Origin of the sequence: Streptomyces sp. NRRL S-37 (assembly GCF_000721605.1) — a bacterium.
In the GTDB taxonomy this organism is placed as follows: Bacteria; Actinomycetota; Actinomycetes; order Streptomycetales; family Streptomycetaceae; genus Streptomyces.
The window spans coordinates 568,566-683,118 of the sequence record NZ_JOIZ01000005.1; the positions used below are offsets into that span (position 1 = coordinate 568,566).

Annotated in this window: 100 protein-coding genes, 1 tRNA gene, 1 other RNA gene and 4 pseudogenes (2 of these 106 only partly in view); 54 read left to right on the top strand and 52 right to left on the bottom strand. The window is 72.1% G+C overall.

Translation table 11 applies throughout. The features are described 5' to 3' along the window. Positions 1 to 1,329 carry the beginning of a polymorphic toxin-type HINT domain-containing protein gene (locus tag IH50_RS0109460; RefSeq protein ID WP_051767226.1) on the bottom strand. Its footprint begins 5,736 nt before the window's first position, so 1,329 of the gene's 7,065 nt are visible here — the first part of the coding sequence; its start codon is at positions 1,327 to 1,329; the stop codon falls past the left edge of the window. A 425-nt stretch (positions 1,330 to 1,754) separates the two neighbouring features. On the opposite strand from IH50_RS0109460, the gene IH50_RS0109465 reads away from it, so the two are divergent. The 3 genes and pseudogenes from IH50_RS0109465 (at position 1,755) to IH50_RS0109470 (ending at position 7,801) form a co-directional block, all read left to right on the top strand. Continuing rightward, complete coding sequence (locus IH50_RS0109465; protein ID WP_030859315.1) at positions 1,755 to 6,629, top strand: FG-GAP-like repeat-containing protein; 4,875 nt, start codon at positions 1,755 to 1,757, stop codon at positions 6,627 to 6,629. Between the two features lie 90 nt (positions 6,630 to 6,719). Continuing rightward, positions 6,720 to 6,846, top strand: a pseudogene (locus IH50_RS42475) (iron transporter); the annotation flags it as partial. Next, a complete protein-coding gene (locus IH50_RS0109470; protein ID WP_030859316.1) occupies positions 6,821 to 7,801 on the top strand; it encodes a hypothetical protein in 981 nt (326 codons plus the stop codon). The pseudogene IH50_RS42475 and the gene IH50_RS0109470, both read left to right, overlap by 26 nt. 13 nt (positions 7,802 to 7,814) lie before the next feature. Here the strand turns inward: IH50_RS0109470 and IH50_RS0109475 are convergent, their stop codons facing one another. Further along, positions 7,815 to 8,552 carry a bifunctional DNA primase/polymerase gene (locus tag IH50_RS0109475; RefSeq protein ID WP_030859318.1) on the bottom strand — a complete coding sequence of 246 codons (738 nt, stop codon included), beginning with the start codon at positions 8,550 to 8,552 and terminating at the stop codon, positions 7,815 to 7,817. A gap of 214 nt (positions 8,553 to 8,766) precedes the next feature. Here IH50_RS0109475 and IH50_RS0109480 point away from each other — a divergent pair, with 214 nt between their 5' ends. After that, entirely contained in the window at positions 8,767 to 9,633 is an 867-nt protein-coding gene (locus IH50_RS0109480) for a glycerophosphodiester phosphodiesterase (RefSeq protein ID WP_030859320.1), read from the top strand. A 37-nt stretch (positions 9,634 to 9,670) separates the two neighbouring features. Here the strand turns inward: IH50_RS0109480 and IH50_RS0109485 are convergent, their stop codons facing one another. Next, a complete protein-coding gene (locus IH50_RS0109485) occupies positions 9,671 to 10,288 on the bottom strand; it encodes a TetR/AcrR family transcriptional regulator (protein ID WP_030859321.1) in 618 nt (205 codons plus the stop codon). 99 nt (positions 10,289 to 10,387) lie between these two features. Between IH50_RS0109485 and IH50_RS37550 the strand changes: the two genes are divergently transcribed. Further along, positions 10,388 to 10,612, top strand: a complete 225-nt coding sequence (locus IH50_RS37550) for a DUF6243 family protein (RefSeq protein WP_037872197.1) — start codon at positions 10,388 to 10,390, stop codon at positions 10,610 to 10,612. Here IH50_RS37550 and IH50_RS0109495 read toward each other — a convergent pair. The 3 genes from IH50_RS0109495 to IH50_RS0109505 all read right to left on the bottom strand — a co-directional run bounded on the left by IH50_RS0109495 (position 10,576) and on the right by IH50_RS0109505 (position 14,218). Then, positions 10,576 to 11,571, bottom strand: coding sequence for a small ribosomal subunit Rsm22 family protein (locus tag IH50_RS0109495; protein ID WP_030859323.1), 996 nt, complete (start codon positions 11,569 to 11,571; stop codon positions 10,576 to 10,578). The genes IH50_RS37550 and IH50_RS0109495 overlap by 37 nt on opposite strands. A gap of 134 nt (positions 11,572 to 11,705) precedes the next feature. After that, complete coding sequence (locus IH50_RS0109500) at positions 11,706 to 12,866, bottom strand: serine hydrolase domain-containing protein (protein WP_030859325.1); 1,161 nt, start codon at positions 12,864 to 12,866, stop codon at positions 11,706 to 11,708. Then, complete coding sequence (locus IH50_RS0109505) at positions 12,836 to 14,218, bottom strand: multidrug effflux MFS transporter (protein ID WP_030859326.1); 1,383 nt, start codon at positions 14,216 to 14,218, stop codon at positions 12,836 to 12,838. Before IH50_RS0109505 ends, IH50_RS0109500 begins: the two co-directional genes overlap by 31 nt. Before the next feature lie 140 nt (positions 14,219 to 14,358). Here IH50_RS0109505 and IH50_RS0109510 point away from each other — a divergent pair, with 140 nt between their 5' ends. From IH50_RS0109510 to IH50_RS0109520, 3 genes are all read left to right on the top strand, one after another. Beyond that, positions 14,359 to 15,360, top strand: a complete 1,002-nt coding sequence (locus IH50_RS0109510; RefSeq protein WP_030859327.1) for a Gfo/Idh/MocA family protein — start codon at positions 14,359 to 14,361, stop codon at positions 15,358 to 15,360. Between the two features lie 394 nt (positions 15,361 to 15,754). Beyond that, the gene (locus IH50_RS0109515) at positions 15,755 to 16,102 is read left to right on the top strand and encodes a MazG-like family protein (RefSeq protein ID WP_030859328.1); all 348 of its coding nucleotides are present in this window, start codon (positions 15,755 to 15,757) and stop codon (positions 16,100 to 16,102) included. Positions 16,103 to 16,377: 275 nt separating this feature from the next. Then, the gene (locus tag IH50_RS0109520) at positions 16,378 to 17,100 is read left to right on the top strand and encodes a LysM peptidoglycan-binding domain-containing protein (RefSeq protein ID WP_030859329.1); all 723 of its coding nucleotides are present in this window, start codon (positions 16,378 to 16,380) and stop codon (positions 17,098 to 17,100) included. 615 nt (positions 17,101 to 17,715) lie between these two features. On the opposite strand, the gene IH50_RS0109525 is transcribed toward IH50_RS0109520, so the two are convergent. Next, positions 17,716 to 18,447 (bottom strand): hypothetical protein, encoded by a 732-nt coding sequence (locus IH50_RS0109525; protein ID WP_030859330.1) that lies wholly within the window; start codon positions 18,445 to 18,447, stop codon positions 17,716 to 17,718. Positions 18,448 to 18,691: 244 nt separating this feature from the next. Between IH50_RS0109525 and IH50_RS0109530 the strand changes: the two genes are divergently transcribed. Then, a complete protein-coding gene (locus tag IH50_RS0109530) occupies positions 18,692 to 23,875 on the top strand; it encodes a hypothetical protein (RefSeq protein ID WP_030859331.1) in 5,184 nt (1,727 codons plus the stop codon). A 68-nt stretch (positions 23,876 to 23,943) separates the two neighbouring features. On the opposite strand, the gene IH50_RS37555 is transcribed toward IH50_RS0109530, so the two are convergent. After that, complete coding sequence (locus IH50_RS37555) at positions 23,944 to 24,150, bottom strand: DUF397 domain-containing protein (protein WP_051767228.1); 207 nt, start codon at positions 24,148 to 24,150, stop codon at positions 23,944 to 23,946. Continuing rightward, positions 24,147 to 25,025 (bottom strand): helix-turn-helix domain-containing protein, encoded by an 879-nt coding sequence (locus tag IH50_RS0109540; RefSeq protein ID WP_078913910.1) that lies wholly within the window; start codon positions 25,023 to 25,025, stop codon positions 24,147 to 24,149. Before IH50_RS0109540 ends, IH50_RS37555 begins: the two co-directional genes overlap by 4 nt. 325 nt (positions 25,026 to 25,350) lie before the next feature. Between IH50_RS0109540 and IH50_RS38690 the strand changes: the two genes are divergently transcribed. From IH50_RS38690 to IH50_RS0109555, 3 genes are read left to right on the top strand one after another with little or no spacing between them, the layout of a single operon-like run. Next, on the top strand, positions 25,351 to 26,097 hold the full coding sequence (locus IH50_RS38690) for a formylglycine-generating enzyme family protein (RefSeq protein ID WP_267883271.1): 747 nt from the start codon (positions 25,351 to 25,353) through the stop codon (positions 26,095 to 26,097). Next, entirely contained in the window at positions 26,094 to 26,360 is a 267-nt protein-coding gene (locus tag IH50_RS0109550; protein ID WP_030859335.1) for a hypothetical protein, read from the top strand. Before IH50_RS38690 ends, IH50_RS0109550 begins: the two co-directional genes overlap by 4 nt. Beyond that, on the top strand, positions 26,357 to 27,637 hold the full coding sequence (locus IH50_RS0109555; protein WP_030859336.1) for a hypothetical protein: 1,281 nt from the start codon (positions 26,357 to 26,359) through the stop codon (positions 27,635 to 27,637). The genes IH50_RS0109550 and IH50_RS0109555 overlap by 4 nt, the downstream gene beginning before the upstream one ends. Positions 27,638 to 27,754: 117 nt before the next feature. Here the strand turns inward: IH50_RS0109555 and IH50_RS0109560 are convergent, their stop codons facing one another. The 4 genes and pseudogenes from IH50_RS0109560 to IH50_RS41980 form a co-directional block, all read right to left on the bottom strand. Next, positions 27,755 to 27,967, bottom strand: coding sequence for a DUF397 domain-containing protein (locus tag IH50_RS0109560; protein ID WP_030859338.1), 213 nt, complete (start codon positions 27,965 to 27,967; stop codon positions 27,755 to 27,757). Continuing rightward, entirely contained in the window at positions 27,964 to 28,833 is an 870-nt protein-coding gene (locus tag IH50_RS0109565) for a helix-turn-helix domain-containing protein (RefSeq protein ID WP_030859341.1), read from the bottom strand. The genes IH50_RS0109560 and IH50_RS0109565 overlap by 4 nt, the downstream gene beginning before the upstream one ends. A 909-nt stretch (positions 28,834 to 29,742) precedes the next feature. Further along, positions 29,743 to 30,123 carry a peptidase inhibitor family I36 protein gene (locus IH50_RS41590; RefSeq protein WP_030859347.1) on the bottom strand — a complete coding sequence of 127 codons (381 nt, stop codon included), beginning with the start codon at positions 30,121 to 30,123 and terminating at the stop codon, positions 29,743 to 29,745. A 192-nt stretch (positions 30,124 to 30,315) separates the two neighbouring features. Further along, positions 30,316 to 30,590: pseudogene (locus IH50_RS41980) on the bottom strand (IS5/IS1182 family transposase); the annotation flags it as partial. Positions 30,591 to 31,040: 450 nt separating this feature from the next. On the opposite strand from IH50_RS41980, the gene IH50_RS39530 reads away from it, so the two are divergent. From IH50_RS39530 to IH50_RS41595, 5 genes are all read left to right on the top strand, one after another. Continuing rightward, the gene (locus IH50_RS39530) at positions 31,041 to 32,339 is read left to right on the top strand and encodes a hypothetical protein (protein WP_051767229.1); all 1,299 of its coding nucleotides are present in this window, start codon (positions 31,041 to 31,043) and stop codon (positions 32,337 to 32,339) included. Positions 32,340 to 32,699: 360 nt separating this feature from the next. Beyond that, positions 32,700 to 33,932, top strand: coding sequence for a DUF262 domain-containing protein (locus tag IH50_RS0109585; RefSeq protein ID WP_051767230.1), 1,233 nt, complete (start codon positions 32,700 to 32,702; stop codon positions 33,930 to 33,932). Then, positions 33,925 to 35,055: an AAA family ATPase gene (locus tag IH50_RS0109590; RefSeq protein WP_030859355.1), complete on the top strand. Its 1,131-nt coding sequence runs from the start codon at positions 33,925 to 33,927 to the stop codon at positions 35,053 to 35,055. The genes IH50_RS0109585 and IH50_RS0109590 overlap by 8 nt, the downstream gene beginning before the upstream one ends. A gap of 13 nt (positions 35,056 to 35,068) precedes the next feature. Continuing rightward, on the top strand, positions 35,069 to 36,031 hold the full coding sequence (locus IH50_RS0109595; RefSeq protein ID WP_030859357.1) for a hypothetical protein: 963 nt from the start codon (positions 35,069 to 35,071) through the stop codon (positions 36,029 to 36,031). Positions 36,032 to 36,364: 333 nt separating this feature from the next. Next, on the top strand, positions 36,365 to 36,586 hold the full coding sequence (locus tag IH50_RS41595; RefSeq protein WP_158801178.1) for a hypothetical protein: 222 nt from the start codon (positions 36,365 to 36,367) through the stop codon (positions 36,584 to 36,586). A 73-nt stretch (positions 36,587 to 36,659) separates the two neighbouring features. On the opposite strand, the gene IH50_RS0109605 is transcribed toward IH50_RS41595, so the two are convergent. Next, positions 36,660 to 36,989 carry a ribbon-helix-helix protein, CopG family gene (locus IH50_RS0109605; RefSeq protein ID WP_030859361.1) on the bottom strand — a complete coding sequence of 110 codons (330 nt, stop codon included), beginning with the start codon at positions 36,987 to 36,989 and terminating at the stop codon, positions 36,660 to 36,662. 146 nt (positions 36,990 to 37,135) lie between these two features. On the opposite strand from IH50_RS0109605, the gene IH50_RS37570 reads away from it, so the two are divergent. The 3 genes from IH50_RS37570 (at position 37,136) to IH50_RS0109620 (ending at position 39,258) form a co-directional block, all read left to right on the top strand. After that, positions 37,136 to 37,396: a type II toxin-antitoxin system Phd/YefM family antitoxin gene (locus IH50_RS37570; RefSeq protein WP_051767252.1), complete on the top strand. Its 261-nt coding sequence runs from the start codon at positions 37,136 to 37,138 to the stop codon at positions 37,394 to 37,396. After that, on the top strand, positions 37,393 to 37,821 hold the full coding sequence (locus IH50_RS0109615; protein ID WP_030859362.1) for a PIN domain-containing protein: 429 nt from the start codon (positions 37,393 to 37,395) through the stop codon (positions 37,819 to 37,821). The genes IH50_RS37570 and IH50_RS0109615 overlap by 4 nt, the downstream gene beginning before the upstream one ends. A 210-nt stretch (positions 37,822 to 38,031) precedes the next feature. Further along, complete coding sequence (locus IH50_RS0109620) at positions 38,032 to 39,258, top strand: cytochrome P450 (protein WP_030859366.1); 1,227 nt, start codon at positions 38,032 to 38,034, stop codon at positions 39,256 to 39,258. A 60-nt stretch (positions 39,259 to 39,318) separates the two neighbouring features. Here IH50_RS0109620 and IH50_RS0109625 read toward each other — a convergent pair whose 3' ends face one another. From IH50_RS0109625 to IH50_RS38700, 8 genes are all read right to left on the bottom strand, one after another. Next, positions 39,319 to 40,599 carry a cytochrome P450 gene (locus IH50_RS0109625; protein WP_030859368.1) on the bottom strand — a complete coding sequence of 427 codons (1,281 nt, stop codon included), beginning with the start codon at positions 40,597 to 40,599 and terminating at the stop codon, positions 39,319 to 39,321. Then, complete coding sequence (locus IH50_RS0109630) at positions 40,596 to 41,213, bottom strand: GTP-binding protein (protein WP_030859370.1); 618 nt, start codon at positions 41,211 to 41,213, stop codon at positions 40,596 to 40,598. Before IH50_RS0109630 ends, IH50_RS0109625 begins: the two co-directional genes overlap by 4 nt. Beyond that, on the bottom strand, positions 41,194 to 41,550 hold the full coding sequence (locus IH50_RS0109635) for a DUF742 domain-containing protein (protein ID WP_030859372.1): 357 nt from the start codon (positions 41,548 to 41,550) through the stop codon (positions 41,194 to 41,196). The genes IH50_RS0109630 and IH50_RS0109635 overlap by 20 nt, the downstream gene beginning before the upstream one ends. After that, the gene (locus tag IH50_RS0109640; protein ID WP_051767253.1) at positions 41,547 to 41,966 is read right to left on the bottom strand and encodes a roadblock/LC7 domain-containing protein; all 420 of its coding nucleotides are present in this window, start codon (positions 41,964 to 41,966) and stop codon (positions 41,547 to 41,549) included. The genes IH50_RS0109635 and IH50_RS0109640 overlap by 4 nt, the downstream gene beginning before the upstream one ends. A gap of 145 nt (positions 41,967 to 42,111) precedes the next feature. Then, positions 42,112 to 43,917 (bottom strand): ATP-binding protein, encoded by a 1,806-nt coding sequence (locus tag IH50_RS0109645; protein ID WP_051767231.1) that lies wholly within the window; start codon positions 43,915 to 43,917, stop codon positions 42,112 to 42,114. Between the two features lie 775 nt (positions 43,918 to 44,692). Next, positions 44,693 to 45,904, bottom strand: coding sequence for an McrC family protein (locus IH50_RS0109650; RefSeq protein ID WP_234328119.1), 1,212 nt, complete (start codon positions 45,902 to 45,904; stop codon positions 44,693 to 44,695). A gap of 44 nt (positions 45,905 to 45,948) precedes the next feature. Then, a complete protein-coding gene (locus IH50_RS0109655) occupies positions 45,949 to 47,778 on the bottom strand; it encodes a DUF4357 domain-containing protein (protein ID WP_030859380.1) in 1,830 nt (609 codons plus the stop codon). Positions 47,779 to 47,848: 70 nt separating this feature from the next. Continuing rightward, positions 47,849 to 48,853 carry a GIY-YIG nuclease family protein gene (locus tag IH50_RS38700; protein ID WP_051767233.1) on the bottom strand — a complete coding sequence of 335 codons (1,005 nt, stop codon included), beginning with the start codon at positions 48,851 to 48,853 and terminating at the stop codon, positions 47,849 to 47,851. A gap of 48 nt (positions 48,854 to 48,901) precedes the next feature. Between IH50_RS38700 and IH50_RS0109665 the strand changes: the two genes are divergently transcribed. Further along, entirely contained in the window at positions 48,902 to 49,591 is a 690-nt protein-coding gene (locus IH50_RS0109665) for a hypothetical protein (protein WP_030859383.1), read from the top strand. Positions 49,592 to 49,738: 147 nt separating this feature from the next. Here IH50_RS0109665 and IH50_RS39540 read toward each other — a convergent pair whose 3' ends face one another. From IH50_RS39540 to IH50_RS0109675, 3 genes are all read right to left on the bottom strand, one after another. After that, positions 49,739 to 50,047: a hypothetical protein gene (locus IH50_RS39540; RefSeq protein WP_199822061.1), complete on the bottom strand. Its 309-nt coding sequence runs from the start codon at positions 50,045 to 50,047 to the stop codon at positions 49,739 to 49,741. 252 nt (positions 50,048 to 50,299) lie between these two features. After that, positions 50,300 to 51,259, bottom strand: coding sequence for a hypothetical protein (locus IH50_RS0109670; protein ID WP_030859385.1), 960 nt, complete (start codon positions 51,257 to 51,259; stop codon positions 50,300 to 50,302). 7 nt (positions 51,260 to 51,266) lie between these two features. Then, positions 51,267 to 51,695, bottom strand: a complete 429-nt coding sequence (locus IH50_RS0109675) for a hypothetical protein (RefSeq protein WP_030859387.1) — start codon at positions 51,693 to 51,695, stop codon at positions 51,267 to 51,269. Between the two features lie 181 nt (positions 51,696 to 51,876). Between IH50_RS0109675 and IH50_RS0109680 the strand changes: the two genes are divergently transcribed. Beyond that, positions 51,877 to 56,247 (top strand): CHAT domain-containing protein, encoded by a 4,371-nt coding sequence (locus IH50_RS0109680; protein WP_158801180.1) that lies wholly within the window; start codon positions 51,877 to 51,879, stop codon positions 56,245 to 56,247. A gap of 346 nt (positions 56,248 to 56,593) precedes the next feature. Here the strand turns inward: IH50_RS0109680 and rnpB are convergent. Further along, positions 56,594 to 57,001, bottom strand: an RNA gene (gene rnpB, locus IH50_RS38710) — RNase P RNA component class A. 187 nt (positions 57,002 to 57,188) lie between these two features. Continuing rightward, complete coding sequence (locus tag IH50_RS0109685; RefSeq protein ID WP_030859391.1) at positions 57,189 to 57,755, bottom strand: Uma2 family endonuclease; 567 nt, start codon at positions 57,753 to 57,755, stop codon at positions 57,189 to 57,191. Between the two features lie 134 nt (positions 57,756 to 57,889). Between IH50_RS0109685 and IH50_RS0109690 the strand changes: the two genes are divergently transcribed. From IH50_RS0109690 to eda, 4 genes are all read left to right on the top strand, one after another. Next, positions 57,890 to 58,645, top strand: coding sequence for a MerR family transcriptional regulator (locus tag IH50_RS0109690; protein WP_030859393.1), 756 nt, complete (start codon positions 57,890 to 57,892; stop codon positions 58,643 to 58,645). Next, positions 58,642 to 59,238 (top strand): hypothetical protein, encoded by a 597-nt coding sequence (locus IH50_RS0109695; protein WP_030859395.1) that lies wholly within the window; start codon positions 58,642 to 58,644, stop codon positions 59,236 to 59,238. Before IH50_RS0109690 ends, IH50_RS0109695 begins: the two co-directional genes overlap by 4 nt. 102 nt (positions 59,239 to 59,340) lie before the next feature. Beyond that, positions 59,341 to 60,123 carry a peroxide stress protein YaaA gene (gene yaaA, locus IH50_RS0109700; protein WP_030859398.1) on the top strand — a complete coding sequence of 261 codons (783 nt, stop codon included), beginning with the start codon at positions 59,341 to 59,343 and terminating at the stop codon, positions 60,121 to 60,123. A 65-nt stretch (positions 60,124 to 60,188) separates the two neighbouring features. After that, entirely contained in the window at positions 60,189 to 60,851 is a 663-nt protein-coding gene (gene eda / locus IH50_RS0109705) for a bifunctional 4-hydroxy-2-oxoglutarate aldolase/2-dehydro-3-deoxy-phosphogluconate aldolase (protein ID WP_030859399.1), read from the top strand. Here eda and IH50_RS0109710 read toward each other — a convergent pair. From IH50_RS0109710 to IH50_RS0109720, 3 genes are read right to left on the bottom strand one after another with little or no spacing between them, the layout of a single operon-like run. Then, positions 60,826 to 62,280 carry a bifunctional RNase H/acid phosphatase gene (locus tag IH50_RS0109710; protein WP_030859401.1) on the bottom strand — a complete coding sequence of 485 codons (1,455 nt, stop codon included), beginning with the start codon at positions 62,278 to 62,280 and terminating at the stop codon, positions 60,826 to 60,828. The genes eda and IH50_RS0109710 overlap by 26 nt on opposite strands. 12 nt (positions 62,281 to 62,292) lie before the next feature. Then, positions 62,293 to 63,036: a zinc ribbon domain-containing protein gene (locus IH50_RS0109715; RefSeq protein WP_030859403.1), complete on the bottom strand. Its 744-nt coding sequence runs from the start codon at positions 63,034 to 63,036 to the stop codon at positions 62,293 to 62,295. Further along, positions 63,033 to 63,890, bottom strand: coding sequence for a Nif3-like dinuclear metal center hexameric protein (locus tag IH50_RS0109720; RefSeq protein WP_030859405.1), 858 nt, complete (start codon positions 63,888 to 63,890; stop codon positions 63,033 to 63,035). Before IH50_RS0109720 ends, IH50_RS0109715 begins: the two co-directional genes overlap by 4 nt. A gap of 199 nt (positions 63,891 to 64,089) precedes the next feature. On the opposite strand from IH50_RS0109720, the gene IH50_RS0109725 reads away from it, so the two are divergent. Together IH50_RS0109725 and IH50_RS41985 are read left to right on the top strand one after the other, a co-directional pair. Continuing rightward, positions 64,090 to 65,418, top strand: coding sequence for a hypothetical protein (locus tag IH50_RS0109725; RefSeq protein WP_030859407.1), 1,329 nt, complete (start codon positions 64,090 to 64,092; stop codon positions 65,416 to 65,418). 97 nt (positions 65,419 to 65,515) lie between these two features. After that, entirely contained in the window at positions 65,516 to 65,683 is a 168-nt protein-coding gene (locus IH50_RS41985; protein ID WP_199822062.1) for a hypothetical protein, read from the top strand. A gap of 70 nt (positions 65,684 to 65,753) precedes the next feature. Here IH50_RS41985 and IH50_RS0109735 read toward each other — a convergent pair whose 3' ends face one another. From IH50_RS0109735 to IH50_RS0109745, 3 genes are all read right to left on the bottom strand, one after another. Beyond that, a complete protein-coding gene (locus IH50_RS0109735; RefSeq protein ID WP_030859411.1) occupies positions 65,754 to 66,614 on the bottom strand; it encodes a MaoC family dehydratase in 861 nt (286 codons plus the stop codon). A gap of 89 nt (positions 66,615 to 66,703) precedes the next feature. Continuing rightward, positions 66,704 to 68,134 (bottom strand): MFS transporter, encoded by a 1,431-nt coding sequence (locus IH50_RS0109740; RefSeq protein ID WP_107062002.1) that lies wholly within the window; start codon positions 68,132 to 68,134, stop codon positions 66,704 to 66,706. Positions 68,135 to 68,264: 130 nt separating this feature from the next. Further along, positions 68,265 to 68,522 (bottom strand): WGxxGxxG family protein, encoded by a 258-nt coding sequence (locus IH50_RS0109745; protein ID WP_030859415.1) that lies wholly within the window; start codon positions 68,520 to 68,522, stop codon positions 68,265 to 68,267. Between the two features lie 267 nt (positions 68,523 to 68,789). Between IH50_RS0109745 and IH50_RS0109750 the strand changes: the two are divergent. The 4 genes and pseudogenes from IH50_RS0109750 to IH50_RS0109765 all read left to right on the top strand — a co-directional run. Next, positions 68,790 to 70,552, top strand: a pseudogene (locus IH50_RS0109750) (MFS transporter); the annotation flags it as partial. A gap of 107 nt (positions 70,553 to 70,659) precedes the next feature. Further along, on the top strand, positions 70,660 to 71,310 hold the full coding sequence (locus IH50_RS0109755; RefSeq protein ID WP_030859420.1) for a class I SAM-dependent methyltransferase: 651 nt from the start codon (positions 70,660 to 70,662) through the stop codon (positions 71,308 to 71,310). 18 nt (positions 71,311 to 71,328) lie between these two features. Next, a complete protein-coding gene (locus tag IH50_RS0109760) occupies positions 71,329 to 72,276 on the top strand; it encodes an N-acetylmuramoyl-L-alanine amidase (protein WP_030859423.1) in 948 nt (315 codons plus the stop codon). Between the two features lie 158 nt (positions 72,277 to 72,434). Beyond that, the gene (locus tag IH50_RS0109765) at positions 72,435 to 73,250 is read left to right on the top strand and encodes a DUF5336 domain-containing protein (protein ID WP_030859425.1); all 816 of its coding nucleotides are present in this window, start codon (positions 72,435 to 72,437) and stop codon (positions 73,248 to 73,250) included. Between the two features lie 80 nt (positions 73,251 to 73,330). Here IH50_RS0109765 and IH50_RS0109770 read toward each other — a convergent pair whose 3' ends face one another. The 3 genes from IH50_RS0109770 to IH50_RS0109780 are packed head-to-tail and all read right to left on the bottom strand — an operon-like array spanning position 73,331 to position 78,155. Further along, complete coding sequence (locus IH50_RS0109770; protein WP_078913911.1) at positions 73,331 to 76,039, bottom strand: multicopper oxidase domain-containing protein; 2,709 nt, start codon at positions 76,037 to 76,039, stop codon at positions 73,331 to 73,333. After that, complete coding sequence (locus tag IH50_RS0109775) at positions 76,036 to 77,211, bottom strand: hypothetical protein (RefSeq protein ID WP_063759474.1); 1,176 nt, start codon at positions 77,209 to 77,211, stop codon at positions 76,036 to 76,038. Before IH50_RS0109775 ends, IH50_RS0109770 begins: the two co-directional genes overlap by 4 nt. After that, the gene (locus IH50_RS0109780) at positions 77,208 to 78,155 is read right to left on the bottom strand and encodes a helix-turn-helix transcriptional regulator (protein ID WP_063759475.1); all 948 of its coding nucleotides are present in this window, start codon (positions 78,153 to 78,155) and stop codon (positions 77,208 to 77,210) included. Before IH50_RS0109780 ends, IH50_RS0109775 begins: the two co-directional genes overlap by 4 nt. Before the next feature lie 73 nt (positions 78,156 to 78,228). Between IH50_RS0109780 and IH50_RS0109785 the strand changes: the two genes are divergently transcribed. After that, positions 78,229 to 79,011, top strand: coding sequence for a DUF2249 domain-containing protein (locus tag IH50_RS0109785; RefSeq protein WP_030859433.1), 783 nt, complete (start codon positions 78,229 to 78,231; stop codon positions 79,009 to 79,011). Between the two features lie 73 nt (positions 79,012 to 79,084). Beyond that, on the top strand, positions 79,085 to 79,378 hold the full coding sequence (locus IH50_RS0109790) for a hypothetical protein (protein WP_030859435.1): 294 nt from the start codon (positions 79,085 to 79,087) through the stop codon (positions 79,376 to 79,378). 18 nt (positions 79,379 to 79,396) lie between these two features. Here the strand turns inward: IH50_RS0109790 and IH50_RS0109795 are convergent, their stop codons facing one another. The 3 genes from IH50_RS0109795 to IH50_RS0109805 are packed head-to-tail and all read right to left on the bottom strand — an operon-like array spanning position 79,397 to position 82,733. After that, a complete protein-coding gene (locus IH50_RS0109795) occupies positions 79,397 to 80,473 on the bottom strand; it encodes a prenyltransferase (RefSeq protein WP_030859437.1) in 1,077 nt (358 codons plus the stop codon). Then, positions 80,470 to 81,228: a class I SAM-dependent methyltransferase gene (locus tag IH50_RS0109800; RefSeq protein ID WP_030859439.1), complete on the bottom strand. Its 759-nt coding sequence runs from the start codon at positions 81,226 to 81,228 to the stop codon at positions 80,470 to 80,472. Before IH50_RS0109800 ends, IH50_RS0109795 begins: the two co-directional genes overlap by 4 nt. Beyond that, complete coding sequence (locus tag IH50_RS0109805) at positions 81,222 to 82,733, bottom strand: glycosyltransferase family 4 protein (protein ID WP_030859441.1); 1,512 nt, start codon at positions 82,731 to 82,733, stop codon at positions 81,222 to 81,224. Before IH50_RS0109805 ends, IH50_RS0109800 begins: the two co-directional genes overlap by 7 nt. A 206-nt stretch (positions 82,734 to 82,939) precedes the next feature. On the opposite strand from IH50_RS0109805, the gene IH50_RS0109810 reads away from it, so the two are divergent. The 7 genes from IH50_RS0109810 (at position 82,940) to IH50_RS0109840 (ending at position 90,454) form a co-directional block, all read left to right on the top strand. Continuing rightward, on the top strand, positions 82,940 to 83,641 hold the full coding sequence (locus tag IH50_RS0109810; RefSeq protein ID WP_030859443.1) for a TetR family transcriptional regulator: 702 nt from the start codon (positions 82,940 to 82,942) through the stop codon (positions 83,639 to 83,641). A gap of 383 nt (positions 83,642 to 84,024) precedes the next feature. After that, complete coding sequence (locus tag IH50_RS0109815) at positions 84,025 to 85,248, top strand: prenyltransferase/squalene oxidase repeat-containing protein (protein WP_030859444.1); 1,224 nt, start codon at positions 84,025 to 84,027, stop codon at positions 85,246 to 85,248. Further along, complete coding sequence (locus IH50_RS0109820) at positions 85,245 to 85,889, top strand: SCO2322 family protein (RefSeq protein WP_030859446.1); 645 nt, start codon at positions 85,245 to 85,247, stop codon at positions 85,887 to 85,889. The genes IH50_RS0109815 and IH50_RS0109820 overlap by 4 nt, the downstream gene beginning before the upstream one ends. A gap of 211 nt (positions 85,890 to 86,100) precedes the next feature. Beyond that, complete coding sequence (locus tag IH50_RS0109825; RefSeq protein WP_030859448.1) at positions 86,101 to 87,237, top strand: energy-coupling factor transporter transmembrane component T; 1,137 nt, start codon at positions 86,101 to 86,103, stop codon at positions 87,235 to 87,237. Further along, positions 87,234 to 88,892 carry an ABC transporter ATP-binding protein gene (locus IH50_RS0109830; RefSeq protein WP_030859450.1) on the top strand — a complete coding sequence of 553 codons (1,659 nt, stop codon included), beginning with the start codon at positions 87,234 to 87,236 and terminating at the stop codon, positions 88,890 to 88,892. The genes IH50_RS0109825 and IH50_RS0109830 overlap by 4 nt, the downstream gene beginning before the upstream one ends. Further along, positions 88,889 to 89,731, top strand: coding sequence for an ECF transporter S component (locus IH50_RS0109835; protein WP_030859451.1), 843 nt, complete (start codon positions 88,889 to 88,891; stop codon positions 89,729 to 89,731). Before IH50_RS0109830 ends, IH50_RS0109835 begins: the two co-directional genes overlap by 4 nt. A 306-nt stretch (positions 89,732 to 90,037) precedes the next feature. Continuing rightward, positions 90,038 to 90,454 (top strand): transglycosylase SLT domain-containing protein, encoded by a 417-nt coding sequence (locus IH50_RS0109840; RefSeq protein ID WP_030859453.1) that lies wholly within the window; start codon positions 90,038 to 90,040, stop codon positions 90,452 to 90,454. Between the two features lie 104 nt (positions 90,455 to 90,558). Here the strand turns inward: IH50_RS0109840 and IH50_RS0109845 are convergent. From IH50_RS0109845 to IH50_RS0109860, 3 genes and pseudogenes are all read right to left on the bottom strand, one after another. Further along, positions 90,559 to 90,897: pseudogene (locus IH50_RS0109845) on the bottom strand (maleylpyruvate isomerase); the annotation flags it as partial. 325 nt (positions 90,898 to 91,222) lie between these two features. Continuing rightward, positions 91,223 to 92,725, bottom strand: a complete 1,503-nt coding sequence (locus IH50_RS0109855; RefSeq protein ID WP_030859457.1) for a DUF4246 domain-containing protein — start codon at positions 92,723 to 92,725, stop codon at positions 91,223 to 91,225. A 67-nt stretch (positions 92,726 to 92,792) separates the two neighbouring features. Beyond that, a complete protein-coding gene (locus IH50_RS0109860) occupies positions 92,793 to 94,844 on the bottom strand; it encodes a bifunctional glycosyltransferase 87/phosphatase PAP2 family protein (RefSeq protein ID WP_030859458.1) in 2,052 nt (683 codons plus the stop codon). Between the two features lie 392 nt (positions 94,845 to 95,236). Between IH50_RS0109860 and IH50_RS0109865 the strand changes: the two genes are divergently transcribed. Together IH50_RS0109865 and IH50_RS0109870 are read left to right on the top strand one after the other, a co-directional pair. Then, positions 95,237 to 96,652: an MFS transporter gene (locus IH50_RS0109865; protein ID WP_030859460.1), complete on the top strand. Its 1,416-nt coding sequence runs from the start codon at positions 95,237 to 95,239 to the stop codon at positions 96,650 to 96,652. A 79-nt stretch (positions 96,653 to 96,731) separates the two neighbouring features. Continuing rightward, positions 96,732 to 97,412 (top strand): O-methyltransferase, encoded by a 681-nt coding sequence (locus tag IH50_RS0109870; protein ID WP_030859463.1) that lies wholly within the window; start codon positions 96,732 to 96,734, stop codon positions 97,410 to 97,412. A gap of 10 nt (positions 97,413 to 97,422) precedes the next feature. On the opposite strand, the gene IH50_RS0109875 is transcribed toward IH50_RS0109870, so the two are convergent. Continuing rightward, complete coding sequence (locus IH50_RS0109875) at positions 97,423 to 97,815, bottom strand: FHA domain-containing protein (protein WP_030859465.1); 393 nt, start codon at positions 97,813 to 97,815, stop codon at positions 97,423 to 97,425. 101 nt (positions 97,816 to 97,916) lie between these two features. Here IH50_RS0109875 and IH50_RS0109880 point away from each other — a divergent pair, with 101 nt between their 5' ends. Beyond that, a complete protein-coding gene (locus IH50_RS0109880; RefSeq protein WP_030859467.1) occupies positions 97,917 to 98,348 on the top strand; it encodes a DUF1992 domain-containing protein in 432 nt (143 codons plus the stop codon). Here IH50_RS0109880 and IH50_RS0109885 read toward each other — a convergent pair. After that, positions 98,337 to 99,050, bottom strand: coding sequence for a hypothetical protein (locus IH50_RS0109885; protein WP_030859469.1), 714 nt, complete (start codon positions 99,048 to 99,050; stop codon positions 98,337 to 98,339). The two genes, IH50_RS0109880 and IH50_RS0109885, sit on opposite strands and share 12 nt — an antisense overlap. Positions 99,051 to 99,053: 3 nt before the next feature. Further along, positions 99,054 to 99,719 carry a hypothetical protein gene (locus tag IH50_RS0109890; RefSeq protein WP_030859471.1) on the bottom strand — a complete coding sequence of 222 codons (666 nt, stop codon included), beginning with the start codon at positions 99,717 to 99,719 and terminating at the stop codon, positions 99,054 to 99,056. Positions 99,720 to 99,878: 159 nt separating this feature from the next. Between IH50_RS0109890 and IH50_RS0109895 the strand changes: the two genes are divergently transcribed. Beyond that, complete coding sequence (locus IH50_RS0109895; RefSeq protein ID WP_030859473.1) at positions 99,879 to 100,370, top strand: GNAT family N-acetyltransferase; 492 nt, start codon at positions 99,879 to 99,881, stop codon at positions 100,368 to 100,370. A 7-nt stretch (positions 100,371 to 100,377) separates the two neighbouring features. Here IH50_RS0109895 and IH50_RS0109900 read toward each other — a convergent pair whose 3' ends face one another. Then, on the bottom strand, positions 100,378 to 102,498 hold the full coding sequence (locus IH50_RS0109900) for an MDR family MFS transporter (RefSeq protein ID WP_030859474.1): 2,121 nt from the start codon (positions 102,496 to 102,498) through the stop codon (positions 100,378 to 100,380). A 161-nt stretch (positions 102,499 to 102,659) separates the two neighbouring features. Between IH50_RS0109900 and IH50_RS0109905 the strand changes: the two genes are divergently transcribed. Then, positions 102,660 to 103,778, top strand: a complete 1,119-nt coding sequence (locus IH50_RS0109905) for a peptidoglycan-binding domain-containing protein (protein WP_030859475.1) — start codon at positions 102,660 to 102,662, stop codon at positions 103,776 to 103,778. A gap of 78 nt (positions 103,779 to 103,856) precedes the next feature. Here IH50_RS0109905 and IH50_RS0109910 read toward each other — a convergent pair whose 3' ends face one another. Both IH50_RS0109910 and IH50_RS0109915 read right to left on the bottom strand, forming a co-directional pair. Beyond that, a complete protein-coding gene (locus IH50_RS0109910) occupies positions 103,857 to 104,519 on the bottom strand; it encodes an HAD-IA family hydrolase (RefSeq protein WP_030859476.1) in 663 nt (220 codons plus the stop codon). A 206-nt stretch (positions 104,520 to 104,725) separates the two neighbouring features. Further along, a complete protein-coding gene (locus IH50_RS0109915; protein WP_030859477.1) occupies positions 104,726 to 105,304 on the bottom strand; it encodes a TMEM165/GDT1 family protein in 579 nt (192 codons plus the stop codon). A 404-nt stretch (positions 105,305 to 105,708) separates the two neighbouring features. Between IH50_RS0109915 and IH50_RS0109920 the strand changes: the two genes are divergently transcribed. The 4 genes from IH50_RS0109920 (at position 105,709) to IH50_RS0109935 (ending at position 109,631) form a co-directional block, all read left to right on the top strand. Then, the gene (locus tag IH50_RS0109920) at positions 105,709 to 106,356 is read left to right on the top strand and encodes an HNH endonuclease family protein (RefSeq protein ID WP_030859478.1); all 648 of its coding nucleotides are present in this window, start codon (positions 105,709 to 105,711) and stop codon (positions 106,354 to 106,356) included. Positions 106,357 to 106,444: 88 nt separating this feature from the next. After that, positions 106,445 to 108,091, top strand: coding sequence for an alkaline phosphatase D family protein (locus IH50_RS0109925; protein ID WP_030859479.1), 1,647 nt, complete (start codon positions 106,445 to 106,447; stop codon positions 108,089 to 108,091). Positions 108,092 to 108,342: 251 nt separating this feature from the next. Next, positions 108,343 to 108,795 carry a DoxX family protein gene (locus IH50_RS0109930; RefSeq protein WP_030859480.1) on the top strand — a complete coding sequence of 151 codons (453 nt, stop codon included), beginning with the start codon at positions 108,343 to 108,345 and terminating at the stop codon, positions 108,793 to 108,795. A gap of 242 nt (positions 108,796 to 109,037) precedes the next feature. Further along, positions 109,038 to 109,631, top strand: coding sequence for a DedA family protein (locus tag IH50_RS0109935; protein ID WP_030859481.1), 594 nt, complete (start codon positions 109,038 to 109,040; stop codon positions 109,629 to 109,631). 118 nt (positions 109,632 to 109,749) lie between these two features. On the opposite strand, the gene IH50_RS0109940 is transcribed toward IH50_RS0109935, so the two are convergent. Next, positions 109,750 to 109,983: a DUF2277 domain-containing protein gene (locus tag IH50_RS0109940; RefSeq protein WP_030859483.1), complete on the bottom strand. Its 234-nt coding sequence runs from the start codon at positions 109,981 to 109,983 to the stop codon at positions 109,750 to 109,752. A gap of 66 nt (positions 109,984 to 110,049) precedes the next feature. Here IH50_RS0109940 and IH50_RS0109945 point away from each other — a divergent pair, with 66 nt between their 5' ends. Beyond that, positions 110,050 to 110,391, top strand: a complete 342-nt coding sequence (locus IH50_RS0109945) for a hypothetical protein (RefSeq protein ID WP_030859485.1) — start codon at positions 110,050 to 110,052, stop codon at positions 110,389 to 110,391. 71 nt (positions 110,392 to 110,462) lie between these two features. Here IH50_RS0109945 and IH50_RS0109950 read toward each other — a convergent pair. Continuing rightward, a tRNA-Val gene (locus IH50_RS0109950) sits at positions 110,463 to 110,534 on the bottom strand. A 206-nt stretch (positions 110,535 to 110,740) separates the two neighbouring features. Here IH50_RS0109950 and IH50_RS0109955 point away from each other — a divergent pair. From IH50_RS0109955 to IH50_RS0109965, 3 genes are all read left to right on the top strand, one after another. Continuing rightward, entirely contained in the window at positions 110,741 to 111,571 is an 831-nt protein-coding gene (locus IH50_RS0109955) for a DUF4097 family beta strand repeat-containing protein (protein WP_030859488.1), read from the top strand. Positions 111,572 to 111,645: 74 nt separating this feature from the next. Further along, entirely contained in the window at positions 111,646 to 113,094 is a 1,449-nt protein-coding gene (locus IH50_RS0109960) for a hypothetical protein (RefSeq protein WP_107062003.1), read from the top strand. A gap of 37 nt (positions 113,095 to 113,131) precedes the next feature. Continuing rightward, positions 113,132 to 113,350, top strand: coding sequence for an FmdB family zinc ribbon protein (locus tag IH50_RS0109965; RefSeq protein ID WP_030859492.1), 219 nt, complete (start codon positions 113,132 to 113,134; stop codon positions 113,348 to 113,350). 39 nt (positions 113,351 to 113,389) lie between these two features. Here the strand turns inward: IH50_RS0109965 and IH50_RS0109970 are convergent, their stop codons facing one another. Both IH50_RS0109970 and IH50_RS0109975 read right to left on the bottom strand, forming a co-directional pair. After that, complete coding sequence (locus tag IH50_RS0109970) at positions 113,390 to 114,034, bottom strand: response regulator transcription factor (RefSeq protein WP_030859493.1); 645 nt, start codon at positions 114,032 to 114,034, stop codon at positions 113,390 to 113,392. Beyond that, positions 114,025 to 114,553, bottom strand: partial view of a sensor histidine kinase gene (locus IH50_RS0109975; protein WP_030859495.1) — the 3' portion only. Its footprint extends 614 nt past the window's final position; 529 of the gene's 1,143 nt are visible here — the last part of the coding sequence; its start codon lies off the right edge, out of view — the gene reads right to left on this strand; the stop codon is at positions 114,025 to 114,027. The genes IH50_RS0109970 and IH50_RS0109975 overlap by 10 nt, the downstream gene beginning before the upstream one ends.

Here is a 114,553-nt window from a genome sequence, read left to right on the forward strand (position 1 = left end):
GGACCAGGCGGAGTTGGTCTCCGGCTTGCCGGAGGACCAGCCGGGCAGCCGGTCCCTGCCGAAGTAGTACTGCACGCCCTCCTCGTTGGTGACGCGCCAGTACTCCTTCTCCTCGTCGCCGTTGGCGGCGCCCCTGAGGAGTTCGACGCGTGAGCCGTCGTCCCCGGCGGGGACCCACTTCTTCGTCGTGTCGTCGAGGACGAGCTGTGTGGAGCTGCCGTTCAGCGACAGGGTGACGACCGGTGGTCCCTGGCACAGGTCGCCGGTGGGGTGCTTGGGGTTGTTGTACCCCGACCCCTCCTTGCGGTCGTTGGAGCACGGGACGAACTGGCGCTCGATGAAGTTGGCGCCGGTGTCCCAGCCGTCACCGACCCAGCTGCTCTGCTGCGAGGACGCGGAGGAGCGGCCGTCGACGCTCGCGGAGGAGTAGCTCAGCCCGAGGGTCGGGCCGGGGCCGCCCATCGAGGAGGGGATCTCCATCGGGTACGACCAGGTGAAGTCGCCCGAGGAACCGCCCGCCTGCCAGGAGCCGGAGGGGCTGAGGGAGGTGGCGCGGTAGTCACCGGACGGGCCGTTGGGCGCCGCTGTCGCGGCCAGCACCATGGCCCCGGCGGCGCCTGACGTCTTCGCCGCGGTCCGCGCGGACACGGCCGACGCCGTCGTGGCCGATGCGCCCGTGGCGGTGGCCGTCGTGGCCGGGGGTGCCTCGACGGTGGCCGTCAGGGTGCCCTTCACCGGGTCGTTGGCCGTGGTGACCGGTGTGCGCGTGCGGCACTCGGCCTTGTCGGGTGTCGTCAGCGCGCACGCGGGCAGCGCGACGAACGTCAGCCGGGAACCCCAGCCGCCGCCGTAGGCGTTGCGGAACCCCTTGTAGTCGAGCTCGACGCGCACCGGCGCGGCCGCCGGGGTCCGGTCGGTACGGCCGACCTTCAGCAGGACGCCGTCGACGCCGGCCTTGTCGGTGGCCGCACGGCCGGCGACCTCGACCCGGGCGGTGACGGGCCGTTCGGCCTCCGTGCGGTCCCCGGTGGCGGCGGCCAGGCGGACCGGCAGCGAGCCGGCGCGGACACGCGGGGCCGTGGTGCCGCCGGCCGCCACCAGCCGGACCTCGGCGGAGTCGGCCTCCGGCCAGGTCACCGAGGGGGACCCGGTCCAGGTCCGCTTCGGTACCCGGCTGGAACCGGAACCCTTCTCGGCCGGTTCGCCCGGCACGTTCACGAGCTTCTGCAATGCGGGCAGGGTGCCGCCGGCCGCGCGGGCGTCCGGGGTCATGGCCGGAAGGCCGGTCAGCAGAAGCGACACGGCGAGCGCCGGCAGTGACCAGCGCATCGCCGTGCGTATTCGTCTGTGGGCATGGCTGTGCCCACTCCGTTTCGACATAGAGAATTCCCCAGTTTTGATCCCCCGTGAAAACAGTCGGTGCGAAAGTTACCACCTGGTTCATCTCTCGCCCCACCCCCTGACTCTCTCGTCCGACCTGGGTCGCGTGCACGCCATCCGGCCTGCTAGAAAGCACGGCGGGCGGCGCGCGTCCAGCCTTTGTCACGCTGAGCGACGGAGCGTGGGGGCCGGGGGAAACGGAATGCTTCGTACCGGAAGTCTGTGCGCCGCCCGTGCACATCGACCGAGGAACTGCAAGGAAACGGGCGGTAGAAAACCGTATGGAAAACAGACCGAGAGGGCCCGTCAACGGCCCCGGGGGAGCATTCGGAAAGGCGATATCAGCGGCATTGCTGATGGCCCTTTCAGCGGGAATGCTGACCCTTTCACCGACGACCGCGACGGCGTCCGAGGAAAAAGCGCCGGAGCGTACCGGAACCACGCTCACCGAGAATCTGCGCAAGGAGACCGACGCGGCCGTCGAGAAGGCCGCGGAGGACAACCGGCGCGTCGAGATCGTGTCCGCGCGCACCGAAACGGACGAGACGTTCGCCAACCCCGACGGCACGTTCACCGTGGAACGCGCGCTGATACCGGTCCGCGTGCGCCAGGGCGGAAAGCTCGTCCCCGTGGACACCCGCCTTTCCGAGACGGAGAACGGCCGGATCGCGCCCGCGGCCACGGGAATGTCCGTCTCGTTCTCCGGTGGCGGTGACGGGGCCTTCGCCACCATGGTCAGGGACGGCCGGGAGATCTCCCTCACCTGGCCGGGGGAACTGCCCGAGCCGGTCCTCGACGGCCGCACGGCCACCTATCCCGACGTCCTGCCCGGCGTCGACCTCACGGTCACCGCCGACGTGGAGTCCTTCTCCCACGCGCTCGTGGTGAAGAACGCCGAGGCCGCCAAGAACCCGGCACTGGACGCCGTCACCTTCGGCCACTCGAGCAAGGGCCTCGACCTGAAGGCCGGAGCGGACGGCCGTCTGGAGGCCGTGGACCCGACCGGGACGGCCGTCTTCTCCGCGCCGCAACCGCGGATGTGGGACTCGGCCGGATCCGAGGCCCCGACCGCGGACCCGGCCCCGGATCCCACCGCGGACCCGGCCGCGGAAACACCGAAGGCGGCGGAGGAACCCGCGAAGGCCGGCGCGGCACGCTCCGCGTCCGCGGTCCACGCGGCCGCGGACGCCGATCCGGCACCGCGTCCCCTCGCCGAGACGCTGACCGGTGCGACCGAGGGCTCCCGGCAGGCGGGCATCGGCGTGGAGCTGACGGACCGTTCCCTGACCCTGCGCCCGGACCAGCGGCTGCTGGACGACCCCGCCACCGTGTTCCCGGTCGTCATCGACCCCGTGTGGGCGAAGGACGCCTGGAAGAACGCCTGGTCCATCGCGTACAAGCACACCGCCTACGCCAGCTCCGACGACACCGTCTACTGGAACGGCGGCACGATCTCCGATTTCGCGCGGGTCGGTGTCGCCAATGACACCGAACGCGGCGGAACGGTCCGGGCGAACACGTATTTCCGGGTGTCCACGTCGAACACCTGGGGCAAACAGATCATCCGTTCGACGCTCCGGATCAAGCAGACCCATGCCGGTTCCTGGTCCTGCAAGTCGGGCGCCGTTCAGGTCCGTACGATCGGCAAGGCCCTTCCCACCAACATCACTTGGAACAGGCAGCCCACGTGGGGCGCCCTGGTGGACTCCTCCGGTGAATCCTTCGGCGGCCGCAACTGCCCCGCCGACAAGGCGGGGCTCGTCGAATTCGACGTGACCGACGCGATCAGCAAGGCGGCCAAGGAGAAGTGGGGTTCGTGGGCCTTCGTCATGTCCGCGAAGAGTTCCCAGGTCGACGTCTCGTGGCGCAAGTTCGACCCGCACTCGGTGCGCGTGTCGACGCACCTGAACACGATTCCGTCCAAGCCGAGCGGCCGGTCCACCGACCCGTCCGTACCCTGCACCGGCGGCACGTTCGGCACCACCGACTACGTCACTCTGCGTGCCAAGGTGAACGACGCCGAGGACAACAACCTCGTCGCCGAGTTCCGCTACGCGCCGGACGGCGACTCCTCGCCCGTGATCGCCAAGGTCAAGGCGAGCCGTGGCTCGGTCGCCAGTCTGCGCATCCCCGCCAAGAACCTCGCCTCCGGCACGTACTGGTGGGACGTGAGGGCCAGTGACGGCACCGCCAACGGCCCCTGGGGCGGCCGGTGCGGCTTCACCTTCGACAAGACCCGGCCCTCGAAGCTTCCCGGCGTGACCTCGGCCGAGTTCCCCGCGGAGCAGGACGGCAACCCGGCCCGCACGGCGGGGAAGTTCCAGTTCACCGCGGAAGGCGTGGCCGACGTCACCCGGTACGTCTGGTGGACCGACTCCGACACCCGGGAGAGGTTCGTGGACGCCACCAAGGCCGGAGGACCCGCCAAGGAGCCGGTGACCTACACACCGCTCAACGCCGGCCCGCAGTACCTGTACGTCCGCAGCCTCGACGCCGCGGGCAACCGGTCCGACCTGAGGACGTACCTCTTCTATCCGACGCGCGCCCCGGAGCGGGACAGGCCCGGTGACCTCAACGGCGACACCACCGTCGACATGTGGTCCGTCGACCCGGGCAGCGGTGCCCTGTGGGTCCACCCGGGCCAGGGCAACGGCAAGTTCGGCGTGGGCCGCCAGGCCGACGAGGAGTCCTTCGGCGACGCGGTGCTCACCCACCGCGGCAGCTGGAACGAGGACTACTACGAAGACCTCGTCGCCCTGCGGCCGGGCCTGGAGGACCCCGGGGTCAAGGAGCTGTGGGTCTACACGAACCGCGGCGACGGCGAGCTCGGGGGCGCCGACACCGGTCGCTGGCCGCTGGAGGTCGCCGTCGAGGACGCCAACCACTGGCGGAACGCCGACCAGGTGCTGTCGATCGGCAGCGTCAACGACGACAACGCCGACGGCGGGATCGACGCCGACGACGCGCCCGACCTGCTCGTCAAGGCCGGCGCCGAGCTCTGGCTCTACCTGGGCAGTCAGGGCAGCCCGCTCATCGACGAGGTCGAGCCGGTGTCCCTCGGCAACGCCGACTGGCAGGACATGACGCTCCTCGCCCCCGGCGACCTCAACGACGACGGCCTGCCCGAACTGTGGGCCCGCGACACCCGGAAGGGCACGATCCACCAGTACACCAGCCGGAAGAACCCGGTGCAGGACGACGTCACCGCGGCCGACCTGAGCGTGTACGCCGACCCGGCCGCGCGCGCCACGTCCATCGGCAGTGGCTTCACCGGCTCCGCCCGTCCGCACCTCGCCACCGACGGCGACTTCGAGGGCGACGGGTTCCCGGACCTGTGGTCCCGGGACGGGGAGGGCAACGCGGTCGAGTTCCCCGGCCGGGCGCCCGTCGACGGTTCCGCCTTCGGCCCGGCCCGTCCGCTGGTGACCGGCGGTACCCCGTGGGGCACCTGTGAGGCCTTCGAGTCGAAGGCCACCGGCAAGCACACGCTGTGCGGCCCGATCCTCGCCAAGTACAAGGCGCTGGGCGGCCCCGAGGGCTTCGGCTACCCGAACACCGACGTGGTGACCGCGTCCGACAGGACCGGCCGGTACACGCTCTTCCAGGCGCCCGGTACGACGGCCGACAACCGGTCGATCCACTGGAGCCCGGACACAGGAGCCTGGGAGGTCCACGGCTCGATCTGGACGAAGTGGAACGCACTGGGCAGGGAGGCGGGCGTCCTCGGCTACCCGACCTCCGACGAGCGTCCCACCAGTGACGGCGTCGGCCGGTTCAACACCTTCAGCAAGGGCGGCAAGGGCAGCGGCATCTACTACGTGTACGGAATCGGCGCGTACGCGGTGCAGGGCGGCATCTACGGCCGCTACCTCGAACTGGGCGGCCCGAAGGAGATCGGCTACCCGATCGCCGACGAGAAGGCCACCACGCCCAAGGCGGGCGCCTTCCAGCGGTTCCGGTTCCGCGACGAGGAGACGCACAGCTCCGCCATCTACTGGAGCAAGGCCACCGGCGCGTGGCCCGTCCACAACGCGATCCTGCGCAAGTGGGAGTCGCTGAAGTCGGAGAACGGTTCACTGGGTTTCCCCGTCTCCGGCGAGTACCAGGTCACCGGCGGTGCCCGGACCGACTTCGAGAACGGCTACGTCCGCTGGAACCGTACGAGCGGCACGACCACCGAGCACAAGCCGGACGACCGCACCGCGCACCTGCGGACGGACCTCTCCGGTGATGTGAACGGTGACGGACGCACCGACATGATCACGGTCTACGACTACGGGAACGCGTCGACCGGCATCCACGTCCTGACCGCCGAACCCGACGGCGGTGTGCGTCCGCCGAAGGAGGTCTGGACGAGCAACCGGGGCAGCTTCGACGCCGCCCGCGCCCAGTGGACCGCCGGCGACTTCAACGGCGACGGGCTCACCGACGTCGCCGCCTTCTACGGGTACGCGAACGGCTCGGTCGCCATGTGGTCGTTCCTCACCCAGGAGGACGGCGGCATGAAGACCCTCAAGAGCGCCGAACTGGCTCCCGAGAAGTGGTACATGGAACGCACGGTCACGATCCAGGCCGGTGACGTCAACGGCGACGGCCGGGACGACCTGACCGCCGTCTACGACTACGACGACGGCCAGATGGGCCTGCACAAGTTCCTCGCCCGCCCCGACGGCGGCTTCGAGGACTTCGTCCGCGGCCTCAACACCGGCGACGGCAAGTGGTGGGCCAGGAACGCCCACTACACGATGGGCGACGCCAACGGCGACGGCCGGGACGACCTCATCGCGTTCTACGGCTACTCCGACGGCGACGCCGCGCTGTTCACCTTCACCGCCAAGGCCGACGGCACCCTGAACGGGTACTCGAAGTCGTGGAACGTCGGCCCCGGCGCCTGGGAACGCGACCGGGTCGAGCTGACCAGCGGCGACTACAACGGCGACAAGCGCGCCGACGCCGCGGTGATGTACCGGCACGACGAGGGCGTCACCTCGCTGCACACCTTCCTCGCGAAGACGGACGGCGGCTTCCAGGCGCCGGTCGAGGGATACCGGTCCGGCACGGGCAACTGGTACGCCAGCAGCTCCGGCATGCCAGTGTCCGGCGACGCGGACGGCGACGGGCGGGAGGACATCCTGATCATGTACAACTACGCGACGGGTGCCACCCGGGCCTTCACCTTCCCCGCCGGGGAGGACGGCACCTTCGGCGCCCCGCGGCGCTCCTGGTACGCGGAGCCGGGCACCTGGTGACACCGCCGCGTGACAGGTGAACGACGGCCGCCGGGCACCCGCCGCGGGTGCCCGGCGGCCGTGCGCCGGGAAGCGGCGGCGACGGCCGGCCTCCGGGTCACGGTGTGGCCGCTGGATCCGGTCCCGGCGCTCGCGCCGTTCCGCGCCCCGGTAGGGTTCGCCTCCGGGAAGGGGAAGGTGAGGGGAACCGGATGAGCAGGGATCTCGGCTCTCGTAGGCTCCGCAGGCTCGGCACGTGCGTGCTCGTGACCGCTCTGTCGGTGACGGCGAGCGGCTGTGTGGTGGTGCACGGTGAGCGCGAGGTGCTCCCGGCCACCACCCGCGCCGAAGCCGCCGAAGCCCTCGAGGAGTTCACGGCCGCGTACAACGAGGCCGACAAGGCGTACGACAGTTCCCTGGACGCCGACCGCACCACCGGTGCCCTCGCCGACATCGACGAGGCACGGCTGAAGGCCGGGCGGGCCAACAGCCCGGAGGGCAACGCCTCGCACACGCCGCTGGAGCTGACGGACGCGAAGTTCACCATCCCGAAGAAGGCCGGCTGGCCGCGCTGGTTCCTCGCCGACGCGGCCGGCAACAAGGGCGGCGAGTCGCGCTGGCTGCTGGTGTTCACCCGCGACGGGCTGGACGAGACCTGGGAGGCGGCGTATCTGACGCTGGTCGCCCCGGACGACATACCGGAGTTCAAGACCGACCAGGACGGGTGGGCCGAGGCCGTGCCCGCGAACTCGGCCGGACTGGCGGTGGAACCGGGCGAGTTGAGCAAGGACTACGTCACGTACCTGAAGGACGGCGGGGACTCCTTCGCCGAGGGCCCGTACACCAGCGAGTGGCGGGCGCAGCGCGAGAAGAAGTCGTCACGGCCGGGGCTGGCCACGCAGTACATCGACGAGCCGCTGACGAACGGCGACCACGCGCCGCTGGCGCTGCGCACCAAGGACGGCGGGGCGCTGGTGTTCTTCACCACCCGCCACTTCGAGAAGCAGACCGCGGCGGCCGGGGCGTCGGTGCCGACGCCGAACAAGGACGTGCTGGCGCTGACGACCGGGGAGATACGGCAGTCGCTGACGATGGAGTTCGTCTCCAACGAGGTGGTGCTGGATCCGGCCGGCGACGGCGCGGTGGAGGTGCTGGGGCGGATCCAGGGGCTGACGGCGGCGCAGGGCGAGTAGGCCCCGGCCCGGGTCAGTGGCGCAGGGGCCAGGCCGTGCCCGCGTGGTCGGGCTGTTCGCCGGCGTGGCGGGCGCAGGAGTCGGTGAGGACCTCCAGCAGGCTCAGCGGGTCCGGGAGCGGATGCTCGGGGCCGCGTACCCAGTGCACCGACCGGCCGTCGTCGCCGGGGAGGCGGGCGGGCGGGACGAGGACGTAGGAACCGCGGCAGTGCCAGCGCAGGCCGGGGTGCTCGTCCATGGTCTCCGGGTGGCAGTCCAGCTCGCACGGCCACCACTCGTCCTCGTCCTCGGGGGTGCCGCGGGTGAGGGTGAAGAACAGCAGGCGGCCGTCGTCGCTCTCGGCGACGGGGCCGACCTCGACACCGGCGTCGAGGAGGCGGGTGAGCGCCTCGCGGCCGGCGTCGAGGGGGACGTCGAGGACGTCGTGCACCATGCCGGTGGCGGTGATGAAGTTGGCCTGCGGCTGGTGGCGGGCCCAGCGCTCGATCTGGGCGCGGTCGGTGGTGGACTGCGTCTGCCAGGCGAACGACACCGGGTGCCGGGCGGGGGTGGGACAGCCGACGCGGTCGCAGGAGCAGCCGTATCCGGCGGCGGGGTGGGCGGCGGGCGCGAGCGGCAGTCCCGCTTCGGCGGCGGCGAGCAGCAGGGCCTCGCGGCCGCCCTCGTCGGCGGCCTCCTTCGGGCGGCGTCCGCGCAGCCACTGGGAGAGCCTGCCCTGTCGGCCGGTCCGGCCGCCGAACTCCGCGCTCATCTATCCCCTCGCCTCGCCGTCGTGCCCCACAGCATGCCCCATGGTCCCACGATCGCGCGCGCCGGGGGGCCGGAGCGCACAATCTACGCAGGTGGGGCGAGGGAGCATCGAGGGGACGAGGGGTGGTGAAAGGTGCGTGCGCGGCGCGGGCGGGTGCACCGTTTCGGGTGCCGTCGGGCGGCCCGCGACGCTGTGCGGACCTACCGTGGTCGTCATGGTCACATGTGTCGCGTCGACGGGCCTGGCGGCCGTGGCCTCCGTGGTCGCGCTGGCCCTCACAGGTCCTCCGGGGCCGCTGGAGTGGGGCGGCGGGCCGCTGACGGTGGACTCGCTGCCGCGCGTCCCGTACGTCGCCCACCGGGGCGGGGCGCGCGAGGTGCCGGAGAACAGCATGTCGGGGCTGATGGCGGCGTTCCGGCGCGGTACGGCGCAGGTGCTGGACTTCGACACGCGGGTGCTGCGGGACGGCACGCCGGTGGTCTTCCACGACGCGACCCTGAACCGTACGACCTTCCTGGGCGGCGAGGTGCGCGGTCTCGACGCCGGGGAGTGGCGGGGCGTACGGCTGCGTCCGCGCGACCGGCTGCCGGGGAGCTGGCGCTCGGAGCGGCCGCCGACGGTCGCCGAGGTGCTGGACCGGTTCGGCGGGCGGATCGTGCTGATGCTGGAGGCGAAGGATCCGCGCGGTGTGGAGCGGCTGGCCGCGCTGATCCGTGCCCGCGGGCTGACCCGCTCGGTGTTCGTGAACACCAACGACCCCGGGGTCGCCCGCCGCGTCCACCGTCTGGGCCTGCTGACCCAGCTGTGGCGCTCGGCCCGCCAGATGCGCACCGACCGGCCCGGGCGGTGGCGCTCCTACGTCGACCTGCTCGACGTCGACGTCAAGGCGCGGGACGCCGACCTGCGGCGCGCGGTGCGCTCCGGCGTCCCCCGGGTGTGGGCCCACACGGTCGTCACCCCGGGCCAGCGCGACCGTGCCCTGGCCCTGGGCTGCAACGGCATCATCACGGACGCGCCGGGGCGGTTGGCCCGGCATCCGTCGCGGGTGCCGGGGAGGGTGAGCGCGGCGCCGGGGCGGTGAGGGCGCCGGCCGCCCGGTGCGGTGCGGTCCGGTGCGGTCAGCGGGGGGCGATGCCGTTGAGGGCGTAGTCGACGAGGGTGTCGGTGTAGTCGTAGGTGATCGGGCCCGTGTGCTGGAGCCAGCGCTGGGCGAGGGGGGAGACGAAGAGTTCCAGGGCGATGCGCGGGTCGGCGTCGGGGCGGACGTCCCCGGCGTCCTGGGCGGAGCGCAGGCGCTCGACGTAGAGCTGGAGCTGGGGTTCCAGCAGCTTGGCGACGAATTCGCGGCCGAGTTCCTCGTTGACGACGCCTTCGGCGGCCAGGGCGCGGTAGGGGGCCTGGAGGGCGGGGTCGCGCAGTTCGTCGACCGTGGCGCGCAGGACGTGCTTGAGGTCGGCGGCGAGGTCGCCGGTGTCCGGGAAGGCGTACGGGGCCTGGCCGGCGGCCTGTGCGGCCTGCTCGCCCAGGTCGAGGAAGGCTTCGAGGAGGACGTCCGCCTTCGAGGACCACCATCGGTAGATCGTCTGCTTGCCGACGCCGGCGCGGGAGGCGATGCCCTCGATGGTGGTCTTCGGGTAGCCGACCTCGGCGACCAGGGCGAGGGCGGCGTCGTAGATGGCCCGCCGGGAGCGCTCGCTGCGGCGGGTGACGTCGGGTGCGGACTGGTTCGCGGACATGGGTCGAATTTACCAGTTGACAAGACGGTGCGTCTCGCCGGACAGTGGAAGCACCCGAAGGCGAGACGATACGTCTCGTATTGATCAGAGGAGAGTGTCATGACCCGAGGCGGAGCCGGAAACATGCTGGGCGTCGGCGGGACCCGGCAGCACCTGGGCCGCAAGGCCCTGCGCGGGGGCGGACGCGGAGGCCGGATCGGCGGCGGCGGTGTCGACGCCCAGGCGCAGAAGCGGGAGCTGCTGCGCAGGCTGAAGGAGCAGCGGGAGGAGGGTGGCGCGGCGCCGGATCAGGCGTCGGCGGGCGGCCAGGGGTCGCCCCAGTAGGTGTCACGGGCCGCCCGGTAGAGGTCGCCGTGGCGTTTGGTGACGGTGGTGCGGCGCAGGGCCGGGTCCTTCTCGCACAGGTCGAGGAGGACCTGGCCCTTGCGGATCTGCGGCTTGCGGACGACGCGGGCGGGGGCCGGGGCGACCGGGAGGCGGGTGGCGGCGACGTAGCTGAACTTCTCGTCCTCGTAGGCGAGGGAACCGCCCTTGACCTGGCGGTGCAGGGAGGAACGGCTGACCCGCGCGGAGAAGTGGCACCAGTCCGTGCCGGGGGCGATGGGGCAGGCGGCGCTGTGCGGGCAGGGGGCGGCGACGTGGAAGCCGGCGGAGACCAGGCGGTCGCGGGCCTCGATGACGCGGGCGTAGCCGTCGGGGGTGCCGGGTTCGACGATCACGACGGCCTGCGCGGCGGTGGCCGCGGCGTCGACGAGGGCGGCACGGTCGGGGGCGGCGAGCTCGTTGAGGACGTAGGAGACGGTGACGAGATCGGTGCTCTCGATGGTGAGCGCTGATCCGATACGAGAGCGGTGCCAGCGGGCGCCGCGCAGGACGGGGTGGGCGGCGGCGAGTTCCCGGCCGAGGGCGAGGGCGGGCTCGGCCCAGTCGAGGACGGTCACGGGGCGCTCCCCGTCCCAGGTCGCGCTCACCGCCCAGGCCGCCGCGCCGGTGCCGCCGCCGACGTCCACGTGATCGCCGGGCACCCATCCGGGCACGGCGTCCGCGAACGCCTCCAGCGCGGAGCGCACCGCCTCGAACGTCGCGGGCATCCGGTAGGCGGCGTACGCGGCCACGTCGGCCCGGTCCCGCAGGATCGGCGCCTCGGTCGGGGTCGCGCCCCGGTACGTGGCGATCAGCCGCTCGACGGCCTGCGCGGCCTGCCGCGCCGGAATCCCGTCGAGCAGCCCGGCGAGGGCGGTACGGAGGGTGTCGGCGGCGGGCAGCGGGGCGGGGGCGTTCACCCGGCGATTCTACGAGGCCGGACGGGGGCGGAGCGCCGCTCGCATTCGGGGACGGCGCTCACATCAGAGAGCAATGCTCACATCAAAGGGCAGTACTCACTCAGGTGAGCGACGCTCACATTCGAGAGCACCGCTCACATCCCTCTCACCGCACGAGCCACCCGCGTAGCCACCCCCGCCCTGAGCGTGTTGTCCGGCGTCGGGGAACGGCGCGGATGGACCGCGTTGGCCAGAAGGATCACGTACGTGTCCGTGGCCCGGTCCAGGACCAGGGACGTGCCCGTGAAACCCGTGTGGCCCGCGGCCCCCCGCCCCGCCAGCTCCCCCATGAACCATGGCTGGTCCAGGGCGAAGCCCAGGCCGGGCGGGGTGAACAGCAGGTCCACGTAGTCGGGACCGAGGATGCGGGCGGGACCGTACGAGCCGCCCGCCAGCAGCGTGCGGCAGAAGACCGCCAGATCCCCGGCCGTGGAGAACAGCCCCGCGTGGCCCGCCACCCCGCCCAGCGCCCACGCGTTCTCGTCGTGCACCTCGCCCCGCAGCATCCCCCGGTCCGCCTTGGCCCACGGCCGCCGCTGGTCCTCCGTCGCCGCCGCGGACGGGCACGGCCCGAAGCCGGTCGCGGTCATGCCGAGCGGCCGGGTGATGCCGTCGCGCACGAGGACGTCGAGCGTGCGGCCGGTGACGCGTTCCAGGACGTGCTGGAGCAGCAGCATGTTGAGGTCGGAGTAGCGGTACGTGCCGGGCGCCCCGACGGGCCGCTCCGCGCGCAGCAGCGCCAGCCGCCGGGCGTCGTCGGCGCAGTCGTACAGCGGGAGTTCGGGGCGCAGCCCGGAGGTGTGGGTGAGCAACTGGCGGACGGTGGTCCCGTGGCGCGCCGCCCCGGTGAAGTCCGGCAGGTAGGCGCCCACGCGCGCGTCGATGCCCAGGGTGCGCCGTTCGATCTGCTGCACCGCCGCCACCGAGGTGAACAGTTTGGTCAGGGACGCCAGGTCGAAGGGGGTGTCCACGGTCATCGGGACGCGTTCGGCCGGCGGCAGTTCGACCGGGGTGTCCGTCTCCTCGTCGTACGCCGCGTAGCGCACGGCCCAGCCCGCCGCCTCCCGCACGGCGAGCACCGGGCCGCGCCCGACGACCACGACGGCGCCCGCCGCCCAGGGCCGCTCGCCGTCGGTGCGGGCGTGGACCTCCCGGACCAGGTGACGGAGTTCCCGCGCGTCGAGCCCGGCCCGTTCCGGTGTGCCGTCGCGCAGTCGCGGCGCGCTCAGACGCCCCCGCCCTTCGCACCGGCCCATCCGTCGCGCGGACGGCACATTCCCAGGAAGCAGGCCAGCGCCACGAGGGCGGCGACGAGCTGGACGACGGCCATCGGGACGGCGGTGTCCTCCCCGGCGATCCCGACCAGCGGGGAGGCGATCGCGCCGATGAGGAAGGAGCTCGTGCCGAGCAGTGCCGACGCGGAGCCGGCGGCGTGCCGGGTGCGCATCAGGGCGAGCGTCTGCGTGTTCGGCAGGGTGATGCCCATCGCGGACATCAGCACGAACAGCGCGGCGGCCATGGGCACCAGTCCGGCCTCGCCGAACACGCCCAGCGACATCAGCAGCAGCGCGACCGACGCGACGACCACGACGGCGAGCCCCAGGCCGAGCGCCTTGTCCAGCCGGACCCGGCCGACCAGGATCTTGCCGTTGACCTGCCCCATGATCATCAGGCCGATGGAGTTGAGCCCGAACAGCAGGCTGAAGGTCTGCGGGGAGGCGCCGTAGATCTCCTGGATGACGAACGGGGAGGCCGCGACGTACGCGAAGAGCGACGCGAAGGCGAAACCGCCGGCGAGCATGTAGCCGGTGAAGGCGCGGTCGGCGAGCAGGCCGCGCATCGAGCCGAGCACGTCGCCGATCCCGCCGCCGTGCCGGTCGGCGGGCGCCAGCGTCTCCGGCAGCTTCGCCCAGACGACGGCCGTCAGCAGCGCCCCGACGACGGTCAGGACGACGAACACGCCCCGCCAGTCCGTCACCCGCAGGATCTGTCCGCCGATGAGCGGCGCCACGATCGGCGCGACCCCGGAGATCAGCATGAGGGTCGAGAAGAAGCGGGCCATGGCCACGCCGTCGTACAGGTCACGGGCGACCGCCCGCGCGATGACGATCCCGGCCGCGCCCGCGAGGCCCTGCGCCAGCCGGAAGGCGACGAGGAGTTCGACGGTGGGCGCGAAGGCGCACAGCGCGGTGGCGACGACGTAGACCGCGAGGCCGATGAGCAGGGGCCGGCGGCGGCCCCACCGGTCGCTCATCGGGCCGACCACCATCTGTCCGAGCGCCATGCCGGCCAGGCAGGCGGTGAGCGTGAGCTGGACGGTGGCGGCGGGCGCGTGCAGGGACCGGGTGACCTCCGGCAGGGCGGGGAGGTACATGTCCATCGCCAGGGGCGGTGTGGCGGTCAGGCCGCCGAGTACGAGCGTGACCAGGAGGCTGGTACGGCGGCCGGCGGTCGTGGCCGCGGTCGCGGCCGTGGTCGCGCGGAGCGCCGCCTCGGCCGCCGTCGGGGCCGGGTCCGGTGTCCTGTCCTGTTTCCGTGCCGGGTCCGCCGCCGAGGTCGCTGCCGGATTCACCGCTGAGTTCGATATGGACGCCCCACCCTCGGGCATGTGGCCCCTCCCTTTTCACGCCATCGGCTCCCTATGCTCTCAGCTCGTACGGAGTGCTCGGCGTCAACGGCGATGTCATGGGAGCGCTTCCATCGACATTCGTTCACTATGTGACGAACGACACGAGCAGGGTGGGACGCATGACGGAGCAGAAGGTGCGCTGGGGCATTCTGGCGACCGGGGGAATCGCCGCGAGGTTCACTGCGGACCTGGCGGACGTGCCGGACGCGGAGGTCGTGGCGGTGGCGTCGCGGTCGGCGGGGCCGGCGAAGGCTTTCGCCGAGCGGTTCGGGATACCGCGGGCGTACGGCGACTGGGCGTCGCTGGCGCTCGACGAGGAGGTCGACGTCGTCTACGTCGCCACTCCGCACACGGCGCACCGCGCGGCGGCCGGACTGATGCTGGAGTCCGGGCGGAACGTGCTGTGCGAGAAGCCGTTCACGCTGAACACGCGGGAGGCGGAGGAGCTGGTCGCGCTGGCGCGGGGCGGCGGACGCTTCCTGATGGAGGCCATGTGGACGTACTGCCATCCGATGGTGCGGCGGCTGAAGGCACTGGTCGACGACGGCGCGATCGGCGAGGTGCGCCATGTGCAGGCGGACTTCGGCCTCTCGGGCCCGTTCCCGGCGTCGCACCGGCTGCGGGACCCGGCGCTGGGCGGGGGCGCCCTGCTGGACCTGGGCGTGTACCCGGTGTCGTTCGCGCAGTTGCTGCTCGGGGAGCCGTCGGACGTCACGGCGCGGGCGATGCTCTCGGAGGAGGGTGTCGATCTCCAGACGGGGGCACTGCTCTCGTGGGAGAGCGGCGCTCTCGCTTCGGTGCACTGCTCCATCGTGGGCGGTACGGCGACCTACGCCTCGATCACCGGTTCGCAGGGCCGCATCGACATTCCGTCCGGCTTCTTCTTCCCGGAGCGGTTCGTGCTGCACCGGGACGGCCGTGACCCGGAGGAGTTCACGGCCGACCCGGCCGACGGCCCCCGCGACAGCTTCCGGCACGAGGCCGCCGAGGTGATGCGGGCCCTGCGGGCCGGCGAGACCGAGTCCCCGCTGGTCCCGCTCGACGGCACCCTCGCCGTGATGCGGACCCTCGACGCGATCCGGGACCGCGTCGGTGTCCGCTACCCCGGCGAGACCCGCTGAGCGACACCCGCCGGCCGGGGTCCGGGCAGCCTGCCCGGACCCCGGTTCACCCGCACGCCGGGACCGAGCGCGGCCCGTGTGCTCACCCCGCACAAACGGATGTCGAACGTCCGCACCATTGCGGCCGGTAGCGGAATCGTGCTCAACTCTCCTCCACCGAAGCTTCACAGTTGGATCGGGCGGCTTCCGCAGACCATGTCCAGGGGGAGGAGGCGGCAGCCGTTCCATGCCACCGGGGCGGGGGGACCCGCGCGGGACCGCGGATGCGCGCCGGTGGGGGAACGGCTGCCGCGCGAAACGGCCGGGCTCGCTACGGGGCTCACCACCGGGCGGCGGGGATCCGCTCGGCCTCGGCGGCGGGGCCTGTCAGTGGCGTGTGCCAGGCTCGGCGCCCATGAGCGACCACCTGCCCCCGCCCCCTCCCCCGGCCGCCGGCCTCTGGGACTCCGTCGACGACCTGTGCGGCTGGCTGGACGCCAACCGTCCGGCCGACGGCCGGGAGGGCCTGCTGCTGCGGATCATCAAACTGTCCGAGGAGGTCGGCGAGGTCGCCGAGGCGGTGATCGGCGCGACCGGCCAGAACCCGCGCAAGGGCACCACGCACACCTGGGACGACGTCCAGGCGGAACTGTGCGACGTCGCCCTCACGGCGCTGATCGCCCTGCGCACCCTCACCCCCGACGCCCGCGAGGTCTTCACCGGCCACCTGGAGCGGGTGCGGCGACGCTCGCTCGGCGACTGAAGCGGACACCTGGACCGGCCTGGACACCTTCGGTCGCCTTCGGCCCCTTCGCCCGGCCGGCGGCCCGACCGGGACCGGGACCGGGGTGAACGGAAGAGAGGCCCGGACCTCAGTGCCTGCGTCCGGGCCATGCCGCCGATAGTCGGGAACGGCCGAAGGTTCACCCGAAGGGGATCGACGAACGGGGCCGACCGGCTCAGTGACCGCGCCGCACCACGCACCGCGACCTAGCGTGAGGGTTTGTCACAGTATGCGTTCACCTCGGGAGGCGACACATGCGGCACATACGCCGCCGCGGTCTGGCTCTGCCCCTCATCAGCGGCCTGGCGGCCGTCTCGATGCTGTCGGCCACGAGTCAGGCGGCGGCCACGGAGGACCCGGCCCAGCGGCACCGGCCGGCCGGGCACGCGAAGGACCGGACGACGCGCCACGAGACCCATACCGTGGCGAGCGGAAACACCTTGTGGGAGATCGCCGCCGACCACTACGGCGACGGAACGAAATGGTGGGTCCTCTTCGGGGCCAACGCCAAGGCGATCGAGAAGACCGCACAGGACCACGGGCGCGACGGCAGCGGCATCGGCCACTGGATCTTCCCCGAGACCGAGCTGGCCGTCCCGGACCCCGCCGTGATGAAGGCCGGCGAGAAGGCCGTCCGTACGGCCCTGGACCGCGTTCTGGCCCGGCATCCGCAGCTGCTCGGCGGTTCGCTCTGCCCCGAGGCGGAGGCACCCGAGGACATCGGTGACTGCTTCCTCGGACTGCTCGACCGAGCACCCCTGCTACTGGAACACCTCGACTTCCCGGAGGGGGTCTCCAGCGGTGAGCTCCCCGAACTCTCCGAACTTCCCGAGCTCTCCGAACTTCCCGAGCTCTCCGAACTCCCTGAACTCCCCGAACTCCTCGAGCTCCTCGAACCGCTCGTCACCTGCGTCATGGAGGAAGATCCGGTCGCCTGCCTGACGGAGGCGATGGCGGACCTGCCCGCCCAAGGGTGACGCACTTCGTCGGGTCACCTCCGGCGAGGTGACCCGACGACCGGACACCGCCCCGGGCGGGCCCGTGACCGTTCAGCCCTCGTGGCCGGGGGGGTCGCGCAGCCGGTCGGCCAGGGTGACCCCGTGGTGGCCGGAACGGGCCCGTCGCGGGTCGCCGGACGTGGCGGAGCCCGGGAGTCGTATCCAGCTCCCGGGCCCCTGGGGATGCCACCCAATTGCGCACGCCGGCGGCGTTTAAGAGGACGGATCAGTCATCATGCCGTCGTGTTCTTCCTTTGAACTACCGCGCCAGGCAAGAGGCGCAGGCGAGAGTCGAACTCGCATCCGACGGCGTTCGTCCGTCCCCGGTCGATCCGGCGATCGGCGGCGATGCTGAGACTGGAGCGAGAGTCTGAGATTGACCGCGGCTGCCTCTGCCATGTTGGGCCACCCCGGCCCGCTGTCGGGCTGTTGTGCCGGGGGAAGGACTCGAACCTTCACTGCCACCGCTTCTTCAGGCTGAACTTCAGTGTCAGCTTGCGCTCCTGACGCGAACCGGTCCTCACCCGGCCCGCGCTGGTCGCGCACCCCCGCGCTCGCACGCGGGGGCGATCATGACGGCCACCGTGTCCGGCGTCAGCCGAACAGGTAGCCGAACACCGCGTCCCCGACCCGCCGGTCGGTGACCTCGGCGCCGTTGGCCTCCTCACGGGCGAACTTCACGGCCTGCTGGAGCTTCTCCACCCGCTCCACCAGCTCGTTCACCCGCCGCGCGGGCAGCGCGCCGGAGAACTTCACGGTGGTCCAGTATCCGATGGGCACGTCCTCGTAGTACACCTCGACCTGCGCCGGGTGCTTCTCGGTCGCCTCCGCCTTGACGTGGTTGCGGGGGACCTTCTTCGTACGGATCGTGCGCACCGGGTCGGTCTTCCACCAGTCCGTGGACGGGTCGTGGGACCAGGACTCGGCGGCGTCGAGGGTGGGCAGCTTCTTGACGAAGGTGTGCAGGTCGGCGAGCTGCTTCTCCAGGAAGAGCAGGTAGCTGACGGGCACGTCGGCGACGATCGTCCGTCCGTCGACGGTGACGTCCGCGCGGGCCGTGCAGTTCGCCCAGTCCTTCGTCGCGGTCACGTCGAACAGCCGCGTCAGCGAGGCGGCCATCTCCCGCAGCACGTCCTCGCCCTGCACCTGCACCCGCGTGGACTCGGGCGGCAACTGCTCGCCCTCCTCGTCCTTCGGCTGGTACGTGCGCGAGATACCGGCCAGCAGCGCCGGCTTCTGCACCTTGGCGTGCGCGGCGTTGATGTCCTGGAGCGACTTGCTCTTGACACCCTTCTCGACCGCGATGATCTGGTTCAGCTTCGCCATGTCGGGCCCCCCTTCGAACTGGCAGGAACGTATCCCACCGGCTCGAACACCCGCACTCCCTTTTCGCCGCCGCGCTCCACGGGCCGTCGCGGCCCGCGCCCCGGACACCGGACGGCCCCGGACACCGCCGCCGACCCTTGACCTGCGTGTCTGCCCGGTGAGAAGGATTCACGCGGTGTGCGGCACGTAGGGCACAGTGGTGCGGTACAACAACGGCGGCGACAGCACGCACGACGGGACGGACATGACGTACGACTCCCTGGTCAACCGCGGAGACTACTTCTCGGCGCACTACCTCTCCGAGGTGCTGCCCAAGGACCTCAAGGCGGGGCTGCTGAACACCTGGAAGCAGCGCGAGGACGAGGCGAGGGCCCGGGCGGAGGCCGAGGCACGGCGCGCCGCCGAGCAGGGCGGGGAGGGCGACACCGGGGAAGCCGTCACCGGGGGGACCGTCGCCGCCGAAGAGGACGGCGCCGGTCCGGAGCCGCTGCCCGTCACCCCCCGCACCGGCCTGCGGGACCTGCGCCGCCGCTACTTCCGCGCCCGCTCCTCCTTCGCCCTCCCCGAGGACGAGGACGGCACCGCCGCCGCCCCGGACACCGAGGACGACGCGGCGACCTACGCCTCCCCCGCCTGGCGGGAACGGGTCCGCGCCCTCAACGCCGCCGTACTGCGCGCCCTCGGCTACGACGCCGAGCCGGGCACGCTGACGGTGACGCGCGCCGACCGGCCGTACGAGGTGCGGGTGGCGCACGCCGAGAAGGACCTGGTCGCGGTGGACTGCGGCTGGGCCGCCGAACCCGACGCCGCCCTCGACCCACAGGGCCCCGGCCGCCTCCTCGACCCCGTCCCGCTCGACGGCCGCGACACGGTCCCGACCGGCGCCAAGCTCGCCTCCTTCCTCTTCGCCTGCGAGGACGCCCCGCGCTACGTCCTGCTGCTGGTCGGCGGCGTCGTCGTCCTCGCCGACCGGGCGGCCTGGGGCGAGGGCCGCTACCTCGCCGTCTCCCTCGACACCGCCCTCCAGCGCAACGACACCCGGGCGGGCGGCGAACTCGACACGATCGCCGCACTGTTCGGCGCGGACTCGCTGCGCACCCCGCAGGAGGGCGGGGAGAACCCCCTCGCCGAGCTGGTCGACAAGTCCGCCCGGCACGCGGTGGGCGTCTCCGGCGAACTCCGCGACGGCCTGCGGACGAGCGTGGAGCTCATCGCGGGCGAGGTCCTGGCACGCCTGCGCGAACAGGGCGTACGCCCCGAGGACATCGGCGAACTGCCGGAGCTGGGCCGTCAGTTGACCCGCGAGTCGCTGCGCTACCTGTACCGGATCCTGTTTCTGCTGTACGCGGAGGCCCGCCCGGAGCTGGGCATCCTGCCCTCGGACTACCCCGAGTACCAGCTCGGGTACGGGCTCGGCCGCCTCGGCGAGCTGATCGCCGAACGCGACCTCGTCGACGAGAAGTCCCGCAAGGGGTTCTACCTGTACGAGTCGCTGGACCTGCTGTTCCGCAAGGTGCAGGAGGGCTACCGGCCGCGCCGCACGCACGGGGTGGACGCGAAGGCGTCGGAGGACGTGGGCCTGCGCTTCGAGCCGCTGCACTCCAAGCTGTTCGAGCCCGAGTCGATCGAGCTGATCGGGAGGGACGCGGTACCGGACCCCCGGGTCGACCCCGACGAGGAGGGCCCCCGGTACCTGGACACCCGGCTGCGCAACGAGACCCTGTACCGGGTGCTGCGCCGCCTGATGATCACCCGGGGGAGGAAGGGCGAGCGCGGCGGTTTCATCTCCTACGCGCAGCTCGGCATCAACCAGCTCGGGGCCGTGTACGAGGGCCTGATGTCGTACTCGGGCTTCGTCGCGGGCGAGGAGCTGTACGAGGTCGCCCGGCACGGCGACCCGGCGGACGGCTCCTGGCTGGTCCCGGCGGCCAAGGCCGACGAGTACCCCGACGCCGTGTTCGTCCGGCACCGGGACGAGGACACCGGCGAGGAGCGGCGCGTACGGTACGCGCCGGGCGCGTTCGTGTACCGCCTGTCGGGGCGCGACCGGCAGACCTCGGCCTCCTACTACACCCCGGAGTCGCTGACCCGGGTGACGGTGCAGTTGGCGTTGCGGCACCGGTTGGACCAGGACGACACGGTCACCGAGGCGCGCGAACTCCTCGACTGGAGGATCTGCGAGCCCGCGCTCGGCTCGGGCGCGTTCCTCAACGAGGCGATCAACCAGGTCGCCGCGGAGTACCTGCGGCGCCGCCAGGACGAACTCGGCGTCGCCATCGACACGGAGAAGTACGCGGTCGAGCTCCAGAAGGCCAAGGCGTACATCGCCCTGCACAACTCCTACGGCGTCGACCTCAACGAGACGGCGGTGGAGCTGGCGGAGGTGTCCCTGTGGCTGAACACCATGCACCCCGGCATGGAGGCGCCGTGGTTCGGCCTGCACCTGCGGCGCGGCAACTCGCTGATCGGCGGCCGGCGTGAGGTCTACCCGCCGGAGAAGCTGAGGAAGGCGGCCTGGCTGGGCACCACCCCGGAGCGCTTCCCGCTCACGGAGGCCGGCGGCGGCCTCCCGGTCACGGTGACCGAGCGCACGACGCGCAGCGGAACGGTACAGCGGGTCACGGAGAACGCCGTGCACCACTTCCTGCTGCCCGCGAAGGAGTGGGGCGCGGTCGCCGCCGAGAAGGAGGCGAGGGCCCTCGCCCCGGAGGCGGCCCGGACGCTGGCCGCCTGGCGCAAGATGATCACCCGGACGCCCACCGCCAAGCAGGCGGAACGGCTCCAGGCACTGGCACGGCGCGTGGAGTTCCTGTGGGGCCTGGTCGTGCGCCGCCTGGAGATCTCCGAACGGGACATCTCGCGGCGGATCCCGGTGTGGGGCGCGGAGGACGGCTGGCTGCGGTCGCCGGAGGAGGCGGTACGACGGGAGAAGGTCGTCGCGGACCTGACGGCCCCGGACACCCCGTACTGGCGGCTGAAGACGCTGATGGACGCGTGGTGCGCGCTGTGGTTCTGGCCGGTACGGAGCGCCGCGCTGCTGGACGGGTCGCACGAGGTGTACGCGCGGGCGGAGACGCTGTCGGAACCCGGCTCCGAGGCGTCCCAGGTGCTGCTGTCCTGGGAGACGGAGGACCTGTTCGGCGAGGTCACGGGAAGCGGCGAGCTGACGTCGGGCTCGGTGGAACGACGGCGGACCGGCCGCCGCAAGGAGGCCGTCGGCAGCCGGCGCAAGCGGGTGATGGTGCCGCTGGCGGGGCTGGACGACTGGCTGGAGTTCGCGGAGGCCCTGATCGGTGTGACGGACGTGCCGGCGGATTCGCTGGTGGCGGAGTTCGACTCCCTGGCGGAACTGGAACCGTACGAGGACGCGCTGCCCTGGCTGATGGGCATGGAGCACTTCTACGAGCTGGAGTCGCGGTTCCCCTGGGCGTCGGTCGCACGGGACGTGGCCAAGGCGCAGGGGTTCTTCCACTGGGAGTTGGACTTCGCGCAAGTCTTCGCGCGGGGTGGGTTTGACTTGCAGGTGGGGAATCCGCCTTGGGTGCGGCCACGGTGGCAGGAGGGTCCGCTTCTGGCGGAGCTGGAACCGTGGTTCATGCTGGCGGGGAAGCCGAGCGCGGAGGAATGGCGCCTGCGGAGGGAAGAGGTGCTGGCCGCGCGTGCGGACGGCGAGAGTTTCCTCCTCGGCGAGCTGGCCAACCACGCGGGGGCTGTCGCCATACTGGGCAGTCCGGTGACGTATCCGCTCCTTGTCGGCACACAAGGGGACTTGTACCGGGCCTTCATGTCCCGGGTGTGGCAGCACACGGCGCCTCGGGGCAGCGCGGGCATGATCCATCCGGACACGCATTTCGGTGGTGTACGCGAAGGCGCCATTCGAGAGGCCGCATACCAACACCTACGAGTGCACGCACACTTTGTGAACTCGGCGAACTGGGCTTTCGAGGATCTCAACCGTTCCGCCGAGTTCGGAATGCACGTCTACGGCGCCCCACGAAAGCCTGACTTCCTGCACCTCAGCGAGTTGCGCGATGTCGAGGTCCTGCCTGCTTCTCTGAGTCATGACGGGAAAGGCCCAACGCCCGGAATCAAGCACAACGGCTCATGGGACATCCGGCCGCACAGTGAGCGTGTGGTGCATGTGGACGAGACTTTGCTGGCCAGTTGGCATGCTCTGACAGGCTCGACAGGCGGAGCGGCTCAGGCCCCGTTGCTGTACCCGGTTCTCGTCGGTGAGCAGGGGGCGATCGAGGCGCTGGCCGCCTATCCTCACAGCCTTGCTGACTATAGTCCGGCGATCACAAGGGGATACGACGAAGCAGGTGCCAGAAGAACCGGACTGATCCGCTGGGGCAATGAGGCCGTTCCCAAGATTTCGGATCTCATTCTTCAAGGACCTCACTTCGCATCGGCGCTTCCCTTCTCGAAGGAGCCGAGGATTCCCTGCCGGAGCAACCGCGACTGGGATCTGCTCGCTCCAGCGCAGTTGCCCGAAGCGTTCACCCCGGTGACCAACTACGTGCGGGCGGCCGATGAGGCCACTTACCTCGCAGCACAGGACTCCTGGAGCGGAAAGCCGTACACCGCGCATTTCCGGTTGGCCTGGCGAAGGATGATCCCCTTCGACAGTAGCCGCTGTCTACATGGCGCCCTTATCCCACCTGGCCCTGCTCACATCCATGCCGTGCAGTCCATGGCCTTGCCAGACAACCGACTCACCACACTCAACGCCGGCTTTTGGGCAGCCCTCCCTCTGGACTATTTGCTTCGAATCACCGGCCGCTCTGATCTCCAAGTTGCCGAGGCACGCAAGATGCCCGCTCCTGACCCCATGCATCCCCTTGCCTCACCTCTCCTCCTTCGCACCCTCCGTCTGAACTGCCTCACCTCCCACTACTCCCCCCTCTGGGAGGAATTGTTCAGCCCTCAGTGGGCGGGCTATGAGGACTGGGGCAATCCCAACTGGCCATGTCTGAAGCCCCTCGCAGCCAGTCTCAAACCGACTTGGGATTACGCCACTCCCCTCCGCACCGAGCACGAGCGCCGCGCCGCCCATGTAGAACTCGACGCCCTTGTCGCCGTCTGGCTCGGCATCACCGCCGACCAGCTCGCCGCGATCTTCAAGTCCCGTTATCCACAGCTGTACGCCTACGATTCGGTGACCTACTTCGACGCCAACGGCCGAAAGATTGCAGGCGACTTCAATGCCTACGGCCACGGCCAGACCAAGCAGGACTACCTCGACCTCCTCGCCCACCTGGAGGACCCGGAGCGCACCCCGCCCCCGGCCGGCTACCAGGCCCCCTTCTACAAGGCGGACCGTGAGGCCGAGATGCGAGCCGCACACGCGCACTTCCAGGCACGGCTGGACGCCGAGATCGCCGCAGGCCGCTGGACACCGCCCCAGCCGGCGACCGTGGACGACTGACCGCCCCGAACATGCCTGTGCCCTGTGACTCCCCTCGGAGCCACAGGGCACAGCAGTAAAGCGGCGACTCAGCCGATCCGGTCGGCGGCGAACCCGATGAACGCGGCCCACGTCTCCGAACCGACCGCCAGGCCGGGGCGGTTGGTGTCCTTCGAGTCCCGTACGTGCACGGCGTGCGGGCAGGTGGCCACCTCCACGCACTCACCGCCCTGAGCTCCGCTGTAGCTGCTCTTGAACCAGACAAGTCGGCCAGTAGCAGTCTCTTCGATGTTCACATCTCTCCCAGCGACTTCTCGATGAAGGCCAAGGACTCACGAGGAGTGAGAGCCTGTGCTCGGATAATCCCATAGCGGGCCACGATCCCGCGGACCTCCGTCGGCTCCGTGACAATTGTGCTCCGTCCCTGTGCTTCCAGGTAAGCGACTTGCTCTCCACCCTCTCGGTGCAGCACCGTGAAGGGCCCATCCACCGCTGCGTTGTCCTCCCTGTCCAGAGGCATGATCTGGACCTCAACGTTGCGGAGCGCTCCAGCGAGCAGCAAGTGTTCCAGTTGGCCACGCAGCACCGTCGCTCCACCAAAGGGCCGACGAACCACTGACTCATCGATGACGAAGCCCAGCAGAGGCGCAGACTTGCGACTGAAGAGGGACTGACGTGCAAGCCGTGCCGTCACCTGCTGTTCGATGACTTCTTCGTCCAGCAGTGGGCGCCCCATGCCGAACACTGCACGCATGTACTCCTCGGTCTGAAGAAGCCCCGGCACCGCCTGGTTGGCATAGATCTGCACCTCAACGGCCTCCGCCTCCAACCGAGCCGCATCCCGGAAGAACGCCGGATACTGCGCCCGCGCGACCTCCTCCTTCATCGCCTTCAACAACCCGCCCGCGTCCAGCAGGTCATCGACCACGTCGATGAACCTCGGCGGAGGGATCCGCCGCCCCTGCTCGTAGGCCGCGATGGTGGACGGCGAGTACCCCGTCCGCGCACCGACCTCCGGCCGTTCCATCCCCGCCCGGATCCGGCACAGCTTCATCTGCCGCCCGAACACCCGCAGGATCCCCGTCCCCTGCCCCGGGGGAGTCACCTCCGACTCCTCCTGCCCGGCCGCCACCACCGCCGTCTCCCCCGGCTCCCGCACCGTCTCACTCATCGCCCACGCACCTCCGCCACCCATCGACCGGTCCGCCCAACTCCCCCGCCCCACCGGAGGACACGGCCCGCCCCGCCTACACACGCCGCCGGAACGCGTACAACACCCCCGGTCGGCCTCTCACCGGCGTCAACGCTAGGACTCGGCGCGCAGAGGAACCGGTGAACGACCACGGTTCACCAGATCGAGTGCCCGGCCTTCCACGACTCCCCGGCGGAATCCCCCTCGGCTCATTACCGGCTGTCGCCGCGCTACGAGGAGCTGGTAGCAGGTCCGCGTCTTCCTCGCGGGAACGTCCGGCGTCACGGAGACCGACGACTGCGTACTGCCGGCCGGAACGTACCTGGTCGGTCCGGCCGAACGGCTGCTGATCCGCCGCGTCCCCCGTGCCGTGCGCTTCGACCGCCACGCGGTGACGGTCGCCCGCTACCGCCGCTTCCTCGACGCCCTCGAAGCGGACGGCACCTCACGGTGGGACCACCCGGACCAGCCCCCGCACGTCACCCACCGCCCCTGGACCGACAGGCTCAGGCACGCGGACTACTACGAGAACCCGCGCTATGCCGATCACCCGGCCGTCTGCGTGAACTGGTGGAGCGCGTACGCGTTCGCCGCGTTCGAGGGCAAGCGCCTGCCGACCTCCCTCGAATGGGAAGCCGCCGCACGCGGTACGGACGGACGCCTGTTCCCCTGGGGTGACACGTCCGACAGCAGTCGCGTCAACTGCGCGGACTCCTGGGTCGGGCGGCCCGTCGTGACGTACCAGGCGTGGTACCGCGATTTCGCGGGTGACGCCGTCCGCAGGGCGGGCGCGACCCCCGTCGGGGAACGCCCGGGCAACCGCTCGCCCTTCGGTGTCCTCGACATGGTGGGCAACTGCTGGGAATGGACGTCCACCAGCCTGGGTGATCCCGGAGAGGCAGTGATCTGCGGCGGCAGCTACGACAACCCGATGCGCGCGGTCCAGGCCAGCAGCAAGGGCCTCTACCGGAAGCGCGGCGGAAGCAACGCGGTCGGTTTCCGGTGCGTGCAGGACATCGACACCGACAAGGCGGAGGAGACGGAAGCGTGAACGGCGGCGGGCCCCGGCATGGAACGATCGTCGACAGAAGGCCGAGCGGCGGAGGGACGAACGGCACCCTGGGCTCGTACATCGTCCGGGACGACGAGGACGAGCGGTACTACGGCTTCGACTACCGGCAGATCGTGACGGAGGGGTTCCGGACCATCCGCACCGGCGAGCGCGTCCGCTTCCACGTCAGCGCCGAGAGCCCCGACCGGGCGGAGTTCGTCATCCGCCTCGACCAGCCCGACCCCGCCGAGTACTACACGTGACCGCCTCCCCTCCGCCGCTCGACGAGGTGACCGGGGCGCGCCAGGAACTGACCGTCGTCCTGCCCGTACGGCTGCTGTGCGTTCCCGGCTGGCCCGAGGGCCCCTTTCCGTTCGAGCTGGGCGGCCGTCGCACCGACGCCCGGACCCGGTCCACCTATTTCGCCCCGGCCTCCGCCCGCGTCCTCTACGGGGCACCCGGGCGGCACCTTCGCTGGCACCTTCCCCTGGACGTCAAGCACGACGGGCTGACCCTGCTGGGCCTGGAACTCGTACGGACGGCCACCGCCCGCAATCCCGACAACGCCCTCGGGGTACTGCACTTCAGCGTCGAAAGACCACTGCTGCCCGTGCTGAGGGCCCTCGCCGGGCGGCGATCGGCCACCGCCGACGATCCGCTCACCGGACCGTTCGACCCGGCCGAGCTGCTCACCGGCATCGCCGACATCCGCAACCACGCCGCGCCCTTCGCGATCGCCCGGCCCTACACGATCGCTTTCCTGACCCCGACGTCGCAGCACACACCGGCACTCCGCGCCGGCGAGGACGGGCGTCTGCCCGCCACCGCGGACCAATGGCTGTGGCAACTGGCGTCACGGTCCACTCACGAGGACTTCCCGGTCCCTCCGGAGACCGCCGACGAACAACTGAAGTACACCATAAGGATCTCCGGCGACTGGAGCGCCCTGGTGCTCCGGCAGGGGGCCGCCTTCCTGGGCCACCGACCCGACACCGGCACCGGCGACTTCTTCGAGTTCGGCGCGCTGCACTCGCGCACCGTCTATCTCGACGCGCTGCTCCTCGGCTCCCTCCAGCGCGATCACATCGACGAGCTCACCGACGAACTCTCCGAGGTGTTCAACTCCTCGGGGCTCGCCCGTCGCGTGGCGACCCTGGAGCGGAACATCGCCCTCTTCCGCAGCACCTACTGGCGACAGCACCTCACCGCCCACGGGCCGGCCAACGAACTGCTGCTCGCCTTCCAGCACCAGCACCGGCTCCCGGCCCGCTTCGGCGAGATCCTGACCGAGGCCGCCGACTACAGCAGACTCGTGCAGACGCAGGAGAGCCAGCAGATCGGCGCCGCCCTGGGCGTCCTCACCGTCCTCGGCCTGCCCCTGGGCACCGCCCTTGGCATCCTGCAGGTCATCGGCGACGAATCGGTGACCCACCTGCTCATCGCCCTCGCCCTGTCGATCGTCACGGCGGGCGCCATCCTCACCACGCGGTACGGCCGCATGGTCCTGTCGTCCCTACGGGGCCGGGACGACAGGACATAGGAAATACAAACCGTTCGGCCAGAAGGCCGCTGGGCGCCTGACCGCCGCACCGCCCCGGACATGCCTGTGCCCTGTGACTCCGAGGGGAGTCACAGGGCACAGCAGAAAAGCGACGACTCAGCCGATCCGGGCGGCGGCGAACCCGACAAACGCGGCCCACGCCTCCGAACCGACCGCCAGACCGGGACGGTTCGTGTCTTTGGAGTCCCGCACGCGCACGGTGTGCGGGCAGGTGGCCACCTCCACACACGCACCGCCCTCTTCGCTGCTGTAGCTGCTCTTGCGCCAGGCCAGGTGAAGGTCGGGCAACGCTCTGTAGCGGGCGTTCATAGCTCTCCCAGCAGATTCTCAATGTAGGTCAGCGACTCTTGGGGGCTGAGAGCCTGGGCGCGAAGAGTGCCGTACTTCGTCTCCAGTCCTCGGACGAGGTGCTGTTCTGCGTGGACGTGACTCACGTTCTGCACCTCGACGTACGCGATCCTGCGCCCCTCCTGAGTATCGAACAGCATGAAGGGGCCAGCAAGGCCCGCGTTCTGCTCCCGGCTCAACGGCAGGATCTGGAGTTCAACCGTGCGTTTCTGGCCGACAAGGAGCAGTTGCTCCAACTGTCCACGCAGCACGCCGTGCCCTCCGATCGGTCTCCGAAGCACCGACTCATCCATGATGAAGCTGACCAACGGCGTCGGTCGCCTACCGAAGATCCGTTGTCTCGCCAGGCGCGCAGCCACCCTCTGCTCGATAACCTCGTCCTCCAAGGGCGGGCGCATGGTCGAGAACACCGCTCGCGCGTACTCCTCGGTTTGCAGCAGCCCGTTCACAACCTGTGCGTCATAGGCGGACAACGCCAGGGCCTCTGATTCCAACCGAGCCGCGTCTCGGAAGAACGCCGGATACTGCGCCCGCGCGACCTCCTCCTTCATCTCCTGGAGAACTCCGCCCGCGTCCAGCAGTTCGTCCGCCACGTCGATGAACCTCGGCGGAGGAATCCGCCTCCCCAACTCGTAGGACGCAATGGTGGACGTCGAATACCCCGTCCGCGCACCGACCTCCGACCGCTCCAGTCCCGCCCGCAGCCGGAACCGCTTCATCTGCCGCCCGAACACCCGCAGGATCCCCATCCCCGGCCCTGGAGAAGCCGCCTCCGGCTCCTCCTGCCCGGCCGCCGTCTCCCCCGGCTCCCGCACCGTCTCGCTCATCGCCCGCTCACCTCCGCCACCTACCGACCGGTCCGCCCAACTCCCCCGCCTCACCGGAGGACACGGCTCGCCCCGTGTACACACGCCGCCGGAACGCGTACAACGCCCCCGGTCGGCACGTCACCCGGCGTCAACGCTAGGACTCACCACGCGGAGGAACCGGTGAACGACCACGGTTCACCAGATCGAGTGCCCGGCCTTCCACGACTCCCCGGCGGAATCCCCCTCGGCTCATTACCGGCTGTCGCCGCGCCGAGTACGACGAGCACTGGGCCTACGGCCCGGATCGCCGACCGGCTCGGGCTCGACCTGGAGCGGCCGTCGCGGTCCCTGAACGACGGCTGTCCCGAGAACGCGGTGGCCCTCATCGGCAAGCTGGCCGAGAGGCTGCTCAAGGAGCTGTGGCGCCACCACGGCATCGAGGGTGACCCTTCGACCAACCGATCGTTTCAAGACGAGGTTCGGAGTCGTCCCGAGCAGATGACGCCGCAAGCGAGTTGGAGGAGGCCGGGGCGGAGGTCGGCGCGTATCCCGTAGCGGGTGCGCAGCCGTCCGGACCGGTGGAGCCAGGCGAAGTCCTGCTCGGCGGTCCAGCGGGTCCTGCCCGGCCCTGAGCCGTGCGAAGCGTCACGGCGGGCGATCCGGGGCGGGGCGGGAGCAGCGGGGTGATGCGCTCCCCCAGGTCATCAGGCGCGAGATCGTCCGGCACCTGCAGAACCGTGCCGCTACGCGGCCGGGACACCAAGACTCGCCACAGACCTGATGAAGCGATCAGTCACGGTCCCGCGCGAGGTCGTCCGGCGGCCACCGCCGCATGCGCCCACGGTGTCTCACGGGACGCCACCTGGGCGAACCCCGCCGTCCGCCCGCGCAGCGCGGGCGGACGGCGGGTTCGGTCAACCGGCCGGTTCAGCCTCCGCACTGGTTGATCGAGAAGCCGGACACCGCTTTGTCGTAGAGGAACAGAAGTTCCTGTGTGGCACCCGGCGCGATGGGGAAGGAGATGCCGTTGTAGTCGACATCGGTCCAGATGCAGAGCTCGTCGCCGCTGCGGTTCCACACCGAGCTGGCCCGGTCGTTCCACGCCCAGCCGATGTTGGGGGTCTGCACCGGGAAGAACTGCACGACGTTCCCGGTGAGGTCGTGGCCGTCGTAGAAGCAGATCATCCCTTGCGAACAGTTGTTCGGGAGCGGGTCCTTGGGGCCGGCCGATGCGGTTCCCGGAGCCGCCAGTACGGCGGTGGAGGCGAGGACTGCTCCCAGTACCGCGGTCTTGACTGTCAGCTTCATACCTACCTCTTTCCCGTTGCTGCCTGTGGGAGCGCGGCCACGGTCGCCGCGTCCAGTTGTCGTTCCTCGAAGGAATCCGGCCGTAAGACGATCACCGCGCGCATGCGGTTCACAGAGATGACATGGGTCACAGTCTCCGGAAGAGGCGGGCCATGGCGTTCTCGCGGCCCACCGGTCGTTCCGGCAGGGGATTCGGAGTCGTCGCAAGCAGATGATGCCGCAGGCGGGTTGGAGCGGTCCGAGGTGGAGGTCGGCGCGTATCCCGTAGCGGGTCCGCAGGCGTTTGAACCGATGGAGCCGGGCGAGATCCGCTCGACGACCCACCTGGTCTCGCCCAGGCCGGATCCGTGGGCGGCGCCCTTGCGTGCGATCTTCGGCGTGATGCCACGAGCGCGCAGGAGACGACGGTACTTGTCGTAGCCGTAGCCGCGGTCGGCGAGATCCCGCGCGGGGCGGCCCGGTCGTCCGCCGGCAGCCGACCTGGATGAGGTTCAGTGATCGTGTTCTGGACACCCGTGCGGGCGGCCGCTCCCCGGCGCGGTGCGGAGGCGCGCCGTCGAGCAGGCGTGGAGCCGACCGCGCGGTGGAGTCGTGACGTGCCGGTGTCCTGCCCCACCCCCGTGCGTGGTCACCGCGAGCCTTCCGGTGCCGCGTGGGTCCGCGACCTGATCCGTGGTGCCGGCAGGATCGCCACCGGCGACGGCCTCGCGGGGCGCGGCCGACGAGCGAACGGGACCTTGTGTAGTCTTCCGTTCATCTCGCCAGGGTTTGGACGCAACCAGGTGTCATCCAGAGTTAGTTGAGTGAGTCGTGAGCCGGCGGAGCGGCCGTCCGGCCCGGTGCCGTGCACGGATGACCGGCCGGCGGCACCGACGACATCGCACCGTCCGCCCCACCTTCGACAAGGAGCAGTGCTCATGTCGCGTCAGCATGAACCCCGGGCCGGTGAGACGACGCCTTCCCTGGCCGTCCGTCGCGCGGTCGCCGTACCCGTGCCGGGCGAGGATCCCGGCGCGGACCTGAGACCGCGCACGCCGGAGTCCGCCCCTGCTCCCGTCTCCGCCGCCGATCCGGACGCCTCGGTGTCGACGGTGTCGTCCTCCGAGCCCGCTCCCGGGCGGCGCACCCGATGGGGCTTCCGGTCCACCACCGAGGAACCGGCGGCAGCCGAGCAGGAGGAGGAACGGCAGGAGGAGGAACGGCAGCCGGAGGAACAGCGACGGCAGGCGGCGGAGCCCGGCGGAGCGGGAGCCGGGGTGGTGGCCGGTGCGGCGGCCGGTGCGGTCGCGGCCGGGAACGGTGACGGCGGGAAGGCGGACGCGGACGCCGACGGGACGGGGCCGGGACGTCTGCGCGGGCCCATGGTGGCCGCGGCCGCCATCGTCGGGGCGGTGCTGATCTGCGTGCCCCTCCTGGTCCTCGGACTGAACCGTGAGGACGAGCGCACGGTCGAGACGGCTCCCGCCGGCGGAACGACGCTCGACCCCGGTACGTCCGACGGCATCCCGGCCGTCGACTACCAGGCCGCGTCCCCGTCACCCTCGGCGTCGCCGAGCGGATCCGAGTCCGCGTCCGGCTCACCGGCCGAGTCCGATTCCGGGGCCGAGCCCAAGACCGAGCCCAAGTCCGAGCCCAAGTCCGAGCCCAAGTCCGAGCCCAAGTCCAAGTCCAAGTCTGCGCCGCCCCGTTCGGCCGAGGTGAAGGAGGCCGAGGCACCGGAGAGGAACGCGGCGACCACCGTCCGGCGACTGGCCGCGGAGGATCCGGGCGGACGGCACATCTGCTACCGGGTCCATGTGGCGGGCCGGGGCTGGAGCGACGTGGTGTGCGACGGCGGGACAGCGGGCACGGCGGGCTCGGGGGCACCGATCACGGCCGTCAACATCGCCGTGTCCGGAACCAGGGGCACGTCCGGCGGCGCCTTCGTCCACGACCCCGCGTCGACCAACGGCGAGGGACACTTCCCCGAGCCGTGGTCGAACGCCGTCGACGGCATCGACAACTACGTCGGCAGTACCGAGAAGGACGCCCCGCACATGCTGGGGTTCACCATCAACGTCGACGGTGGCGCCGGCGCCGTCTGCCAGTCCTCCTACGTCCACGACGACGCCTGGCTCGGCCTGGCGTGCGACGAGCCCGGGACCGGGTACGACTTCACCTACGTCGGCACCCACGACAACGAGTCGTGGATTGAGGCGGTCCGGCTCACGGTGTGATCCGGGCCGTCCGCGGAGGGCCCGGCAAGGGGGGGTGGCGGGCGCGTGCCGTTCGGCCCGTTGACACGGGAGCGCGACAACGGGGCATTCGGGACAGCGAGCCGTTCTCATCCTGTCCTGCAGGGGTGACGGGGCAGGTCAGCGGGGTGGTGCAGGGCGTGCGCCGTCCCCGGCGGAAGGAGCGCACAGGAGCCCGTACACTCCTCCTCGGCCGGTCCCGGGTCGGTGAAGACCCTGCCCGCTGTCATGAGAGGGGCACGGACTGGTCCCCCTCCGCATCTCAAGAGGTGCGATCCGTCACGCATCGACTACTGTACGAGGGCGTTCGGCCCGTGATCGGCATCGTGGAGGGGGCACGTCATGGTCGGCAGCGCGTCCGCGCCACCACCCGGTCCGCAGGGGCCCCCGGAGCCGGAATCCGCCGAGGACCCGGTGTCCTCGTCCGCCGAACCGGCGGAACCCGCCGTCGAGTTCACCGATACCGGCGTCAGCACGGGCATCGAGGCCGAGGACATCGGCGAGGCCGGCCGGATGCCCTTCGATCCCGAGCTCATCGACGTCGCCCCCCGCAACCCCACGATCGACCTCGTCCTCCAGCGGCTGAAGCGCGGACTCATCGACCTCCAGCCGGACTTCCAGCGCCGTTCCGGCATCTGGAACGACACCGCGCAGAGCCGGCTGATCGAGTCGCTGCTGCTGCGGATCGCGCTGCCCACGCTCTACGTGGCGGAGGAGGCGGACGAGTCCTGGTCCGTGGTCGACGGTGTCCAGCGGCTCACCAGCATCGTGCGCTTCGTGAAGCCGGAGGCGGCCGGCCTGAAGCCGCTGCGGCTGGAGAACCTGGAGTACCTGACCCAGTACGACGGCGCCGGTTTCGACGACCTCCCCGGCAGGATGCAGACCCGCATCCTGGAGAGTGAGCTCTCCGTGCTGCTGATCCGCAAGGGGACCCCGGAGGAGGCCAGGTTCAACATCTTCGCCCGGATCAACACGGGCGGCCTGCCCCTCTCCCAGCAGGAACTGCGGCACGCCCTGATCCCGGGCCGGGCCCGCACGTTCCTGGCCGAACTGGCGGAGAGCGAGCAGTTCCTCTCCGCCACGGCGCACAGCGTCTCCCCCGCGCGCATGGCGGAGCGCGAACTGTGCCTGCGCTTCCTCGCGTTCTGGATGACTCCGCCCGAGCGCTACGTCACCCAGGACTTCGACGGCTTCCTCCGCAGGACCATGCACGCCGTCAACGCGCTCTCCGACGAGGAGCTGAAGAAGCTGGAACTGCGCTTCCAGGTGGCGATGCTGGGCAGCCGGCTCGTCTTCGGGGACCAGGCGTTCCGCAAGCAGTTCCACGGAGTCACCCGCCGCTACCCCATCAACAAGGCGCTCTTCGAGGTCCAGGCCGTGACCGTGGCCGGGTGCGACCCCGACGAACTCGACGCGCTGCACCGCCGGGCGAAGACCCTGGAGCGGAAGTTCAAGAACCTGATGGACGACCCGGACTTCTTCGACGCGATCTCCTCCGGCACCGGTGACGCCGACAAGGTCAACTACCGGTTCCAGTCCATGAAGGACCTGTTCCGCGAGGTACTGCATGCTTGAGTCACTGACCCTCACCAACTTCAAGGCGTTCGCCCGCCAGGAGATCCGGCTGGCCCCGTTCACCCTGCTCACCGGGTTGAACTCGTCGGGCAAGAGCTCGGTGTTACAGGCACTGGCCCTGCTGCGGCAGTCGTACGAGTCCGGTGACCTCGCCCCCGTGGGCGGCCGCGAGGCGGGGCTGCTGCTCAACGACGAGCTCGTACAGCTCGGCACCGGCCAGGACGTGCGGCACGAGGCGTACGACGACGACACCGGCCCCCACATCTCGCTCGCCCTGCGGGGCAACGGCGTGAAGGCGCGGTGGACCGCCGTCTACGAGCGCGAGGCGGACCACCTCGAACTGGTCCCCGCCGAGCAGGGCGTCCAGCCGGATCCCGCCTCCCTGTTGCCCAGCCTGTTCGGACCGGGCTTCCAGTACCTGAAGGCCGACCGGGTGTCCCCGCAGGTCAGTTACCCCCGTTCGCACCACGCGGTGACCACCCGCGGCTTCCTCGGCGCGCACGGCGAGCACACCGTGAACTACCTGCGCACCCACCAGGACGAGCCGGTGACGGGCAAGGCCCTCCTGCTCCGGGACGCCGCCTCCCCCTCCCTCCTCGCCCAGACCGAGGCGTGGATGCAGCGGCTGTGTCCCGGGGTGCGGCTGGTGGCGGAGGACATCGACGGCACCGACGCCGTCCGGCTCGGCTACCACTTCGGCAGCGGCTTCTCCGAGTCCAACCGGTACCGGCCCACCAACGTCGGGTTCGGGCTGACGTACGTACTGCCGGTCGTCGTGGCGTGCCTGTCGGCCCGGCCCGGGACCCTGGTCCTGCTGGAGAACCCGGAGGCCCACCTCCATCCGCAGGGGCAGACCTGGATGGCGTACCTGGCGTGCGCGGCGGCCGCGAGCGGGGCGCAGATCGTCATGGAGACGCACAGCGACCACGTGCTCAACGGCCTGCGGCTCCAGGTGAAGAACGGCCGGCTGGCCGCCGGCGAGACGGCCGTGCACTACTTCCGCCGCAAGGGACAGACCACGGAGGTCGTCAGCCCGGTCATCGGAGAGGACGGGACGCTCTCCGAGTGGCCCGAGGGGTTCTTCGACGAGTGGGAGAACTCGCTGGACCAGTTGCTCGACTGATCCACCGGGACAGGTGAAGGGCACGATCGAGAAGGGGTGGGGCGTGCCGCTGCTGGTGTTTCTCAACGAACGGTCCTGCGCGTCGGACCGTGGGCCGGACGAGGTCGCCGCGGGGATGCGGACCTTCGTGGACGTACTGCGGGAGTTACGGCGCTGGCGGGACATCAGCCTGGCCACCCAGAGCCCGCTCGACCAGGCCGAACTGGCCCGCGGCTACTACTACGCCCAGTGGCGCAACGACACGCGCAACAAGGACCAGCACCGCTACATCCAGGCTATGCGCAACCGCCGCACGACCTTCCAGGCGGCCCTCCACGCGTCCGCCGCGGCCGACCGCGCCGGTGTCTGGCACCGGCACGAGGGAGTGGACGTGCAGGGGCTCGGGGCGGCGCGGATGACGGACGGCATGGCCGTCAGCCTGCCGCTCGACCCGGCCTGGGACGCCTGCTGGCTCGACCTCGCGATCGAGGAGCTGTCGGAGGACCCCGCGACCGGGGACGTCCACGCCGACGAGTACACCGACAGGGTCCGGCACGCGTCGCGGGTGGCGCACCTCGGCGAGCACGAGGCGTGGGGGCGCCTGGAAGGGCTCGACGCCGTCTCGAGCGGTGCGGAGCTGTGGGCGGGGCGGGAGGACTTCTTCCCCAACCTCCAGTTCCTCCCCCGGGTGCGGGAGGACCTGGAGAACCTGGACCCGAAGTGGTTCAAGGGGGCCCGCAGGCTCCTGCGGCAGCTTCAGGAGACCGCCGCAGGATGGGACCCCGTCTCCTCCCCCACCGGGCCGCACTGGGAGGCCTCCAACATCCGGCCGGAGCACGAGAACGCCCGCAGGAACCGCTACTGGGACGACCTGGACGGCGAGAGCCGCTGCTTCGAACTCCACGGGAACCTGAACCGGAACGCCGGACGCGTCTACTTCCGGCTGGTGCACGAGGAGAAGGCGATCCGCATCGCCCACATCGGCCGACACCTCTGACACCCCGCCCGCGACCGCCGACGGCACACACCGGTACACGGGTCACGTCCGTCCCGGGGAACCACCGAACCCGCGTCGGCGACGCATCGACGGCACACCTGTCTCATCGCCCTCGCGCCGTCGGTCACCACGGCGGACGCCCCCTCAGCACACGGTACGGACGCATGGTCCTACCGTCACCGCGGGGCCGGGAGGACCGCCGCCTACGTCCCGCAGTCGGCGAGTAGTGGGCGCTCGGTCGCTGAAGCAGCACTGGTGGGGCGTCCGCAGCACACCGCGCCCATCACTTTGAGTGATGAGATCGTTACTCTATTTCTCCATACTATGGCTCACTTGAGTATGTTCAACACGAGCAAGCCCGAGGTCGGCCTCCTCGGGGCGGAGCGGTCGCCGGCGCGCGAGATCGGGTTCGTCGGCTCGGTCAAGTGGTGCGGGCAGGGCTCCTTCGACACCCCGGACAGGGCGTGCACCAGCACAGGTTGGGACCACCGCACCTGGGCGAGGACCGGGCCGAACACCAGCACCCGGTGCGGGAGCGTGCGCAGCCCCTCGTGAAAAGCCACCGCCTACGCCTTGCGGTCGACGAATGCGATGAGCATGCCGGTGCCGTAGGCCGGTACCCGTGCGCTCACACGGTATGCCCTGGACGGCCACCGTGCCCGTCCAGACCGTGTGCGAGTTCCAAGGCCTCCTCCACCTCGCGGCGTTCCTGTTCCGTCAGTTCCGTGGCCGCTTCTGCGGCGGGTTCAGCGGGCAGCCCGTCCGCCGCCCGCTCCGCCCAGGCGATGAGCGCATCCGCCCCGGCGAACTGTTCCTCCACAGCGTCGCTCTCGGCCATCTGGCGTGTCGCGGCATGCACCAGGTAGCCCGAGACGTCCATGCCTGCCCTTTCCGCATGCTGCTTGATGCGTTCGGCCTGGTCCCGCTCCAGGCTGATACTGATCCGCGTCTTCGCCATGAAGGCACCGTATTGCGCGCATGGCGGCGGTGCGAGTGCGAGCGGACATGGGCGGCCTCGTCCCTCTCCCTGGCTTCGCGCGCCGACTCGCCTCAGCCCTCTTGATCCGCTTACCGGCACATTCCTCGTGTACTACGGTGTACTACATGGAGACGACCGCCCGCGAGTTCAATCAGAACGCCTCAAGGATCCTCGCCGCCGCAGAGCGCGGCGAGCGCATCACGGTGACCAAGAACGGACGGCCGGTCGCCATACTCGCTCCGGTGAGCGATGAGGAAGCCGTCCCCGTCTCGCCTTATCCGACCGACCCTATGGGCGAGGACGACGAGGCTCCGGTATTCCACAGCGGGTCGCCCGCGGATTGGTCAGCGGGGCGCGGCACGTACCTGGAGGGGTTCGGAGCGTGACCGTACTGATCGCCGACACGTCGGGGCTGTTCGCCTATTACGACGGGACCGACCCGGAGCACAAGGATTGCCGAGCGGCGGTGGCATCCGCTGCCCACCTGGTGGTGACACCCCTGGTGCTGGCCGAACTCGACTATCTACTGACCACGAGAATCGGTCCCGCCGCCGCACACGGCGCACTCGCCCACATCCGCGACCGCGTCGCCGTACGGCGGTACGCGGTGCCCGAGATCGAACCGCATCTGTCGACCGCGCTGGTCACGATGCGACGCTACCCGCAGATCGGCCTCACGGACACCATGAACGTCGTCATGGCGTCCGAGTACCGAACGGATGCCGTGCTGACCCTGGACCGTCGCCACTTCCGGACCGTGCGCCCCCTCACCGGCCACGCCGCTTTCCGCCTCTGGCCCGACGATCAGTGACCTGTGCACGACGGCGTGAGGCGAGGGCCGGGTCGTGGTGCTCCGGGCCTCGCGCTCATAGGCGTCTCCTGTCGTGGACGGCGTCCGTAAGGAACGGTTTTCGGCCAATGCCCGCGTAGCCGGCCGGTCGGTGTCAGGGGCACCCTGTTGTGGTTGACGGTTGATCAATAACCTTGCGTGGTACATGAAATGACGAGCGCAGGGAGCTCCATGTCCACCGCCCAGCAGGTGCCCGACATCCTCTCGCCCGAGTTCGCGGCCGACCCCTATCCCGCCTACCGGGTGATGCGGGAGACCGCGCCCCTCATCTGGCACGAGGCCACGAAGAGCTACATCGTCTCCCGCTACGAGGACGTCGAGCGCGTCTTCAAGGACAAGGCCGGCGAGTTCACCACCGACAACTACGCCTGGCAGCTCGAGCCCGTGCACGGCAAGACGATCCTCCAGCTCAGCGGGCGGGAGCACGCCGTGCGGCGGGCCCTGGTCGCGCCCGCCTTCCGCGGCAGCGAACTGGAGCAGAGGTTCATGCCGGTCATCGAGCGCAACTCGCGCGAGCTGATCGACGGCTTCCGGCACACCGGCTCCGCCGACCTGGTCGCCGACTACGCCACCCGCTTCCCGGTCAACGTCATCGCCGACATGCTGGGCCTGGACAAGGCCGACCACGCGCGCTTCCACCGCTGGTACACGGCCGTCATCGCCTTCCTCGGGAACCTGTCGGGCGATGCCGAGGTGGCGGCGGCCGGTGAGCGGACCCGGGTGGAGTTCGCCGAGTACATGCTGCCGATCATCCGGGAGCGCCGGGAGAATCCGGGCGACGACCTGCTGTCCGTGCTGTGTGCCGCCGAGGTCGACGGGGTGCGGATGAGCGACGAGGACGTCAAGGCGTTCTGCAGCCTGCTGCTCGCCGCGGGCGGCGAGACCACCGACAAGGCCATCGCCGGCATCTTCGCGAACCTGCTGCTCCACCCCGACCAGCTCGCCGCCGTCCGCGCGGACCGCTCGCTGATCCCGCGGGCCTTCGCCGAGACCCTGCGGTTCACCCCGCCCGTCCACATGATCATGCGGCAGTCGGCGACGGAGGTGGAGCTCAGCGGCGGCACCGTGCCCGCGGGCGCCACCGTCACCTGCCTGATCGGCGCCGCCAACCGCGACGAGAGGCGTTACGCCGACCCCGACCGCTTCGACCTCTTCCGTGACGACCTGACCACCACGACGGCCTTCTCCGCCGCCGCCGACCACCTCGCGTTCGCGCTCGGCCGGCACTTCTGCGTCGGCGCGCTGCTGGCCAAGGCGGAGGTGGAGACCGGCATCGACCAGCTCCTCGACGCCATGCCGGACGTGCGTCTCGCCGACGGGTTCGAGCCGGCCGAGCAGGGCGTGTTCACGCGCGGGCCGCAGAGCCTGCCGGTGCGGTTCACCCCCGTGGGCGGCTGACCCGTACGGCCGGCGTACGCCGGTTTCCCGGGCTCACGGCCGTGGGCCCGGGAAACCGCGCTACCGCACCACCGGCGTGAACCGCACCGGAAGCTCCGACAGCCCCCGCATCCAGATCGACGGCCGCCAGGTGAGTTCCCCGGGGTCCACCGCCAGGACCAGGTCGGGCAGCCGCTCCAGCAGTGTCTCGACCGCCGTGCGCGCCATGACGTCCGCGAGCAGCGGGGCCGGGTACGGGCAGCGGTGCTCGCCATTGCTGAACGACAGGTGCGCGGCGTTCTCCGCGCCCACGTGCCCCTCCGGCCAGATCTGCGGGTCGGTGTTGGCCGCGGCCAGCCCCAGCACCAGGCAGTCGCCGGCCCGGATCTGCCGGCCGCCGAGCTGGACGTCCCGTACCGCCCACCGCCCGATGAAGTTCTGCGTGGGCGTGTCCAGCCACAGCACCTCGTTGAGCGCCTCGCCCACGCTGAGCCGGCCGCCCGACACGTTCACGGCGAACCGTTCGTCCGTCAGCAGCAGCCGCAGCGTGTTGCAGATCCAGTTGGCCGTGGGCTGCTGCGCCGCCGCGATCACGGAGATCAGGTCCTGGACGACCTCCTCGTCCGTCAGACCGGCCGGGTGGGTCAGCATGCGCGAGGTGATGTCCGGGCCGGGGGCGGCCCGCTTCTCCTCCACCAGCCGCCGCAGCCGCTCGCCGACCCTCCCGTACGCCGCCACCGGGTCGTCGCCCTCCCCGGCGTCCAGGGAGATCCGCAGGTCGTCGACGAGCCGGCTGGTGTCCTCGCCCGAGGTGGGCATCCCGCACAACTGCACCACGGTGCGCATCGGCAGGGCGTGCGCGTAGTCGGCCATCAGCTCCGCGTGGCCGCTGCCGGCGAACCGGGCGATGAGGTCGTCGGCGATCAGCAGGCAGTCGTGGGACAGCTCGAACTGGTCGACCCCCTCCAGTGCCTCGGTGATCACCCCGGCCCGCCGCCGGTGCTCCTCGCCCTCGGTGAACAGCACCGACGGCTGGTAGCCGACGAAGGGCAGCAGCGGCCAGTCCGGCGGGATGTTCTCCCACTGGTTCCAGCGCCGCGAGTCCCGCGCGAACAGCTCGTCGTGGCCGGTCACGTACGTGAGCTCGGAGTAGCCCAGCACCAGCCAGGCCGGGATGCCGCCGTCGAGCAGCACGGGCGCGACGGGGCCGTGCTCCCGGCGCAGCGCGCGGTAGAGCTGCGACGGCGTCTGCTGGTACTCGAGCCCCGTCAGGGGCACCGCGCCGGCGTGAGCGGGGCACCCCGGAGGCGCCGGGGACGCCGGGGGCGCCGGGTGCGCGTGGGGGCCGCCTGGCTCGGTCACAGTGTCGCCTCCTCGGCGAGGGCCATGTCGTGGAGGTGGTTCACCAGGGTGATCAGCACGTCCTTGCCGGACTGCCGGACCCGTGCGTCGCAGTCGACCATCGGCACGTGGGCGGGCAGGGCGAGCGCCTGGCGGATCTCGTCCAGGGAGTAGCGGTCGGCGTCGCCGTCGAACCGGTTCACGGCCACCACGAAGGGCGTGCGGTGGTGCTCCAGCCGGTCGATCGCGTACCAGGAGTCGTCCATCCGGCGCGTGTCCACGAGGACCACGGCGCCCAGCGTCCCCGAGAACAGCCGGTCCCACAGGAACCAGAAGCGCTCCTGGCCGGGCGCCCCGAACAGGTACAGCACCATGCGGTCGTTGAGGCTGATCCGCCCGAAGTCGAACGCGACCGTCGTGGTGGTCTTCGACGTCACCGCGCCGGTCTCGTCGACGCCCACGCCGGCCTGGGTCATCACCTCCTCGGTGTTGAGCGGCCGGATCTCGCTCACGGAGCGGACCAGGGTCGTCTTGCCGACGCCGAACCCGCCCACGACGACGATCTTCAGACCGGTCTCCGCGGCGTCGTTCAGCGGTGTGCGGTGGGAGGGCGGCTCAGAGGTTGCGGAGCCCATGGAGCACCTCTTGGAGTAGGGCGGAATCAGGCAGGGAGGCGACGGACGGCGCCGCGCGCGGATGACGGGCGGTGATGCGGCCGGTGTCCAGCAGGTCGCCGAGCAGGATCCGCACCACCATGACCGGCAGCCCGAGCTCCGCGGCGATCTCGACGACGGCGACGGGGTGCCGGCACAGCTCCAGGATCCGGGCGTGCTCCGACTGCATCCCCGGCACCGGCCCGCTCTCGCTGACGATGAGGGTGACCAGGTCGAAGGACTCGTCGGCGCGGCTGCGCCCGCCGGTGACGGTGTAGAGCCGGTCCGGGTCACCCGTGTCGACGGGTTTACGCGTCACGACGTGCCGCTCCCCCCGGACTGGTGCCGCGGCTCGGCCCGCAGGTGCTCGCCGAGCTGCTCGACCAGCTCCGTCATCTGGTGGCCGATCACTCCGGGATCGGCGTCCTCCCGGGCGACGACGGCGAGGTGTGCGCCCTCGCCGGCCTCCACGATGAACAGCAGGCCGCCGTGGAACTCGGTCATCGACTGCCGGACGCCGCCGGTGCCGTCGCCGAACTCCATGGAGGCCCCCTGGGCGAGGGCCTGGATGCCGGAGCAGATCGCCGACAGCTGGTCGGCCCGGTCGAGCGTCAGGTGCTCGCTCCAGCAGAGCTTCAGGCCGTCCCGGGACAGGACCAGGGCGTGACGTGCGCCGGGGGTCTGTTCCAAGAGGTTCTGCAGGAGCCAGGTGAGGCTGTTGTCGGTGGTCTGCATGGTGGGTGATGGGACGGTGGTGTCGTCCGGCTGACCGGCCACCGGCCCGTTCCTCCTATCTCACGAGCTCGAGCGGGAAGGGGCGCCGTCGCCCCGGACGCCGTACGGGAGGAGGCGACTCGCCCCCGTACGGGAAGGGGTGGGACTACGGGGCCGTGGGCGGCTGCGGCCCGGGCCGGGCGTCATCCGGTCCGGCGGTGCCGTCCGAGGGCCGCCGTGCGCGGTGGAAGGCGCCGAAGCGGGCGCCCGCGTCGCGTGCCGGGCGCCGTGTCGACGCCGTGTCGCCGGCCTGGGCGGACGCCGCCTGGCGCTGTTCGCGTTCGCGTTCCGCCTCGGCCATGGTGCGGCCGGGGGCGCGGACCGGCAGGCCGTTCGGCGTGGTGCCGTCGGGCCGCCGGTGCCGTCCCGGTTCGGGCGGCTCGGGCCGTGCGGTGGCCGGGGGCAGTTCGGGCCGTGCGGCCGTGTGCCCGGCGGCCGGGGACGGTGCGGCGGCCTCGGGGCGGGCGGCGGTGTCGGGCAGCGGGGCCGGGGCGGGTGTGAGCTCGGCGGGGGCGTGTGCGGGCGTCGCCTCGGGCCGGGGGGCCGTCTCGTGCGGGACCATGTCGCGCTGCTGGGCGAGCAGGTCCAGCGGCAGCAGGACGACGACGCCGGTACCGCCGCGGGAGGAGGGGCGGTAGTTGACGCTGATGCCGTACTTCGCCGCGAGCCGTCCCACCACGGCCAGGCCGAGCCGGGTGCCCTGCAGCGACGCGAGGTCGGTGACGCGGCCGGTCACGGCCTCCTCGGCGCGGCGCATCGCCGCGTCGGCCATCTTCAGGCCGCTGTCCTCGATGGTGACGACGATGCCGGCGCTGCGGTCCTCGACGTAGACGTGCACCTCGTCGATGGGCGGGGAGAAGTTCGCGGCGTTGTCCATCAGTTCGGCGAGCAGGTGCATCACACCCTCGGCGGCGAAGCCGGAGACCGCGGCGCGGGTGGAACAGTGCAGGCGGACCCGCTGGTAGGAGGCGATGCGGCCGGCGGCGCCGCGCAGGATGCTCTCCATCACGATCGGCTTGTTCCAGGCCCGGCTGGACCGGCCGCCCATGAGCAGCGCCAGCCGGTCGGTCATCAGGCCGAGCTGGGAGGTGCTGTGGTCCAGCTTCAGCAGGTCGCCGAAGACCTCCTCGCCGTGCCGTTCCTGCATCTCCCGCAGGTCGGCGAGCATCCGCACGGCCTTGGCCTGGACGCGGCTGAGCGCCTTGGCGGAGGCGGCCTGTGCCGCGGCGGCGCGCCGCTCGCTGTGGGCGAGTTCGCGGATGAACGATTCGGCCGGGACGCGCAGCGCGGGCAGCCGGGGCAGGTCGGTCTCGGCGAGCACGGTGTCGGCGGACCGGCCCTCGCGCAGCCGGGCGACCGCGGCGGGCAGCGCCTCCTTCACGAAGTGCTCGTACTCGGCCGCCGCCTGCTCCACCTCGCTCCGCATCCTGCGGTATTCGCCGTCCAGGACGGCCGCCCGGCGCACGTCCTCCTCGACGGTGGCGGCGAAGGTGTGCGTGAGCCGCCGCAGTTGCGGGTCGGACGGCGGCGGAACGCTGCCCAGCACGTCGTCCGCGCCCGCGCCCTCCCGCAGCCGCTGGGCCACGGCGGGCAGCGTCACACCGGCCAGGTGGGAGATCTCGGCCGACAGCCGGGCCGCTTCGGCCTTGAGGCGGCTGTTCTCCGCCTCCCGCTCGGCGGTCGCGCCGCGGGCCCGGCGGACGATCCGGTGGTCGACGAGGACGGTGACGGCGACGCACACCCAGCCGGCCGCCACCACGGCCAGGGCCCATGTGGTGGCGTCGGACGGCGCCAGGGCGAGCGCCGCGCCGCCGGCGGCGGCGCTCGCCACCAGTACGGCCGCCCGTGCGGCGAACGAGGTGCGCGGCACCCCCGCCGGCGGGTGCTGGCTGGGCGAAGCAGGCACTGGCATGGAGCGGTCCCTCGGTCGGTGAGAACAGGGGAATCAGGAGGCGGCGGCACGACGCAGCCGCGGGCCGGGAAAGAGGTCAGCCAACAGGAAGGCGATCTTCCGACCACGTACGGCTCATGCTAATCACCCGGATGTACGAGAAGCCCTAGCTTGTTGCACAGTCCGTCAGCAATACGAGTTCGTCGTAAACCCATCGCTCGTACGCGCCCCTGTGGTACCCGGGACGGTGCCGGACGAGCCCGGCCGAAGTGCGGGAATGCGGGCGGGGGCGGCACTGACGCGACGTCACATCGCCTCGGCCGCGGGGTTTCACCGACCTCACCACCCGAACGAACTAACCAATTTTGGCCAACTGTGCGAACACCGAGCCCCTTTCCCACCCGGGCTACTGTGACGACCGAGGCACCGAAGTGGGGAAATGCCGCCGATCGTGAAGTTCCCGTGACGGCCGGCCATGGAGAGCGGCAGCCGACTCGGACCGTACGCCGGGCCTGTCCGAAGCACCCTTCCGACCTGCTCGTCTGCGAGCCGGATCGACTGTGACCTGCCAGGTCGGGGTGCGGAAGCGATCGGAGACGGTCAGAGGAAACCGCTCCGATCCGACCCCGATTCGGCCCGGGCCTCCGGGTGGTCAGGGCATGCGTACGGTTCGACCACGATCAGCTGCCGGCACTTGGCCATCGCGTTGCGCACACCGGCCCTGACCGGCTTCTCCAGGACGTCGTCGCTCTCCCCGAGGAGATCGGGAAGGGGAGCTGCGGGACCGGTGTGTTCCTCACACCGGTCCGGGGACAGTGGTCACCTGCGATCGCCGCTCGGGGGCGATCGCGGCCATCTCTCCGGCCAGGTCACTCACTTCGGCCAGGAGGCCGTCCGGCGACCGGTCGAGGTCGAGGGCGTGCTGATGCAGGACGATCCCCGCCTCGCGCACGCGATGGCCGGCATGCGGGGCGTTGCCCTTCGCGTACACGAGATGCCCTGCGGGGAGCCCCAACGCAGTGCAATACGCCAGCATCTGGTACAGGTCGGCGTCCGGATAGCCGTCCTTCTTCTCCGTCTTGTATTTGGCATCGACGACAGCGAGGGGCCGGCTCGCGTTCCCGTCGCCGTACCAAACGAAATCAGGTCGCATCCGGACGCGTTCGTCCTCGTCCAGGTACACACCCCTTGCCTGGAGCACACCGCGTCCACCGTACGGCCTCAGCGCCTCGCGCAGAGCGACGCAGACAAAGTCCTCGAACACCTTGTTCATGTCGAAGAGGAACCCGTCGATGCGCAGACCACCTGGACGATGCTCGGCCGACGCCCCGTCAAGGACCGCCTCCGCCAGATGAAGCGCGTGGTGGTACCGCGCGTTGAGCCGGGAGGGACGCCACTCGGGCAGCCTCTGCCCGCGTACGAGTGGGGTGACGTCGATGAGCCGCGTCCGCTGGTGCAGCAGCCGGGCCCGTACGGGACGCGGGACGCCGGGCAGACGCAACAGCCGTTCAGTGGCGGCACGCAGCAGCCGGTTCTCGGGTATGTCGGTGGTGAACTCGTCGTACCCGATCTCGACGGGCAGTGCGGCGCCGAACCGTCTGCGGACCTGCTCGGCCTCGCGGATGCGCCCCCGGACGACGAGAGCGGTGTCCTCTGTCGTCCGGTACCCCTGGAGCACCCCTGCACGGATCGCGCGATCCGTCTGGCGCTCAAACGCGTGGGCCAGCACGGGCAGCACCTCCCGGTGTTCGGCCACATCCACCTGGCCGTCCCGCCAGCCGCGGGGATCGAGGCTGTAGCCCAGCAGGAAGAACAGCCGGGCCATCGGCACCTTGGGGATGATCCGTACCGTGACCGGCGCCGCGCCGGGCGCAGTCACGGACACGGCACCCACCTTGCTGCCGGCCTTCAGGACCCAGTGACCGACCACGTATGGGTCGGGCGCCGCGTCGACGATGCGCGAGGCGGCGAGGGCCCGGCCCACCGCGTCGGGAAGAGGTCGGCTCACCGCCCGGGCATGCTCGACGAGCTCGACGGCCCCACCGACGGCACTCACGTGACGGGCCCGTCTTCGCGGGCCGCAAGCGCCGCACGCAGGGACGCGAGCCCGTACCGCTTCTCGATTTTCACGCCCTCTCCGTAGTGGTGTTCCTCCAGCAATGGAAGGATTTTGGTGCGCCAGGTGCGTTCCAGCCCGCCCTCCCTGTCCACACCGGGCTTCATCAGGTAGGCCGGCCCGATCTGGAAGTCGGGATCGTCGATGCGGGAGTTGAGCTCGTCCAGCAAATCGGCCCGCTCTGCGTCCTGCTCCTTCTTCGCCAGCCAGCGACGCAGCAGCCCGCGCGTCGGCTCGGTGCTCGGGGAGAGTTCGACGAACGCGAAGCGGCGCCGCATGGCCGCGTCCACGAGGGCGATGGAGCGGTCGGCAGTGTTCATGGTGCCGATGATGAAAAGGTTGTCCGGCAGGAAGAAGTCGTCACCGGAGTAGGTGAGTCGCAGAGTCTGGCGCCGGTACTCCAGCAGGAAGTAGAGCTCCCCGAAGACTTTCGCCAGGTTGGCCCGGTTGATCTCGTCGATGATCAGGAAGTGAGGAATGTGCCGGTTGCCCTCCTTGCCGGCGCGGTCCGCGAGTTCGCGCAGCGGACCGGCCGTGAGCCGGAAGGCGACCTCTTTGGTCTTCGGGTCCTCCCGGGGACGGTAGCCCTCGAAGAAGTCCTCGTAGGAATAGGAGGGGTGGAACTGCACCAGTTTCACCTGCTCGAGGCCTCCACCGAGAAACTCGGCAAGTCTCAGCGCAAGATGCGTTTTTCCTGTTCCAGGCGGCCCGTAGAACACGATCTGCTTCTCGTCCCACAGCAGGTCGCACACTTCACGCAGCCACGAAACACTGTGCACGTTGAGGCGGTCCGTGAGCGCCTGGTCCGGTTCTGGAAGTTCCAGCTTCCGACGGGCGGTCTGGGCCGGCAGTTCCGCGCCGGGATCGCCCACAGTGGCCTCGGCTTCGTCGGCCAGTTGCTCATCGGTCAACCCCAAGCCGTCTATGAGGGCTTGCAGGGCGGTCAAGTCGACGACATCGTGCTGGACCGACACCTTCTGCCGAAGCTCCTCCGGCAGTTCCTCCCACTCGTAGCTCGTGTCCTGCCAGTCGACGGGCCGCCGCAGGTTGGACCGCCCGTCCTCAGACGCGATCTGTTCGGCCGCTCCGGTGACCTTGCCGACGTAGAGCCGCCCGCTGGAGCGCGTACACACCGTGTCGTCCGGCTTCATCCGGGTGAGGAAGACATGCAGCGCCTCGACGAGTTCCTGTTTCTGGTTGTACGTGGCCGCCGTCTCGTAGTCCTCCTCCACGAGGGTGCGCAGCAGGTTCCGGTCCGGGTTCGCTTCGATGCCCTGCCGTAGTCGGGTGGCGGCCACGGTGACAAGTCCCTCGGCAAGCCACAGCGGCTGGACAAGATCGACTCCGGTCACGTTGGAGCCGCCGATGAACCAGGCGCGGTTGGGTGCGCTCGACAGGTGATCGAGATGGGCGAGTGGTTGCCCGTCGGCCGACTTCCACTCACCCCAGCCATTGACACTGCAGCCCCGCAGGATCTCGGCGGCGGACGAGGGCGAGGTGCACTCGATGTCCCGGGCCGTTTCCAGGTACCCCGGCCACCTCTCCGAGTGCCGCAGCACTCCCTGCGAAATGAGTTGCTGTCGTGTGCGGTACGACGTCGGCTTGCGCGCCGCGAACGAGGGAACCGCTTTGGTCTGGGCTGGAGACCCCGCCGCGATGACGAACCTCTGGCTCCCTCTGGCGCCCTTCTCCCCCAGCAGCCGGCCCCGGGCTTCCGGCCCACCCCTCGGCAGTTTCAGGTAGAGCTCGGGGTATGCGTCGGTCATCGTTCTCCTCGTATGTCCTGCGGCTCACGTCGTGCAGCGGCCTGTGGGGGGGCGGTGACGGCCACGCTGTTCAGGTTGAACGGTTGCCCCGGCGGGGAGGCCGGCCCTTCTTCGGCCTGAGCTGGGGGAGCCAACGTCCGGGACCGGGGAGAGAAAGGGCCGGCTCTTCGCGAGTCATCGGGCGCGGCGCCCAGGTGCGCGGGCCGGGGAGGCGGAGGGCGAGCTGGGAGACAGCGACCATGGCGGGCGAGGGGTCACGCTCGAGGTGGTTGAGGATGAGAGGCATCCCGTCCGAGGTCACCTGCGGGTTCCAAGTACGGCAGGCGATCTGGCAGTACTCCCGAGCCTCGAAGAGCACGCCTCTGCATGCCCCCGGCTGCTCCCCGTCCCGCATCCACAGAATGCGGTCACCTGGCGCGAGGCGCTCACGGCCGATGAGCATTCCGTTGGCGACGTGCCCCGCAGCGTCGAGATGGGGTACGGGGTCGTCATCCCCGCCGGCGTCACCGTCACTGAACCCGGCGACCTCATCCGGACCGTCCGCGGCATAGATCTCCAACTGATCACCGTCGGAGTGCGCCTGCCAGAGGTCGAGCGGCTCCCACCCGCCACCACCGAACAACGACGGCTGGGCAAGCAGGACGAAGACCTCGCCCGCCTCCAGGGAGAGCACAACGCGGTCATCACCGCCGATGGGATGGATCTCCCCGACCTCCCAGGCGTCGTTGCCGTTGACCTCCAGCACGCACTCACGGACGGTTTCCACGGCGATGTCGGCGGACACGGAGAAGTACTCCCGTCGCGGATTGACCCGGTGTTCACTCAGACGCCGATGGACAAGCTTCTCGACCTTGGACCAGCGCATGGTCAGCGCCCGGAAGACGACCTCGAACGGCAGTGGTACGCCCTCGTGTCCGGAGATCTTCGCTGCACGTTCTTCCGGCAGCAGCGTGGTGAGGCCGATCTTCACCATGTCGGGCATCGCAGGATTCCGCATGACGTAGACGAAGCCGGTGTCGTGTGTGATCACACGCATATTCTGGGGTGTGCGACACGCGATGTTCACGCTGTACACATAAACGGCCGCTTCTCATGGGTGGCCGCAGAGCGAGGGGGACAGAACATGGACGGCAGGCTGCCCGTCGGCGGGCCTCGCATCGAGGACCTGTTGGAAGCAGTACCCATCACGGTGGCCGAACTGCGGGGTGCGGTGGGCTTCTTCGAAGAGGACACGGCGGGCATGTTAAGGGCCTCGATCGCCACGGCGGAGCGAGCGTTCACCGAACTCAACGCCTGCGACAGCGTGATCGACGAGGCCGGCGTCCGCGGCGAGAATGCCGCGGGCCGCCTGCGGCAACTGCTCACACAGGAGGCCCGGGAAGAGGTCGCGGCGGAACTGACGGCTCTCGACGTGATCGCTGGGAAGGTACGGCAGTCGGCGGCGACGCTGCGTCTGCTGAATCGGATTCTGGATCGGGAGACATCTGCCGAGGACGATGCGCCGCCGGCCGACGTGGCCAGACTTCGCGAGACCGATCTGCGCACTGTGCCATCCACGTACGGCGACGATGCGGAGTACGACGATCTCCTGGCGATGGCCGACCGCGGGACGCAACTCGCACCGCAGCTGGAAAAGGCACACAGGGAACGTCTCTCGGCCGTGGCCGACCATCTGGTCACCGTCGTGCAGCAGGCCGCGAAGACAGGTTTCGCGGACGAGCGGTTCGCACAGGCGTCGCTGCGGGAGGCTCGGGCAGCTCACGCTCTGTGGCTGAGGTGCCTGGAACAGCGGCAGCACGACCTCGGGAAGTAGGCGGAGGACGGCAGCACGCTCGACCGGACTCGGTGTCGGGCGCGGAGTCCGCCGACTCGTCCCGGGAGGAGCAGGGTTCTGCATCCTGAGGGCCGACGAGACCCCAGACCTGGCGACCTGATGCGGCTCGTGACAGGGGCCACGTGCTCATCCTGGACACATGACGAAGCGCACTTGTTCAGAGAGCACTTGTGTTGCCCACTCCAGATCGGCCAGCCGTCTCGCCAGCGTCGATTCGGCGAGCCTGGACAGGCCTGCGGGCACGGCGATCAGCAGGTCGCGCTCGTTGATGCGGCCCGACCGAGCGGTGAAGGAAAAGGTCGCCCAGGCCCGGTAGGGATCGACGGAAGGCATCAGTCGACGTACGTGGTCGAGGGCGTCCTGTTCCCAGGGGAACGGTGAAGGCCGCTCCTGGAAACATTGCTGCACCGGACGCGGCGGGCCCGGCTTGGGCACCGGACGCGATCCTCCTGCCGTCACCGTCCGACCTCCGTTGTCCGCTTCCCGCCCTGCTTCTGCTTCTGCACGGTCGCCTTGCGTCGGTCCTCGCGTGCGAGGTCGGGCTCCTCGGCTTCTCCCTCAGGGGCACCACACGGCAGCCGACCCGCCGAACCGAGAATCAACAAGCACTGAGCTCACTCAGACCACTTCCTCGACGGCTCCACTCACGGTCCACGATGTGCCTGAGACACCGCCCGTCACCACGTACTACGGCCCTGATGACGGGAAGTCGGTCGGCTGGACAAAGGTCGGCTCCGGGCTGCGGGAGCCCGTGTGCAGATAGGTGGTCAGGCGCGTGCCCTCGGCCCGCTCGTCGCGTGGATTGGTAGGCAGTGGCCAGTGAGCCGCCTGGTAGAGAAGCCGACGGTGTACGTCGAAGCAGGACTCGACGACATCTCCGACGGCAGACGCAGCCGGGAGCATCCTCGCGTATGCGGCGGCGGCTACCAGCAGCCCTACGGGGAGAGCCCACCAGGACCACACGGTCCATACGGTGAACAGCACTCCACAAAGGAACACCTGGACGGTCAGCAGCATCGAGGCGTAAGCGGCTGTGGTCTCCTGCCGCGCGGTGTCGGGCAGCAGCAGCCACAGCCTCGGCCAGCACACGATCGGGTCGAGACCGTAGCGGGCACGTATGCGGGACTCCGCTGCACGCAGGCTGTTCCCCAACCGAGTCGGCATCCGTTGGACGCGCTGGGCCGGTAGGCGGCGGTGACGGCGCTCGAGGCGTGCTCGTTCCGCCAGTTCGCCCGCAGTGAGTTCCGGGAGTGACCTGGCTGCGAGCTGCCGAAGCCGCTGGGATTCCACGTCGGAGCGGTGTGACAACCGCTCCCGCAGTGTGTGAGCCAGGGGCGCGAATGGAGCGGGCCAGTAACCTTCCAGAGCGCGCAGCACTGGAAAGGCGAGCTGCTGCAGCGCCAAGCCGGAGAGGACGATCAGGGTAAGGGGTGCCACCACGCAGATTCCCTGCACGATCGCCGGCTGTCCCTGAAGCTCACGCCCGAACGCGAGAGCTCTGGAGGTCCAGCCTCCGCCCCGGGACTCGGAGCGCGCCAGCCAGGCGAGCAGTCCGCCAACCCAGAACGCGAACGCGGGCGAGAAGAGCGCGGCGACCCAGCGCTCGGCCAGCCGTCCACCGACCCCTCGCCAGAACTCCCCGATCACGGCGTGCTCACACCCCAGAGGTGCCGGTCAGCACCGCGCCGTCGTCCGGGCAGCGCTCGGGTGGTTGGTCGTCCTCGTCGGCGTCGAGGATCACCCAGAACCGCCCGCACCGGGGGCAGACGTGCCGTTCATACCCGACGAAGGGGTCGCCGGCGAGGCGCACGTGACGATCGATACCGGGCTCGGGGCCCACCAACTCGTTCAAGCGCTCTCGTGTCGGATCCCGAGCCGCCAGCAGCTCCAGGATCTCGTCGAGCGTCTCGTCCCGAGTCGCAGTGGCGTCCGCCCTCAGCCGGGTGAGCAACGCTCCGAACTCCGCCCGTATGTCCGGTTCGCGGGGCAGTAGTTCGGGGAGTTCCTCGGCAACACGCTCGATGGCGTGGACCAGACGAGCTTCCTCGGACGCAGTACCGTGGTCGAAGTCATCGAAGGACACGGTTCATTCTGGCGTGCGGGGCGGCGGAGACAAAGCGAACATGTCAAGTCGGAAGAGAAAAGCGGCACGCAGGGCTCGCTCGTCCGGCGACTTCATGAGCCGCGATGAGGCGACCGCTCTCCTGTATGCCCTGACCAGGGCGTACGAGGCAACCTTCTTAAGGGGCGGCAGCGTTTCCGGGATGAGCGCGTGGTTCCGGGCTCACCCCCGGGCATTGACTCCCGCCTTCGCGGCGTTCCTGAGATCACTCCTCGACACGCGCGGTGCGGGCGAGGAAGAGGACACAGAGTCGTACCCTGCCAGATTCACGCTTCGCGTGATCCACGTCTGCAGGGAGGCGGGCGACAAGAGGGGGCTCGCCCGGCTCGCCAAGGCGTCGGCGGGCACAGCCGAGTTCGAAGCGCTCATCTCCCGGATACAGGAACGCCTCCAATCCCCTGATTCCCTGCACGAGGCGGCGCCGCTGTGTGAGCGACTTCTCGATCACCCCTTCCGGATGGTCGTGGAACCCAGAGGACACACGATTTTGCTCACCGAGATGAGCATGGCGTTGCGCAAAGTTCAGTTATTCGCGAGCCGATCCGTCCCGGGGCTGCCGGACCTTCGCATCCGCGTCGCGCTGGCGGCCCTGGATCCGCCCCCGCAGGACAGGAGTCAGCACGCCGAACTGCTCGTGCTTCTCGGGCATGCCCACTCCGACCGCAGCGAGCACACCGGAGACGCCGACGACCTGCGGAGGGCGCTGAAGGTCTACGAGGAGGCGCGCGGCATCACCTCCGAGCACGATCCCGAGCGGGCGGACCGCATACACAACGTCGGGGCCGCGTACCGAGATCTCCATGTCGTGGCCGAGGAGCGGGACGCGCTGGACCGGGCCATCGAGCTGTTCGAACAGGCGGTGGCGCTGAGAGGCAATCACACCCTCTACGTCAACAACCTCGCGGTCTCGTTGCGCGACCGGTTCCTCCGGGACGGAGAGCCAGCGGATCTCGAGCGGTCCATTGCCGCGTTCGAACACCTCGCAGCCACTGCCTCTGAGGCGGATGTCGATCTCCCCCGCGTCTTGACCGACTATTCCTCTGTCCTGCGGCAACGCTTCGACCTCACATCTACGCATGCCGATATCGACCGGGCCGTCGAGCTCGGCGAGCGCGCGATAGCACTCGAACCACGCGGACCGGTTCTCGTCCAGTGTCTGACGGAACTCGGCGAGGCGCTGGCCGTGCGCGCGACGGTCCGCGGCGACGAGGCCGAATTCCGACGGTCTGTCAGCCTGCTGGAGCAGGCGCGCGCGGTAGCGGAGCCGGGCTCGCGGCTCCTCAAGGTGGTTGTGGGTAAACAGGCCATCGTGCACGGGCTCTGGGCCCTGCAGGGGCCCGGCGACGTCCGCGACGTGGTGCCCGTGCTGCGCACCGCGCTCACCGAGACAGCGGAGGGCACAGCGGAGCACTGGCAGCTGACGCAGATGCTTCTCGCGTCGGAGTCGATGTACGCGCGACACAGCCGGGACCCGGAGGAGATGACGCGTGCCATCGCCCGGCTTGAGGCCTATGCCCCGGACGGGAACGAGGACTCGCTGAGTCAGGTCGACGTGACGGGTTTGCTGGCGGAGCTCTATGTAAGCCGCGGCATGGTGAACTCTTCGCTCGCCGACCTCGACAACGGCATCCTGCTGGGGAGGGAGGCGGCGGCCGAGACCGCGCTTGCCTGCGGTTTGGCTGAGCGGTTCGCTCTGACCCTGCAGGCAGACGACTTGGAGGGGGCGCTCGCCACGATCGCGTATTCCTCCGCTCTGTCCGAAGCCTCCTGGTATCACTGGCAACAGGTGGCCCAGCGGATCACCGAGGTGGCGGGGCTGCATCCGGCGCTCGCCGACGGGCGGGAGATTGTGACGGTCGCGCTCGGCCTCGCGAGCCGACTCATGGGGTCGCCGGGGCCCGCGGCGCCGGCGTACGCCATTCTCACCAGCCAGCTTCTCGTACACCGGTACGGAACCAGTGGCGACCAGGAGGATCTGCGCCGTGCCACCGAGATTCTGGAGGCCCGGCTCGCGACCACGCCACCCGACGCGAGGATCTACGATCACCTGCTTGTCCTGACCGGCGCGCGGTGGCGCGAGCAGTACTCGCTCTCCGCCGATACAGCGGCGTTCAGGCGGGCGACCGAACGACTGGAACACGCCTTGAGCAGGTGCGGGCCAGGCAGTCCTCACTACCCGAACATCATAGGGACCCTGGGAACTGTGCTGCGGGCTCACTACAACTTCACCGGCGATCTCGGTTATCTCGACAAGGCCATCGCCGCGTACGAGCAGGCGATCTCCGGCTGGGACAGCGAGGACCATACGCCCTCGTGGGCGGTCGGGGTCAGCAACCTCGCCAACGCGCTGCGCGCCTCCTATGACGCCACGGGCGAAGGGGACCGGCTCAGTCGAGCGATCAGCCTGCACGAACAGGCAGTGGCGGCGTTGCCGCCCGGTCACCCCGACCTCCCCCAGCGTCTGATGAACCTGGCCAGTGCGCATATGACCCGGTTTTTCGGCTTGGACGAGCAGCGCGCCGACCTGGACCGCGCTCAGGCACTGCTGAGACGCGTACTCGACGACATTCCCGCCAACTCCCCGGTGCGCCCCGACACCCTCGCGGCTCTGAGCATCTCGGCAGCTGCGAAGTTCCAGGTCACCAACGAACTGGCAGACCTGGACGAGGCCGTCGAACTGGCCCGGAAGGCGTTACGTTCCTCCCGGACCGGGACGCTGCCGGAGAAACGCACGGCCCTCCAACTCGCCGAAGCACTGAGCAGGCGCCACACACACCAGGCAGACGCGGCAGCCGGGGCCGAGGCCACGGCCATCTTCCGAAGGCTCTGCACGACGACCGAGGTGACCGATCCCCGGGTGAGCCGCGTCGCGAGCGTGGAGTGGGCACACTGGGCCGCCGGGCGCGGGGCCTGGGAGGAGGCGGCCGAGGCGTCCCGTGCGGCAACCGAAGTGCTGAACGAACTCGTGCGTCTTCAGGTGAGCCGCGGGCTGCGCAATCGCGTGATCAGGCAGAACCGGGACTTCGGGGCGTTCGCCGCCTATGCCCTCACGCGGGCCGGAGACTATGAAGCCGCGGTCATGGCGGTGGAGACCGCTCGGGCCGTTTCCCTCAGCGAAGCCCTCCAGCTTGGTTCCGCGGACGTCAGATGGTTGAGCGAGCATGGTCAGCACGATCTGGCCGAACGCTTCAAGGCCGCGGCGGCTCGCTGGCTGGCCGCCGCGGGCGACGGGCTGGAGCGTGACCTGCTCGGCGGCACCCGCGTCGCGGACTTCCCCGACCACGACGCCGCTGTCAGGGCCGCCCGCACGGACCTCGAGAATCTTGTCGATGAGATCAGGACCACGACTGGACGGGCCGAGTTCCTCAAGCCGCCAACCTTCGCCGACGTGGCGGCCGGCGCGCCCGACCGGCTGGTGTATCTCGTCACGACCGAATACGGCGGAGCGGCTCTCATCGTCGACGAGGGCGACGTCCGGCCGCTGGACCTGCCCACGCTGACGAGGGAGCAGGTCACACGCTGGCTGAGGGCGTTGATACAGGACGGAACGCTCAACTGGTGGGCCCGGCTTGAGAACGTCGCGCGAGAGCTGTGGGACGCGGTCCTCGGCCCTCTCACGGAGACATTGGGCCAGGGACCCGTGACGCTCATCCGGAGCGGCTATCTCGAACTGCTGCCGATGAACGCCGCATGGACCGCCGCGCCGGACAGGCCAGGGGGACGCCGCTACGTGATGGACGAGCTGCCGATCCGCACCGTCCCGAACGCCCTGGTTCTCGCCACCGCCGTTGCCCGCGCCAGGCGCGCCGGGCAGACCAGTGTGCTGGCCGTCCAGGATCCCCAGCCGGTGTCGGCCGCGCCGCTGAAGCAAGCGGCCGTCGAAATAGCCGGAGTTCGCTCCTACTTTTCCGACAGTGTCGTCCTGGCCGGAGAACAGGCGGTTCCGGAGGCGGTTCTTCCTCTCCTCAAGGACCACGACGTGGTTCATTTCGCCTGCCATGGCAGCGCAGACCTGCTCAACCCGCTCAGCAGTTCGCTGACCCTCGCCGGAGACGCACCTTTGGAGCTCAGGGACATCCTCAGGGTCCGGCTCGGCGAGGAGAACCCCGTCCGCCTGGTCGTCCTCTCGGCGTGCGAGACGGGTGTGATCGGTCTGGACGTCCCCAACGAGGTCGTCAGCCTGGCGAGCAGCCTGCTCGAAGCCGGAGTGGCGGGCGTGATCGCCTCCCAGTGGCAAGTCCCCGATCTCTCGACCGCTCTCCTCATGTTGCGCTTCTACGCCGAATGGAAGACCAACAGCCAAGCACCGGCCTCGGCGCTCCACGCGGCGCAGCGCTGGCTCCGTGACACCACCAACAAGGAGAAGGCCGACTACTTCGCGCCAGGCGCGCCCAACGGCCTGCCCCACGCGACGGCGCGCGGCCTGCGGCGCACCCTCATCCGACTCGAGCCGGGCCGCAAAGGCTTCGCCCATCCCGTGCACTGGGCGGGTTTCGTCTTCGTGGGGGCGTGAACTGCTTCTAGGGGGCGTATCGACGACTCCGGAGATCCTCTCGTCGCTGCCGCTGGCGCTCCCACAGGGAGCGGAGGACACTTGGGCAGGAGGCACATTGCTCTTCGACGCCGAAAGAGCCGATGATCATCTGGCTGTCGAAGCACGTAATGTTCGTGTGGAGGGCTGCCGCTGAGCCTCGCCTGCACATGGTGCTGCGACCGCATCGCCGTCAGAGCACAAAGCCGAGCATTTGTCGCCTTCACCGGCATCGCCTGTACCGTCATCTGCCACAGCAGACTCGCCACGTAAGACGGCCTTCGTGCCAGATCAGAGGCCCTCTCCCAGGCGAAGCCGCAGGTGGCGGCAGACGAGTCGGGCTGTACGCCGGGTTCTGTTCCGGCGGGTCCTCGCGGGCCCGCCGGCGACGGCCATCCATCTAGGACCGGCGTTGCCGCCGGCCTCGTGCGGTCTACCCGCGAACTCGGGCGGGCAGCCCTCGAACGTCCGCGCAGAGACGCTTCCGAAGAGGCGTCTCCTCTTGACCTTGCTCCGGGTGGGGTTTACCTAGCCGCCTGAGTCACCTCAGGCGCTGGTGGTCTCTTACACCACCGTTTCACCCTTACCGAGGACCGAGGTCCCCGGCGGTCTGTTTTCTGTGGCACTGTCCCGCGGGTCACCCCGGGTGGCCGTTAGCCACCACCCTGCCCTGTGGAGCCCGGACGTTCCTCGGGAAGTCCCGTGAGGGACTCCACGCGGCCGCCCGCCCGGCTCGTCTGCCGTGTGGCCCATGGTACCGGGCGCGGGCGGGGCCTCGGCGCGGCGGCCGTCGCCAGGACCGAACCGGCGAGGACGGGGGCATTCAGGGGTTCGTCCAGGAGGACCGCGCCGCCCGAGTCGCGCCCTGGTCCAGCGGGCCTCTTCCCGTACGTCCGTCACCGCGCACCCCCGCCCACAGGGGATCAGAGGAAGTCGGCGGTGTCCAGGTCGAATTCGAAGGGGGCGGGGAGGGTGATCGGTTTGCCGAAGGGGCGGGTGCACCGCTCGCGGTACTCGTCCTTCTCCGGGTCGCCGAACAGCGTGACCGAGGAGGTTTCGCGGTCGACGAGGAGGTAGAGGGGGATGCCGCCGCGGGCGTAGCAGCGCGGCTCGGTCTCGCGGTCGGTCTCGGGTCTGGCATCGGTCACCTCCACCACCATGGCGACGCCCGCACAGGGCATCCAGGGGTCGGCTCCCCTGTAGAGCCGCAGGTCCCCGGGGGCGAGGGTGCCGTCCGGGATCACATGGTCCTGTGGGCAGCCGTGCGCGCTCTTCAGCTTCAGGCCCTTGTTCCCGGAGAAGACCATGGCGGTGCGGGAGCCGGTGTGGATCCGGCTCACGATCTGGCTGAGGCAGTGCTCGTGCGAACCGTCCGGCAGTGGTCTGAGGAGGAACTCCCCTTCGACGAGTTCCGCCCGGAACCCTTCCGGGGTGTTCAGACCGGTGAACCAGTCCAGGAGGAGGTTCTCGGAGATCGGGTCGTAGGGGATCACGGTGCTGTGCCTCGCTTTCGGTCGCCGGTCGGACTGTCGCGGGGAGGGCTCGCTTCGGGGCGCGGACGGGGGATGTTCACCCGACGGGGTCGGCTTGACCCTGTCGCGGCGTCAACGTTTCTACTGAGGTCATGCGGATCGGAGAACTCGCCGCGGCCGTCGGTGTCACCACGCGGGCGGTGCGGCACTACCACCAGTCGGGGCTGCTGCCGGAACCGGAGCGGCTGGGGAACGGGTACCGGGACTACACCCTGCGGCACGCCGTCGTGCTGGCGCGGATCAGGCGGCTGACCGAGCTGGGCCTTGGGCTCGCCGAGGTGCGGGACGTGCTCGCGGACGAGGCGGGGAAGGACCTCGTCGAGGTGCTGACGGAGCTGGACGAGGACCTGGCGCGGCAGGAGGCCGCGATCCGGGAGCGGCGGGCGCGGCTGCGGACCCTGCTGGAGGACGGGGGCGGGCCGAGCGCCGAGGGGCCGGTCTCGCCGGAGCTGGCCGCGCTGTTCCGGGACACGGCACACCTGGCCGACTCCCCCATGGCCGTCAAGGACCGCGAGATGCTCGCGCTCCTCGAGACCGCGGCGCCGCCGGAGGAGCGGGAGCGGCTGACGGGGCTGCTCGGCGGGGTGGTGAGCGCGCCGGGCGGGGCGGAGCGGGCGCGTGCCCTGTACGGGATGCTCGACGCGCTCGCCGACGCCGAGCCGGACGATCCGCGGGTGGAGGAGGCGGCCCGGGCGCTCGCCGCGACCGTGCCGGACGGGCTGGTCCCGGAGGGGACCGGCCTCGGTGAGGCCGACGGCTTCCTGCGGGCCCTGTACGCCGACTTCCCGCCGGCCCAGGCGGAGGTGTTCCGCCGCATGCTGCGCATCGTCACGGAGGAGCGGTCATGAGAGGTGTACGGGTGGCGGGGGCGCTGGTCCGGCACGAGCTGCGGCTGATGCTGAGCCTCTGGCTGTGGGTGGCCCGGCGCAGGCACGGGGTCGGCGGCGGGACGGCGTTCGGGTACGCGCGCGGGCAGGCGGCCCTGATGTACGGGTTCGCGTTCGTGTGCGCGGTCGAGACGGTGGCGATGTCCGTGCTGCTGGACGGCTGGCCGGCGGTGCACGCGGTGGTGCTCTTCCTGGACGTGTACACCGTCGTCTTCGTCGTCGCGCTGCACGCCGCGTCCGTCGTACGGCCTCATGTGGTGGACGGCGGTGTGCTGCGGGTACGCCGGGCCGTCCACGTCGACCTGCGCATCCCCCTCGGACGGATCGCCTCGGTCCGGCGGGAGCTGCGGATGACGCACGAGGCGGCGGAGGGGGAACTCGATCTCGCCGTCGGATCGCAGACGACCGTCACCGTCGAGCTCGCCGAGCCGGTCACCCACGTCACCTTCCTCGGGCGTCCCCGCGAGATCCGTGTGGTCCGCTTCCACGCGGACGACGCCGACGGGCTCGTACGCCTCGTCCGCGCGCTCGCCGCGCCCGCTCCCCTCGGCTGACGGCGTCCCGCCGGGCATGGAGCGGGCCGAGGGCGAGGAGCCGGACCGGGCCCGGCCGGCACACGCCGTACGCTGACGTCGAGCTCGATCGAAGGAGTACGCGTGCTTGTCCTGCTGCCGCCGTCCGAGGGAAAGGCCGCTTCCGGCCGCGGTGCCCCGCTGAAGCCCGAGTCGCTGTCGCTGCCGGGGCTGGCCGCCGCGCGGGAGGCCGTCCTCGCCGAACTGGTGGACCTGTGCGCCGGCGACGAGGACAAGGCGCGTGAGGTGCTCGGGCTGAGCGAGGGGCTGCGGGGCGAGGTCGCGAAGAACGCGGAGCTGCGGACAGCCGGGGCGCGGCCCGCCGGGGAGATCTACACCGGGGTGCTGTACGACGCCCTGGACCTGGCGTCCCTGGACGCGGCGGCGAAGCGGCGGGCGGCGGCGTCCCTGCTGGTGTTCTCCGGGCTGTGGGGCGCGGTGCGGGTCACCGACCGGATTCCCTCCTACCGGCTCTCGATGGGTGTGAAGCTGCCCGGCCTCGGCGCGCTGGGCGGGCACTGGCGTGCGCCGATGGCCGATGTGCTGCCCGAGGCGGCCGGGGACGGGCTGGTGCTGGACCTGCGGTCGGCGGCGTACGCGGCGGCCTGGAGGCCGAAGGGCGAGGTGGCGGCGCGGACGGCGACCGTACGGGTGCTGCACGCGCCGACCCGGAAGGTGGTCAGCCACTTCAACAAGGCGACCAAGGGGCGGATCGTACGGAGCCTGCTGACCGCCGGGGCCGCGCCGGAGAACCCCGGCGGGCTGGTGGAGGCGCTGCGGGACCTCGGGTACGAGGTGGAGGCGACGGCACCGGCCAGGGCGGGGGCGCCGTGGGCGCTGGACGTACTGGTGGACGAGGTGCACTGACCCGCTCATTGCACCCCCTGCAATGGGCTTTGCGCAGTGCGCATCAGCGGGGGCAGGATGACGTCATGCGCTCTCCCCTGCCCCCCTCCCCGGACTCCTTCTCCGTGCTGGACCTCGCCCCCGTCGTGCCCGTCGTCGTCGTCGAGGACGCCGCCGACGCCGTACCGCTGGCGCGGGCGCTGGTGGCCGGGGGCCTGCCCGCGATCGAGGTGACCCTGCGGACGCCCGCCGCGCTCGACGCGATCCGGGCGATCGCCGGTGAGGTGCCGGACGCCGTGGTCGGCGCCGGGACGGTGATCACACCGGCACAGGTGGACGAGGCGGTGGCGGCCGGGGCGCGGTTCCTGGTCAGCCCGGGGTGGACGGACGTCCTGCTGGAAGCCATGCGGGCGTCCGGGGTGCCGTTCCTGCCGGGGGTGTCGACCACCTCGGAGGTGGTGGCGCTCCTGGAGCGGGGGGTGCGGGAGATGAAGTTCTTCCCCGCGCAGGCGGCGGGCGGCACGGCGTATCTGAAGTCGCTCGCCGGTCCGCTGCCGCAGGCCCGCTTCTGCCCGACCGGGGGCATCGGTCCCGATTCCGCGCCGGACTATCTCGCGCTGCCCAACGTGGGGTGTGTGGGCGGGAGCTGGATGCTTCCGGCGGACGCGGTGGCCGCCCGGGACTGGGGGCGGGTCGAGGCGCTGGCGCGTGCGGCGGCGGGGCTCAGCGCAGGTGCGAGGTGTCGTTGAACAGGCGGACGCTGGCGTTGCCGTCGGCGTAGTACGCCACGGCGGAGAGGGATGCCGCCGAGAGTTCCATGCGGAACAGGGACTCGGGCGGGGCGCCCAGGGCGAGGCGTACGAGGGTCTTGATCGGTGTCACATGGGTGACGAGCAGGACCGTACGGCCGCGGTACTCGGCGGTCAGTCGGTCGCGGGTGGCGGCGACCCGGGCGGCGGTGGCCGCGAAGCTCTCGCCGCCGCCGGTGGGTTCGGCGTCCGGGGAGGACAGCCAGGCGTTCAGGTCGTCGGGGTGGCGTTCGCGGACCTCGCCGAAGGTGAGGCCCTCCCAGGCGCCGAAGTCCGTCTCGCGCAGCCCGTCCTCCACGGCCACGTCGAGCCCGAGACGGGCGGCGACGATGCCGGCGGTCTCGCGGGTACGGGCGAGGGGCGAGGCGACGACCGCCTGGACGGTGCCGCGCCGGGCGAGGAACTCGGCGGCCTTCTCGGCCTGTTCCCGGCCGGCGGAGGAGAGGGAGGGGTCGCTGCCGCCACTGCCCGAGAAGCGCTTCTGCGGGGTCAGCGGGGTCTCACCGTGCCGCAGCAGCACGAAGGTGGCGGGCGGCCCCAGATCGGCGGGCGCCCACCCGGCGGCGGGCGTGGCGACGGCCCGCGCGGCACGGAGATCGGCGTCGGCCTTGGCTTCGGCGCCGGCGGCCTCGGCGACGGTGGCGCCCTCGGGGGCGGCACCGGTCCCGGCCGCCCCGGAGGCGGGTGCGGCACCGGTGCCGATGGCTCGTGCGGCCCGTACCTCCGCGTCGGCTCTCACGCCGTCGGGTCCGGAAACGGTGGCACCGGAAGCGGCGGCACCGGCGGACGCGGCTTCGGTACCGGCGGTCTCGCCGGACCGGGTGTCGGCGGCGGGACCCCCGGGCGCCGATGCCAGTGCCGCCCGGGCGCGGGCCGCGCCCGCCGTGGCGTCGCCGGGTGGGCCCGACGGCTCGGGGAGGTCGAGGGCGGCGCGGGAGGTCGCCGCCGACCACGCCTCGCCCCGCTTGCCCGCGTCCATCGCCTCGTTGGCGAGGCGGTCGGCGTGCTTGTTCCGCGCGCGGGGGATCCACTCGTAGGTGACCCGCTCCGGCGGGAAGACCCGCGCCGCCTCCGCCGCGAGCGGCTTCATCGCCGGGTGCTTGATCTTCCAGCGGCCCGTCATCTGCTCGATGACGAGCTTGGAGTCCATCCGGACGTGGACCCGTGCCTCCGGGTCGAGCTCACGGGCGGCGCGCAGGCCGGCCAGCAGGCCCCGGTACTCGGCGACGTTGTTGGTGGCGACACCGAGGTACTCGGCCGCCTCCACCAGGGTCTCCCCCGTCGCCGCGTCACTCACCACGGCCCCGTAGCCCGCGGGCCCCGGGTTGCCCCGCGACCCGCCGTCCGCCTCGACGATGAACTCCCGCACCGCCAGGGCCCCTTACAGCCCGGACTCGGACGTACGCACCAGGATGCGCCGGCAGTTCTCGCAGCGCACCACCGTGTCGGGGGCGGCGGAACGGATCTCGTTCAGCTCGGTGATGGCGAGCTCCTGGCGGCAGCCCTGGCAGGTGCGGGCGTACAGCTTCGCCGCGCCGATGCCGCCCTGCTGCTCGCGCAGCTTCTCGTACAGGCTCAGCAGCGGGGCGGGCACGGAGGCCGCGACGACCTCGCGCTCCTTCGTCACCGAGGCGGCCTCGCCGTCGATCTCCTCGACGGCCGCGTCGCGGCGCGCGGTGGCGTCGTCGATCCTCCCCTGCACGGAGCCGACCCGCTCGGTCAGCTCGGCGACCCGCTCCTGCGCGGACTCGCGGCGCTCCATGACCTCCAGGACGACGTCCTCCAGGTCGCCCTGCCGCTTGGCGAGGGAGGCGATCTCGCGCTGGAGGTTCTCCAGGTCCTTGGGCGAGGAGACGGCACCGGAGTCGAGGCGCTTCTGGTCGCGGGCGGCGCGCTGGCGCACCTGGTCGACGTCCTGCTCGGCCTTGGTCTGGTCGCGGGCGCAGTCGCTCTCCTCGGTCTGCGCGGCGACGAGCAGGTCGCGGAGCTGGGTGAGGTCCCGGTTCAGCGACTCGATCTCGGCGTGCTCGGGCAGCGACCTCCGCTTGTGCGCGAGCTGCTGGAGGCGGACGTCGAGGTCCTGGACGTCGAGGAGTCGGATCTGGTCGGCGGGCGCGGCGTTCAGTTGGGGGCTCCAGATGTGTCGGTGGTGGCGGGAGACGCCGCGTGGGCGGTCCAGGGGTCGGTGACCGTCTTCGAGACGTGGACCCGCAGGTCCCATCCGTGGCGGTCGGAGATCTCGTCGAGCTGGGCTGCCGCCAGCTCGCACCAGGGCCACTCGGTGGCCCAGTGCGCCGCGTCGAGCAGCGCGAGAGGACTGTGGGCGCGGGCCTCGGAGGCCGGGTGGTGGCGCAGGTCCGCGGTGAGGAAGGCGTCCACGCCGGCGGCCCGGACGTGGTCGAAGAGGCTGTCGCCGGAGCCGCCGCTGACGGCGACCGTGCGCACGAGCGCGTCGGGGTCGCCGGCGACGCGGATGCCCTGCGCGGTGGCGGGGAGGCGTGCGGCGGCGCGGGCCGCGAGGTCGCGGACGGTCAGCGGGTGGTCGAGCTCGCAGACGCGGCCCAGGCCCCGGCGGCCGTCCGGGTCGGACGGGTCCGGCACGAGGGGGCGTACGACCCTGAGGTCCAGCGCGCCGGCGAGGGCGTCCGAGACGCCCGGGTCGGCGGTGTCGGCGTTGGTGTGGGCGACGTGCAGGGCGATGTCGTTCTTGATGAGCGTGTGCACCACGCGGCCCTTGAAGGTGGAGGCCGCGACCGTGGTCGTCCCGCGCAGGTAGAGCGGGTGGTGGGTGACCAGCAGGTCGGCGTCCAGCTTCACGGCCTCGTCGACGGTCTCCCGGACCGGGTCGACGGCGAACAGGACCCGTGTGACCTCCTGGCCGGGCTCGCCCACGACGGTGCCGACCGCGTCCCAGGACTCGGCCCGCTCGGCGGGCCACAGGTTCTCCAGCGCGGCGATGACTTCTGACAGACGGGGCACGCTGCCAAGGCTACCTGGGCGGCCTCGCGCGCCTGAACCGGCGCCGCCCTCGCCGGCCGGCGCCCCGGCCCCTGGAGCACACGTCCGCCTCCCCCTCAGGCGAATCGTTCCTGGAGCACCCTTACGTGTGAAGTGCGGGCCCACCGGTCCGCCGTCCGCGCGTGCGCGACCTACTTTCGTCACCGGAGGTGACCGAACGATGACGGTCTGTGCCATCGAACCCGCGGCGGGACACGAGGAGGGAGCCGGACGGGCGGGCTGCGCCATCACCGCCGACGGTTCCTACGCCGCACGGCTCGCCCTCGCCGGCGACTCCTTCTTCCCGGAGCGCTGGACCCTGGACGGCCCCGAGCCCTACGCGGTGCCGCTGCCCGGCAACCAGCCCGAGGAACCCGGCACCGAGGTGCAACCCCTGAGCGACGGGCGGGTCCTCATCCACCGGCTGGTGGGCGGACGGCACGCCTTCTCCCTGCTGTACCCGGCCGGTCCCGGCACCGGTGAGCTGCCGCTGGGCACGGTCGAGTGCCCGGACGAGGGCACCCGGCTGCGGCTGCTGCCGCCCGCGCCGGACGGGGAGCGGGCGTACGCCCTCGCCGTGGGCCGGCGGTCGACGGTGGTGTGGATGGTGGCGGGCGGCGCGTTCGGACCCGAGCAGCTCGCGGAGGTTCCCGGGCACTGCTCGGGCGGGGTGTGGCTGGACCGCGAGGGGCGGATGCTGGCGCTGGACCGGGAGAGCGGCGGGCGCACCAAGGCGGTCGTGGTGGACCTGGAGCGCGGCGGCGAGATGTCCCCGCTGCTGCAGATCGCCGACGGCAGCGACGACCGGTTGCTGCTGGCCGACCCGGACAGCGGGCTGCTGCTGATCCGCTCGGACGCGCCGTCACCCGGGCGGAGCCGGCTGGGCTGGGGGGTGCTGGGCAGCACGCTGCCGGTGCGCTTCCCGGAGTGCCTGCGACTGGCGGACTGTACGGTCACGCCGTTCGCGATCCAGCCGGGGCAGATGCTGACGCCGGAGGGCTGCGCGGTGGCGCTGCGCGTCGACGGCGCGTTCGGCAGCTGGGTCGGGGTGTGGCGGCCGGCGGAGCGGCGGGTGCACCACTTCCCGGCGCCGGCGGGGTGGCTGGCCGGCGCGGGGCTGTGGACCGCGGACGGGGTGCTGCGGCTGCCGTACGCCACCGGGGCGGTGCCGTGCGGTGTGGCCGGGCTGCGGGCTCCCGGACAGGAGCGGCGGCGGGCGGGGCTGGACGTCCGTCCGCCGGTGGAGCGCCCGGAGGCTCCGGGTCCCGGCGAGGGCCCGGCGCGTGCCGGGTTCGGGCCCGGGACGGTGCCGGACGGCCGGGCGCCCTCCCCCGACGCACCCACGCACGAGGACCTTCCGTCCCAACTCCCCTACTGCTCAGGCGACATGATCGGCCACCTGCTCCCGCCCCACGTCGAGCCCCCGGCGCACCACGACCCCGGCGCCCCCTCCGCGCCCCGTCCCGTCCCCTTGCAACAGGCGCCTCTGGGACAGCTTGTAACGAAGTAGTGCCGGTCGGCGTGGTCGCCTGGATCCGGGTGGTGGTGTGCCGGTTACACTCGCCCGGCTGTAGGAAAGATCATGTTTACGGGGTGAGTTCCTTCCGATGAACGACGTCAGCACGAACGAGTCGCGGCCCACCGAGGACGGACAGGCCGCTGTCGGACACGGCAAGCACCGGGGCCCGGTCTCCACGCAGGACGCGGAAGCGTCCCCGCGCGGCCGGCACCGCAGGCCGGAGCAGGTGAGCGAGTACGCCGGATCGGCCGCCTGACCCCACGTCGGGCACACGATCCGCAACCGAGCCGGGCCCCGGCCGTCCTCGAGGACGGCCGGGGCCCGGCTCAGTCGTGTCCGACCGTCGTACCGGCGAGCACCGGCGCGTCGCCCCGCTCGACGGCACCGACGAGCACCCGTACCGCGCCGTCCCCGCGCCACATCCGGATCCGCAGCGTCTCGCCCGGGTACACGACCCCGGCGAACCGGGTGGCACAGGAGCGGACGCGGGTGACGTCGCCGTCGAGCAGGGTGTCGACGACCGCCTTGAGGGTCATGCCGTAGGTGCACAGGCCGTGCAGGACGGGCCGTTCGAACCCGGCGCGCGCGGCGAACTCCGGGTCGGCGTGCAGGGGGTTCAGGTCGCCGGAGAGGCGGTAGAGCAGGGCCTGGTCCTCGCGGACGGCGCGTTCGACGATCCGGTCCGGCTCCCCGGCGGGCGGCTCGTGCCGCACGGACGGGCCGCGGTCCCCGCCCCAGCCGCCTTCGCCGCGTACGTGGATGTGCGCCTCGTCGGTCCACAGCGGGCCGTCGGCGTCGGCGGCCTCGGTGCGCATGACGAGGACGGCCGCCGTGTCCTTGTCGTGGACGGCGGTGATACGGGCGGTGGTGGTGGCGGTGCCCTCGGCCGGCAGGGGGCGGCGGTGCGCGGTGAGCGACTGGCCGGCGTGGAGGACGCGGGCGAGGTCCACGTCGATGCCGGGGAGGGAGAGCGCGCCGGTCACACCGGGCGGGCCGCCGCCCGCGACGGTGGCGAAGCTCGGCAGGACGCGCAGCCGGGATTCGAGGGTGTAGCGCAGTTCGCGGGGGTCGGTGGCGGGGCGGCCCGCGCCGATGCCGAGGTGGTAGAGGAGGACGTCCTCGGGGGTCCAGGAGATGCCGGCGGTGCGGGGCGGGGCGGCCAGGGCCTTGGCTGCGTCGATGGGCATGAGGGCTCCTGTCGCGTCGTTCCCGGGGGTGGGGGTGGCCGGGCGGGGGCGGGGCGCTCCGCCGGCGCCTGCCGGTGCCGGTGCGCAGGCTAACGCTCCTCCTTCGTCCTCCTCGGCAGCCACAGCCACATCACCACCGCGCCGGCCGCCAGCAGTGCCGTGCCGGTGCGGAAGGCCAGGGCGTAGCCCTCCGTCAGGGAGTGCGGGGTGCGGGTGGTGCCCGTGCGGGCCGCCGCGATCGTGGACATGATCGCGAGGCCCAGGGAACCGCCCATCGTGCGGGAGGTGTTGACCAGCCCGGAGACCAGGCCGGCCTCCTCCGGTGCAGCGCCGGACGTGGCCAGCGAGGCCAGCGGGGTGGCGGCGACGCCCGCACCGAGCATCATCAGGATGCCGGGGAACATGATCGCGGTGAGGTACGCCCCGTCGGCGGTCATCGTCGACTGCCAGCCGAAGCCGGTCGTCGCGATCAGCGTGCCGAGCACGGCCACGGTGCGCGGTCCCGCCGCGCGCATCAGCCGGGGCGCGAGCTTGGAGCCGATGATCACGGCGAGCGAGCTCGGCACCAGGGCCAGTCCGGCCTCCAGCGGGGTGTAGCCGAGCACGTTCTGGGCGTACAGGGTCATGAAGAACCACATGCAGAACATGGCGGAGCCGCTGATGAGCATCGCCACATTCGCCGACGCCACCGACCGCAGCCGCAGCAGCCCGAGCGGCATCAGCGGGGCCTTGGCCCGTGCCTCGGCGAGGAGGAACAGGCCGAGGAGGGCAAGCCCCGCGCACAGCGGCACCAGCGTGGCCGCCGCCGTCCAGCCCTCGGACTCGGTCTGTGAGATGCCGTACGCGAGGGTGGCGAGGCCGGCCGTCACCAGCAGCGCGCCCGGCAGGTCGAGCCGCCGTCCGTCCCCGGCCCGGCTCTCCGTCAGCCACCGGGCGGCCCCGGCCAGCACGAGCGCTCCGACGGGTACGTTGATCAGCAGCACCCACCGCCACGACAGCGCCTCCACGAGCACCCCGCCGACGAATCCGCCGGCCGCGCCGCCGCCCGCCCCGACGGCCGTCCAGGTCGCTATGGCCCGGGCGCGGGCCGCGCCCTCCGGCACGGCGGAGGTGACGAGGGTGAGCGTGGAGGGCGCCAGGACGGCCGCCCCGAGCCCCTGCACGGCCCGCGCCAGCAGCAACTGCCAGCCGTCCTGGGCGAGCCCGCCGGCCAGTGAGGCCAGCGTGAACAGGCCGAGGCCGACGAGGAACATCCGCTTGCGCCCGTAGAGGTCGCCGGCGCGTCCGCCGAGCAGCATGAAGCCGGCGAAGGCGATGGCGTACGCGTTCACCACCCACTGCAGGCCCTGCTCGCCGAGCGCCAGCCCGCCGCGCACGGACGGCAGGGCGACGTTCACCACCGAGATGTCGAGGACGACGAGGAACTGCCCGGCACAGGCGAGCGCCACCACCAGCCACACGGACGGGGTGGCGCGGGCGGATCCGCGGGCGGTGCCGGTGGTCTCGAGCATGTGCGCCATGCTCTCAACCGGGGCTCCGCCCCGTCATCGGCTTTTCGTCCGAGGTGGACCAGGTCTCCGGACCTGGGCGCGGACACGGACCCGGGCCCGGACCCGGACGTAAACCCGGCCCCGGGCCCGGGGCCGGCGGTCACATGCGGGTGGCGCCGCTGGTGTTCCGGTGTTCGCGCTTGCTCTTACGGGGGATGAGCCCGGCCAGTCCCAGCAGGCCGAGCAGGCCCCACAGTCCGCCGTTGCCGCCGTCGTCGTCGTTGTTGTCGTCCTGCGCCTGTACGACCGTGGCGGTGGTCGGCTGGGCCGTCTGCTCGGTGGTCTGGCCGAACGCCGCACCGACCGGGGCGATGGCGAGCAGGACGCCGATGACGACGGTGCCTACGAATTTGCGCATTGCTGTCTCCCTCATCTCAGTGGTCCCAGCAGTCGCTTTCGCACCGTCCGTAGTGCCCCTTTCTTTCCTCAAAAGACATGGAATGCGAGAAATGAAAGGAACTTTTTGATTTCCGCTTCAACTTCAACCGGATGGACCGGCACCGGTCGACACCCAAGGAACGGTCAAGAATTCGTTAGTGGTTCGAAGCATCGGAATAGTTGCCTCGGTGTACGGGGTTCGGACTGCACGTACCCCGCACACGGCCGGCCCTGGAGGCACCTTTCCATGACGCAGACGACGACCGACCGTCCCTCCGGCAGAGCGGGCGGGGCCGTGGTCCCGGTGCTCGCCTTCGCGGGCATCGTTGTCGCGGTGATGCAGACCCTGCTGGTCCCGGTCATCAAGGACCTGCCGCGACTGCTCGACACCGACCCCGCCGACGCGACCTGGGTACTCACCTCGACCCTGCTGTCCGGCGCCGTGGCCACCCCGATCATGGGCCGCCTCGGCGACCTCCACGGCAAGCGGCGGATGCTGGTCACCAGCCTCGCGGTGATGGTGGCCGGCGCGCTGGTCAGCGCGTTCACCGATGACCTGCTCCTGATGATCACCGGCCGCACCCTCCAGGGCGTCGCGATGGGCGCCATCCCGCTCGGCATCGGCCTGATGCGCGACACGCTGCCCCGCGAGCGCCTCGGCTCGGCGATGGCCCTGATGAGCTCCTCCATAGGCGTCGGCGGCGGTCTCGCGCTGCCCGCCGCCGCGCTGGTCGCCCAGCACTCCGACTGGCACGCCCTCTACTTCGGTGCCGCCGGCCTCGGCGTCCTCGCGATCGCGCTCACCCTGGCCGTCGTACCGGAGTCCCCGGTGCGCGCCGAGGGCACCTTCGACCTGCCGGGCGCGCTGGGCCTGTCCGCCGGGCTGGTGCTGTTCCTGCTCCCCGTCTCCAAGGGCAGCGACTGGGGCTGGACCTCCGGCACCACGCTGGGCCTGTTCGGCGCGGCGGCCGTGGTGCTCCTCCTCTGGGGCCTGATGGAGCTGCGCGTCCCCGCGCCCCTGGTGGACCTGCGCACCACCGCCCGCCGCGAGGTCCTGCTCACCAACCTCGCGTCGATCATGGTCGGTGTCTCCTTCTTCGTCGTCTCCCTGGTCCTGCCGCAGCTCCTCCAGCTCCCCGCCGGCCACGGGCTCGGCCGGTCGATGGTGGTCGCGGGCCTGTGCGTGGCCCCGCTGGGCCTGACGATGATGTTCACCGCCCCCGTCTACGCCCGCCTCTCCGCCCGGTACGGCCCGAAGACCACCCTCATCCTCGGCCTGGTGATCATCGCGATCGGCTACGGCGGCGGCCTCGGCCTGATGGACGCCGCCTGGCAGACCGTCGTCACCTCGGTGGTCATCGGCGCGGGCATCGGCCTCGCCTACTCCTCCCTGCCCGCGCTGATCATCGGCGCGGTGCCGGCCTCGGAGACGGGCGCGGCGAACGGCCTCAACACCCTGATGCGGTCCATCGGCACGTCGGTGTCGAGCGCCGTCATCGGCATGGTGCTGGCGAACACGGCGGACACCGTGGGCGGGGTGGAGATCCCGACCCTCCACGGTTTCCGGATCTCCTTCCTGATCGCGACGGCGGCGGTGGCCGTGGGGCTGGTCCTGGCCCTGTTCCTGCCCGGCCGGCGCCCGTCGGAGCAGCACTCGCGGCTCCGGGCGAGCAGCGAGGAGGAGGCGAACCTGGAACGCGCGGAGGCGGCCCTGCGCGGCGGCCCGCGGGACCGGGCCCTGGACGCCGCCGGGAGCCCGTCGCCCGCGCCGAGGTCACACTGACCGGCCACCACGGCCACCGGGCGGACGCCACCGTCTCCGCCGACGCCGGCCGGTACGCCCTGGCCGTCCCCGCGTAGGGCCCGTACGCCCGCGTAGGGCCCGTACGCCCGCGTAGGGCCCGTACGCCAGCGCCACCGGCCACGGCCCCGCTCGCCGCCCCGGCCCGCCACGAGGGCGACGGGCGCGCGGCCGGCCCGGACCTGCCCCTGCCGGGCGGGACGGTCTCCGTCCGCCCCCTGTTACCCGCCGGTACCCCCTGTCGCACCACCCGCGCAGGGGGTACGGCAGCATGGTGCCCGTGCACACACGTACCCCCGCGGGAGAGGCAAGCCCCATGTCGACGGCACCCGGGCCCGGGATCCTGGCCGCGTTCGAGGCGGCGAAGGGCTTCATGCCCGTGGACGAGGGCCTGGCCCTGTACGCGGCGGCGGCCGAGGCCGGCCGTCTGGGGCTGCCACTCCTGGAGATCGGCACCTACTGCGGCCGTTCCACGATCCTGCTCGCCGACGCGGCCCGCGCGGCCGGTGTCACCGCGCTCACCGTGGACCACCACCGCGGCAGCGAGGAGCAGCAGCCCGGCTGGGAGTACCACGACCCGGAGACGGTCGACCCCGAGCTGGGCCTGATGGACACCCTCCCCGCCTTCCGGCGCACCCTGCACCGGGCGGGCCTGGAGGACCACGTGATCGCCCTGGTCGGCCGCTCCCCGCGCGTCGCCGCCCTGTGGGCCTCCCCCCTCGCCCTCGTCTTCATCGACGGCGGCCACACCGACGAGCACGCCACCGCCGACTACGAGGGCTGGGCCCCGCACGTGGCCGAGGGCGGCCTCCTCGTCATCCACGACGTCTTCCCCGACCCGGTGGACGAGTTCACCGGCCAGGCTCCCTACCGCGTCCACCTCCGGGCCCTCGCGTCCGGCGCGTTCACCGAGGTCTCGGCCACCGGTTCCCTGCGTGTGCTGCGCCGTACCGGCACGGGTGTCTGACACCGCTAGGGTGGCTGCGTGTCGTACACAGGTCCCGGTTTCGATCCGCCCCAGCCCCGACGGTCCCGGCGCGGGCCCCTGACCGTGGCGCTCGCCGCGCTGGTGCCGGGCGCGCTGCTCGGGTGGGCGGTGTACGCCGCGGTGGGCGGGTCCGGGGGCGACGAGGGACCGGGGAGCGCCGCCACTTCCGCCTCCCCCTCCGCATCCGCATCCGCCTCCCCCCGTACGTCGTCGCCGGCGCCGTCCGGGCGTCCCGAGGACGAGAAGCCCGGCGCCCCGGCCGCCGCGGACGGTCCCCTCGCGGGCAAGGTCGTCGTCATCGACCCCGGGCACAACCCGGAGAACTTCAAGCACACCGCCGAGATCAACCGCCAGGTGGACGTCGGGACCCACCGCAAGGAGTGCGACACCACCGGCACGTCCACCAACGACGGCTACGCCGAGGCCGACTTCACCCTCGACGTCGCCCACCGGATGCGCGCGCTCCTGGAGAAGCAGGGCGCCACCGTGAAGCTGACCCAGGACGGGGACCGGCCGTTCGGCCCGTGCGTGGACGAGCGGGCCCGGATCGGCAACGAGGCGAAGGCCGACGCCGCCGTCTCGATCCACGCGGACGGCTCGGGCACCGGCAACCGCGGCTTCCACGTGATCCTGCCCGGCTCCGTCGATGCCGGTGCCGCCGACACCCGTGCCATCGTCGGGCCGTCCGAGGACCTCGGTACGCGTATCGCGGGCGACTTCGTCCGCGTCACCGGCAGCGCGCCCTCCAACTACGTCGGCGGCGGTACCGGGCTCGTCACGCGTAAGGACTTGGGCGGTCTCAATCTGTCAACGGTTCCCAAGGTGTTCATCGAGTGCGGCAACATGCGCGATAGCAAGGACGCGGCACTGCTGACCAGCGGTGCCTGGCGGCAGAAAGCGGCGCAAGGGATTTCCGACGGAATCGTGAGTTTCCTGCGCGGGTAGGGATCAGCGCGCTGATCCGGGCGGACAGCCCGATCGCACGGACGGTAGTGTCGTCCGGACGATGAGGGGCCACCCCCGCGCTTCCCACCGGAACCTCCGGGCGACACGGTGACAGCGACGCCTCTTCCGACGACGAGACGACCTACGAAGGACCTGAAGTGAATATCCGCTCCCTCACTCGAGGCGACGGCGTGGTGATCGGAGCAGCGGTATTGCTGTTCATCGCGTCGTTTCTCGCCACGTTCGGCGGCGACGGCGACGACATCCCCAACGCCTGGGACAACCTCGGCCTGTTGATGAGCATGTACGTCGCCGGTATCGCCGGCGCGGCTCTCATCGTGGTGGCCCGTGCGCTTCCCCAGCCGCCCAAGGTCGTCGGCCTCGACCTCGGTCAGCTCGGAGTGGCCCTGACGATCTTCGCCGCGTGGACGTCCTTCTGGTCGATCATCGACCCGCTGGGGGCGTTCGACGACCTCTTCTCCGGCCTCGGAGGTGAGGAGCCCGAGACCGGCGCCGGTCTCATCCTCGGCCTGATCGCCGCGCTGCTGCTGGCCGCCGCCGCCGTCGCCACCCCCCTGGTGCCCGCCCTCAAGGGTGCCCTGCTCCCGGCCCCCCGTCCCGCCGCCCCGCAGCCGTACGGTGCCCAGCCGCCCGCCGGTTACGGCTACCCGGGTGCACAGCAGGCGTCGTTCGGCGGTCAGCCGCAGCAGCCCTTCCCGGGGCAGCCGCAGCCGGGGCAGCCGCAGCCGGGCCAGCCCGCCGCGGCGCCCGCCGGTGACTTCTCGCCGTTCTGGTTCGCGGTGCCGGTGCCCCGTCCGCTGTTCCCGGAGGACGGCTCGCCCACGCCGATCGCCGAGCTGGCCCCCGGTACCTGGTACCTGGCGGTCGAGCAGCGCGGTCCGGCCCTCGTCGCCCAGACCCAGGACGGCCGCCGCGGCGTCCTCCAGGACACCTCGGGCATCCAGCGAGGCTGACCGGATCCGGCCCTTCCCCGTCACGGCCCCCCGCCCTTGTGGGCGGGGGGCCGCTGTCGTACGGCGGGGACCCAGCGTGTTCAGCCGACGCGGACGACGCCGTGTGCGCCGCGCTCCGCGTCGGTCATCACATGGGTGACGAACGGGTAGTCGCCCGCCTCCGGGAAGGACAGCTCGACGAACCCGCCCGACGCGGGGGCGAGATCGAGGACCTGCGCGCCGCCGTGTTCCGCGTTGCCCGGCCGCAGGTCGTACGCGCCCTCACGGAACACCGTGTCGAACTGCCCGCCCACGACGTGGAAGGCGCTGGGCACGTTCGGTCCCGCCGTCAGCACCCAGATCCGTACGCGCTCGCCGGTCCTCGCCGTCAGCGGGTCGTGGTCGTACTGGTCGGCGTACCCGTTGAAGGCGACCATGTCGGGTTCCTTGGCGTTCACCTTGTCCGCGTCGGCGGTGCCGTTCTGCGCGCCGAGGTAGAACTCCGACTGGACCAGCAGGTATTCGCGGTCCGCGCGCGGCAGGCCGGGCGGGTCGATGACGACGGCGCCGAACATGCCGTTGGCGATGTGCAGGGACATCGGCATGGTCGAGCAGTGGTACATCCACACCCCGCTGCGGGTGGCCGTGAAGCGGTACGTCAGTGACGCGCCGGGCTGGATGGTGCGCATCGGCTCGTCCGGTGCCAGCGATCCGGCGTGGAAGTCGACGGAGTGGCCGATGCTCCCGTCGTTGACGAGGGTGATCTCGAAGGTGTCCCCGACCCGGCCGCGCAGCACGGGCCCGGGGGCCGTGCCGTCGAAGGTCCACAGCGTCTGCCGTACGCCGGGGGCGACTTCGGTCTCCGCCTCCTTCACGGTGAGGGTCCGCTTGTGCACCTGGGGGCCGGATCCTCCGGTGGCGGGCGGCAGTTGTGCGTCGCGGGCGGTGAAGCCGTCGGCCGGTTCGGCCATCGGGTCGAAGGCGTCCGCGGCGGAGGCGCCCGTGCCCTCTTCATCCGTGTTCTCGGACGCCGTCCCGCCGTGGTGGTGCGCGGTCTCCTCGCTTCCTTCCGCCGTGGTACCACCGCCACCGGTGACCCGTACCCCGAAGACCATGCCCATCTGCCGGTGTCCGACCACCGAGCACCAGCCGTCCAGGTCCCGGCCGACGACGCCCGCGTCCAGCGTGGCCCGCTTCCCCGGGGCGATCCGGTCGGTGCGGGCGCCGGTCTCCAGTACCAGGTCGTGGGTGTCGGTTCCGGTGTTGTGCAGCTCGATCACCAGGCGGTCGCCGGCGGGCACGTCGACGGAGGCCGGGGAGAAGCGCATGTTCCGTACCGTCACCTCGACCGTGGTCGTGCGGCCGGTCGGCGTCACCTCCCCGCCGTCCGCGCTCGTGGCGGCGGACCGTTCCAGGACCGGCAGCGACCGCACGTCCGCCGCGCCGCCGCCCGCGACGGCCAGCATCACCACGGCGAGCCCGAGGGCCACGCCCCCGAGCACGCGGTGCGGCCGGGCCGGCGCCTCCGGAGGTGCCGGTTCGGCCGTCCCCTTCCGGCGGTTCCGTACGCCCCGTACGACGGTGAGCACCAGCAGGACGAGGAAGTGCAGCAGCATCGCCAGCAGCAGCACCGAGCAGACCACCCGGACCACGGACGGCACCGGCAGCACGCAGAGCAGCAGCGCGGCGTTGGTGACGGTCAGCCGGGCGGGCCAGGCCCGTTCGAGTCCGGCGGTGGCGGCGCGTACGGCCGTGGGGCCGCCGCCCAGGACCACGGGGACGAGAAAGCTGAGGGCGCCGAGCAGCACTTGGGCGATCCAGCCGGCGGCGAGCGGGGCGGTGAGCAGCGACGTGCGCTCCCCCACCGTGATCCAGGACGTCGTGGAGAGGAGGATGCCGGCCAGGCCCAGCAGGGACCCGGCGAGCCAGAGGCCGCCCGCGGCCACCGACCAGGCGGCGAAGGAGCGCGGGGCCTTGGCGCGGGCCTCACGTACCCACGGGATGCCGGCGATCACCAGCCCGGCGGCGTAGCCGACGACACCGGGAGCGGCCAGCGGCGGGGGGCCGAGCAGCGCGGCGGCGACGGCCATGCCGAGCCCGGCGAGCAGCACGGGGAGGGCCCTGCGTCCGGCCCGTTCCGCGCCGTCCGCCACCCGGGTGCGCAGCATCGTCGGCCACAGGGTGATCAGCGTTCCGGCCACGGTGAGGCCGATCCAGCCGAGCAGGTTGATCAGCTCGTGCGCGAGCAGCAGCCGTTCGGGGAGGTCACCGGCGAGGTCACCGCGGGCCATGACGACGCCCAGCGCGGCGCCCGCGGGCAGCAGGGCGGCGGCGGCCGTGTAGTAGCGCACAGCCATGGAGAACCGGCCGGGCAGGGCCCGCCGCAGCAGTCGTACCAGCCACACGGCGTGCGCGGTGACGGCGGCCGCGACCAGGCAGCCGCCGACGAGCACGGCGGGCCACCGGTCGGTGTACCTGCCACCGATGACGGCGACGGCCCCGGCGTTCAGGCAGACCAGCCGCAGCGCGGCGGGGGCGCCCCGGTTCGCCTCCGGCAGCCGGAGCACGGAGGCGGCGAAGTGCCCCGACCAGATGACGACGGCGTTGGTGACCGCCCCGAGCAGCAGGGTGTGGACGAGCAGCCAGAAGGCGTGCGGCAGGAAGTGGTGGGCGCTCCCGGCCACGGCGAACAGCGCGAGCCAGGCCACCACGACGGCGTTCACGCCGAGGTGCCACAGGGCGCGCGGTGACCGTCCGGGCGGCTTCGGGGCGGGGCCGTTCGCCGTGGGGGAGGAGAGCTGCGTGGTCACCGGGGGTTCCTCGGGTCGGCGGGGGTGGAGGCGGCAGGAGTGGCGGAAGCGGAGGCGGCGGAGGCGGTGCGTCGGGTGGCGGTCACCGAGGCGGTCGCCGCCGTCAGGACGAACAGCAGGACCGCGGCGATGTCGAGCGCCCCGCCGAGCTGCCAGGCCCCCCGGACGTCCCGCAGGTCGCCGACCACCACGCGCAGGGCGAGGGAGCCGTGCAGCAGCCAGGCGGCCGCCGCGAGCCCGGGGTGGTAGGGCAGGGGGCGGCGCAGGACGGCGGGCAGGATCACCGGGGCGTGCGCCATGATCATCGACATCACGAAGCCGAGGAACACGGCGTGCACCACGGCGTCGTAGCGGCTCCCCTCGGCGACCGGGCCGCCCAGCAGCCACAGGGCGCCGGCGAGGCCCAGCCACGTGTACCCGGCGAGCAGGCACGCGGCGGAGAAGCGGGGCAGTCCCGTGGCGTGCAGCAGCCGGCGGGCGACGTCGTGCACGACGAGCCAGGCGACCAGCGCGAGCAGGGCCCCGCCGAGCAGGAGCGTGCCGGTGGCCGGCCACATCAGGGTGGTGACGACGCCGGTGACGACGGCGCCGACGCAGGCCAGGAAAGCCGGTTCCGCACGGGGTGCCAGGAGGGCCACCCGGGCGAGCTCCAGCCGCTCGCCCGCGATGGTCAGCACGAGGAACGCGACCAGCCAGGGCAGCAGGCGCGGGACGTCGAGACCGCCCAGCCACAGCAGTGCCGCGCCGAGCGCCGACACGGCGCCCGCCGCCTGGGCGAGCAGGGCGGCGCCCGGCTGCCGCCGCCAGAACCGCACGTACAGCGCGGTCAGTACGGCGGCCCCGGCGGCCAGCAGCAGCCTTGGGACGGCCAGGTCCACGGGGGTGAGCAACAGCAGGCCCCCGGCGCCGAGCGCGGCGGGGGCGAGGTAGGGCCACCGCCCGCCCAGGGCGACGGCGCGTTCCAGCGCCACCAGCGTGCCGGCGAAGCCGAGGACCAGCAGCACCCCGTGCACCTGGGGCAGACGGTCGCTCGTGACCGGCGCGGGGAGCCCGAGCAGAACGAGGGCGGCGTCGAGACCGGCGAGCAGGCAGACACCGGCGGCCAGCAACAGGGGCGCGCGACGTATGCCCGCGCGCCGGGCGGCCGGGGCGACGGGGGTCACGGAGGTCACAGGGTCTCCCCGGCCTCGACGCCGCTCCGCCGGCCGGGGGCGGCGTCCGGCGCGGGGTCGGCGCCCGACGGTGCCCCGGCACCCGGAGCGGGACCACTGTCCGGCACGGGACTGGCGTCCGGCTCAGGGCCGGCATCGGGCGCAGGGCCGGTATCCGGCACGGGACCACTGTCCGGCACAGGACTGGCGTCCGGCACGGGACCGCTGCCCGGTACGGGGCCGGCATCCGACGGGGCTCCGTCGCCCTGCACGGGACCGCCACCCGGCGCAGGCGCCGTGTCCAGGTGGAGGCGGCAGGCGTCCGGTTCGGCGAAGGGCAGGAGGGCGATCTCCTGGGAGTCCTCGCCCAGGGCGCCGAGGGCGGCCCGGGCCAGTCCTTCGTGGACGCCGCAGATGACGCCGGGATGCTCGCGGGCCGTCTCGACGAAGGGGCAGCGCGGCAGCCGGACTTCGCGCGCCTCCGCGTCGGCCTCCGGGGCGAAGCCGATCTCCCCGAGAAGGTCCAGCAGCCGTTCCCGCGCCTCCCTCGGATCCGCCGACGGCTCCTGCCCGTCGGTCAGGACCCGTCCCCAGTCCTCGCCCGCGGCGAGGGCCTCCCCGCGCGGATCGGCGCTGGTACGGGCGATCCGCGCGGCCAGTACGGCGGCGAGCCCCGCGTACTCCCGTGCGGGGGACTCCTGCGGCGGGCGGGCCCGGTAGCGCCAGGCGGGACGGCCGCGCCCGGCGGGGGCGGACCGCTCACGGGCGGCCAGCCCGTCGTCCACCAGGGCGTCCAGGTGCTCGCGGACGGTGTTGACGTGCAGCGCGCACACCTGGGCGAGCGCGGTGGCGGTGACGGAACCGGACTGTCCGCGCAGGTACTGCAGGACACCGCTCCGCTGCCGGGACAGCGGAACGCGGTGCGCTCCGCTGCCGGGAAGCGGGCCGTTATTTTCCACGGTCATGTCCGTACTATATTGCAGGCATCGGCCCGCACCGCTCGGACGGGTCGTCGACGGCTGGAAGGAACGGCCCCTGATGAGCACTCTGACCCTCGCATCGGACCCCGAGGACGCGGCGGCCGTCGAAGCCGTCGAGGCGCATCACGCCCAGCTGGCCGGTGAGCTGGCCGGACGGGTGGCCATGCTGGTCGCCGCGGCGGACCGCGACCCGGCCGCGGCCGACGAGGTCCGCGCCGGACTGGTCGCCTTCTGCGACCGGGACCTGCTCCCGCACGCGGTCGCCGAGGAGGGCACCCTCTACACCGCCGCCCGCGACCTGCCCGAGGCCCGCCTCCTCATCGACGGCATGCTCGCCGAACACCGCAGGCTGACCGCCCTGGTCGACGCGGTGCGCGAGGCGGACTCCGCCGTACGGGCGGCGGCCGACGGCCGGGCCCTCCAGGTCCTGTTCGAGGAGCACCTGGCCAAGGAGAACGACCTCGTCCTGCCGCTGCTCGCCGGCGCCCCGGACATCTCACTGGCCGACCTGCTGGGCGGCATGCGCGAACTGCTCGGTGGCGGTGGGGAGTCCGCGGAGGGAGCCGCGGGCGGCGGCTGCGGCGGCACCTGCGGCTGCGGCGGACCGGACGACGTGGAGGTGCCCGAACTCGACGTCCGGGACGTCCCGCACGCCCTGCGGCACGCCACGGTCTTCGGCGCGCTCGGTGCCGTACCGGCAGGGCGGGCCATGGTGCTCGTGGCACCGCACGACCCGCTGCCGCTGCTGCGGCAGATCGAGGACCGGTACCCCGGTGTCTTCGCGGTGGAGTACCGGCAGCGCGGCCCGGAGGCGTGGCGCCTGCTGCTCACCCACCGCTGAACCCGCGCCGAACTTCCTTGCCGGCCCCGGACGTTCCGGGTTTCATCCGCCCGTTCGGGGCCAGTCGGAAAGCATGTCCCCTCGCTATCGCACTGGTTCCAACTCCGCGGGGACGGTCGTCGCGGTGATCGCGGACATCATGGCCGTCATCCTCGGACTCTGGATTCTGATGTACCTGCTGGACGCCAACCGGGGCAACGACCTGGTGCGGTTCGTCCACGACGCGGCCGACTGGCTGGCCGCCTGGTCGCGCGACCTGTTCACCTTCGACGAGGAATGGGCCAGGGTCGTCGCCGGTTACGGACTCGCCGCCGTCGTCTACCTGTTCATCGGCCACGCCGTCGCCGGCCGCCTGCGCCGCTACTGAGGCGGCCGTCCGGCCGGCTCAGGTGAGCGGACAGCAGTCCGGGTCCAGGCCCCTGGGCAGCAGGTCGCCGCCGAACACCGCGCAGGTGGCCTCGTGGCCGCCGAGGGCGGCGACCGCCAGCAGCAGTGAGCCGGCGGTCCAGGTGGTCAGTTCGCGCGGCCAGACCGCGTCGTCGTCGAAGACGTAGCCCGTCCAGTACAGGCCCGTCTCCGGATCACGCAGGTGCTGGATCGACTGGAGCACCTCCAGCGCGCGGTCGGACTCGCCCATCGCCCAGAGCGCCAGGGCGAGTTCGGCCGACTCGCCGCCGGTCACCCATGGGTTGGGCACCACACAGCGCACCCCGAGTCCGGGGACGACGAAACGCTCCCAGCCCTCCTCGATACGGGCCTTGGCCTCCGCGCCGGTGAGCGCGCCGCCGAGCACCGGGTAGTACCAGTCCATGGAGTAGCGGTCCTTGTCGAGGAACCGCTCCGGGTGGTGCCGGATCGCGTGCCGCAGCGCGCCCGCCGCCAACTCCCAGTCCGGCTGCGGCTCCTCGCGCTGCTCGGCGATGGCCAGCGCGCAGCGCAGCGCGTGGTGGACGGAGGAGGAGCCGGTGAGCAGCGCGTCCGCGGTGGGCGTGCCGTCGTCGTCGCGCCGCCAGCCGATCTGCCCGCCGGGCTGCTGCAGCCGCAGCACGAACTCCACCGCCGCGTACACCACGGGCCACATGCGGTCCAGGAACGTGTCGTCGCCGGTGGAGAGGTAGTGGTGCCACACCCCGACCGCGACGTAGGCGACGAAGTTGGTCTCCCGGCCCCGGTCGGTGACGTCGAGCGGGTCGCCGTCGGCGTAGGCCGCGTACCAGGAGCCGTCCGCCACCTGGTGCCGGGCCAGCCACCGGTAGGCCCGTTCGGCGGCGGCGTGCTCGCCCGCCGTGTCGAGGGCCATCGCGGCCTCGACGTGGTCCCACGGGTCGAGGTGGTGCCCCCGGAACCAGGGGATCGCCCCGTCCTCCCGCTGTACGGCGAGGATGCCGGCGACGGTCGCGGCGGCCTGGCCTGCGGTCAGGACCCCGGGCAGGACCAGGTGTTCGGTCCGGGGGGTCGTCACGTGACGTCCGCCTCGGCCCCGGCCCCGGCCGCGGTGCGCGGCAGGTGCGGCTTGGTCGCGTACGCCACGAAGCTCTTGCCGATCAGCGGGTTCAGCGCCCGCTCCGTGACCCGGGTGGCCAGCGGCTTCTTCATGATGTCCCAGACCAGCAGCTTGTGGTACGCCCGTACCGGCAGCGCCTTGGCGTTGTCCACGCCGAACGCGCACTTCAGCCACCAGTACGGCGAGTGCAGCGCGTGCGCGTGATGGGTGCCGTACGGGCGCAGGCCCGCCCCGCGGATCTTCGCGAGCAGTTCGTCCGCCTTGTAGATGCGGATGTGGCCGCCCTCGACCTCGTGGTAGGCGTCGGACAGCGTCCAGCACACCTTCTCCGGGCCGTAGCGCGGCACGGTGATGGCGATCCGGCCGCCGGGCTTGAGCACGCGCACCATCTCGGCGAGGACGCCCTTGTCGTCGGGGATGTGCTCCATCACCTCGGAGATGATGACGACGTCGAAGGACTCGTCGGGGAAGGGCAGGGCGAGGGCGTCGCCCTCCATGGCGGTGGCGGTGGCCCCGGCGGGCGCCTCCCCGGCCTCCTTCATCGCCGCGAACCACTTGGCGACCTCGCGGATCTCCTCGCCGTTCCGGTCCAGCGCCACGACCTGGGCGCCGCGCCGGTAGCACTCGAAGGCGTGCCGGCCGGCCCCGCATCCGAGGTCCAGGACGCGGTCGCCCGGGGCGAGCGGGAACCGGGAGAAGTCGACGGTCAGCACGTGGCCCTGCTTTCGCGGTCGAAGGTGTCGGCTGCGGGCACGGACACGGCGGCGGCCGTGTCCGCGGAGGTGTCGGGAGCGGCGTCCCCGGCGACCGGGGCGTCGGCGGCCCCGGTCGCGGCACGGTCCGCGGGCCGGGTCCCGGAGCGGGCGGCGGCCCGGGCACCGGGGCGGGCGGCGCCCGTGTCCCGGCCCGCACCCGCCATCGCCTCGCGGTAGCGGGCCACCGTGCCCTGGGCCGCACGCGCCCAGGTGAAGCGGGCCAGCACCCGCTCCCGTCCGGCCGCCCCGAGCCGGGCGCGCAGTTCCGGGTCGCCGAGCAGCCGGGTCAGCGCGGCGGCCAGCGCCCCCGCGTCGCCGGGCGGTACGGCCAGACACGTCTCCCCGTCACGGCCGGCCACCTCGGGGATCGCCCCGCCGGTGGTGGCGACCAGCGGGGTGCCCGTGGCCATGGCCTCGGCGGCCGGCAGGGAGAAGCCCTCGTAGAGCGACGGCACGCAGGCGACCTGTGCCGACCGCACCAGGTCGACGAGTTCGGCGTCCGAGATGCCCTTGACGAACTCGACGGCGCCTTCGAGGCCGTACCGCTCCATCGCCTGCGCGACGGGCCCCTCCACGGGCCGCTTGCCGACCACGACGAGGTGGGCGTCGGGCTGTTCGGCCCGCACCTTCGCCAGCGCCTCGACGAGGAAGACCAGGCCCTTCAGCGGCACGTCGGCGCTGGAGGTGGTGACGATCCGGCCCGGGACGACCGCGACGGACGGGTCCGGGGAGAACAGGTCGGTGTCGGCGCCGATGTGGACGACGTGGACCCTGTCCCGCCGTACGCCGAGATCGTCGACGATCTCCTGGCGGGAGCTGCCGGAGACGGTGAGCACGGACGGCAGGCGGCGCGCCACCCTCTTCTGCATGCGCGTGAAGGCGTACCAGCGGCGCACCGAGTAGCGCCGCTGCCAGTTCTCGGCGGCGTCCAGCTCCAGGCGCCGGTCGACGGTGATGGGGTGGTGGATGGTGGTCACCAGGGGGGCGCCGAGATCGCCGAGCAGGCCGTAGCCGAGGGTCTGGTTGTCGTGGACGACGTCGAAGTCGCCGCGCCGGGCGCGCAGATGGCGGCGGGCGCGCAGGGAGAACGTCAGCGGCTCGGGGAAGCCGCCGGTCCACATCGTGCCGACCTCGAGCGCGTCGATCCAGTCCCGGTACTCGCCGCGCTTCGGGGTGCGGAAGGGGTCCGGCTGGCGGTAGAGGTCGAGGCTGGGCAGTTCGGTGAGGACGGGTCCGTCGCAGGCCTCGTCGTGGATCTCGTCGAGGACCGGGTACGGCTGGGCGCCGATGACCTCGACGCGGTGTCCGAGGCGGGCGAGTTCGCGGGAGAGGTGGCGTACGTAGACGCCCTGCCCGCCGCAGAACGGGTTTCCCTTGTAGGTGAGGAGTGCGATGCGGAGCGGTCGCAAGCCGTCGGATGCGGGCCCCCGCGAGGACCCGGCCTGACTGGCCTCAGCGGTCACTCTGGGCCCCCTTCTCCCTGCACTGTCCCGCGACATTACGACGGGACGCTGATCTAGAACAAGTTTCAGAGTTGATCGTTCGGAGGATCTGAATCTACCGGCAGGTAGGGGCACCGGGAGCGGTGGATCAGGTGATTCACGCCACGACGGACGGCATGCCATGCTGTCTGATCATCCACCCTCACCGACTGTCACGGACGGGACCCATGCCTACGGAAGCCAACAGGGACGAGGCGGCCAGGGCAGCCAGGGCAGCCACGGCGGACAAGGCGGGCAAGGCGGCGGCGGAAGCCGGCACCGCGCGGCCCGCCCCGGCCGCACCGCTCACCGAGCGCCAGGAGGCGCGCCGGCGCCGCATCCTGCGGGCGTGCGCGCAGCTGGCCGGCCGGGGCGGGTTCGACGCGGTGCAGATGCGTGAGGTCGCGGAGTCCTCCCAGGTGGCGCTCGGGACGCTGTACCGCTACTTCCCGTCCAAGATCCACCTCCTGGTCGCCACCATGCAGGACCAGCTGGAGACCCTGCACGGCACGCTGCGGAAGAAACCGCCGGCCGGCGCGACCCCGGCCGAGCGGGTCGCGGAGACCCTGATGCGGGCCTTCCGCGCGCTCCAGCGGGAGCCGCACCTGGCCGACGCGATGGTGCGCGCCCTGACGTTCGCGGACCGCGGTGTGAGTCCGGAGGTCGACCAGGTCTCCCGGCAGACCACGAGGATCATCCTGGACGCCATGGAGCTCACCGATCCCACGCCCGAGCAGCTCTCGGCCGTCCGGGTCATCGAGCACACCTGGCACTCGGCCCTGATCACCTGGCTCTCGGGCCGCGCCTCCATCGCCCAGGTCAAGACGGACATAGAGACGGTGTGCCGCCTGATGGACCTGACGGCCCTGGAGGCGGCGGACGCCCGCTGAGCCGTCGGGGCCACTCCCCTTTCCGGGGGTGCGGGTGCGGCGCGCGTCCCACGGTTGACGTGACCCCGCTCACCGAAGCCACCCCTGGCCCCTTCCCTACGGGCGGGTAGAGTGTCGGCGTCGTCATCACACCGTACGGGGGGAAGCCGGTGCAATTCCGGCGCTGACCCTTCCCCAAGTCTCGGCTTCGCTCGACCCGGGGAGACCCCTCTCGTGAACCGCCCGCCGAGGCGGTGAGCCGGACTGCCCCGCACGGTTCATGACCGGCTCACGTGCCCGGCGGACCCGCCGGCGCACCGGCACCGTCGAGGTATACGGAGCCGAGCCGCCGGGGTGTCCCGCGCTGCCCGGCTCCCCCGCAGGGAAGAAGGCACCCGCCGATCATGAATGTTCGCCGCAGCGCAGCGGTCCTGGCCGCCGTCGCCGTGATCGGCGCCGCCACCCCGGCCGCCGCCGACACCACCCCCTCCCCGTCGCCGTCCAAGGCGCTCCCCTCCGCCCTGTACGGCGACGGCGACCCGCAGTACGACGGCGTCTGGCGCCAGTCACTCGCCCTGCTCGCCCAGCACACGGTCGGCGTCGAGCCGCCGAAGGCGGCCGTCGACTGGCTCACCGGCCAGCAGTGCGCCGACGGCTCCTTCGCCCCGTACCGCGCCGACACCGCCGCGGCGTGCGACGCGAAGACGATGGTCGACACCAACCAGACCGCCGCCGCCGTCCAGGCCCTCGCCGCGCTCGGCGGCCACGACGACGTCACCGGGAAGGCCGTCGGCTGGCTGAAGTCCGTGCAGAACAAGGACGGCGGCTGGGGCTACACGGCGGGCGGCGCCAGCGACACCAACTCCACCTCCGTCGTCGTCGGCGCGCTCGCGGCCGCCGGTGAGAAGCCGGCCGAGGTGAAGAAGGACGGCAAGTCCCCCTACGACGCCCTGCTGACGCTGGCGCTGCCCTGCGAGGGCGACGGCGCGGGCGCGTTCGCCTTCCAGCCGGACAAGAAGGGTGAGCTGGTCGCCAACGCGGACGCGACGGCGGCGGGCGTGCTCGGCTCGCTCGGCGCGGGCCTGGCCGCCGGGCCCGGCAAGGGCGGTTCCGGGGAAGCGGCGTGCGAGAAGGCCGACGGCCCCGAGCAGGCCGCCGCCAACGGTGCCGCCTATCTCACCGACGCCCTCGCCGAGAACGGTCACCTCACCTCCGCCCTGGCCGGTGCCGAGGACCAGCCCGACTACGGCAACACCGCCGACGCGGTGGTCGCGCTCGCCGCGCAGGGCGCCGGCGAGCAGGCCGCGAAGTCCCTGACCTGGCTGGAGAAGAACGCCGCCGACTGGGCGGCGCAGAGCGGCCCCGCCGCCTACGCCCAGCTCGTCTTCGCCGCCCACGCGACCGGCGCCGACCCGCGCGACTTCGGCGGCGCGGACCTGGTGAAGCAGTTGGGCGCGACGGGCCCGGCCGCCGAGAAGACCCTGGAGGCCAAGGCGGACGAGAAGAAGGAGAAGGAGGAGTCCGACTCCGGCTCCGGCCTCGGTGTCTGGTGGTTCGTCGGCGTCTGCCTGGTCGCCGGCATCGGCATCGGCTTCCTGATCAGCGGCCGCGGGAAGCGGCAGCCGTGATCCGCCGGGCCACCGTGCTGTTCCTGGCCGCGCTCCTGCCCCTGCTGGCGGGAGCGGGCCGGGCGGACGCCGTCGGCTACCGCTACTGGTCGTTCTGGGAGCAGGACGGCACGGCATGGACGTACGCCACCCAGGGCCCGTCCCTCGCCCGCCCGGCCGACGGCGACGTCCACGGCTTCCGCTTCTCCGTCAGCGAGAACTCCGCCGACGCAGCGCAGCCGCGCGGCACCGCCGACTTCGACACCATCTGCGCGAAGACCCCGGCGGCCGACGGCAGGAAACGCGTGGCCCTGGTCATCGACTTCGGCACCCCCGCCGACGCCCCGTCCGGCGAGACCCCGCCGGCCGGCCGCACGGCCTGCGCCCGGGTCCCCGAGGACGCCACCACGGCCGAGGCCCTGGCCTCGGTGGCCGAGCCCCTCCGCTACGACACCAACGCCCTGCTCTGCGCGATAGCGGGCTACCCGGAGAAGGGCTGCGGAGAACAGGTCTCGACGGAGGAGAAGGCCCCCGCCCCCACCGAGGAGAAGCCCGAGCCGGACGACTCGGACGGCCCGTCGATCGGCCTACTGGCCGGAATCGCTGTTGTCGCATTCCTCGGAACAGCAGCCCTGTGGCAGGCCCGCCGCCGTGCGTCGTGACTGTGAACACGACTGCCCACCCGACTGTGGGCAGTCGTGCCGCTGGGGCGGCACGGGTGGGCGATGGGGGTCCCCCCGCTCATGGGGGTCCCCCCGCTCATGGGGGTCCCCCCGCTCATGGGGGTCCCCCCGCTCATGGGGGTCCCCCCGCTCGAGCGAAGCCGAGAGTGGGGGAGGAGCCGAGAGTGGGGGAGGCACCCGGCAAACGCCGGTGGAGCAGCCCACCCCCGCCCAGCGCCAGCACCGGCACCAGCACCGCACCCCCCACCTCCACCCCGGCGCCTGGTGGCTCTGGTCCCTCTCCCTCGGCACCGCCGCCACCCGCACCACCAACCCCCTCCTCCTCACCCTCCTCATCACCGTCTCCGCCTACGTCGTGGCGGCCCGCCGCCCCCACACCCCCTGGTCCCGCTCCTACGGCGCCTTCCTCAAACTCGCCCTCGCCGTCGTCCTCGTCCGCCTCGCCTTCGCCGTGATCCTCGGCTCCCCCATCCCCGGCACCCACACCCTCGTCCACCTCCCCGAAGTCCCCCTCCCCCACTGGGCCCAGGGCATCCGTCTCGGCGGCAAGGTCACCGCGGAGGCCCTCACCTTCGCCCTGTACGACGCCCTCCGCCTCGCCACCCTCCTCGTCTGCGTGGGCGCCGCGAACGCCCTCGCCAACCCCTCCCGCCTCCTCAAGTCCCTCCCCGGCGCCCTGTACGAACTCGGCGTGGCCGTCGTCGTCGCCCTCACCTTCGCGCCCCACCTCGTCGCCGACGTCCGGCGGCTGCGCGCCGCCCGCCGGCTGCGGGGCCGGCCCGACAAGGGGCTTCGCGGCCTGCTCCAGGTCGGACTCCCGGTCCTGGAGGGCGCGTTGGAGCGTTCGGTCGCCCTCGCCGCCGCGATGGACGCGCGCGGATACGGCCGTACCGCCGACGTACCTCCCGCCGTCCGCCGTACCACTGCCGCCCTCACCCTCGGCGGTCTGCTCGGCGTCTGCGCCGGGACGTACGGGCTGCTCACCGCCGAGGGCGGCACCTACGGCCTGCCCGTCCTCCTCGCCGGTGTCGCCGCCGCCCTCGCGGGCCTGTGGCTCGGCGGCCGGCGCACCCTGCGCACCCGCTACCGCCCGGACCTCTGGGACACCAGGGCCTGGCTGGTCACGGCGTCCGGAGTCGCCGTGGCGGCCCTCCTGACCCTCGCCGCCTCCCGCGACCCCGCGGCCCTGCACCCCGGCGTGGTCCCGCTCGTCGCGCCCACGCTGCCCCTGTGGCCGGCGGCGGCCGTCCTGATCGGCCTGCTCCCCGCCTTCCTCACCCCCGCCCCCGAGGCGGCCACGGACACCCGCAAGGAGCCGACGACGTGATCCGCTTCGAGAACGTGTCGGTGACGTACGACGGAGCGGCCGAACCTGCCGTCCAGGGCGTCGACTTCGAGGTTCCCGAGGGCGAACTGGTCCTCCTCGTCGGCCCGTCCGGCGTCGGCAAGTCGACGGTCCTGGGCGCGGTGAGCGGCCTGGTCCCGCACTTCACCGGCGGCACCCTGCACGGCAGGGTCACGGTCGCCGGCCGCGACACCCGTACCCACAAGCCGCGCGAACTCGCCGACGTGGTGGGCACGGTGGGCCAGGACCCGCTCTCCCACTTCGTGACGGACACGGTGGAGGAGGAACTCGCCTACGGCATGGAGTCGCTGGGCCTCCCCCCGGCCGTGATGCGCCGCAGGGTGGAGGAGACCCTGGACCTCCTCGGCCTCGCCGGCCTCCGCGACCGCCCCATCGCCACCCTCTCCGGCGGCCAGCGGCAGCGCGTGGCGATCGGCTCGGTCCTCACCCCGCACCCCCGGGTCCTGGTCCTCGACGAGCCGACCTCCGCGCTCGACCCCGCGGCGGCCGAGGAGGTCCTCGCGGTCCTCCAGCGCCTGGTCCACGACCTCGGCACCACCGTCCTCATGGCCGAGCACCGCCTGGAACGCGTCATCCAGTACGCCGACCAGGTGGCGCTGCTGCCGGGCCCCGGCGAGCGGCCGTGGCTCGGCACCCCGCCGGAGGTGATGGCGGTCTCCCCCGTCCACCCGCCGGTGGTCGGCCTGGGCCACCTGGCCGGCTGGTCCCCCCTCCCCCTGACGGTCCGCGACGCCCGGCGCAGGGCGGGCCCGCTGCGCGACCGCCTCGCCGGCAGGCGACCTCCCGCCCATGAGCCCGCGCCGAAGCCGGCCCCTGCCCCCCGGCGCCTGTTCCCGCGCGGGAGGCCCGGCACCCCGGCCCCCGCCCCCGTGGCCGAGGTCCGCTCCCTGGCGGTGCGCCGCGACCGCGTCCAGGCCCTGCGCGGGGTCGACCTGACCGTCGCCCCCGGCGAGACGATCGCCCTCATGGGCCGCAACGGCGCCGGGAAGTCGACGCTGCTCAGCGCGCTCGTGGGTCTGGTCGCCCCCTCCTCGGGCTCGGTCCGCACCGGCGACGCGGTCCCCCACCGCACCCGCCCCCGCGACCTGGTCCGCCGCGTCGGCCTGGTCCCGCAGGAACCCCGCGACCTCCTGTACGCCGACACGGTCGCGGCGGAGTGCGCGGCCGCCGACGGGGACGCGGGCGCCGAGCCGGGCACCTGCCGCGCCCTGCTGACCGAGCTGCTCCCCTCGGTGGCCGACGGCACCCACCCCCGCGACCTGTCCGAGGGCCAGCGCCTGACCCTCGCCCTCGCGGTCGTCCTGACCGCCCGCCCGCCCCTGCTCCTCCTCGACGAGCCGACCCGCGGCCTGGACTACGCGGCGAAGGCCCGCCTGGTGACGGCCCTGCGCGGACTGGCCGCCGAGGGCCACGCGATCGTCCTGGCCACGCACGACGTGGAACTGGCGGCGGAACTCGCCCACCGGGTGGTGCTGCTCGCCGAGGGCGAGGTGATCGCGGACGGCCCGGCGGCGGAGGTGGTCGTGGCGTCCCCGTCCTTCGCCCCGCAGGTGGCGAAGATCCTCGCCCCGCAGCACTGGCTCACGGTCTCCCAGGTCCGGGAGGCCCTGCGATGACCGCCGCCCGCAGCACGCACCCGCAGCGCCGGACCCGGGCCGTCCGTCTGGGCCCCCGTTCCTGGGCGGCCCTCGCCCTGGTGAGCGCGGTGGGCGTGGCGGGCGTCGGCTGGCCCTTCCTCGCCCCGCCCGACTCCTCCGTGAACGCCCACGCCCAGGACGCGCCGTGGCTCTTCGCCGGCCTCCTCGTCCTGCTGGTGGCGGTCGTGGGGGCGACGATCTCGGAGTCGGGCCTGGGCCCGAAGGCGGTGGCGATGCTCGGCGTCCTCGCGGCGACGGGCGCGGCCCTGCGCCCCATCGGCGCGGGCACGGCCGGCCTGGAGCCCATGTTCTTCCTCATGGTCCTCAGCGGCCGGGTCCTCGGCCCCGGCTTCGGCTTCGTCCTCGGCTCGGTGACGATGTTCGCGTCCGCCCTGCTCACCGGCGGGGTGGGCCCCTGGCTGCCGTTCCAGATGCTGTCGATGGGCTGGTTCACGATGGGCGCGGCCCTGCTGCCGGGCGCCGGCCGGCTGCGCGGGCGCGCGGAGCTCTGCCTGCTCGCGGTGTACGGCTTCCTGGCGGCCTTCGCCTACGGCACGGTGATGAACATGGCGGGCTGGCCCTTCATGTCGGCCCTGGCCTCGAACATCTCCTTCGACCCGGACGCGCCGCTCCCCGCCAACCTGGCCCGTTTCCTGGCGTACTGCCTGGCGACGTCCCTCGGCTGGGACCTGGGCCGGGCCCTGGTCACGGTCGCCCTGACCCTCACCCTCGGCACCCCGGTCCTGAAGGCCCTGCGCCGCGCCACCCGGCGTGCGGCCTTCGAGGCGCCGGTCACATTCGGGGAGACCCCTCGGTGAGCGGCCGCTCGCGCCCGGTGAACGAGTGGGTGAAGGACCCCACATGAGCCGGGTCACATACGAAGCGGGACCGTAGCCGGGCTCCCCGCGAACGCTCCCGCGCACACCCCCCTGCCCCACCCCTCACTGCGACCACGCTTAGTAAAAGGGACCTTTGCGGGCAATCGCGAGATTTGTTTCCGTGGAGCGGTCGCCAGGCGCCGACGTCCCCCAGGGGTCGCGGCGCCGCCCCATGCCCCCGCCGCACGGCATCCGTACGGCACCGGGCGTACGGCGACCTCCCTGTTCCCGACCGAAAGGCCGCCTGTGTCCGCCGCTTCCCTCCTCCGCACCGTCACCGCCCCGAAGAAGGCCCTCGCAGGCGCCGCCCTCGCGGCCGCCGCCTGCGGCACCCTGATCGCCGCCGCGCCCGCCCAGGCCGCGACGACGAGCGCCTCCTCGGCCCAGGCGACCGCGCAGAAGATGATCGGCGACCCGGCCGAGTTCCAGTGCTTCTCGAAGATCGTCCAGCACGAGAGCAGCTGGAACCCCACCGCCACCAACGCCTCCAGCGGCGCCTACGGCCTGGTCCAGGCCCTGCCCGCCTCCAAGATGGCCTCGGCCGGCTCCGACTGGAAGACCAACCCCGCCACCCAGATCAAGTGGGGCCTGGACTACATGAAGAGCCGCTACGGCAGCGCCTGCGACGCCTGGTCCTTCTGGCAGACCAACCACTGGTACTGACGGCACCGCACCCCCCCCATACCGAAGGCGGCGACCCCACGATCCCCGGGGCCGCCGCCTTTGTCCGTCTCCGGATCATGCGGCACCCCCGACCGGGCGGGAACTCAACCGAGGACGAACGGAATCCTCTCGGCGAGGCCGCCCAGTACGGTCCTCTCCCCGGCGGTCGCCGTACGGCGTCCCGTACCGAGCAGGAGCACGTCCGCGTCGGGGAGTTCGCCGGGGAACGCGGCGCCGGCGATCTTCTCCAGGGCCGCGCGGGCCACCGCGAGGGTCGCGGCGGGGGGCTGGGGGGCCGAGGGGAGGTGGGCGATCAGGTCCAGGTGGTGCAGGGTCCATTCCAGGACGTATGCGGAAAGGTAGTCGCCGACGGTCAGGACCTTGTCCCGGGTGCTGACGCGGGCCGCCGGGTCGGCCAGTCCGGCGGCACGGGCGGCCGCGGCGAGCAGGGCGGTCCAGGAGTGCGAGAAGGGGGTCATCGCGGCCGACCGGTGGTCGTCCAGGTCAGGAAGGCACTGCTGTGGGTGGACTTACGCCGGTTGGTCTCCATGGCTTTCCTCCGTCATGCGCCGGATCGGCTCCGCCGGTTCTCTGAGCGAGAGTGCGACAGCCCGCAGATGATCACAACGGAGCCGCGGTGACCGACACCGGTGAAGAAGCGAGTGGCCCGATGGTCACTTCGCCGCAACGGTCACGCGACTCCGTATACCCGCCCCAGCGGTGAACGCCCCGCCCGGTTCCCCGTCCATGTGGTCGGGCCCCGGCGCCTCAGTGCTCGCAGAGGGAGAACTCCCGCTCGTAGAGCTGCTCGTTGTGCTCGGCGACGAAGAACTTGCGTTCGTGCATGAGCTGTTCGCGGTACTCCTTCGCCTGCTCCAGCGTCATGGTCGACGTGTCGGCCCAGGGCTGCTGCGGCGGTATGTCGGAGGTCGAGACGATCGTCTCCGAGGGGTCGACGAGGAAGAACGCGAGGATCTTGCGGTGTCCCGGGCGGGTGGGGTCCTCGAGCCGGAACGGGCTGACGCGGTGCTGGAGGATGTTCGGGAAGGCCAGGCAGCGGCCCGCCGGGGTCGCCGCCGATCCCAGCACCTGGTTCAGCGCGTCCTCGTTCTCCAGGCCGTAGACGTCACGCATCCCGTTGTCGTCGTTCTGCTCGTAGTCCGGGTCGTCGAGTGCCGCCCGGAAGCTCAGCCGGCTCTCGGTGATGTTCTCGCTGTCCCAGTAGTAGATGCCGGTGGAGACGATCCGCTCGTTCATCATCCCCTCGACGTGCCAGGAGCCGCCCGCGTACTCGGGCTTGTCCGGGGTGAGCCGGATGGTGGCGAGCTTGACGATGACCTGGAGCCGGCGGCCGCGCAGATCGACCCGGACGGTCTCGTCGGGCGACTCGGGCGGGGTGAAGACCGGGGCGTCGGGAACGACCGGGCGGCGGTTCTCCCACCAGTCGTCCTGCGCCGCCTCCCACGCGTAGAAGGCTTCCTCGAACGCCGCGTCGTCGCTGTAGTCGGACTTCCGCGGCTCCTGCGGCTCGGAGTCGTACCAGCCGTAGGGGTCCGGCTCGATCCGCAGCGGCCTCGGACAGCGCAGCCCGGTGAGCACGTTCTCCCACAGCGGGAGGAAACGCGCGAACAACTCCGGCAGCACGGCGGCCAGTTCGCGGTGCCGTTCGGGGTGGACGTTGTTGACGTACGAGCGGAAGGCGACGGCGCCGTCGTCACTGACGTCGACGTCGGTGGGCAGCCACTGGAACTTCTCCGAGAACTCGTGCTTCGAGAAGCTTCCCGTCGGGTTGCGCCATGCCTCCTCGGGCGCCCCGCTCACCTCCCTGACCAGGCAGAACAGCGAGGGATGGACGAGGTCGAGCACCTGCCCGCCGGAGCCGGGGTGCCAGTCCAGCTCCGCCTCGGGAACGTCCTCCAGCACCCGGACCGCCTCCCGCAGCCGGGCCCTGAGCCCGTCGTCGACCAGGGTGTCCGACTGCCACACCCCGTCGACGGCGGACACCTCGGCACCGGTCCGCTCGTCCCGCAGCCCGGCGTAGTGACGCAACTCGTCCAGCACGTAGCGCACCTGGGCCTCGGTGAGCCCCTGCTCGACCGCTTCCCGCGCCCACCGGGCGGCGATGCCGGCGTCGTTCATCTTGTCGAACCACCCCGGCTTCTCCCGCAGATGCGCGCTGCACCGGATCATCTCGAGCTCGCGCAGCGTTCGAGGGGGCGCGTACAGCATGGAGGTGTGAAAGGGCAGCGGGAAAGCGGACAGGTCGGACAACTCTCTTGTTCCTCACGCTCGGTGTGCAGTGGCCGGAACACTACGCGAGCGCACTGACAGCACCTGATCAGCCCGCGGCGCGGTCCTTCTCCGGGACCGGCGGCCCGCTGCCGGTCTCCGCGGCCACCACCGTCGTACGGGCGCGCGGGCCCTGGAGCAGGTACGTCAGGCCGAAGCCGGCGCCGACGACGAGCGCGCCACCCACCGCGTCCAGGATCCAGTGGTTGCCGGTGGTGACGATCGCGGCGGCCGTGAACAGGGGGTGGAGGAGGCCGAGGGCCTTCGTCCACGTCCTCGGCGCGATGACCGCGAGCACCAGCCCGCACCACAGGGACCAGCCGAAGTGCAGCGACGGCATCGCCGCGTACTGGTTGGTGAGGTGGGTGAGGGTGCCGTAGTCGGGCCGGGTGAAGTCCTGGACGCCGTGGACCGTGTCGACGATGCCGAGGCCGGGCATCAGGCGGGGCGGGGCGAGCGGGTAGAGCCAGAAGCCGGCCAGGGCGAGGAGGGTGGTGAAGCCCAGGCTCGCGCGGGCCCAGCGGTAGTCGGCGGGGCGACGCCCGTACAGCAGGCCGAGGACGGCCAGCGGGACGACGAAGTGGAACGACGTGTAGTAGAAGTCGAAGGACTCCCGCAGCCAGCCGATCCTCGCCACGGCGTGGTTGACGGCGTGCTCGACGTCCAGGTGGAGCAGGCGTTCGAGGCCGAGGATCCGCTGTCCGTGCGCCTCGGCGCGGGCGCGGCCGGCCGAGTTGCTGCCGCCGGTCGCGGCGAGGCGGACCTGGGCGTACGCGGCGTAGGTGACGCGGAGCAGCAGGAGCTCGAGCAGGAGGTTCGGGCGGATGAGCGCCCGGCGCGGGAACGGCGGCGGCGGGACGCGCGCGAAGCGGGCCGGGACGGGCGGGGCGTACGGGGTGGGGACCGGGGTGCGGAAGTACGGCGAGCGGCGGGAGAGGAAGGGGGCCGCGGTGGCGGCGGCCAGGGCCGCCAGGAGGACGGTGTTGTCGCGCAGCGGGTGCAGGAGCGCCATGTCCGGCAGCAGCGTCCTCGCCGGCAGCGTCATCACGAGGACGACGGCGACGGGCCACACCAGCCGGTCGCGGGCGCGTACGCCGATCCGGCCGGCCGCGGTGAGCAGCACCCACAGGAGCTGGTGCTGCCAGGCGGTGGGGGAGACGGCGAGGGCGGCGCAGCCGGTGACGGCGACCGCGAGCAGGAGCTGGCCGTCGTGGGCGTAGCGCACCGCGCGGCGCAGGGCGAGGGTCACGACCGCGGCGCCGAGCAGCAGGAGGAGGCCGGTCTCCAGCGGGCCCCGGAGGCCGAGGCGGAGCAGGGCGCCGTGCAGGGACTGGTTGGCGGGGTCGTCGGCGGGGCCGCCGAGGCCGGTGCCCGCCAGGTGGTGCACCCAGTAGGCGCGGGAGTCGTGCGGCAGCGCGGCCCAGGCGAGCGCGGTGGCCGCGGCGAAGGTGACGCCCGCGGTGGCGGCGGCCCGGCGGCGGCCGGTGAGCCACAGCAGCGGGGTGAAGAGGAGGAGGGCGGGCTGGAGGGCGGCGGCGACGCCGGTCAGTGCGCCGCCGACGCGCTGTCCCCGCGCGACGAGGCAGCCCAGCAGGACGAGCAGGACCGGGATGACGCCGGCCTGGCCGAGCCGGAAGGTGTCGCGCACCGGCAGGGACAGCATGAGCAGGCTGATGGCGACGGGCCCCGCGAGGAGCGCGGTGCGGCGGCCGGCCGGCTGGGGCAGGGCGCGGGCGGCGACCAGTCCGAGGGCGACGACCAGGAGCAGGGTGCCGAGGGTCCAGCCCCGGCCGAGGGCCTGTTCGGCGGGGCGGGCGAGGGGTGTGAGGACGAGCCCGCCGAAGGGGGTGCCGGTGAACCGGGTGGAGTCGTAGAGGGAGCCGCTGACGTGCAGGACGCCCTCGGGGCCCACCCAGGTCTCCAGGGCGGTCAGCCGTTCCCCGTTCGGTGTGGTGAGGACGGCGGCGACCTGGCGTGCGGCGAGGACGGCGGCCAGCAGCCACAGGACCAGGCGCGCGGCGCGCAGCCGTGTCCGGGTACCGTCGGCGGCTGTCGTCCCGAGAGCCTTCGCCGGTCGCCCACCGCGCCCCGCGTTCGCCACGCCTCGTCGGCCTCCCGCCCCGTTTCGCTCCGCGCGTCCCGTGCGTGGGGATCCGCTCCGCGGACCCGGCGAGGCCCGCGGCGCCCCTGGACGGGGGCGCGGAGAACCGCGATCCCGTATGACGGAATTCTCACTTTTGCCCGGGTGACGATAGTCCGTGGGGGCCGTTTTGCCCGCGAATGACGCGAGAAGGGTCACAGCGAGCCGCCGTGCGGCGCGCCTCGACGCGAGGCTGCGTCCCTGCACACACCCCATTTATGTGCAGTATGCAGCCATTCACATACCCCCCGTAGAGGGGCCAAGTGCGCCTATCGTCGTTCCCTTCGGACCGCCCGACAGCGCCGCCGCGCGGACCCGCCCCTGTCCCCGTCGAAAGGTAGGCGAGCGACGTTTTGACGACTGCCACGGTCGCCGCTCCCCCGTCCGCGCGAAAGGCCTCGCAGAAGGCCGGTGTCGCGCACACCCCCGCCCCCACCGTCACCGACCCCGCGCTCGTCCGGCGCGCCGTGAAGGCGGCGGCGCTCGGCAACGCGATGGAATGGTTCGACTTCGGTGTCTACAGCTACATCGCGGTCACGCTGGGCAAGGTCTTCTTCCCGTCGGGCAACCCCACCGCCCAGCTGCTGTCCACGTTCGGCGCCTTCGCCGCGGCCTTCCTGGTCCGCCCCCTCGGCGGCATGGTCTTCGGCCCGCTCGGCGACCGCGTGGGGCGGCAGAAGGTCCTCGCCCTCACGATGATCATGATGGCGGCGGGCACCTTCGCCATCGGCCTCATCCCGTCCTACGCCGCGATCGGCGTCGGCGCCCCCGCTCTGCTGCTGGCGGCCCGTCTGGTGCAGGGCTTCTCCACCGGCGGCGAGTACGCCGGCGCGTCCACCTTCATCGCCGAGTACGCCCCCGACAAGCGGCGCGGCTTCCTCGGCAGCTGGCTGGAGTTCGGCACCCTCGCCGGGTACATCGGCGGCGCGGGCCTGGTCACGCTGATGACCGCGCTGCTGTCGTCGGACGACCTGCTGTCCTGGGGCTGGCGGATCCCGTTCCTGATCGCGGGCCCGATGGGCATCGTCGGCCTGTATCTGCGGATGCGTCTGGAGGAGACCCCGGCGTTCGCGGCCGAGGTCGCCAAGGCCGAGAGCGAGCGCCCGAAGGTGCCGCTGCGGGAGATGGTGACCGGCCAGTGGCGCGCGCTGCTGCTGTGCGTGGGCCTGGTGCTGGTCTTCAACGTCACCGACTACATGCTGCTGTCGTACATGCCGAGCTATCTCACCAGTGAGCTGGGCTACGACGCCACGCACGGCCTGGTCGTCGTGCTCGGCGTGATGGTGCTGATGATGGTCGTCCAGCCGTTCGCCGGCGCGCTGACCGACCGGGTCGGCCGCCGTCCGGTGATCGCGGCCGGCTGCGCCGGGTTCCTGGTGCTGTCCGTGCCGGCGCTGCTGCTGATCCGCGACGGGAGCCTGCTCGCGGTCGCCGCCGGCATGGGCGCGCTCGGCCTGCTGCTGGTCTGCTTCACCGCCGCCATGCCGTCCGCGCTGCCCGCCCTGTTCCCGACCCGGGTGCGCTACGGCTCGCTGTCGATCGGCTTCAACGTCTCGGTGTCCCTGTTCGGCGGCACCACCCCGCTGGTGGTCACGGCCCTGATCGGCGCGACCGGCGACATGATGATGCCCGCCTACTACATGATGGCGGCGGCCGTGATCGGCGGTTTCGCGGTGTGGCGCATGGCCGAGTCGGCGGGCCGCCCGCTGCCGGGATCGGCGCCGTCACTGGAGGCCGGAGCGGCCGGAACACACCGGGAGAACGCCTGACGGGCGGCGAGGGCGCGGCGTATCTTCGTCAGCGGCACTAGTTAGACAGACTAACCAGCCGTACGGAAGGTACAGGTGCATGAGCGAGTCGCAGCTCTGGCAGAAGGTGGACGACTACTTCACCGACCGCCTCCTGCCCGACGCCCCCGGCGACGACGCCCTGGCGGCGGCCCTGCGCGACAGCGACGCCGCCGGGCTCCCGCCGATCGCCGTCTCGCCCCTGCAGGGCAAGCTGCTCCTGCTCCTCGCCCAGCTCCAGGGGGCCAGGAACATCCTGGAGATCGGCACGCTCGGCGGCTACAGCACCATCTGGCTGGGCCGCGCCCTCCCCGCCGACGGACGGCTGATCTCCCTGGAGTACGACCCCGGCCACGCCGAGGTCGCCGTCCGCAACATCGCCCGCGCGGGACTCGACAAGCAGGTCGAGGTGCGGGTGGGCGCGGCACTGGAGTCGCTGCCCCGGCTGGCCGACGAGAACCCGCCGCCGTTCGACGTGGTCTTCATCGACGCCGACAAGGTGAACAACCCGCACTACCTGGAGTGGGCGCTCAGGCTGACCAGCACGGGCAGCCTGATCGTCCTCGACAACGTGGTGCGCGGCGGCCGGGTGGCCGACCCGGACAACACCGACCCGGACGTGCTGGGCACCCGCGCCGCCCTCGACCTGATCGGCAGCCATCCCCGGCTGAGCGGTACGGCGGTCCAGACGGTCGGCGCCAAGGACTACGACGGTTTCGCGCTGGCCCGGGTGCTGGCCTGAGCCCCGCGCTCTACGCCTCGTGGTAGAAGCCCACGTTGACGCTGCGCGGGGCGGTGCGGTCCTGGATGACGACCTCGCCGCTGCCGCCCCGGGGCAGCGCCACACTGCCGCCATAGGCGACCGGCTGGGCGTGCTCGCCGACGGTCAGCCGCACCTCGGAGGACGGCTCGGGCAGCGAGCCGCGCAGCCAGGTCAGCCGCCAGGTCCCGTCCGGCGCGCACTGGAACTCCAGGTGGACCCGCGAGACGAACAGCCAGTCGTCCGGCGTGGAGAGCCGGCACAGCGACTTGTCCCGGCCCACCCGCAGCAAGGTGCCCGGCTCGCTGGGCGCGTCGGCCATGAGCATGCCGGCCGTGGCGCCCGCTTCCGCCGCGGACACCGCGGCCATGGTGAGTTCGAGCACGTGGGCTCCTCCTGAGACGTCCTGGCGGACCGGAGAGGCCCGGCCCCGCTGCCGCCGAATGATAAAACGCCCGGCCGCACGGCGTCCGGCACAATGGCCTCATGACCGAGCGAAAGCCACCCGGCGTCGACTTCGAGTCCTGGGTCGACAAGCAGATCCGTGATGCCGAGGCCCGCGGCGAGTTCGAACGGCTGGCGGGGGCGGGCAAGCCGCTCCCCCGCGAGGTCGAGACCACCTACGACGAACTGTGGTGGGTCAAGCGGAAGATGGCCCGCGAGGGTTTCTCGGTGCTGCCGCCGACGCTGGCCCTGCGCAAGGAGGCCGAGGACGCGCTGGAGGCGGCCCTCGCGGCGCCCTCGGAGCGGATCGTGCGGAAGATCCTCACGGAGATCAACGCGAAGATCAGCGACATGATGTTCAAGCCGCCGCCCGGCCCCCCGCTGGGCAAGAAGCCGTACGACGTCGAGGACGTCGTACGGCAGTGGCGGGAGCGCCGGGCGGCGGCGGGCGAGCCGGACGGCTCAGGCGTGTAGCAGCCGTTCCGCCAGCTCGCGGTAGTCCCGCAGGGCGAGCCGCAGTTGCTCGGTGTCGGTCGCGGCCGCGCTGCCGCTCGTCCCGTCGCCGTCGGTCTGCCAGGACCGCCGCAGGGTACGGCGCCGCTCGGTCACCGCGTCCGTGAAGCGCGCGGTGAGTTCCTCCAGCGCGCGATCGGCCTCCTGCACGGCGTCCCGCGGCGCGTCGACGAAGCCGGCCACGGCGTGCTGCAACCGCGCCGTGAGCTTGTCGGTGTCGTCCAGCCGGAGGAGACGGGTGACGGAGCCCCGGTCGGCGTCGTGGTGCGTACCGGTGCCGATGCCCGCGGGGGCCCGGTCGGTGTCATGGTGCGTACCCGTACCGATGCCCGCGGGGGCCCGGTCGGTGCCATGGTGCGGACCCGTACCGATGCCCGCGGGGATCCGGTCGGCGTCGTGGTGCGTACCGGTGCCGGCAGGGGTGGTGGGGTTGTGCTTCGGGTGTGCGGTGGGTGGCGGGTTCGCGCCGTCGGGGGTGGTGCGGCCGGCTTCCTCAGCGGTGCCGAAGCCGGGGGCGCCCGGGGCCGGGGTACCGCTTCGGACGCCGGGGGCTGGGGTACCGCTTCGGACGTCGGGGGCCGGGGTGTCGCCCCGGAGGTCGGGTGTGGTGCGGTGCCCCTCGACAGGCGGGGTGTCGCCGGGGCGTCGGGTCGCGTCGGTCATCGGTCAGCTCTCCTTCGCCTGGTGCCGGTGGAACATCGACGGTGCGCGGTGGCCGCGGCCGGCGGCCGGGGACGTACGGTCGCCGTCCGCGCCGGCGCGCCGGTGTCCGGCCTCGTGCCGGGACGGCCGTACCAGTTCCTCGAACAGCGCGCGGGCCTCGACGAGGGCCTCGCGCATCTCCTCGGTGCCCGCGCCGCCGTCGTGCGCGCGGGCCTGCGCCACCCGGTGCACGCGCCGGTAGCCCTCGACCTGGTGGGCGTGGTGCACGGACAGCGCGGCGAGCTGTTCCTCGTAGTGCCCGTCGGCGGGGAAGCCACGGGCGGCGGCGAGTTCGGCGATCAGCCGGTCCGCCTCGGCGACCGCGTCCCGCGGCGCGTCGACGAACCGCTCCTGGACGGCCGTCCAGCGCACCTCGTACCTCTCCCGCTCGGTGGGCTCCAACGGCCGTACGCGCAGGCCGCCGTGGCGCTCCACGCGCTCGGCGAGCTCCCGCTCGGCGGCCTTGGTGTCCCCGTCGTGCCGGGCGACGGCACGGTCGTACTCGGGGCCGAAGCGCCGCTTCAGGCCGGTGCCGTGCCGCGGGCCGCGGGCGCGCAGGGTCAGCACGGCCGCGACGGCGGCTACGACCGCGACAATCACGATCAACGCAATGATCAGGCCAGTGGACATGAATGCCTTCCGGGTTCTCGGGCCCAACCGGCACTCCTGGCGAGCCGGTTCGCCTACCGGGTTGCCCGGAGGCTCGCGCACAAACAGTTCGGGGCCGTCACGGTCCGCCACGGCTTATTCGCTTGCGGGCCCGCGGGAGGGCTCGCCGAGAATGCGGGCATGACCTGGACCGTAGCCCCGGAACCGTACGACTCCCCCGTCGCCGCCGCGCTGTGGCGGGCGTACTACACGGAGGTCAGCGACCGCTGGTACCTGCTGCACGAGGGGCGGCGCACCGGTCCCGAGGAGCTGGAGCGGGAGATCGCCGCCGTGTCGGGGGCCGACCTCGCGCCGCCGAAGGGCCTGCTGCTGGTCGCGCGCCACGCGGGTGAGCCGGCCGGCAACGCGGGCTTCCGGCTGCTGGGCGGCGCGACCGCCGAACTGACCCGGGTGTTCCTGTACGCGGGGATGCGGGGCAGGGGCGGGGCGGCGCTGCTGGTGCGGGCCGCCGAGGACGCGGCCCGTGCCGCGGGTGCCACCCGGATGGTCCTGGACACGCGCGGGGACCTCGTCGAGGCGCGGGCGCTGTACGCCCGGCTCGGGTACACGGAGACCGGGCCGTACAAAGCCGACCCGTACTCCGAGCACTGGTTCGCCAAGGAGCTGGGCTGAGCGCGCGTCACCCGGTCCGGGTCACGGCACGCTCGTCGTGCGGGCGTTCACCGCGCGAGCCGCACAGCTCGTCGTTCAGTTCGTGCACCAGCCGCACCAGGTCGGTCGGGCGGTCCGGCCCCCACCAGTCGCCGAGCAGCTCGGCCAGCGACTCCTCGCGGGCCCGCGCCAGCCGCTCCGTCACCTCGCGCCCCTCGTCGGTGAGCACCATGTCGAGGCCCCGGCGCACGGCGAGGTGCCGTATCTCGGCCTGGCGGGCGGCCTCCAGGACGACGTTCAGCGGGACGGGGCCGCGTTCGGCGAGGCGGGCCGGTTCCACCGAGCCGTGCTTCCTGATGCGCAGGAGCAGCCAGCTCGTCGCGGGCAGCAGGTCGTAGCCCGCGCGGTCGGTGATCTTCCGGTAGATCTCGCGGCGTCCCTCGCGGGTGCCGAGCACCGACAGCGCGCGGTACACCTCGTCGTACGAGGACCGCTCCACGGGGTTGCTGGCGAGCGTCTCGGTGACGTCGGGCGCGGTGACCGAGGCGCGCAGCCGGTCCTCCTTGAGGAACCAGGCCAGCGCGAATCCGAGGAGGGCGATGGGCACGGCGTACAGGAAGACGTCGGTGATGGCGGTGGCGTACGCGTCGAGCGCCGGCGGGCGCAGGGCGGGCGGCAGGGCGGCGATGCCGCGCGGGTCGGCCTCCAGGGAGGCGGAGGAGACGCCGGGCGGGAGCGGCGCTCCCCGGAAGGCGTCGGTGAGCTCGCTGCCGAGGCGGCTCGCGAAGATCGTGCCGAAGACGGCGACGCCGAACGAGGCGCCGATGGAGCGGAAGAAGGTCGCGCCGGAGGTGGCGACGCCGAGGTCCTCGTAGGGGACGGCGTTCTGCACGATCAGCACCAGGACCTGCATCACCAGGCCGAGTCCGAGGCCGAAGACGAAGAAGTACGCGCTCATCTCGGCGGTGGAGCTGTCCGTGCCGAGCCGGTGGAGCAGCAGCAGTCCGAGGGTGGTGACGGCGGTGCCGGCGATCGGGAACACCTTCCAGCGGCCGGTGCGGCTGACGATCTGCCCGGAACCGGTGGAGGAGAGCAGCATGCCGGCCACCATCGGCAGCATGTGCACGCCGGACATGGTCGGGGTGATGCCGTGGACCACCTGGAGGAAGGTCGGCAGATAGGTCATCGCGCCGAACATGGCGAAGCCGATGATGAAGCTGATCACGGCGGAGAGCGTGAAGGTGCGCACCCGGAACAGCTTCAGCGGCAGCACCGGCTCGGCGGCCCGCCGCTCCACGGCCACGAAGGCCACGGCGAGCAGCACGCCGAGCACCGCGAGCCCGATGATCTGCGGCGAGGCCCACTCCCAGGTGTTGCCGCCGAGGGAGGCGACCAGCACCAGGCAGGTGGCGACGGAGGCGATGAGGAAGGTGCCGAGGTAGTCGATGACGTGCTTGGTCCGCCGACGCGGGATGTGCAGCACCGCCGCGATCACGGCGAGGGCGACGATCCCGACGGGCAGGTTGATGTAGAACACCCAGCGCCAGCTCAGGTGCTGGGTGAACAGTCCGCCGAGCAGGGGTCCGAGGACGCTCGTCGTGCCGAACACCGCCCCGAACAGACCCTGGTAGCGGCCGCGTTCGCGCGGTGGGACGAGGTCGCCGACGATCGCCATCGACAGCACGATCAGCCCGCCGCCGCCCAGGCCCTGGAGCGCGCGGAACATGATCAGCTGGGGCATGTCCTGCGCCGCGCCGCACAGCGCGGAGCCCACCAGGAAGATCACGATGGCGGTCTGGAAGAGCTTCTTGCGCCCGTACTGGTCGCCCAGCTTGCCCCACAGCGGGGTCGCGGCGGTGGAGGCCAGCAGGTACGCGGTGACCACCCAGGACAGGTGCTCCAGGCCGCCCAGTTCGCTGACGATGGTGGGCAGCGCGGTGGCGACGATGGTCTGGTCGAGGGCGGCGAGCAGCAGGCCGAGCAGCAGGGCGCCGATCGAGACCACGACGTTCCCGGACACGTGCTCCCGGCCGCCGGCGTCACGGCCGCCGACGCCCCGGTCGCCGGCGTCACGGCCCGGTGGTCCGGCGCCGGGTGCGGGCCCCGCGGTGCTCCCCTTCGGCGTCGTACGGCGCGCGTCCCCGGCCATGAAGACCTCCACAGAGAACTGGTTCCACCGTCCATCGTGATCGGTGTGTCCCGTTATGGCCTGTTGAGTCCTCCCGGAAGTCCAGATTCCGGGGGCGCGCGGGCGGGGCTGTGAAGAAGATCTGCATAATCTCTGGAGTTCGCGAGGGGAGGGACGAACACGTGGAACAGCCGAACGGAAACCCGTGCCCGGAGTGCGGTGCGCCCAGGAACAGCGACAACACGCCGTCGTGCGCCTGCACCGTCCGTGCGTCCGACGCCCTGCGCGACGCCCGTACGGCGGAGGCGGCCGCCGCGGAGGACTTCGATCCGCTGCGCATACGGCCGTACGTCGAGCTGGACGACGGGGCCGGGCGGAGTACACCGGACGGGCCGGCGGAGGCCGCCGGCGCGGTGGGGACGTCCGCTCCGTCCACAGGGACGTCCGCCCCGTCCGCGGAGGGGCCCGGCGCTCCGGGGGCGGCCGACGAGACCATGACCCTGCGCGCCGTCCCGCCGGAGGCGGCGCCCGGCGCGGCGGACGCGACGTCCGTCCTCCCGACGCCGCTGGCGCCCGGGACGGCCCGGCCGAACGCCACCGATCTGCATCTGTTCGACACCACGCGGCCCCTCGCGGCCGTCCCCGCCGCGCCCGGTCCGGTGCACACCGGCGGGGAACCGCCGCGCCGGCGCCGTCGCGGGACGCTGTTCGCGGTCGCCGGGGCCGTGGTCGCCGTGGTGGGGGCGGCGGGGTGGGCGAGCGGAGTGTTCTCCTACGAGACGCCGTCCCGGGACGGCGCGGCGCCGGAGGAGGTCAGGGCGAGCATCCCGGACCCGTCGTCGTCCGCCTCGTCCTCCGCGGAGCCGTCGGCCGACGCGTCCTCCGCCGCGCCGTCGTCGTCCGCCTCCTCGTCGGCCTCCCCCTCGGCGAGCGCGAGCGCGAGCGCGTCGGCCTCGCCGTCGCCGTCGGCGTCCACCACGTCGGCGAGCCCGTCGGCCTCCGCCGAACCGTCCTCGACCCCGACGACCACGGCGCCGAGCGACTCCGCCGAGGACACGGAGGAGGAGGGCGGTGACACCGGCCCGGTGCTGCGCCGGGGTGACCGCGGCCCGGAGGTCACCGAACTCCAGCTCCGGCTGAAGGAGAAGTGGCTCTACAACGACGAGATCAACGGCCAGTTCAACCGCCGGGTGGAGGACGCCCTGCGCAACTACCAGTGGTCTCGGGGACTCCAGGCCGAACTGGGTGTGTACGGTCCGCAGACGCGGGCCCGCCTGGAGGCGGAGACCCAGGGACCGTAACGCCCCCGGGACCGCGACCGGCCCGGCGCTCCGCGAAGCGCCGGGAGCCCGGACCGTAAGGGTGTGGTCCCCTGGGGACTACTCCGTGATGTGCAGCCGGATCGTGCCGTCGGCCGCCGCCTCCACCCGCACCTGGGTCAGGTCGCGTACGAGCGCGTCCGGGGTGTGGAGGCCGGCCCGGGGGCCGATGCCCACGACCCGCATCCCGGCCGCGCGGCCCGCGGCGATACCCGCGCCGGAGTCCTCGAAGACCACGCAGTCGGCCGGGTCGACGCCCAGTTCCGCCGCGCCCTTCAGGAAGCCCTCGGGGTCGGGCTTGCTCGCGCCGACGGACTCCGCCGTCACCCGCACCTCGGGCTGCTCGAGGCCGGCGGCGGCCATCCGCGCCGTCGACAGGGCGACGTCGGCGGAGGTCACGAGCGCGTGCGGCAGCCCCTTCAGGGAGGCGAGGAACGCGCGGGCGCCCGGCACCTCGACGACGCCCTCGGTGTCCGCGGTCTCCTCGGCGAGCATGCGGGCGTTGTCGGCGTGGTTCTGCTCCATCGGGCGGTCGGGCAGCAGCAGGGCCATCGAGGCGTATCCCTGGCGCCCGTGCACGACCTTCATGACCTCGTCGCCGTCGAGCCCGTTCCGGTCGGCCCAGCGCCGCCAGACGCGTTCGACGGAGGCGTCGGAGTTGACGAGGGTGCCGTCCATGTCCAGCAGGAGGGCGCGGGCGGTGAGTACGGCGGTGGCCGTCATCGGCAGCTCCAAGGCGCGGAGGAGGAGGTTCGGGGCGGGGTGGCCCGGGGGACAGAGTGACCCCGCCCGCCGGTCAGGGGAAACGGGCGGGAGCCACTTTGTTCATCCACGGTACAAAACAAACCCGGCATCCCGCCACCGCCTTCGCCGACCGTTCACCGACGCTTCGGCCCGCCGCCACCGCGCCGGGCCCGCGCGGCGGGGCGTCAGGCGATCGCCTCCCACAGGCTCCACACGCCCAGCCCCAGCATCAGCAGCGCCGCGATCTGCGTGATCAGCTTGAGCGGGACCCGCTTCATCAGCGCCTTTCCGCCGACGATGCCGAGCCCGGCCACCGACCACAGCGCGAGCACCGCGCCCAGGCCGACGGAGAGCGGGTCGTCGTAGCGGGCGGCGAGGTTGGCCGTCATGATCTGCGTCAGATCGCCGAACTCGGCGACCAGGATCAGCATGAACCCGGCCCCGGAGACCTTCCAGAAGGACTGGTTCTCCGGCTTGCGGACCTCCTCCTCGTCCTCGTCCTTCTTCATCAGCAGCACCGCGGCGCCGCCCAGGAAGAGCACACCCGTGATCGCGTGCACGATCTGCTGCGGCAGCAGCGTGAGCACGCTTCCGGCCGCCACCGCGAGCGCGACGTGCAGCGCGAAGGCGGCGGCGACACCGGCGAAGACGTAGGAGGCGCGGTAGCGGGTGCCGAGGACGAGGCCGGCGAGCGCGGTCTTGTCCGGCAGTTCGGCGAGGAAGACGACGCCGAAGACGACGGCCGTCACGGTCAGGCTGATCAACGGTTCCTCAATCGGTCGGGACTGCCCCACCGAGAGTGCTGTGCGATTCCACGGGACACCTCGGCACGGCAGCACACGCGGCACCCGTGCCGTACGGCACGGGCGTGCACTGCTTGCCGAAGGTCTCGCTGGCCGGCCTCGCGTCACGAGGCCCGCCTCCGGGCGCCGGCTCAGGCGAGCTGAGCAGTGTGTCGACGGTCCGGCGAAGAGCTACTCCCCTTCTGCGCCGTCCATGGTACGCGAAGCCCGCGCCGGACCTCGTACGCGGAAATTTCACACCCGAACCATAGACGTGTCATGGACGCGTCATTAGCTTCTTACCGGATCCACCCCTCCCGGCCACCCGGCGTGCCGAGCATTCCCCTGTCCGCACGTCAACGGCCCCACCCCACAAGGGAGTTCGCATGCCGAAGTTCTACGCGCGTCGACGGTCGCTCAGCATAGTCGCGGCGCTCACCGGACTCATAGCCTCCGTCGGCCTGTTCAACGGGCCGACCGCCTCCGCCGCCCTCCCCACCCCCGTCAGCGCCGCCACCGCCCGCGGCTACCTCGCCACCCTCGACGTCCGCACCGAGAACCGCACCGGCTACGACCGCGACCTCTTCCCGCACTGGATCACCCAGTCCGGCGCCTGCAACACCCGCGAGACCGTCCTCAAGCGCGACGGCTCGGGCGTCGTCACCGACTCCTCCTGCGCCGCCACCAGCGGAAGCTGGTACTCCCCCTACGACGGCGCCACCTGGTCCGCCGCCTCCGACGTCGACATCGACCACCTCGTCCCGCTCGCCGAGGCCTGGGACTCCGGCGCGAGCGCCTGGACCACCTCCCGGCGCCAGTCCTTCGCCAACGACCTGACCCGCCCGCAGCTCCTCGCCGTCACGGACAACGTCAACCAGGCCAAGGGCGACCAGGACCCGGCCACCTGGATGCCGTCCCGCACCGCCTACCGCTGCACCTACGTCCGCGCCTGGGTCCAGGTGAAGTACTACTACGACCTGTCGGTCGACTCGGCCGAGAAGTCCGCCCTGACGAACTACCTCGCGAGCTGCTGAGCGAACCGCCGGAACCTTCGGGTGCGCAAATCTCCCCGGTGACCTCCGTCGCTGCGTACCGTACGGAGCGACGGAGGAAGGGGGCACCATGGCCGGACTGCGGCTCGGACCACTGCTGAGGTACATCGACGGCTCGTCCGCCACCATCTGGGCCGAGACCGGCCGTCCGGGCACCGTCGAGGTGCGCTGCGCGGACGGGACCGGCGGGACGGCCGGCACCTTCCGGATCGCCGGTCACCACTACGCGCTCGTCCACGTCACCGGTCTCACGCCGGGGACGGCCACCCCGTACGAGGTCTTCCTGGACGACGCCCGGGTGTGGCCGCCGGCCGAGGACCCCTTCCCGTCGCTCCCGCCGTCCGTCATCCCCACCCCGGGCCCGGAGGACCGCGTACGCATCGCGTTCGGCTCCTGCCGCTGGGCCTCCCCGCCCACCGGGGAGCCCGACCCGGTCGGGCCGGACGCCCTGGACGCCCTGGCGCACCGCATCGCCGCCGACCCGGACGGCGAACGCCCCGACGTCCTGCTGCTCCTCGGCGACCAGGTGTACGCCGACGAGACCTCCGACGCCACCCGCGCCTGGCTCGCCACCCGCCGCGACCTGGACGAGCCGCCGGGCGGCCAGGTCGCGGACTACGAGGAGTACACCCACCTCTACTACGAGTCCTGGCTCGACCCGCAGGTGCGCTGGCTGCTGTCCACCGTGCCCACCTGCATGATCTTCGACGACCACGATGTGATCGACGACTGGAACACCTCCGCCTCCTGGGTCGCCGACATGCGGGACACGTCGTGGTGGCGGGAGCGGATCCTCAGCGGCCTGATGTCGTACTGGGTCCACCAGCACCTGGGCAACCTCTCCCCCGCCGAACTGGAGGCCGACCCGCTGTACGCGTCCGTCCGGGCGGCCGACGACGGCACCGACGCGCTGCGCGCCTTCGCCTCCCGGGCCGAGGCGGACGCGGCCTGCGTGCGCTGGAGCTACCGGCGCGACTTCGGCCGGGTGCGCCTGCTGATGGTGGACAGCCGCGCGGCCCGCGTCCTGGAGGAGGGCCGGCGCTCCATGCTCGACCGGACCGAGGCCGACTGGCTGCGCGAACAGGCCCTGGACGAGCGCGGCTCCTACGACCATCTGCTCATCGGCACGTCCCTGCCCTGGCTGCTGCCCCACCTGGTGCACGACGTCGAGGCGTGGAGTTCCGTGCTGTGCCGGGGCGACAAGGGCGCCCGCTGGGCACGGCTCGGGGAGAAGCTGCGGCGCGGGGCGGACCTGGAGCACTGGGCGGCCTTCCCGGAGTCGTTCGGCGAGCTGGCGGAGCTGATCGCCGAGGCCGGTACGGGGCCACAGGCGCCGGAGACGGTGTGCGTGCTCTCCGGGGACGTCCACCACGCCTATGTGGCCGAGCCGAGCTGGCCGGACGGCACCGGGCCGGACTCCCGGGTGGTGCAGCTGACCTGCTCGCCGGTCCACAACTCCATTCCGCTGTCCATGCGGCTCGGCTTCCGCGTGGGCTGGGGCGGTGCCGCCCGGCTCCTCGGCCGCCTGTTCGCGCGGCACGGCCGCCTCGCCCCGCCGCCGGTCGCCTGGCGCAAGACGGGCGGGCCCTGGTTCGGCAACCAGCTCATGACGCTGACGGCCGAGGGGCGTTCGGCGGTGCTGCGCCTCGAGCACGCGGAGCAGGAGGAGACCGGGACGCGTCTCAGGAGCGTGACGGAGACCCGGCTGAGCCGGTGAGTTCTGGAACCTGTGAGTCTCCTGTGAACCGTGGTGCGGATCCGGTCACGCCGATGGTTATGGCGGCGGGGCGGATGCCGCATTGACCGGCGGGAGCGGCTGCGTGAACAGTCGAATCAGGGCAAACACAAGGGCTAAATGTTGAACTTGCAAGTATGAGTTAGGGACACCTAACGTGGGGAGCCGACTCGGTTCCGTCCCCCGGACCGGCCCCACCCGGGGGGCCGGCCTGCCCGAAGGAGACCCCCCACATGACCGAACGCCTCAACAGCGCCCAGCCCTATGCCCTGGGCGCGTTCCGCATCGTCGTCGGGCTGCTCTTCGCCTGCCACGGCGCCAGGGAGCTGCTCGGCCTGTTCGGCGGCGCGGACGGCAGTGGCGGCACCGTCGAGACCGGCACCTGGCCCGGCTGGTACGCGGCCCTGATCGAACTCGTCGGCGGCACCCTGGTCCTGCTCGGCCTCGGCACCCGCGCCGCCGCGTTCCTCTCGTCCGGCGCGATGGCCTACGCGTACTTCAAGGTCCACCAGCCCGAGGCCCTGTGGCCGATAGAGAACAGCGGCGAGGGCGCGGCCCTGTACTGCTGGGCCATGTTCCTGCTGGTGTTCACCGGCTCCGGAGCCCTCGGCCTGGACCGCCTGGTCACCAAGCGCTCGTCGGCGGACGACGGACGGGAGGCGGAGCGGACCCCGGTGACGGCCTGACCGTCCTTCCCATGGGGCTGCACGGGTGCCCTCCCCCGGCAAAGGGGGAGGGCACCCTTCCTCTTTGCGCGGGGAAAGGGAGGGGGAACGCCGGGCACCACGCACGCGAACCCCCCGTGACCTTTCTGTCACTCACCGGGCGTACGCTGTATGGCTGTCATCGGCCACTCCTGCCACTCCTGCCGCGCCCCGCGTCAGCGCGGCACGGCGCGGCCCTGCGGGGGAGCCACGGGGGAGTTCGGGTGGAGAGTCTGGGGTCGCTGGTCGGCAGCCCGTGGATCTATGCGGTGGTGGCCCTCTCGGTCCTGCTCGACGTGTTCCTCCCGGTCCTGCCGAGCGGAGTACTTGTGATCACCGCGGCCACGGCGGCGGCCGCGGGCACCGCGACCGACGTGCCCGACATCCTGGCACTGACGCTGTGCGCCGCCACCGCCTCCGTCCTGGGCGACCTGGTGGCCTACCGCCTCGCCTGGCGCGGCGGCGCCCGGCTGGACAGGGCGATCGCCCGTTCGCGGCGGCTGAAGAGCGCGCAGGAACGTCTCGGCGCGGCGTTCGCCCGGGGCGGCGGCGCGCTGGTCGTCCTCGCCCGCTTCGCCCCGGCCGGACGCTCGGTGGTCTCCCTCGGCGCCGGCGCCGCACGCCGCCGCGCCCGCGACTTCCTCCCCTGGTCCGCCCTGGCGGGGCTGTCCTGGGCCGCGTACAGCGTGGCCCTCGGCTACTTCGGCGCCCACTGGCTGGGCGCGACCTGGCTGGCCACGGCGGTATCGGTGGGCGCGCTCTGCGCGGCGGGCGCGGGCGCGGGCTACCTGATGCGCCGTCCCCCACGCCCTTCGTGACCCACCCCGGCTGCGGGCGGTCGTGCCTTCCCCAGTGCCTTGAAGGCCTGGGAGGCACCCCACAACGCCGGGCTGCGCAGCACCCCCGGCCACAGCACCGGCACCGGCACCGGCGGCCCTACCCCGCCGCCCGCCGCGCAGCGCCCCCGCGCACCTCCAGTCCGTCCAGCAACTCGGCCGTCGCCGAGGCGACCGCCTCCACCGCCCGTTCGAACACCTCGCGATTGTGGGCGGCCGGCGCCCGGAACCCGGACACCTTCCTCACGTACTGCAGGGCGGCGGCCCGGATCTCCTCTTCCGTGGCCTCTTCGGGCTGTACGGGCGGACGCAGGGTCTTGATACTCCGGCACATATCCTCAGTCTGACGCGCCCCCTCCGTGACTCGCCACCCAAAATCGAACAGGCGTATCATTGGGTCGTGGCTGCGACCTACGATTTTCCGAGTGACCTCCTCGCCGGTCAGGAGGAACTGCGACAGGTCCGGGGCGAGTTGTCCGCCCTGCTGAAGCGGCTCCCCTGGTCGGTCGAGCCCCTCGACGGCTTCAGCGACGACCATGGCTGGCGCAGGATCGAGCGCCCCGCCTCACCCGGCTGGACCGCCGACGAACAGGCCGAGGTGGAGAAGCTCCGGCAGCGGGAGCACGAGCTCGCGGTGTTCGTCAGCACCCACCGCTACTGGGCCGGACTCACCGGCGCCGACCGCGTGCACGCCCGCTCCCGGCTCAAGCACGTCCGCGAGGAGACGGAGGAGTCCTCGTAGGACGGGAGGAAGGACCGGGGAGGCACAACGGCAAGGGCCTCCGGAGCGACTCCGGAGGCCCTGTGTCCCGGTGGGCGCGGACGGTTTCGAACCGCCGACATCCTGCTTGTAAGGCAGGCGCTCTACCCCTGAGCTACGCACCCGGGACCCGGGCCGTGCGCCCAGGTCGAGTCGACAGCCTACATGCCCGGGAACGCGGACCGGCACACCCACCGGCGATCACCGGGGGATATCCCCACCCCGGATCCGCCAGCCGCCCGGATCCCCCGACGGCTTCCCCGTCCGTACGGTCGAAGAGCGTCCGGACACCACCGGTGAGCACCGCCGTCCGTCCCAGGGGGAGACCGTCATGACCCGCACCACCACCACCCGTACCACCCGTACCGCCCGGATCACCGGCCCCGCCTCCGGCCGCCGTGCCGCGTGGACACGCGCCTTCGCCCTCGCCGGGTCCACCCTGGTGATCGTCGCGGGTGTGAGCGCCTGCGGGGCGTCGGCCACCGACGACGACGAACCCGACCGCCGGTCCTTCGACCTGCCCGGCAGGACCCTCACCGTCGACTCCGACGACTCCGCCCTGGAGATCGTCGCCTCGGACGAGAACCCCTCGGGCAGGATCGGGGTCACCCGCTGGTTCCAGGGCACCGTCGCCATCGGCTCGGACCCGAAGGTCACCTGGTCCATGGACGGCGACCGGCTGGTGCTGCGGGAGAAGTGCTCCGGAATCGTCGCCGACTGCTCCACCAAGCACCGCATCGAGGTGCCGCGCGGAGTCTCCGTCAAGGTCGAGGAGAAGGACGGCAGCGTGCGGGCGTGGGGCTTCCGCGACGCGCTGAGCATCCGTACGACGGACGGTTCGGTCCATGTCACGGACTCCACCGGGCCGCTGGAACTGCGCACCGGTGACGGGTCCGTGCGCGCGGAGGTCTCCTCCCGCACGGTGCGCGCCCGCAGCGGTGACGGCTCGGTCCACCTCGAACTGGCCGCCGTACCCGACCTGGTGGACTCCCGCAGCGGCGACGGTTCCCTGACGATCGACCTGCCGCGGGCCTCCTACCGCGTGGACACCGGGACCGGTGACGGCGCCGAGAACGTGTCCGTGCCCCGCGACGACTCCAGCTCCCACGTGGTGACCGCGCGCACCGGCGACGGCGAACTCACCGTCCGCACGGCGAACTGACCGACCCGTGTCTTCGTCCTCTACCGGTGGGAGAATGACATCGGGCAGGGCGAACGACAGTACGGGAGAGGGATGTGACGGCGACACCAGCGCAGCCGTACTCGCCGTCGGAACCGCGCGTGCCTCACGTGCGTCGTGCCGTGCCTCCTCTTCCTCCATCTCCTCCGCTTCCTCCGCGGCCGGGTGTCCGCCGGGCCCGCGGCGCGCTGCGGGACGTGCTCGCCCTCGCGGGGCTGCCGCTGGTCGCGGCGCTGGTGCTGCCCGCCGCGTTCGCCGGGGGCGGGACACGGCGCTGGTTCGGCGGGCGGGCCGAGAGCCAGCGGGCCGAGGCACAGGCCGCCAAGGACGCGGCGGCCGCCGCCTTCTACGAACTCGACACCGCCCAGCGCGACCTGCGGATCTCCATCGAGACGATCACCGCGGTCGACGACTCCCCCGCCGCCCGCCGCGCCGTCGCCGACTTCGAGGCGCTGGGCCGGCGCATCGACGAGGCCAGCCACCAATACATCAGCGCCGTCGACGCCCATGACCTGGACCGCGACGACCTGGAGGCCTCGGCCGCCTCCCAGGCCCGCGACCGGCTGAACGCCGCCAAGGACGAGCTCGGCCGGGTCAAGCAGGAGCTGGACCGGTTCACTGCCGGGCTCGACTCCCTCCTCGGCAAGGCCGAGACCCAGCTCGCCCGGCTCGCGCCCGCCGTCGAACGCGCCCGGCAGGCGCTGCTCGCCGCCTCGAACGCCCTCGACACCGCACGCGGATCGGGCCTGCGGGCCGACGATCTCGCCGCCCGGCTCGCCGCGCTCTCCCCGGAACTGACCAAGCTGAACCAGGGCGCGGGGCAGCACGGCGTGCCGGGGACCCTGGAGCGGGCCGAGCGGGTCACGCGCGAGGCCGAGGCGGTCCGCGCCGAAGCCGACCGGCTGCCGGAACGGGCCGCCGAGATCGACCACCGGCTGGTCTCCCTGCGCACCCGCGCCCAGGCCCTCACCACCCGCTCCGAACAGGTCGAACCGGTCCTCAGCGAACTGCGCCGACGCTTCACCGCCGCCTGCTGGCAGGACCTGCAGCACGTCCCCGACGCCGCCTCGGAGAACGTGGGCCAGGCGGAGGCGAGACTCGACGAGGCCCGAGCGGCCCGCCGGGAGCAGCGCTGGGCGGACGCCACCGCTCTGCTGTCGACCGCGCGGGCGCTGCTGAACACGACCGACGAGGCGGTGTCGGCCGCCGGCGACCGGCTGCGGCGGCTGAACGCGGTGCAGAAGGACCCCGGGCAGGAGATCGAACGCACCCGGTTCGCCATCCGGGACGCCCAGCGTCTGGCCATGGCCGGCCGCAACACCCCCGACCCGCGCCACGCCCGCCCCCTGGACGATTCCGTGGCCCGCCTGGAGCGGGCCGTCGCCGGACTGGAGGGCCGCCATCCCGACTACTGGCACTTCCTGACGGAGACGGAGGAGGTACGGGCGACGGTGAGCCGTGTGGTGGCCCGGATCCGGGAGGAACGCGGCGGCGCCGCCCACTGACCGTCACCAGGCCGGCCGAGCCGGTTAACCTGTGCCCATGCCTCGCTACGAGTACCGCTGCCGGACCTGCGGCGACACCTTCGAACTGAGCCGCCCCATGGCGGAGTCCTCCGCGCCCGCGGCCTGCCCCGCGGGTCACGACGACACGGTCAAGCTCCTCTCCACGGTCGCGGTGGCCGGTACCGCCGCGGCCCCGGCTCCCCGCGCGGGCGGTGGCGGTGGCGGCGGCTGCTGCGGTGGCGGCTGCTGCGGCTGATCCCCGCCGGGGGCCACGGCACCGGCCGCCGGCCGCACGTCAGCTGCCGAGGTAGCGCAGCACCGCGAGCACCCTGCGGGAATAGCCCTCCCCTCCTGTCAGTCCGAGCTTGTCGAAGATCGCGTTGGTGTGTTTCTCCACCGCGCTCTGCGAGATGTGCAGCCGCCGCGCGATGGCGGCGTTGGTGTGCCCCTGTGCCATCTCGGCCAGCACCGCCCGCTCCCGTGCGGTGAGGCGGGCGAGCGGATCGGTGTGGGTCGTGCGGCCGAGCAGCTGCCGTACGACCTCCGGGTCGAAGGCGGCGCGTCCCTGCGCCACCCGCTCCAGGGCGTCCAGGAACTCGTCGACCTGGACGACACGGTCCTTGAGCAGATAACCGACTCCTTCCGACTCGCCGGTCAGCAGCTCGGTCGCGTACCGCTTCTCCACGTACTGCGAGAGCACCAGCACCCCCACGGACGGCCAGCGCCGGCGGATCTCCAGGGCCGCGCGCAGTCCTTCGTCGGTGTGCGTGGGCGGCATCCGCACATCGGCGACCACCACGTCCGGCGGGTCCTCGGCGACCGCCCGCAGCAGCAGTTCCGCGTTGCCGACCGCGGCCAGCACCTGATGTCCCTCCTCCGCCAGCAGCCGCACCAGGCCCTCTCTGAGCAGGGTGGAGTCCTCGGCCAGGATCAGGCGCACGGCAGCTCCGCGGTCACCAGGGTCGGTCCGCCCGGCGGACTGCGCACCTCCAGGCGGCCGTCGAGCGCGGCGACCCGCCGGGCGAGGCCGAACAGTCCGCTGCCCGTCGCGTTCGCGCCGCCCTTGCCGTCGTCCTCGACACTCACGTACAACGCTCCTTCCTTCGATCCGACCTCGACCACTATCCGGGTCGGTGCCGCGTGCTTCACCGCGTTGGTGACGGCCTCGCAGACGACGAAGTAGACGACCGTCCCCACCGCCCGCCCGGGCTCCCCGGTGAGCCCGTACTCCACCCGTACCGGGACGGAAGCCCGCTCGGCGACCGTCTCCAGCGCCGCCCGCAGCCCTGCCTCGTCCAGTGTGGTGGGGTAGATCCGCCATGCCACCTCGCGCAGGTCGTCCAGGGCGTTCCGGCTCTCCTCGTGGGCCTGGCGCAGCAGCCGGTCCGTGCGGGCCGGGTCCTCGCTGCGCAGGGCGCGGCCGAGCAGCATGCCGAGCGCGACCAGACGCTGCTGCACT

Coding starts and splice junctions, on each gene's coding strand:
- IH50_RS0109835 (WP_030859451.1), top strand. CDS start 88,889: ATGACCGCCGCCCGCAGCACGCACCCGCAGCGCCGGACCCGGGCCGTC.
- IH50_RS0109560 (WP_030859338.1), bottom strand. CDS start 27,967: ATGAACGCCCGCTACAGAGCGTTGCCCGACCTTCACCTGGCCTGGCGC.
- IH50_RS37570 (WP_051767252.1), top strand. CDS start 37,136: ATGGAGACGACCGCCCGCGAGTTCAATCAGAACGCCTCAAGGATCCTC.
- IH50_RS37550 (WP_037872197.1), top strand. CDS start 10,388: ATGACCCGAGGCGGAGCCGGAAACATGCTGGGCGTCGGCGGGACCCGG.
- IH50_RS0109695 (WP_030859395.1), top strand. CDS start 58,642: ATGAGAGGTGTACGGGTGGCGGGGGCGCTGGTCCGGCACGAGCTGCGG.
- eda (WP_030859399.1), top strand. CDS start 60,189: ATGCGCTCTCCCCTGCCCCCCTCCCCGGACTCCTTCTCCGTGCTGGAC.
- IH50_RS0109900 (WP_030859474.1), bottom strand. CDS start 102,498: ATGGCCGGGGACGCGCGCCGTACGACGCCGAAGGGGAGCACCGCGGGG.
- IH50_RS0109955 (WP_030859488.1), top strand. CDS start 110,741: ATGACCCGCACCACCACCACCCGTACCACCCGTACCGCCCGGATCACC.
- IH50_RS0109755 (WP_030859420.1), top strand. CDS start 70,660: ATGTCGACGGCACCCGGGCCCGGGATCCTGGCCGCGTTCGAGGCGGCG.
- IH50_RS0109885 (WP_030859469.1), bottom strand. CDS start 99,050: ATGACCGACGCGACCCGACGCCCCGGCGACACCCCGCCTGTCGAGGGG.
- IH50_RS0109910 (WP_030859476.1), bottom strand. CDS start 104,519: ATGACGGCCACCGCCGTACTCACCGCCCGCGCCCTCCTGCTGGACATG.
- IH50_RS0109590 (WP_030859355.1), top strand. CDS start 33,925: ATGCTTGAGTCACTGACCCTCACCAACTTCAAGGCGTTCGCCCGCCAG.
- IH50_RS0109465 (WP_030859315.1), top strand. CDS start 1,755: ATGCTGACCCTTTCACCGACGACCGCGACGGCGTCCGAGGAAAAAGCG.
- IH50_RS0109505 (WP_030859326.1), bottom strand. CDS start 14,218: ATGCCCGAGGGTGGGGCGTCCATATCGAACTCAGCGGTGAATCCGGCA.
- IH50_RS0109525 (WP_030859330.1), bottom strand. CDS start 18,447: ATGGCGAAGCTGAACCAGATCATCGCGGTCGAGAAGGGTGTCAAGAGC.
- IH50_RS0109735 (WP_030859411.1), bottom strand. CDS start 66,614: ATGCCCATCGACGCAGCCAAGGCCCTGGCCGCCCCGCCCCGCACCGCC.
- IH50_RS0109530 (WP_030859331.1), top strand. CDS start 18,692: ATGACGTACGACTCCCTGGTCAACCGCGGAGACTACTTCTCGGCGCAC.
- IH50_RS0109790 (WP_030859435.1), top strand. CDS start 79,085: ATGTCCCCTCGCTATCGCACTGGTTCCAACTCCGCGGGGACGGTCGTC.
- IH50_RS0109510 (WP_030859327.1), top strand. CDS start 14,359: ATGACGGAGCAGAAGGTGCGCTGGGGCATTCTGGCGACCGGGGGAATC.
- IH50_RS0109810 (WP_030859443.1), top strand. CDS start 82,940: ATGCCTACGGAAGCCAACAGGGACGAGGCGGCCAGGGCAGCCAGGGCA.
- IH50_RS0109965 (WP_030859492.1), top strand. CDS start 113,132: ATGCCTCGCTACGAGTACCGCTGCCGGACCTGCGGCGACACCTTCGAA.
- IH50_RS0109745 (WP_030859415.1), bottom strand. CDS start 68,522: ATGCGCAAATTCGTAGGCACCGTCGTCATCGGCGTCCTGCTCGCCATC.
- IH50_RS0109640 (WP_051767253.1), bottom strand. CDS start 41,966: ATGCAGACCACCGACAACAGCCTCACCTGGCTCCTGCAGAACCTCTTG.
- IH50_RS0109620 (WP_030859366.1), top strand. CDS start 38,032: ATGTCCACCGCCCAGCAGGTGCCCGACATCCTCTCGCCCGAGTTCGCG.
- IH50_RS0109890 (WP_030859471.1), bottom strand. CDS start 99,719: ATGTCCACTGGCCTGATCATTGCGTTGATCGTGATTGTCGCGGTCGTA.
- IH50_RS0109605 (WP_030859361.1), bottom strand. CDS start 36,989: ATGGCGAAGACGCGGATCAGTATCAGCCTGGAGCGGGACCAGGCCGAA.
- IH50_RS0109895 (WP_030859473.1), top strand. CDS start 99,879: ATGACCTGGACCGTAGCCCCGGAACCGTACGACTCCCCCGTCGCCGCC.
- IH50_RS0109485 (WP_030859321.1), bottom strand. CDS start 10,288: ATGTCCGCGAACCAGTCCGCACCCGACGTCACCCGCCGCAGCGAGCGC.
- IH50_RS0109880 (WP_030859467.1), top strand. CDS start 97,917: ATGACCGAGCGAAAGCCACCCGGCGTCGACTTCGAGTCCTGGGTCGAC.
- IH50_RS0109585 (WP_051767230.1), top strand. CDS start 32,700: ATGGTCGGCAGCGCGTCCGCGCCACCACCCGGTCCGCAGGGGCCCCCG.
- IH50_RS0109930 (WP_030859480.1), top strand. CDS start 108,343: ATGACCGAACGCCTCAACAGCGCCCAGCCCTATGCCCTGGGCGCGTTC.
- IH50_RS0109665 (WP_030859383.1), top strand. CDS start 48,902: ATGGACGGCAGGCTGCCCGTCGGCGGGCCTCGCATCGAGGACCTGTTG.
- IH50_RS0109780 (WP_063759475.1), bottom strand. CDS start 78,155: ATGACCGTGGAAAATAACGGCCCGCTTCCCGGCAGCGGAGCGCACCGC.
- IH50_RS41985 (WP_199822062.1), top strand. CDS start 65,516: ATGAACGACGTCAGCACGAACGAGTCGCGGCCCACCGAGGACGGACAG.
- IH50_RS39530 (WP_051767229.1), top strand. CDS start 31,041: ATGTCGCGTCAGCATGAACCCCGGGCCGGTGAGACGACGCCTTCCCTG.
- IH50_RS0109520 (WP_030859329.1), top strand. CDS start 16,378: ATGCGGCACATACGCCGCCGCGGTCTGGCTCTGCCCCTCATCAGCGGC.
- IH50_RS0109630 (WP_030859370.1), bottom strand. CDS start 41,213: ATGGGCTCCGCAACCTCTGAGCCGCCCTCCCACCGCACACCGCTGAAC.
- IH50_RS0109815 (WP_030859444.1), top strand. CDS start 84,025: ATGAATGTTCGCCGCAGCGCAGCGGTCCTGGCCGCCGTCGCCGTGATC.
- IH50_RS0109870 (WP_030859463.1), top strand. CDS start 96,732: ATGAGCGAGTCGCAGCTCTGGCAGAAGGTGGACGACTACTTCACCGAC.
- IH50_RS0109470 (WP_030859316.1), top strand. CDS start 6,821: ATGAGCAGGGATCTCGGCTCTCGTAGGCTCCGCAGGCTCGGCACGTGC.
- IH50_RS0109565 (WP_030859341.1), bottom strand. CDS start 28,833: ATGAGCGAGACGGTGCGGGAGCCGGGGGAGACGGCGGCCGGGCAGGAG.
- IH50_RS0109785 (WP_030859433.1), top strand. CDS start 78,229: ATGAGCACTCTGACCCTCGCATCGGACCCCGAGGACGCGGCGGCCGTC.
- IH50_RS0109925 (WP_030859479.1), top strand. CDS start 106,445: ATGGCCGGACTGCGGCTCGGACCACTGCTGAGGTACATCGACGGCTCG.
- IH50_RS0109690 (WP_030859393.1), top strand. CDS start 57,890: ATGCGGATCGGAGAACTCGCCGCGGCCGTCGGTGTCACCACGCGGGCG.
- IH50_RS0109920 (WP_030859478.1), top strand. CDS start 105,709: ATGCCGAAGTTCTACGCGCGTCGACGGTCGCTCAGCATAGTCGCGGCG.
- IH50_RS0109480 (WP_030859320.1), top strand. CDS start 8,767: ATGGTCACATGTGTCGCGTCGACGGGCCTGGCGGCCGTGGCCTCCGTG.
- IH50_RS0109645 (WP_051767231.1), bottom strand. CDS start 43,917: ATGCCAGTGCCTGCTTCGCCCAGCCAGCACCCGCCGGCGGGGGTGCCG.
- IH50_RS0109740 (WP_107062002.1), bottom strand. CDS start 68,134: ATGGCGCACATGCTCGAGACCACCGGCACCGCCCGCGGATCCGCCCGC.
- IH50_RS0109725 (WP_030859407.1), top strand. CDS start 64,090: ATGACGGTCTGTGCCATCGAACCCGCGGCGGGACACGAGGAGGGAGCC.
- IH50_RS0109940 (WP_030859483.1), bottom strand. CDS start 109,983: ATGTGCCGGAGTATCAAGACCCTGCGTCCGCCCGTACAGCCCGAAGAG.
- IH50_RS0109515 (WP_030859328.1), top strand. CDS start 15,755: ATGAGCGACCACCTGCCCCCGCCCCCTCCCCCGGCCGCCGGCCTCTGG.
- IH50_RS0109655 (WP_030859380.1), bottom strand. CDS start 47,778: ATGACCGACGCATACCCCGAGCTCTACCTGAAACTGCCGAGGGGTGGG.
- IH50_RS0109475 (WP_030859318.1), bottom strand. CDS start 8,552: ATGAGCGCGGAGTTCGGCGGCCGGACCGGCCGACAGGGCAGGCTCTCC.
- IH50_RS0109500 (WP_030859325.1), bottom strand. CDS start 12,866: ATGGGCCGGTGCGAAGGGCGGGGGCGTCTGAGCGCGCCGCGACTGCGC.
- IH50_RS41590 (WP_030859347.1), bottom strand. CDS start 30,123: ATGAAGCTGACAGTCAAGACCGCGGTACTGGGAGCAGTCCTCGCCTCC.
- IH50_RS0109540 (WP_078913910.1), bottom strand. CDS start 25,025: ATGAGTGAGACGGTGCGGGAGCCGGGGGAGACGGCGGTGGTGGCGGCC.
- IH50_RS0109680 (WP_158801180.1), top strand. CDS start 51,877: ATGAGCGCGTGGTTCCGGGCTCACCCCCGGGCATTGACTCCCGCCTTC.